This is a genomic window from Cellulosimicrobium sp. 4261 (genome assembly GCF_040546915.1).
In the GTDB taxonomy this organism is placed as follows: Bacteria; Actinomycetota; Actinomycetes; order Actinomycetales; family Cellulomonadaceae; genus Cellulosimicrobium; species Cellulosimicrobium cinnabarinum.
Genome location: NZ_JBEPOQ010000001.1, coordinates 112698 through 225069, shown reverse-complemented (window position 1 = coordinate 225069; position 112372 = coordinate 112698). Strand labels below are relative to the sequence as shown.

The 112372-nt window shown below is 74.8% G+C and carries 102 protein-coding genes, 3 tRNA genes and 4 riboswitches (2 of these 109 only partly in view); of the genes, 61 read left to right on the top strand and 44 right to left on the bottom strand.

Features of this window, described 5'->3' with window-relative positions:
• Both ABIE39_RS01030 and ABIE39_RS01025 read left to right on the top strand, forming a co-directional pair.
• Positions 1-328, top strand: the 3' portion of a protein-coding gene (locus ABIE39_RS01030) for a GNAT family N-acetyltransferase (protein WP_354050030.1). Its footprint begins 455 nt before the window's first position; the window shows 328 of its 783 coding nt (coding positions 456-783); the start codon falls outside the window, past its left edge; the stop codon is at positions 326-328.
• Complete coding sequence (locus ABIE39_RS01025) at positions 241-651, top strand: GNAT family N-acetyltransferase (protein WP_354050028.1); 411 nt, start codon at positions 241-243, stop codon at positions 649-651. The genes ABIE39_RS01030 and ABIE39_RS01025 overlap by 88 nt, the downstream gene beginning before the upstream one ends.
• Positions 652-662: 11 nt before the next feature.
• On the opposite strand, the gene ABIE39_RS01020 is transcribed toward ABIE39_RS01025, so the two are convergent.
• The gene (locus tag ABIE39_RS01020; RefSeq protein ID WP_255436934.1) at positions 663-1319 is read right to left on the bottom strand and encodes a DUF1345 domain-containing protein; all 657 of its coding nucleotides are present in this window, start codon (positions 1317-1319) and stop codon (positions 663-665) included.
• Between the two features lie 115 nt (positions 1320-1434).
• Here ABIE39_RS01020 and ABIE39_RS01015 point away from each other — a divergent pair, with 115 nt between their 5' ends.
• Positions 1435-1749, top strand: coding sequence for a hypothetical protein (locus ABIE39_RS01015; protein ID WP_175007508.1), 315 nt, complete (start codon positions 1435-1437; stop codon positions 1747-1749).
• Here the strand turns inward: ABIE39_RS01015 and ABIE39_RS01010 are convergent.
• From ABIE39_RS01010 to ABIE39_RS00995, 4 genes are all read right to left on the bottom strand, one after another.
• Positions 1736-2608 carry an LLM class flavin-dependent oxidoreductase gene (locus ABIE39_RS01010; RefSeq protein WP_209828193.1) on the bottom strand — a complete coding sequence of 291 codons (873 nt, stop codon included), beginning with the start codon at positions 2606-2608 and terminating at the stop codon, positions 1736-1738. The genes ABIE39_RS01015 and ABIE39_RS01010 overlap by 14 nt on opposite strands.
• Before the next feature lie 29 nt (positions 2609-2637).
• Positions 2638-3567 carry an MBL fold metallo-hydrolase gene (locus tag ABIE39_RS01005; RefSeq protein ID WP_354050025.1) on the bottom strand — a complete coding sequence of 310 codons (930 nt, stop codon included), beginning with the start codon at positions 3565-3567 and terminating at the stop codon, positions 2638-2640.
• A 1-nt stretch (position 3568) separates the two neighbouring features.
• Positions 3569-4048 carry a DUF7832 domain-containing protein gene (locus ABIE39_RS01000; RefSeq protein WP_175007511.1) on the bottom strand — a complete coding sequence of 160 codons (480 nt, stop codon included), beginning with the start codon at positions 4046-4048 and terminating at the stop codon, positions 3569-3571.
• Positions 4049-4194: 146 nt separating this feature from the next.
• Positions 4195-5247, bottom strand: a complete 1053-nt coding sequence (locus tag ABIE39_RS00995; protein WP_209828195.1) for an LLM class flavin-dependent oxidoreductase — start codon at positions 5245-5247, stop codon at positions 4195-4197.
• Between the two features lie 71 nt (positions 5248-5318).
• Between ABIE39_RS00995 and ABIE39_RS00990 the strand changes: the two genes are divergently transcribed.
• Positions 5319-5441 carry a hypothetical protein gene (locus ABIE39_RS00990; protein ID WP_021483523.1) on the top strand — a complete coding sequence of 41 codons (123 nt, stop codon included), beginning with the start codon at positions 5319-5321 and terminating at the stop codon, positions 5439-5441.
• On the opposite strand, the gene recD is transcribed toward ABIE39_RS00990, so the two are convergent.
• From recD to ABIE39_RS00960, 6 genes are all read right to left on the bottom strand, one after another.
• A complete protein-coding gene (gene recD / locus ABIE39_RS00985) occupies positions 5417-7489 on the bottom strand; it encodes an exodeoxyribonuclease V subunit alpha (RefSeq protein ID WP_354050022.1) in 2073 nt (690 codons plus the stop codon). The two genes, ABIE39_RS00990 and recD, sit on opposite strands and share 25 nt — an antisense overlap.
• Entirely contained in the window at positions 7486-11034 is a 3549-nt protein-coding gene (locus ABIE39_RS00980; RefSeq protein WP_354050020.1) for a UvrD-helicase domain-containing protein, read from the bottom strand. The genes recD and ABIE39_RS00980 overlap by 4 nt, the downstream gene beginning before the upstream one ends.
• A complete protein-coding gene (gene recC, locus ABIE39_RS00975) occupies positions 11031-14495 on the bottom strand; it encodes an exodeoxyribonuclease V subunit gamma (RefSeq protein ID WP_354050238.1) in 3465 nt (1154 codons plus the stop codon). Before recC ends, ABIE39_RS00980 begins: the two co-directional genes overlap by 4 nt.
• Before the next feature lie 173 nt (positions 14496-14668).
• Entirely contained in the window at positions 14669-15391 is a 723-nt protein-coding gene (locus ABIE39_RS00970; RefSeq protein ID WP_354050018.1) for a class I SAM-dependent methyltransferase, read from the bottom strand.
• Positions 15392-15565: 174 nt separating this feature from the next.
• The gene (locus tag ABIE39_RS00965) at positions 15566-16816 is read right to left on the bottom strand and encodes an O-succinylhomoserine sulfhydrylase (protein ID WP_502914822.1); all 1251 of its coding nucleotides are present in this window, start codon (positions 16814-16816) and stop codon (positions 15566-15568) included.
• Complete coding sequence (locus tag ABIE39_RS00960; RefSeq protein WP_354050016.1) at positions 16813-17304, bottom strand: rhodanese-like domain-containing protein; 492 nt, start codon at positions 17302-17304, stop codon at positions 16813-16815. Before ABIE39_RS00960 ends, ABIE39_RS00965 begins: the two co-directional genes overlap by 4 nt.
• 300 nt (positions 17305-17604) lie before the next feature.
• Positions 17605-17720: riboswitch (SAM riboswitch) on the top strand.
• A 33-nt stretch (positions 17721-17753) separates the two neighbouring features.
• Here ABIE39_RS00960 and ABIE39_RS00955 point away from each other — a divergent pair.
• Together ABIE39_RS00955 and ABIE39_RS00950 are read left to right on the top strand one after the other, a co-directional pair.
• A complete protein-coding gene (locus ABIE39_RS00955) occupies positions 17754-19187 on the top strand; it encodes an aminotransferase class V-fold PLP-dependent enzyme (protein ID WP_354050014.1) in 1434 nt (477 codons plus the stop codon).
• 112 nt (positions 19188-19299) lie between these two features.
• Positions 19300-19947, top strand: a complete 648-nt coding sequence (locus ABIE39_RS00950) for a GNAT family N-acetyltransferase (protein ID WP_354050013.1) — start codon at positions 19300-19302, stop codon at positions 19945-19947.
• A gap of 121 nt (positions 19948-20068) precedes the next feature.
• Here the strand turns inward: ABIE39_RS00950 and ABIE39_RS00945 are convergent, their stop codons facing one another.
• Complete coding sequence (locus tag ABIE39_RS00945) at positions 20069-20242, bottom strand: CsbD family protein (protein ID WP_034652831.1); 174 nt, start codon at positions 20240-20242, stop codon at positions 20069-20071.
• Between the two features lie 92 nt (positions 20243-20334).
• Between ABIE39_RS00945 and ABIE39_RS00940 the strand changes: the two genes are divergently transcribed.
• Positions 20335-20943, top strand: a complete 609-nt coding sequence (locus tag ABIE39_RS00940) for a GNAT family N-acetyltransferase (protein WP_354050011.1) — start codon at positions 20335-20337, stop codon at positions 20941-20943.
• 102 nt (positions 20944-21045) lie between these two features.
• Here the strand turns inward: ABIE39_RS00940 and ABIE39_RS00935 are convergent, their stop codons facing one another.
• The 3 genes from ABIE39_RS00935 to ABIE39_RS00925 are packed head-to-tail and all read right to left on the bottom strand — an operon-like array spanning position 21046 to position 24889.
• On the bottom strand, positions 21046-22113 hold the full coding sequence (locus ABIE39_RS00935; protein ID WP_354050009.1) for a MaoC/PaaZ C-terminal domain-containing protein: 1068 nt from the start codon (positions 22111-22113) through the stop codon (positions 21046-21048).
• Entirely contained in the window at positions 22110-23474 is a 1365-nt protein-coding gene (locus ABIE39_RS00930) for a 3-oxoacyl-ACP reductase (RefSeq protein ID WP_354050007.1), read from the bottom strand. The genes ABIE39_RS00935 and ABIE39_RS00930 overlap by 4 nt, the downstream gene beginning before the upstream one ends.
• Positions 23475-23503: 29 nt before the next feature.
• Positions 23504-24889 (bottom strand): acetyl-CoA C-acetyltransferase, encoded by a 1386-nt coding sequence (locus tag ABIE39_RS00925; RefSeq protein ID WP_209828210.1) that lies wholly within the window; start codon positions 24887-24889, stop codon positions 23504-23506.
• Positions 24890-25118: 229 nt separating this feature from the next.
• Between ABIE39_RS00925 and ABIE39_RS00920 the strand changes: the two genes are divergently transcribed.
• Positions 25119-25934: a TetR/AcrR family transcriptional regulator gene (locus ABIE39_RS00920; protein WP_074805409.1), complete on the top strand. Its 816-nt coding sequence runs from the start codon at positions 25119-25121 to the stop codon at positions 25932-25934.
• Complete coding sequence (locus ABIE39_RS00915) at positions 25931-28063, top strand: acyl-CoA dehydrogenase family protein (RefSeq protein ID WP_175007524.1); 2133 nt, start codon at positions 25931-25933, stop codon at positions 28061-28063. The genes ABIE39_RS00920 and ABIE39_RS00915 overlap by 4 nt, the downstream gene beginning before the upstream one ends.
• A gap of 277 nt (positions 28064-28340) precedes the next feature.
• Here the strand turns inward: ABIE39_RS00915 and ABIE39_RS00910 are convergent, their stop codons facing one another.
• The 4 genes from ABIE39_RS00910 to ABIE39_RS00895 form a co-directional block, all read right to left on the bottom strand.
• The gene (locus tag ABIE39_RS00910; protein ID WP_354050003.1) at positions 28341-29414 is read right to left on the bottom strand and encodes a DUF2599 domain-containing protein; all 1074 of its coding nucleotides are present in this window, start codon (positions 29412-29414) and stop codon (positions 28341-28343) included.
• Positions 29411-29548, bottom strand: a complete 138-nt coding sequence (locus ABIE39_RS00905) for a hypothetical protein (RefSeq protein ID WP_186810317.1) — start codon at positions 29546-29548, stop codon at positions 29411-29413. The genes ABIE39_RS00910 and ABIE39_RS00905 overlap by 4 nt, the downstream gene beginning before the upstream one ends.
• Before the next feature lie 23 nt (positions 29549-29571).
• Complete coding sequence (locus tag ABIE39_RS00900) at positions 29572-31047, bottom strand: APC family permease (RefSeq protein ID WP_209828213.1); 1476 nt, start codon at positions 31045-31047, stop codon at positions 29572-29574.
• Positions 31048-31109: 62 nt separating this feature from the next.
• The gene (locus ABIE39_RS00895; protein WP_354050000.1) at positions 31110-32219 is read right to left on the bottom strand and encodes an EamA family transporter; all 1110 of its coding nucleotides are present in this window, start codon (positions 32217-32219) and stop codon (positions 31110-31112) included.
• Between the two features lie 91 nt (positions 32220-32310).
• Between ABIE39_RS00895 and ABIE39_RS00890 the strand changes: the two genes are divergently transcribed.
• The 3 genes from ABIE39_RS00890 (at position 32311) to ABIE39_RS00880 (ending at position 34266) form a co-directional block, all read left to right on the top strand.
• Positions 32311-33264, top strand: a complete 954-nt coding sequence (locus ABIE39_RS00890; protein ID WP_209828217.1) for a LysR family transcriptional regulator — start codon at positions 32311-32313, stop codon at positions 33262-33264.
• Positions 33261-33809, top strand: a complete 549-nt coding sequence (locus tag ABIE39_RS00885) for a hypothetical protein (protein WP_354049998.1) — start codon at positions 33261-33263, stop codon at positions 33807-33809. The genes ABIE39_RS00890 and ABIE39_RS00885 overlap by 4 nt, the downstream gene beginning before the upstream one ends.
• Positions 33810-33879: 70 nt before the next feature.
• Positions 33880-34266, top strand: coding sequence for a DUF1304 domain-containing protein (locus ABIE39_RS00880; RefSeq protein WP_074805433.1), 387 nt, complete (start codon positions 33880-33882; stop codon positions 34264-34266).
• Positions 34267-34300: 34 nt separating this feature from the next.
• Here the strand turns inward: ABIE39_RS00880 and ABIE39_RS00875 are convergent, their stop codons facing one another.
• A complete protein-coding gene (locus ABIE39_RS00875; protein ID WP_074805434.1) occupies positions 34301-34576 on the bottom strand; it encodes a hypothetical protein in 276 nt (91 codons plus the stop codon).
• A 163-nt stretch (positions 34577-34739) separates the two neighbouring features.
• On the opposite strand from ABIE39_RS00875, the gene purL reads away from it, so the two are divergent.
• Together purL and ABIE39_RS00865 are read left to right on the top strand one after the other, a co-directional pair.
• Positions 34740-37112, top strand: a complete 2373-nt coding sequence (purL, locus tag ABIE39_RS00870; protein WP_354049995.1) for a phosphoribosylformylglycinamidine synthase subunit PurL — start codon at positions 34740-34742, stop codon at positions 37110-37112.
• 242 nt (positions 37113-37354) lie between these two features.
• A complete protein-coding gene (locus ABIE39_RS00865; RefSeq protein WP_175007530.1) occupies positions 37355-38362 on the top strand; it encodes an endonuclease/exonuclease/phosphatase family protein in 1008 nt (335 codons plus the stop codon).
• 85 nt (positions 38363-38447) lie between these two features.
• Here ABIE39_RS00865 and ABIE39_RS00860 read toward each other — a convergent pair whose 3' ends face one another.
• Complete coding sequence (locus tag ABIE39_RS00860; protein ID WP_354049993.1) at positions 38448-41195, bottom strand: MMPL family transporter; 2748 nt, start codon at positions 41193-41195, stop codon at positions 38448-38450.
• Between the two features lie 106 nt (positions 41196-41301).
• Positions 41302-42054, bottom strand: coding sequence for a TetR/AcrR family transcriptional regulator (locus tag ABIE39_RS00855; RefSeq protein ID WP_354049991.1), 753 nt, complete (start codon positions 42052-42054; stop codon positions 41302-41304).
• A 170-nt stretch (positions 42055-42224) separates the two neighbouring features.
• Positions 42225-42332: riboswitch (SAM riboswitch) on the top strand.
• A 347-nt stretch (positions 42333-42679) separates the two neighbouring features.
• Here ABIE39_RS00855 and ABIE39_RS00850 point away from each other — a divergent pair.
• From ABIE39_RS00850 to ABIE39_RS00770, 17 genes are all read left to right on the top strand, one after another.
• On the top strand, positions 42680-43843 hold the full coding sequence (locus ABIE39_RS00850; RefSeq protein ID WP_354049989.1) for an LLM class flavin-dependent oxidoreductase: 1164 nt from the start codon (positions 42680-42682) through the stop codon (positions 43841-43843).
• Between the two features lie 17 nt (positions 43844-43860).
• Positions 43861-45261 (top strand): NtaA/DmoA family FMN-dependent monooxygenase, encoded by a 1401-nt coding sequence (locus ABIE39_RS00845; RefSeq protein ID WP_354049987.1) that lies wholly within the window; start codon positions 43861-43863, stop codon positions 45259-45261.
• Between the two features lie 64 nt (positions 45262-45325).
• Positions 45326-45895 carry a GNAT family N-acetyltransferase gene (locus tag ABIE39_RS00840; RefSeq protein WP_209828237.1) on the top strand — a complete coding sequence of 190 codons (570 nt, stop codon included), beginning with the start codon at positions 45326-45328 and terminating at the stop codon, positions 45893-45895.
• Positions 45892-46983 (top strand): amino acid ABC transporter permease, encoded by a 1092-nt coding sequence (locus ABIE39_RS00835; protein WP_209828238.1) that lies wholly within the window; start codon positions 45892-45894, stop codon positions 46981-46983. The genes ABIE39_RS00840 and ABIE39_RS00835 overlap by 4 nt, the downstream gene beginning before the upstream one ends.
• Entirely contained in the window at positions 46980-47759 is a 780-nt protein-coding gene (locus ABIE39_RS00830) for an amino acid ABC transporter ATP-binding protein (protein WP_209828240.1), read from the top strand. The genes ABIE39_RS00835 and ABIE39_RS00830 overlap by 4 nt, the downstream gene beginning before the upstream one ends.
• A 114-nt stretch (positions 47760-47873) precedes the next feature.
• Positions 47874-48908 carry an ABC transporter substrate-binding protein gene (locus tag ABIE39_RS00825; RefSeq protein WP_209828242.1) on the top strand — a complete coding sequence of 345 codons (1035 nt, stop codon included), beginning with the start codon at positions 47874-47876 and terminating at the stop codon, positions 48906-48908.
• A 7-nt stretch (positions 48909-48915) separates the two neighbouring features.
• Positions 48916-50109, top strand: a complete 1194-nt coding sequence (locus ABIE39_RS00820) for an FAD-dependent oxidoreductase (protein WP_209828244.1) — start codon at positions 48916-48918, stop codon at positions 50107-50109.
• Positions 50106-51041 carry an NADPH-dependent oxidoreductase gene (locus ABIE39_RS00815; RefSeq protein WP_354049984.1) on the top strand — a complete coding sequence of 312 codons (936 nt, stop codon included), beginning with the start codon at positions 50106-50108 and terminating at the stop codon, positions 51039-51041. The genes ABIE39_RS00820 and ABIE39_RS00815 overlap by 4 nt, the downstream gene beginning before the upstream one ends.
• Before the next feature lie 60 nt (positions 51042-51101).
• Entirely contained in the window at positions 51102-52367 is a 1266-nt protein-coding gene (locus tag ABIE39_RS00810; protein ID WP_354049982.1) for an LLM class flavin-dependent oxidoreductase, read from the top strand.
• 94 nt (positions 52368-52461) lie between these two features.
• Positions 52462-52866, top strand: a complete 405-nt coding sequence (locus ABIE39_RS00805) for a rhodanese-like domain-containing protein (protein WP_354049981.1) — start codon at positions 52462-52464, stop codon at positions 52864-52866.
• 82 nt (positions 52867-52948) lie between these two features.
• Complete coding sequence (locus ABIE39_RS00800) at positions 52949-54064, top strand: LLM class flavin-dependent oxidoreductase (RefSeq protein ID WP_354049979.1); 1116 nt, start codon at positions 52949-52951, stop codon at positions 54062-54064.
• A gap of 131 nt (positions 54065-54195) precedes the next feature.
• Complete coding sequence (locus ABIE39_RS00795; RefSeq protein ID WP_209828253.1) at positions 54196-55293, top strand: LLM class flavin-dependent oxidoreductase; 1098 nt, start codon at positions 54196-54198, stop codon at positions 55291-55293.
• A gap of 220 nt (positions 55294-55513) precedes the next feature.
• A complete protein-coding gene (locus ABIE39_RS00790; RefSeq protein ID WP_209828255.1) occupies positions 55514-55834 on the top strand; it encodes a contact-dependent growth inhibition system immunity protein in 321 nt (106 codons plus the stop codon).
• A gap of 366 nt (positions 55835-56200) precedes the next feature.
• A riboswitch (SAM riboswitch) is annotated at positions 56201-56314 on the top strand.
• A gap of 103 nt (positions 56315-56417) precedes the next feature.
• Complete coding sequence (locus ABIE39_RS00785; RefSeq protein ID WP_354049977.1) at positions 56418-58046, top strand: ABC transporter substrate-binding protein; 1629 nt, start codon at positions 56418-56420, stop codon at positions 58044-58046.
• 70 nt (positions 58047-58116) lie between these two features.
• Complete coding sequence (locus tag ABIE39_RS00780) at positions 58117-59070, top strand: ABC transporter permease (RefSeq protein ID WP_257416376.1); 954 nt, start codon at positions 58117-58119, stop codon at positions 59068-59070.
• Positions 59067-60113 (top strand): ABC transporter permease, encoded by a 1047-nt coding sequence (locus tag ABIE39_RS00775; RefSeq protein WP_354049976.1) that lies wholly within the window; start codon positions 59067-59069, stop codon positions 60111-60113. The genes ABIE39_RS00780 and ABIE39_RS00775 overlap by 4 nt, the downstream gene beginning before the upstream one ends.
• Positions 60110-61900 carry a dipeptide ABC transporter ATP-binding protein gene (locus ABIE39_RS00770; RefSeq protein WP_354049974.1) on the top strand — a complete coding sequence of 597 codons (1791 nt, stop codon included), beginning with the start codon at positions 60110-60112 and terminating at the stop codon, positions 61898-61900. Before ABIE39_RS00775 ends, ABIE39_RS00770 begins: the two co-directional genes overlap by 4 nt.
• 75 nt (positions 61901-61975) lie before the next feature.
• On the opposite strand, the gene ABIE39_RS00765 is transcribed toward ABIE39_RS00770, so the two are convergent.
• Complete coding sequence (locus ABIE39_RS00765; protein ID WP_051028364.1) at positions 61976-62461, bottom strand: Dps family protein; 486 nt, start codon at positions 62459-62461, stop codon at positions 61976-61978.
• A 249-nt stretch (positions 62462-62710) separates the two neighbouring features.
• Between ABIE39_RS00765 and ABIE39_RS00760 the strand changes: the two genes are divergently transcribed.
• Together ABIE39_RS00760 and ABIE39_RS00755 are read left to right on the top strand one after the other, a co-directional pair.
• Positions 62711-63736 (top strand): aldo/keto reductase, encoded by a 1026-nt coding sequence (locus ABIE39_RS00760; RefSeq protein ID WP_354049972.1) that lies wholly within the window; start codon positions 62711-62713, stop codon positions 63734-63736.
• Positions 63737-63848: 112 nt separating this feature from the next.
• A complete protein-coding gene (locus ABIE39_RS00755) occupies positions 63849-64241 on the top strand; it encodes a hypothetical protein (RefSeq protein WP_354049970.1) in 393 nt (130 codons plus the stop codon).
• Between the two features lie 85 nt (positions 64242-64326).
• On the opposite strand, the gene ABIE39_RS00750 is transcribed toward ABIE39_RS00755, so the two are convergent.
• Both ABIE39_RS00750 and ABIE39_RS00745 read right to left on the bottom strand, forming a co-directional pair.
• A complete protein-coding gene (locus ABIE39_RS00750; protein WP_175007545.1) occupies positions 64327-64890 on the bottom strand; it encodes a flavin reductase in 564 nt (187 codons plus the stop codon).
• Positions 64887-65486, bottom strand: coding sequence for an NADPH-dependent FMN reductase (locus ABIE39_RS00745; protein ID WP_354049969.1), 600 nt, complete (start codon positions 65484-65486; stop codon positions 64887-64889). The genes ABIE39_RS00750 and ABIE39_RS00745 overlap by 4 nt, the downstream gene beginning before the upstream one ends.
• 54 nt (positions 65487-65540) lie before the next feature.
• Positions 65541-65643: riboswitch (SAM riboswitch) on the bottom strand.
• Between the two features lie 237 nt (positions 65644-65880).
• Between ABIE39_RS00745 and gdhA the strand changes: the two genes are divergently transcribed.
• Both gdhA and ABIE39_RS00735 read left to right on the top strand, forming a co-directional pair.
• Positions 65881-67218: an NADP-specific glutamate dehydrogenase gene (gene gdhA / locus ABIE39_RS00740; RefSeq protein WP_021482903.1), complete on the top strand. Its 1338-nt coding sequence runs from the start codon at positions 65881-65883 to the stop codon at positions 67216-67218.
• 116 nt (positions 67219-67334) lie between these two features.
• Positions 67335-67769 carry a VOC family protein gene (locus ABIE39_RS00735; RefSeq protein ID WP_209828268.1) on the top strand — a complete coding sequence of 145 codons (435 nt, stop codon included), beginning with the start codon at positions 67335-67337 and terminating at the stop codon, positions 67767-67769.
• An 88-nt stretch (positions 67770-67857) separates the two neighbouring features.
• Here ABIE39_RS00735 and ABIE39_RS00730 read toward each other — a convergent pair whose 3' ends face one another.
• The gene (locus tag ABIE39_RS00730) at positions 67858-68289 is read right to left on the bottom strand and encodes an organic hydroperoxide resistance protein (protein ID WP_354049968.1); all 432 of its coding nucleotides are present in this window, start codon (positions 68287-68289) and stop codon (positions 67858-67860) included.
• A 111-nt stretch (positions 68290-68400) separates the two neighbouring features.
• Between ABIE39_RS00730 and ABIE39_RS00725 the strand changes: the two genes are divergently transcribed.
• The 11 genes from ABIE39_RS00725 (at position 68401) to ABIE39_RS00675 (ending at position 83826) form a co-directional block, all read left to right on the top strand.
• Complete coding sequence (locus ABIE39_RS00725) at positions 68401-69009, top strand: TetR/AcrR family transcriptional regulator (protein ID WP_354049966.1); 609 nt, start codon at positions 68401-68403, stop codon at positions 69007-69009.
• Positions 69010-69115: 106 nt separating this feature from the next.
• Positions 69116-69904 carry a copper homeostasis protein CutC gene (locus tag ABIE39_RS00720; RefSeq protein ID WP_354049964.1) on the top strand — a complete coding sequence of 263 codons (789 nt, stop codon included), beginning with the start codon at positions 69116-69118 and terminating at the stop codon, positions 69902-69904.
• A gap of 395 nt (positions 69905-70299) precedes the next feature.
• Positions 70300-71979, top strand: coding sequence for an ABC transporter substrate-binding protein (locus tag ABIE39_RS00715; protein WP_354049963.1), 1680 nt, complete (start codon positions 70300-70302; stop codon positions 71977-71979).
• 46 nt (positions 71980-72025) lie between these two features.
• A complete protein-coding gene (locus ABIE39_RS00710; protein ID WP_074805498.1) occupies positions 72026-73021 on the top strand; it encodes an ABC transporter permease in 996 nt (331 codons plus the stop codon).
• Positions 73014-74174: an ABC transporter permease subunit gene (locus tag ABIE39_RS00705; RefSeq protein WP_175007551.1), complete on the top strand. Its 1161-nt coding sequence runs from the start codon at positions 73014-73016 to the stop codon at positions 74172-74174. The genes ABIE39_RS00710 and ABIE39_RS00705 overlap by 8 nt, the downstream gene beginning before the upstream one ends.
• Positions 74171-75088 (top strand): ABC transporter ATP-binding protein, encoded by a 918-nt coding sequence (locus ABIE39_RS00700; protein ID WP_354049960.1) that lies wholly within the window; start codon positions 74171-74173, stop codon positions 75086-75088. Before ABIE39_RS00705 ends, ABIE39_RS00700 begins: the two co-directional genes overlap by 4 nt.
• On the top strand, positions 75088-75972 hold the full coding sequence (locus ABIE39_RS00695; protein ID WP_175007553.1) for an ATP-binding cassette domain-containing protein: 885 nt from the start codon (positions 75088-75090) through the stop codon (positions 75970-75972). Before ABIE39_RS00700 ends, ABIE39_RS00695 begins: the two co-directional genes overlap by 1 nt.
• Before the next feature lie 188 nt (positions 75973-76160).
• Entirely contained in the window at positions 76161-77723 is a 1563-nt protein-coding gene (locus ABIE39_RS00690) for an RNB domain-containing ribonuclease (RefSeq protein WP_354049958.1), read from the top strand.
• 30 nt (positions 77724-77753) lie between these two features.
• A complete protein-coding gene (locus ABIE39_RS00685) occupies positions 77754-78125 on the top strand; it encodes a sterol carrier family protein (protein WP_354049956.1) in 372 nt (123 codons plus the stop codon).
• 320 nt (positions 78126-78445) lie between these two features.
• Positions 78446-83206, top strand: coding sequence for an ExeM/NucH family extracellular endonuclease (locus ABIE39_RS00680; protein WP_502914821.1), 4761 nt, complete (start codon positions 78446-78448; stop codon positions 83204-83206).
• 143 nt (positions 83207-83349) lie between these two features.
• A complete protein-coding gene (locus tag ABIE39_RS00675) occupies positions 83350-83826 on the top strand; it encodes a hypothetical protein (protein WP_255180432.1) in 477 nt (158 codons plus the stop codon).
• A 4-nt stretch (positions 83827-83830) separates the two neighbouring features.
• Here the strand turns inward: ABIE39_RS00675 and ABIE39_RS00670 are convergent, their stop codons facing one another.
• Genes ABIE39_RS00670 through ABIE39_RS00655 form a run of 4 tightly spaced genes read right to left on the bottom strand, consistent with a single transcriptional unit; the run spans position 83831 to position 87724 of the window.
• Positions 83831-84889 carry a sulfate/molybdate ABC transporter ATP-binding protein gene (locus ABIE39_RS00670; RefSeq protein WP_354049954.1) on the bottom strand — a complete coding sequence of 353 codons (1059 nt, stop codon included), beginning with the start codon at positions 84887-84889 and terminating at the stop codon, positions 83831-83833.
• A complete protein-coding gene (locus tag ABIE39_RS00665) occupies positions 84886-85779 on the bottom strand; it encodes a sulfate ABC transporter permease (protein WP_354049952.1) in 894 nt (297 codons plus the stop codon). The genes ABIE39_RS00670 and ABIE39_RS00665 overlap by 4 nt, the downstream gene beginning before the upstream one ends.
• A complete protein-coding gene (cysT, locus tag ABIE39_RS00660) occupies positions 85772-86662 on the bottom strand; it encodes a sulfate ABC transporter permease subunit CysT (protein WP_354049950.1) in 891 nt (296 codons plus the stop codon). The genes ABIE39_RS00665 and cysT overlap by 8 nt, the downstream gene beginning before the upstream one ends.
• Positions 86663-86665: 3 nt before the next feature.
• Positions 86666-87724 carry a sulfate ABC transporter substrate-binding protein gene (locus ABIE39_RS00655; RefSeq protein WP_354049948.1) on the bottom strand — a complete coding sequence of 353 codons (1059 nt, stop codon included), beginning with the start codon at positions 87722-87724 and terminating at the stop codon, positions 86666-86668.
• Positions 87725-87961: 237 nt separating this feature from the next.
• Between ABIE39_RS00655 and purF the strand changes: the two genes are divergently transcribed.
• Positions 87962-89509, top strand: a complete 1548-nt coding sequence (gene purF / locus ABIE39_RS00650) for an amidophosphoribosyltransferase (RefSeq protein ID WP_031315107.1) — start codon at positions 87962-87964, stop codon at positions 89507-89509.
• A 57-nt stretch (positions 89510-89566) separates the two neighbouring features.
• Entirely contained in the window at positions 89567-90700 is a 1134-nt protein-coding gene (purM, locus tag ABIE39_RS00645) for a phosphoribosylformylglycinamidine cyclo-ligase (protein ID WP_209828283.1), read from the top strand.
• Positions 90701-90928: 228 nt separating this feature from the next.
• Here the strand turns inward: purM and ABIE39_RS00640 are convergent, their stop codons facing one another.
• Positions 90929-91135: a DUF3073 domain-containing protein gene (locus tag ABIE39_RS00640; protein ID WP_021482112.1), complete on the bottom strand. Its 207-nt coding sequence runs from the start codon at positions 91133-91135 to the stop codon at positions 90929-90931.
• 408 nt (positions 91136-91543) lie between these two features.
• Between ABIE39_RS00640 and ABIE39_RS00635 the strand changes: the two genes are divergently transcribed.
• On the top strand, positions 91544-91756 hold the full coding sequence (locus tag ABIE39_RS00635) for a BldC family transcriptional regulator (RefSeq protein ID WP_074805891.1): 213 nt from the start codon (positions 91544-91546) through the stop codon (positions 91754-91756).
• 225 nt (positions 91757-91981) lie between these two features.
• Here ABIE39_RS00635 and ABIE39_RS00630 read toward each other — a convergent pair whose 3' ends face one another.
• From ABIE39_RS00630 to ABIE39_RS00610, 5 genes are all read right to left on the bottom strand, one after another.
• Positions 91982-92290: a DUF3618 domain-containing protein gene (locus ABIE39_RS00630; protein ID WP_074805523.1), complete on the bottom strand. Its 309-nt coding sequence runs from the start codon at positions 92288-92290 to the stop codon at positions 91982-91984.
• Positions 92287-92709 carry a phage holin family protein gene (locus tag ABIE39_RS00625; protein ID WP_021481597.1) on the bottom strand — a complete coding sequence of 141 codons (423 nt, stop codon included), beginning with the start codon at positions 92707-92709 and terminating at the stop codon, positions 92287-92289. The genes ABIE39_RS00630 and ABIE39_RS00625 overlap by 4 nt, the downstream gene beginning before the upstream one ends.
• Positions 92710-92870: 161 nt before the next feature.
• Positions 92871-92943: transfer RNA gene (locus ABIE39_RS00620), tRNA-Phe, on the bottom strand.
• Positions 92944-92993: 50 nt separating this feature from the next.
• Positions 92994-93067 (bottom strand) — tRNA-Asp (locus tag ABIE39_RS00615).
• A 163-nt stretch (positions 93068-93230) separates the two neighbouring features.
• Positions 93231-93303, bottom strand: a tRNA-Glu gene (locus ABIE39_RS00610).
• A gap of 90 nt (positions 93304-93393) precedes the next feature.
• On the opposite strand from ABIE39_RS00610, the gene ABIE39_RS00605 reads away from it, so the two are divergent.
• The 9 genes from ABIE39_RS00605 (at position 93394) to ABIE39_RS00565 (ending at position 100435) form a co-directional block, all read left to right on the top strand.
• Entirely contained in the window at positions 93394-93738 is a 345-nt protein-coding gene (locus ABIE39_RS00605) for a metallopeptidase family protein (protein WP_074805895.1), read from the top strand.
• A gap of 40 nt (positions 93739-93778) precedes the next feature.
• A complete protein-coding gene (locus tag ABIE39_RS00600; RefSeq protein ID WP_186810318.1) occupies positions 93779-94096 on the top strand; it encodes an ArsR/SmtB family transcription factor in 318 nt (105 codons plus the stop codon).
• Between the two features lie 92 nt (positions 94097-94188).
• Positions 94189-95115, top strand: a complete 927-nt coding sequence (locus ABIE39_RS00595) for a cation diffusion facilitator family transporter (RefSeq protein WP_074805531.1) — start codon at positions 94189-94191, stop codon at positions 95113-95115.
• An 88-nt stretch (positions 95116-95203) separates the two neighbouring features.
• A complete protein-coding gene (gene galE / locus ABIE39_RS00590; RefSeq protein ID WP_043655432.1) occupies positions 95204-96211 on the top strand; it encodes a UDP-glucose 4-epimerase GalE in 1008 nt (335 codons plus the stop codon).
• An 88-nt stretch (positions 96212-96299) separates the two neighbouring features.
• Positions 96300-97214, top strand: a complete 915-nt coding sequence (locus ABIE39_RS00585; protein WP_061268310.1) for a phytoene/squalene synthase family protein — start codon at positions 96300-96302, stop codon at positions 97212-97214.
• Complete coding sequence (gene crtI, locus ABIE39_RS00580) at positions 97211-98881, top strand: phytoene desaturase family protein (RefSeq protein ID WP_074805539.1); 1671 nt, start codon at positions 97211-97213, stop codon at positions 98879-98881. Before ABIE39_RS00585 ends, crtI begins: the two co-directional genes overlap by 4 nt.
• On the top strand, positions 98878-99216 hold the full coding sequence (locus ABIE39_RS00575; protein ID WP_031317163.1) for a lycopene cyclase domain-containing protein: 339 nt from the start codon (positions 98878-98880) through the stop codon (positions 99214-99216). The genes crtI and ABIE39_RS00575 overlap by 4 nt, the downstream gene beginning before the upstream one ends.
• Positions 99213-99569, top strand: coding sequence for a lycopene cyclase domain-containing protein (locus ABIE39_RS00570; protein ID WP_175007565.1), 357 nt, complete (start codon positions 99213-99215; stop codon positions 99567-99569). Before ABIE39_RS00575 ends, ABIE39_RS00570 begins: the two co-directional genes overlap by 4 nt.
• Entirely contained in the window at positions 99566-100435 is an 870-nt protein-coding gene (locus tag ABIE39_RS00565; protein WP_354049942.1) for a prenyltransferase, read from the top strand. Before ABIE39_RS00570 ends, ABIE39_RS00565 begins: the two co-directional genes overlap by 4 nt.
• Before the next feature lie 89 nt (positions 100436-100524).
• Here ABIE39_RS00565 and ABIE39_RS00560 read toward each other — a convergent pair whose 3' ends face one another.
• From ABIE39_RS00560 to ABIE39_RS00550, 3 genes are all read right to left on the bottom strand, one after another.
• Positions 100525-101985 (bottom strand): D-alanyl-D-alanine carboxypeptidase family protein, encoded by a 1461-nt coding sequence (locus ABIE39_RS00560; RefSeq protein ID WP_354049940.1) that lies wholly within the window; start codon positions 101983-101985, stop codon positions 100525-100527.
• Between the two features lie 348 nt (positions 101986-102333).
• A complete protein-coding gene (locus tag ABIE39_RS00555; RefSeq protein WP_186810319.1) occupies positions 102334-103614 on the bottom strand; it encodes a threonine/serine exporter family protein in 1281 nt (426 codons plus the stop codon).
• Positions 103615-103667: 53 nt separating this feature from the next.
• Positions 103668-104084: a hypothetical protein gene (locus tag ABIE39_RS00550; RefSeq protein ID WP_175007569.1), complete on the bottom strand. Its 417-nt coding sequence runs from the start codon at positions 104082-104084 to the stop codon at positions 103668-103670.
• 124 nt (positions 104085-104208) lie between these two features.
• On the opposite strand from ABIE39_RS00550, the gene ABIE39_RS00545 reads away from it, so the two are divergent.
• Positions 104209-104931 carry an antibiotic biosynthesis monooxygenase gene (locus tag ABIE39_RS00545; protein ID WP_175007570.1) on the top strand — a complete coding sequence of 241 codons (723 nt, stop codon included), beginning with the start codon at positions 104209-104211 and terminating at the stop codon, positions 104929-104931.
• Between the two features lie 29 nt (positions 104932-104960).
• Positions 104961-106565, top strand: coding sequence for a mechanosensitive ion channel domain-containing protein (locus tag ABIE39_RS00540; RefSeq protein ID WP_209828296.1), 1605 nt, complete (start codon positions 104961-104963; stop codon positions 106563-106565).
• A gap of 54 nt (positions 106566-106619) precedes the next feature.
• Here ABIE39_RS00540 and surE read toward each other — a convergent pair whose 3' ends face one another.
• The 5 genes from surE to ABIE39_RS00515 form a co-directional block, all read right to left on the bottom strand.
• Positions 106620-107393 carry a 5'/3'-nucleotidase SurE gene (gene surE, locus ABIE39_RS00535; protein ID WP_175007572.1) on the bottom strand — a complete coding sequence of 258 codons (774 nt, stop codon included), beginning with the start codon at positions 107391-107393 and terminating at the stop codon, positions 106620-106622.
• 60 nt (positions 107394-107453) lie between these two features.
• Entirely contained in the window at positions 107454-108464 is a 1011-nt protein-coding gene (locus ABIE39_RS00530; RefSeq protein ID WP_354049937.1) for a 1-phosphofructokinase family hexose kinase, read from the bottom strand.
• 9 nt (positions 108465-108473) lie between these two features.
• A complete protein-coding gene (locus ABIE39_RS00525) occupies positions 108474-109361 on the bottom strand; it encodes a glycerophosphodiester phosphodiesterase family protein (protein WP_175007574.1) in 888 nt (295 codons plus the stop codon).
• A 26-nt stretch (positions 109362-109387) separates the two neighbouring features.
• Positions 109388-109951, bottom strand: a complete 564-nt coding sequence (locus ABIE39_RS00520) for a TIGR03086 family metal-binding protein (RefSeq protein WP_209828303.1) — start codon at positions 109949-109951, stop codon at positions 109388-109390.
• A 121-nt stretch (positions 109952-110072) separates the two neighbouring features.
• Positions 110073-111131 (bottom strand): 2,3-butanediol dehydrogenase, encoded by a 1059-nt coding sequence (locus ABIE39_RS00515; RefSeq protein ID WP_021483082.1) that lies wholly within the window; start codon positions 111129-111131, stop codon positions 110073-110075.
• Between the two features lie 273 nt (positions 111132-111404).
• Here ABIE39_RS00515 and ABIE39_RS00510 point away from each other — a divergent pair, with 273 nt between their 5' ends.
• Positions 111405-112372, top strand: partial view of a VanZ family protein gene (locus ABIE39_RS00510; protein ID WP_209828305.1) — the 5' portion only. The gene runs 178 nt beyond the window's last position; the window shows 968 of its 1146 coding nt (coding positions 1-968); its start codon is at positions 111405-111407; its stop codon lies beyond the right edge, outside the window.

The following is a 112372-nucleotide window of genomic DNA, read 5'->3' as shown; positions in this document are numbered from 1 at the left end:
CGTGCCGATCGAGTCGTACGGCCACTACGCCGGGCAGCCGCTCTCGCGCTGCTTCGCGCTCGACCTGCGCACGGAGCGGGCCGCCGCGCCGGGATCGGCCGACCGGCAGGGTGCCGCTGGACCAGGTCCCGGCGCCGTAGCGGGAGCCCCGGTCGCCGGGGCTGTCGTGCTCCGTGCCGTCCCGTGGAGGACCCCGACGCGACCGCACTGCGCCGTGAGATGCACGAGACCTCGTCGGCCGTGCTGTACCCCGAGCTCTTCGAGGGGCTCGACGCCGCCGGGGGCTTCGAGGCCGTGGACGCGCGCCTGGGCGCGGACGTCGTCCTGACCCTCGTGGCGTACCGGGACGGCGAGGCGCTCGGGTGCGCATCGCTGCGGCGTCCCGAGCCCGGCGCGCCGCAGGACGCGCTCGAGGTGAAGAAGGTCTTCGTGCGCGAGCGCGCCCGGCGCTCGGGGGCCGCGCGTCGGCTTCTCGACGGGCTGGAGGCGGCCGCGCGCGAGCGTGGGACGGTCACCCTCCTGCTGGAGACCGGGATCCGTCAGCCTGGTGCCGTCGCGCTGTACCGCGGGTCGGGCTACCGCGCGGTACAGCCCTTTCCTCCCTACGACGAGAACCCTGTGGCGCTCTGCTTCGCGAAGCGCCTCGGCTGACGCGCGTCCTCTCACATGCCCGCGACGAGGTTGACCAGCCCGGCCAGGACGACCGAGCCGAAGAGGTACGACAGGAGGGCGTGCCCTAGCGCGACCCGGCGCATCTCGGACGACTCGAGGTCCGTGTCGGAGATCGCGAAGCTCATGCCCACCGTGAAGCCGATGTAGAGGAAGTCCGTGTACCGGGGCGGCTCCGGCTGGTGGAAGTCGATCCCCCCGTCCACCCCGGTGTAGTACAGGCGGGCGTACGTCAGCCCGAAGATCGTGTGGACCGTCGCCCACGAGACGACCACGCCGAGGACCGCGATCCCGGCGGTGACAGCACGCCCGGACTGGCTCGACGTCACCAGCACGAGGCCGACGATGACCACGCTCGCGACCGCGGCCGCGAGGACGATGAGGTGCGTGACGGCACGCGTCGGTTCCTCGCGCGTCGCGTGGGTCGCGGTCTCCGTCGCCTCCATGGGCCACACCGTGCACCATGTCCACGCCGTGAACGTCGCCGCGGTCCCGGCCCACCCGAGGACGACCGCGACCGGCGGATGGGTCACGGTCCAGATACCGACGGCCACGGCGACCCCCAGCACCACCCCCACCAGCAACCGGATCGCAGGGGGCGCGTCGCGGAACCGGCCGCGGCCCGGTCGGGGCGTGGTGGTCGAGGGCACGGCACCAGTCAAGCATCGTCCGGGACGCCGCGCGGGACCGGGTCGAGACGCAGGAGAGTGCCCGCAGGGGCGTGCCGCATATGACCGCGCTGTCCGGTTCCGCTAGGGTGGCCCGGTGATCCCCCTCGCGTCCGGCGCCCACTCCGTGGCCTCCGTCGTCCTCGAGCTGCTCGGGTGGGTCTCCGCCGCCGTGGCGCGCGTGCCCGGACGGGTCGGCGCGCTCGCTGCCGAGGTGCGGGAGACCGCGGCGGGCTGGGGCCTCCCGGTCGGCGAGGTGACCGACCTCTACGCCGCCTTCCCCGCTCGTCTCGCCCTCGCCGTCGGCGCCGTCGCGCTGGTGTGCGCCGTCGTGGCGCTCGTCCACGGCCTGCGCCAGCGGCCCGACGCCGCGAGCCCTCAGGGCGACTCCGGGCGCGTCAGCGGGAGCTGAGCAGCGGCGCGACCTCGTGCCCGAGGAAGCGCACGAACGCCTCGACGTCGGGTTCGTCCGCGGTCGGCTGGACCGCCACGGCTGTCGCGCCCGCCTCCGCGAGGGCAAGGATCCCCGCCGCGACCGCCTGGGCGTCGCCTGCGGCGCCGATGCCTCGACCGGGCTCCGCGCCCCACACCGGCAGCTCGCGGTCGACCCGTGCCTGCGCGTCCGGCCCCGTCGCAGCGATGAGCGTCGCGTGGACGTCGAACCCCGCGCCCGCGCCGCCCTCGCGCGCGACGTCCGCGGCGCTCCGCACGTCCTCGGGGGTCAGCGCGTTCGTGAGGATGAGACCGTCGCCGAGCTCGCCGGCCAGCGCGAGCGTCCGCGGTCCGGACCCGCCCAGCCACAGCGGGACGGGCTCCGTGGGCGGCCAGTCGAGACGGACGGCGTCGAGCGTGACGTACCGGCCGTCCGTCGTGACCTCCTCGCCCACGAGCAGGCGGCGCAGCGCCGTCGTGTGCTCGCGCAGGAGCGTCAGCGGTGACGCGACGCGCACCCCCGCCTGCCCCATCCACTCCTGGACGCCGTGCCCGACCCCCGCGACGAGCCGGCCGGGGAAAATCCGCGCGAGCGTCGCCACCTCCATCGCCGTGATCGCCGTGCTGCGCAGCGGGGCGGGCATGAGCCCGATGCCGACGCGCACGCGGTCCGTCCACGAGAGGGCCGCGGCGGCCGAGGCGAGGCCCGACTGCTTGAAGCAGTCCTCCCACACCCAGAGGTCGTCGAGTCCGGCGTCCTCCGCGGTCGTCGCGAGCCGCCGAAGGCTCTCCGGCGCGTGGGTGGGTACGAACGCGATACCGAGCCGTGGTGTCGTCATCCCGTCATCGTGCCCGAGGCCACCGACAGTCAGCGGTCGTGGCTCGGGGCGCCCGGAGTGTCGTCGCCCGCGCCCGCGCCGGCGAGGAACGCGAGCTGCGCGGCGACGGACTGCCGGGCGGCTCCTCGCACCGCGGGGTCGACGTCGGCGTAGACCCGCGCGACCACCTGGTCGACCGCGTCCCGGGCGTCCGGGGCCAGGCCGAGCGTGGTCAGCACGTCCCGCACCTGGGCGAGACGCTCGTGGCGGTGCTCCCGGTACGCGCGCACGCGCGTTGCGAGGTCGTCGACGACCGGTCCGTGGCCCGGGAGGCCGACCGTCGGCGCGGGTGAGCCCGTGGCGAGTGCCTCGATCGCGTCGAGGCTCGCGAGGTAGGCGCCGAGCGACCCGTCGGGTGCGGCGATCACCGTCGTCCCCGTCCCGAGCACCGTGTCGCCGGTGAGGACCGTCGTGCCCGACGGTGCCGGGTCCGGGTCCGGGTCCGGGTCCGGGTCCGGGTCGGCCGGGTCCGGGGTGCCGAAGGTGCGGTCGTCGGTCGGGGGGACCGGGCCGTCGTCGGGCAGGACGAGGCAGACCGAGTCGGCGGTGTGCCCGGGCGTGGCGAGGACCACGACCCGCAGGCCTGCGGCCTCGATCACCTCGCCGTCGCGCAGCGGCGCGCCGCCGTGGCAGTGGTCCGGGTCGGCGGCGCGCACCGGGGCGCCGGTGCGCGCGCGCAGCCCGGGGGAACCGGCCGTGTGGTCGGCGTGGCGGTGGGTCACGAGCGCGAGCTCGACCGGCCCGGCGGCAGCGAGCGCGTCGAGGTGGGCCGCGTCGTCGGGCCCCGGGTCCACGACGACGCACGACGCCGAGCCCGGCGCGCGCAGCACGTACGACCGCGTGCCGTCGAGCGTCATGGGGCCGGGGTTGTCCGCGCGCAGGACGGCGGCGAGGCGCGTGACGGGCGTCGGGACGCTCATGTCACGCGCGGTGCCGCAGGACCGCGGGGCGGCCCTCGTCGTCCCACTGGGAGAACCGCGCGTCGATCAGCGGCGCGACGAGCTCGTACGTCTCCCACGTGTCCGGGACGCGGTACACGTCCTCGGGCTCCCCGTCGCCGGGGCTCACGGCGTCCACGTAGTCCTCGAGGTACAGGCCGCCGTCGTCCTCGTCGCCCGCGTAGTAGGCGCTCGCGAACGCGGCGCCGACGTCGTCGAGGTCGACGTCGACGAGCTTGCCGTCGCGCGACTCGTGCACGAACGCGCCCGGCGTGGTGGTGCGCTCGCGCAGCGCGGCGAGCTCGTCCGCGGAGTCGTCCTCGAGCTCCGCGGACACGTGCCCGGAGAGCGCCGCCCACGCGAGGAACATGCCGATGTGCGTCGCGCCCGCCTCGGGGCCGGCCTCGGGCGGGTAGCCCTCGCCGTCGAAGTGCCAGGACGCGTCGTCGTACTTCGTGGTCATGCGCGCGACGCTACCGCCTCCCACCGACGCCACCACGCCCCTGCCACCACGTCGACCTCGACCATGACCTCGCTCCGTGTCGAGCACGACCTTGCTGTCGTGAGGGGGCGCTCAGCGACAGCAAGGTCGTGCTCGGCGGTTCCGGGTCAGGCGGCGAGCGCTCCCGCGAGGAGCTCCAGGGTGCGCGCGCGGCCCGGCGTCGCGTCGAGAGCCTCGTCCGCGCGGGACGCGGCGACGGGCACGACCATGACCTCGTCCACGCCGTGGCGCTCGGCGAGCCGACGGACCTCGGCCGCCGCGTCGTCGGGCGTCCCGACGGCCCAGCGGCGCAGGCTGTCCTCGACCATCTGCCCGGCCGCGCCGTCCAGCGGCGCGGCCTGCGCCTCCTCGACGGTCTCCAGCGCGGTGAGCGCCTGGCCGGTGCGCAGGCGCGCCATCATGCGGGCCTGGGGGAGCGCCCGGGCGCGCGCCTCGTCGTCGGTCTCCGCGACGACGGCGTTGAGGGTGAGGAACGTGCGGGGCTCGGGGAAGGCCTCGCTCGGGCGGTAGCCCTCGCGGTAGAGGGCGAGGATCTCGTCGATGCCCTGGCCCGAGAAGTGGTTCGCGAACACGTACGGCAGGCCCAGCTCGGCGGCGAGGCGCGCGGAGTAGTCGCTCGACCCGAGCAGCCAGACCGTCGGGGTGCCGTCCGCGGCGGGGGTCGCGTGCACGTCGTAGACCTGCCCGCTCGTGAGGCGCAGCGTCGCGCCCTGCGGGCTCATGAGCGCGAGGATGTCCGTGACGTGCTGGGGGAAGCGGTCGACGTCGGCCGTCGGGCCGGTGATGCGCAGGAGCTGCGTGACGACCGGGTCCGAGCCGGGGGCGCGGCCGAGGCCCAGGTCGACCCGCCCCGGCGCGATCGCCTCGAGCGCGGCGAACTGCTCGGCCACGACGAGCGGCGCGTGGTTGGGCAGCATGACGCCGCCGGAGCCGACGCGGATCCGGTCCGTCACCGACGCGGCCGCGGCGATCATCACGGGCGGGGTCGAGGCCGCGACCGCGGGCATGTTGTGGTGCTCGGCGAACCAGTAGCGCTCGAAGCCGAGCCGGTCGGCGAGGCGGACCAGGTCGAGCGACGCTCGCACCGCCTGGGTGCTGGACTGGCCCGAGCGGACGGGCACGAGGTCGAGGACGGACAGGCGGGGGGTCTGGGTGCTCACCCTGGTGCCAACCGGCCACCCCCGTGCCTCATTCCCCGGGGCGACCGCGCACGCCTGCCAGGATGGTCGCCATGGACGTCCCCTCGATGATCATGGGCGCCGCCGTCGCGTCCGTCGCCTGGATCGTGCTCGTGCCCTGGGGCCGCCTCAAGGAGCTGCGCGAGCGCGATCAGGCGGAGCGCACCGAGGACTGACCGCCGGGCAGCGGAGTCCGCAGCCCGCTCGCCCGGTGGACCGGGCTCGTCACCGCGGTGCGCACGGCGTCCTCGGAGCCGACGACGCGCACGAACGACTGCGCGCGCGTCACCGCCGTGTACAGCAGCTCGCGCGTGAGCAGCGGCGAGGTCGCGGGCGGCAGGACGAGCGTGACGCGGTCGAACTGGCTGCCCTGCGCGCGGTGGACCGTCATGGCGTGCACGGTCTCCACGGGCGGCAGCCGGTGCGTGCGCACGCGCAGCGGCGCGCGCGGGTCCCCGAACACGGCGACGACCCCGCCCGAGGGCTCCGCGACGAGCACGCCGGTGTCGCCGTTGTAGAGGCCGACCTCGGCGTCGTTCGTCGTGACGAGCAGGGGGCGCCCGGCGACCCACGGGGAGTCGGTCGCGTGGTGGCCTGTCGCCTCCTCGACCCACGCCTCGACCTGTGCCGCCCACCGGCCGCGTCCCGCGGGCCCGCGCCGGTGCGCCACCATGACGCGGTGCCGCGCGAGCGCGTCGAGCGCGGCGGCGGCGTCGCCGGCGCGCGCGGCCTCGACGAGCAGGGTCCCCGCCGCGACGGCGTCCGCGCGCACCGCGGCCAGCACCGCGTCGTCAGGCTCGTCGTCGGGCGTCTCGAGGAACTCCACGGACCCGTGCCCCGCGCGCAGCAGGGCGAGCGTCGCCTCCGCGTCCTCGGCCCGGATCGCGGCGGCGAGCGGCAGGATCTCCGAGTCGCGGTCCTGACGGTGGACGGTGCGCAGCCGGACGACGCCGTTGCCGAGCACCGCCCGGTCGTCGACCTCGCCGTCGGTGGGCGGCGGCGCGTCGGCCAGGGCGGTCTCGGCCGCCGCGAGCACGACCGGCGCGGTGGCCGGTGGCGTCACGGGCTCGCGGTGCACGAGGTCGCCGAGCACGGCGCCGGCCTCCACCGAGGCGAGCTGGTCCGGGTCCCCGACGAGCACGAGCCGCGCGTCGGGTCGCAGCGCCTCGAGCAGCCGCGCCATGAGCGGCAGCGCGACCATCGACGTCTCGTCGACGACGACGACGTCGTGCGGCAGGTGGTGGTGCGCGTCGTGGCGGAACCGCGTGCTGCTGCCCGGCCGGTACCCGAGCAGGCGGTGCAGCGTCGTCGCGACGGGCGTCCCGACGCGCGCGCGGTCCGCCGCGTCCTCGAACCCGGCGACGACCTCGCGCACCGCCTCCTGGAGCCGTGCGGCGGCCTTCCCGGTCGGGGCGGCGAGCGCGACGCGCAGCGTCGTGTCCTGCCCGGTCGGGGCGGGCGACGACGCCTGCGCCGGAGCGGGCACCACGGCGGTCGCGGGTCGGGTGGTGTCGTGCGGGACGGCGTCGTGCAGGACGGCGTCGTGCAGGACGGCGAGCAGCCGCGCGACCGTCGTCGTCTTGCCCGTGCCGGGGCCACCCGTGAGGACGGTGAGCCGTCGGGTGGCGGCGTGCGCGGCGGCGAGCCGCTGGCGCGTGTCCTCCGCCGCGGGGAAGAGGCGGGCCAGCGCGGCGTCGAGACGGTCGGCGTCGACCGGGAGGTCGGGCGCCGCGAGCCGACCGTCGACGTCGTGCCGGACCGCGAGCTCGTCGCGCCAGTACCGGTCGAGGTACAGCGCGCCCCCGACCCAGCGCGCGGGCCGGTCGGGTGCGCCGTCGACCCCGGCGGCGACGAGCGGGCTGCGCGCGACGGCGTCGGCCCAGGCGGCGCGGTCCGGCCACGGCAGGTCCGCGGCGTCGGTCCGGGCGGCCTCCTCGTCCTCGGGGAGCTCGAGGGAGCCGAGGTCGTCGAGGCGCACGCACACCGAGCCGCTGCGCACGGCACGGACCGCGAGCGCGACGGCGAGCAGCACCCGGTCGTCGTGCTCGCCCGTGAGCCGACCGAGCCGCAGCGCGACGCGCACGTCGGCGGCCGAGACGACGCGTGCGACGTTGAACGGCGCGAGGCCGGCGGGCACGCCGACCGCGAGCCGGGGGTCGCCCTCGTCGACCGTGACGGGGGCGGCGGTGGGCCGGGTCGCCGCCCCGGGGGTGGCCGTGGTCATGCGCGACCTCCGTCGAGCAGGGCGGACAGGGCGACGACGAGCCCGGGCGGCGGGCTCCAGGCGACGACGCCGTACGGGGTGCCGTCGGGGCCGCGGGGCGTGTCCGGCCCGGCCATGCCGCGCACGAAGAGGTACGCCCCGCCGGCGAGGTCGCGGTCCGGGTCGTAGTCGCGCACGCGCCACCGCAGGTAGCGGTGGAGCGCGACGAGGTAGAGCACGAGCTGCAGCGGGTAGTGCGAGGCGAGCATCGCGTCGCGCGTGGCGTCGGGATGGTAGTCGCCCACCGTGAGCGGGACCCCGGGCGGCCCGACGCGGTTCGTCTTGTAGTCGACGACGAGGTACCGGCGGCGGCCACCCGGAGCCCCGCCCGGAGCGCCGTCGGGGCTCGGGGCGGGCACGCGCAGCACGGCGTCGATCGAGCCCGTGAGATAGCCGCGCAGCGGGACGCCGCCGGTGCCCGTGCCGGTCTCGGACTCGTCGGCCAGCGCCGTGAGCAGGTCGGGGTAGCGGGCGAACGCGTCGTCGGCGGGCAGGTGCACCCGCAGGACGTCCGCGAGGTCGCGCAGCGTCGCGGGACGCACGCCCTCCGTCGCGTCGCCCCCGGCGAGCGGGAGCTCGAACTCGAGCTCGGGCAGCCGGTCGCGCGGGTCGACGTCGGCGAGCGTGAGCCCGCCCGCGATCGGACCGAGCGGCGTGCGCAGCGACAGGCCCAGCGCCGTCGCGAGCGCGACGGGCTCGACGCCCGGAACACGGACCGTCGCCGCGTGCGCGCAGCGAGCGCGCACCTCGGCGTCCAGGTCGTCGGCCGCGGTGTCGACGTACTCGAGGATCTCGTGCACGAGCGTGCCGAACGCGGTGCCGCCCGGCTGCCCCTCGTACGGGGACGGCACGTCCGCGCCGGGGCGCGGGGCCGGGGTCGAGGACACCGGCGCGGCGGTCTCGTCGTCCGTGGTCGCCTCCGGCTCGTCCTGCACGCCCGGGTCCTCGGGCTCGCTCTCGATCCCCCCGACCGGGCCGTGGTGCGCGGCCGCGGTCAGCGCCGAGTACGAGGCGCGCCGCCAGTCGCGGTCCGGGAGGTGGACGGCGGTCGCGAGCGCGAGGTCCGTGCCCGCCCGGGTACCGGGCGACCAGCGCTCGCCCTTCGGCCGGGCGTCGACCTGCTCGACGACGACCGTCCCGCCCGACCGCGCCGCGACGGCCTCGAACGCGGACCGGACGGCGTCGTCGCGCATCGCGTCGGGCCGCGCGTGGCGCCCGGGCTCGCCGCCGAGCATGCGGTCGGCGAGCAGGAGGCGCGTGAGCGGTCCTGATCCCGTGCTGCGCTTGGTGGGCGTCCAGTGCACGACGACCTGGTGCCGCGCCCGGGTGAGCGCCACGTACAGCAGGCGCAGGTCCTCGCCCAGCTCCTCGTCGCGCCAGCGCCCCTTGGCGTCCACGAACCCGGGGGAGCCGACCCCGCCGAGGTGCAGCACGCGCTGCCCGTGATCGTCGTGGAACGCGAACAGCTCCTGGTCGTCGGGCTCGAACCGCTCCCACCCGAACGGGACGTAGACGACGCCGAACTCGAGGCCCTTCGCGGCGTGCACGGTGACGACCTGCACGGCGGCGGCGTCGGTCTCGAGACGGCGGGTGCGCTCGTCGGTGAAGACCGACCCGACCTCCGCGATCCGGGTCCGGAGCCACGCGGTGAGCGCGGCAGTGCCGAGCCCCTCGGTCGTCGCGGCCTCGTGCAGCGCCTGCGTGACGTGGCGCAGGTCGGTGAGGTAGCGCTCGCCGTCGGCCCGCGCCATGACGCGCGCGGTGGCGCCACGCCGTGCGGCCACCTCCGCGACCGCGGCCACGCCCCGGTCAGCGAGGAGGCGCGCCCAGGCCCGGACCGTGTCGCCGAGCTCGTCGTGGTCCGCGTCGCCTGCGGTCGCGAGACGCTGTGCGTCCCAGCCGACGAACGGCGTGAGGGCGAGCGCCGTCGCGCGCCGGTGGAGGCCCGGCTGCTCCAGCGCCGCGAGGAGCGTGAGCCAGTCCTGCGCCGCGGCCGACCCGAACACGCTCGACGGTCCCGACACGACCGCCGGCACGCCCAGCGCGACGAGCGCCGAGCGCACCGCCTCGGCCTGGGCGTTCGTGCGGGTCAGCACGGCGACGTCGCGCGGCTCGAGCGGGCGCCAGCGCGCTGCGTCGACCGCCGCGCCGCCGACGTCGTCGCGCACGCGGTCGCCCCCGCCGGACGCGGTGCCGAGGCGGCCCGCGACGTCGGCCGCGACGTCCTTCGCGAGCAGGCCGCGCGCGTCCGGGGCCGACGGCGCCGACGACGCACCCAACCGGTACGCGCGGCGCGTCACCTGCCGCAGCCGCACCGGTGCGCCGCCGGAGATCCGCGCCTCGGGGTGCGCCGCGTCGACCGGTCGCACGACGATCCGCGGGTCGCCGAGCGCCGTCTCGCCGAGCAGCGCGTGCAGGCCCGCGAGGAGCGGGCCGTCGCTGCGCCAGCTCGTGCTGAGCGTCGCGGTGTCCGTCGCGTCCTCGACGGCCTGCAGGTACGTCACGACGTCCGCGCCGCGGAACGCGTAGATCGCCTGCTTGGGGTCCCCGATGAGGACGAGCGCGCTGTGCTCGTCGGACCGCCCGTGGAACGCGGTGCGCAGGATCGCCCACTGCTCGGGGTCGGTGTCCTGGAACTCGTCCACCATGACGACGCGGAACCTGGACCGGACGCGCTGCGTCGCGGTCTCGCCGTGCTCCGGGTCCGTGAGCGCGCGGCGCAGCAGGACGAGGAGGTCGTCGTAGTCGAGCAGGTGCATCGCGCGCTTGCGCGCCTCCACCTCCCGACGTGCGGCGACGGCGACCTCGTACCGCGCCGCGGCGACCGAGCCCTCGGCCGCGTCCGACGGCGCGACCACCGCCCCGTGGTCGCTCACCGCCGCGCGGGCGACCTCGCGCACGTCGCGCGGCGAGAGGATCGGTTCGCTCTGGTCGGCGAACCGCCGCACGTACAGGTCGTCCGTGACCTCCTCGACGAGGTCGGCCACGTCGGGCAGGAAGCTCGTCGCGAGGTCGACGTCGGCCGCCGTCCCCAGCGCGGTGAGCATCTGCTGGCAGAAGCCGTGCGTGGTCGTGATGGTCGCGGCGTCGAGCTGGGACAGCGCGACACGCAGGCGCTCGCGACGGCGGGAGAGCTCGTCGGCGTCGACGGCGGCGAGGAACGCGACGAGCTCGTCGGTGCTGTGCGCCGGCTCGGGGCCGCGCAGCGCGCGCTCGGTCGCGACGAGGCGCTCGCGCACGCGATCGCGCAGCTCCGACGTCGCCGCCCGGCCGAACGTCACGAGCATGATCTCCGGGAGCGCCGCGAGGCCCTCGGCGACGTAGCGCGTCGTGAGGGTCGCGATGGTGTGCGTCTTGCCCGTCCCGGCGCTCGCCTCGAGCACGACCGTCCCGCGCGGCAGGTCGCCGAACGGGTCGAAGCGCCGCGGGCTCCCCGCGGACGATCCGGGCACCGCCGGTCCGGACGCCGCGGCGGGCGTGGTCGGTGCGGACGTCGGGCCGCTCATCGCGCACCTCGCAGCTCGTGCTCCAGCAGGGGGTCCCACACGCGCCGCGCGAGCGCGCCGAGGCGGGTCGGGTCGTCGGGGAGGCGACCCAGGTCGGCCGTCGTCGCGTGGCCTGCGAGGTCGGGCAGCGCCGGGTCCTGGCCCCACGCGAGCACGACGTACGGGTCCTTGCGCTCGAAGCCCTTGTTCCACGCCCACCCGGCGCGCATCAGGGCGTCGCGAGCGTCGGTGGTGCGGCGCTCCTCGGCGTAGCGGAGCGCGACCTCGGGGAGCAGCGGCAGGGGCTCGCGAGCGGCCTCGTCGCGCAGGGCCACGAGGTCGGCCAGCAACGCGGCCGCCGTGTCGCGGTCCGGCGGCGTGAGCGTCGACCACGCGACGCCCGGGCCGCGGGGTGACCGGCCGATCGCGACGGCGTCCCACGGACGCTCCGGGTCGCTCGCGCGCAGCGCGAGCGCCTGCACCCAGGCGCGCAGCCGGTGCTTCGGCCCGAGTCGCGAGTACTCCGTGCGCACCACGCGGGCGCCGTGCACGCCCGGGACGCTGCCGACGAGCGTGCCCCCGTCCGGGAGGGTGGCCCGCACGTCGACCGTCTCGGCCGAGCTCAGCACGTCCTGGCTCACGGGACGACCGGCCGCGACGTCGGCCTCGCGCGCGGCCTCGACGGACGCGACCCGGAGCGGTCCCACGGCCCGGACGACCTCCTGGAGCGCCGACCGGCCGAGCTCGCGCGGCGGGACCTGGCCCCGGCGCCACTCGGCCTGCATCGCGCGGTTCGGGTCGACGCCCGCGAGCGCGGCCCGCAGCACGCGGTCGCCCACGCCCCAGCCTGCGAGCCCCGTGAGGGAGAGGGGCAGCCGGTCCTCGACGTCCTCCTCCTCCAGCACGAGACCCACGTCGAGCGTGTGCTGCGCGAACCAGCGGGGTGCGTTCTCGAGCAGGCGGACCAGGTCGTCGAGCTCGACGTCGGCGGGGCCCCCCGCCGCCGGGGGCGACCCCGGCGCTTCCGCCGGGCCGACGGCGGCACCGGTCGGCAGCGAGAGCGGTGCGCCGACGAGCGCCCCGACCGGCTCGCGCTTCTCGCGCGCCTGGCGGGCCCCGGCGAACGCGGCGTCGTCGTGGCTGAACGGCCCCGGGACTCCGAGCGCGCCCGGCGTGAAGTTCCGCTCGTCGACCGTCTGGAGCGGGTGCTGCACGACGACGTGCTCGCGCGCGGGGCGCCCGTCGGCCGTGGTGGCCACCCGGTCCAGCGCGTCGAGCAGCTCCGCCACGGGGACCGCGGGCGGGCGCGGCGCCCCGGTGCGCTCGTCCGCACCGGTGTGCACGACGACGAGGTGGTCGCCCGCTGCGGCGACGGCGTCGAGGAAGATCTGCCGGTCCTCGCTGCGCGCGTCGCGCTCGCCGATCTCGGGGTGCCGGGCGAGCAGGTCGTCGCCCGCGGGCGCGGCGGTGCGGGGGAACACGCCGTCGTCGAGCCCGAGGAGGCACACGACCCGGTGCGGCACGGAGCGCATCGGCTCGAGCGAGCAGACGGTGAGCGCGCCCGTGCGGAACCCGGCGCGCGTGGGGCGCCCGGCGAGGTGGTCGTCGAGCAGCGCCCGCACGTCCGCGAGCCGCAGCGCGACCCCGCCGTGCGCGGCACCCGCCGCCCGGACGTCGCCCAGCACGCGGCGCGCGGAGCCGATCTGCCACGCCTCCGTCGGCGGTGCCTCCGCCAGGAGCGTCAGCGCGCGGTCGAGGGTGTCGAGCCAGTGCGCGAGCGGGTGCACGCCGTCGAGGCCGCGTAGGATCTCCGTGAGCCGCGCGACGAGCTCCGCGAGCCGGCCGGCGAGGTCCACGTCCGTCGAGCCGACGTCGTCCAGCGGGAGCGCGGGCCCGACGAACCGCGCGTCCTCGTCGGCCATCGCCGCGCCGAGCAGGATGCGGTCGAGCGCCGCGTCCCACGTGCCCTGCCGCACGTGCTCGTCGATGCCGAAGCGGGCGCGACGCTCGCCGTCCTCGCCCCAGTGCACCCCCGCCTCGACGGCCCACTGCCGCAGGCGGTCGACGTCGTCGTCGGAGAAGCGGAACCGGCGGCGGACCGGGCCGCTCGCCGCGAGGTCGAGCACCTCGGACGCGGTGACGCGGCCGTCGGCGAGGCGCAGCAGCGTGGCGAGCAGCGCGAGCACCGGGTTCGTGGTCCCGGCGCCACGGTCCGCGAGGCTGACCCGCAGCCGCTGGCCGGGGTGCGCGTCGTCGCCGAGCTCGGGGACGGCACCGAAGGTCGCGGTGACGAGCGGCGCGAACGTCTCGACGTCGGGGCACAGCACGATGACGTCGCGCGCCTGGAGCGTCGGGTCGGCGGAGAACAGGCCGACGAGCGTCTCGCGCAGCACCTCGACCTGCCGGGCCCGGCCGTGGCACGCGAGCACCTGCACGGACCGGTCCGCCGGGTCCAGCACGTGCGCGCCGTCCGGCGCGTCGGCCCGCAGCGCGGACTGCAGCGCGCCGAGCAGGGTCGGCGGCGGGGGCGCGGCCTCGTGGTGGGTCTCGCGCGCCTCGCCCGCGGCGAGCCGGAGCTGCAGCTCGACCGTGTCCCGGCCGGTGGACGCGAGGAACGGGTGCCGCGCGAACGTCGGAAGGTCCGCGCGACGCCGGACGGGCGCGCCGGTGCGGTCCGTGCCCGGGTCCGCGCCGCCCGCAGCCGGGCCGCCGTCGGACGCGGCGACCGTCGCCCACAGCGCCGGCGAGGGGTGCACGAGCCACAGGTGGACGTCGCGGTGCTCGGCGAGCGCGCGCAGGACCCGGAGCTCGTCCTCGGGCAGCCGCGTGGGTCCGAACACGGACAGCCGCGGCGGCAGGTCGACGGCCGTCGGGTCCGCGCGCAGCGCCGCGACCGCCTCCGTCACGCGCCGCGCCGGGCCCGTCGCCGGGACGCGCTCCACCAGGCGGCGCCACAGCTCGGGCTGCCACGCGAGGTCGTCCGGCGCGACGGAGGTCCCCGGCACCGGTGACGCGGCCGACCACGCGAGCACGACCTCGGGCCGCTGGCGGGCGTAGTCGACCAGGAGGTCCGCGAGCCGCCGCGCGAGCGTGAGCCGCCGGCCCCGCCGCACCTCGTCGCCCGGGTCGCCGACGTAGCGCGCGAGCGGCGCCGCCCACGGCTCGGCGAGGTGCGCGTCGAGCACCTCGAGCACCGACCACGCGAGCCGCTCGGGGCGCCACGGGTCGTCGTCCGGGTCGAGGTCCGTGAGGTCGGCCACGACCTGCTCGACGAGCCGCCGCGGGCCCCGGAAGTCCACGTTCGCGCAGATCCCCGCCGTCTGGCCCGCGCCCAGGTGGTGCGAGAGCCGCTGCGCGAGCCACCGTTCCACCCCGCGCGTCGGGACCGCGACCACGTCAGGCGTGAACGGGTCCGCCGGGACCTCCGCGAGCACGGCGGCGAGCGGCGCCACGAGGGCCTCGGCACGCTCGGAGCGGTGCACGTGCAGCAAGAGGACCCCTGTCGGTCGTGGTGGTGTGGTCACGCGCCCGGCCCGTGGCCGCGCGCTACGAGGAATCTACGAGGTGCGACCCACACCGTCGAACCGCCGTCCACAGGTTCCGGGCGCCTGCGGCCGAGCACACGGCACCCGCGTGGGAACTGGTCGTCTTCCTCTCAGGCGCGCTGCGCGACGAACACCCACTCGCGACCCGGGCGGTCGGGCGCGTCCCGGACGTCCACGACCTCGAACCCGCACGCCACGAGCGACGTCTCGACCTCGTCGCGCTCCCGGAAGCGCAGCGTCGAGTCGGAGTGGAGCGTGGTGCCGTCGGGCAGCACGGTCGTGTCGTGGAAGGACACGAAGGGGAGCGACACCTCGGTGAGTTCGGTCCAGGACTCGACCGGGCCGACGTCGGGCACGTCCACGCGCGTGGTCGTCGCCTCGCGGACCCACCCCTCCCAGGCCCGGCGGGCGGGGACGCGCGTCTCGAGCACCAGCCACCCGCCCGGCACGAGCGCGTCGTGGACGCCCCGGAGCGTCGCGGTCCACGCGTCGTCGGTGAGGAACACCTGGGCGACGTTCGCCGTCATCGTCGCGAGGTCGACCTGGAGCGGGGGGAGGGTCGTCGCGTCGCCGTGCAGCCAGCGCACGCGCTCGGTGCCCGGCTTCGTGCGGGCGACGTCGAGCGACGCGCCGGCCGGGTCGAGGCCGACCACCTCGACACCGCGCTGCGCGAGCAGGCACGCGAACGTCCCGGTGCCGCACCCGACGTCGAGCACACGGCGCACGCCGAGCTCCTCGACGATCGCGACGTAGGCGTCGAGGTCGGACCGGTCCGGGTCGAGCGGGTCGTAGAGGACGGCGAGGCGGGAGTCGTCGAAGATCGCGTCGGGCACCCTCCGACGCTACGAAGGCACGGCGCGCTCGGTCCACCCGATTCCGGGAAGCCGGGTGCCGAACAGGCCCCTGCTGCCCGCCGAGCAGGCGGTCGTGGTTCGTCCCGGCGCCGGGACGAACTGATACCGCCTGCTCGGCGGGGGGAGGGGGAGGGGGGCGGGAGGGGGCGGGGGTCAGATGTTCAGCGCCCGGGCGACGTCCTCGATGATGTCTTGCGGGTCCTCCAGGCCCACCGACAGGCGCACGGTCGTCTCCGCGATCCCGACGGCGGCGCGACCCTCGGGGCCGAGCTTGCGGTGGGTCGTCGTGGCCGGGTGCGTGACGAGGGACTTCGCGTCGCCGAGGTTGTTCGAGATGTCGACGACCTGGAGCGCGTCGAGGAACGTGAACGCGCGCTTCTTCGCCGTCTCGGGGTCGGTGCCCTCGGGCACGGCGAGGTCGAACGTCACGACCGTCCCGCCGCCGCTCTGCTGCGACCGCGCGAGCTCGCGCTGCGGGTGCGACGCGAGGAACGGGTACCGCACGCGGCCGATCCCGGGGAGCTGCTCGAGCGCCTCCGCGACCTGCGCCGCGGCGGCGTTCTGCGCGGCGACGCGCACGGGCAGCGTCTCGAGGCCCTTGAGCAGCACCCACGCGTTGAACGCCGAGAGCGACGGCCCGGTGTTGCGGATGAACGTCTGCACCGGGCCGGTGACGAACTCCTCGGTCCCGAGGATCGCGCCGCCGAGCACGCGGCCCTGCCCGTCGATGTGCTTGGTCGCCGAGTAGACGACGACGTCGGCCCCGAGCTCGAGCGGCCGCTGCAGCAGCGGGGTCGCGAACACGTTGTCGAGCACGACGACCGCGCCCGCAGCGTGCGCGAGCTCGCTCACGCGCCGCGCGTCGACGATGTCCTGCATGGGGTTGGACGGCGTCTCGAAGAAGACGACGTCCGCGGGGGTGGACAGCGCCTCCTCCCACTGCGACAGCACGTGACCGTCGACGTAGTCCGTCCGCACGCCCCACTTCGCGAAGATCTCGTCGAAGATGACGAGGCTCGACCCGAAGAGCGCGCGCGCCGCGACGATGCGCGACCCGGACCGCACCAGCGCCGCGAGCGCCGTGAACACGGCAGACATGCCGGACGCCGTCGCGTAGCACGCCTCCGCGCCCTCCAGGAGGCGCAGACGCTCCTCGAACGTGTGCACGGTGGGGTTGCCGTAGCGCGAGTAGACGAACCGGTCGAGCTCTCCCTGGAACGCGGCCTCGGCGTCCGCCGCGCGGTCGTACGTGTAGCCCTGGGTGAGGAACAGCGCCTCGGACGTCTCCTGGAACTCGGTGCGCGCGTGACCGCCGCGCACGGCGAGCGTCGCGGGGCGGGCGCTCGCGGGCAGGGGCTTGCGGCCGGAGCCGCCGGGCACGCTCCCGGGCACGGCCGCGCTCACCGGGCGGCCTCGTCGAACGTCGTGGTGGGCAGCCCGCGGACCTTCCAGCCTTCGACGTCCCGCAGGCCCGAGAATCCCTGGGCCCCCTCGAAGCCCTCGAGCACGTTGTACGACGGCCCGAGCCCGGCGGCCGTGGCCGCGCGCGCCGCGCCGATCGACCGCTGGCCCGAGCGGCACAGGAACACGACGGGACGCTCGTCGCCGGGCGTCAGGCCCGACTCGACGAGCTGGTCCAGGAACCGCGGGTTGGGGCCCGCCGGGGTCACCCACTCGTCGAACACGACGTCGCGGCCGAGGTCCGCGGCGTCGGGCACGCCGATGGTGCGCCACTCGCCCTCGGTGCGGACGTCCACGAGCACGGCGCGCTCGTCGTGCGCGAGCAGGTCCCACGCCTGCTGCGGGGTGAGGTCGCCGGCGTAGCCGACGGCGGGTCGTGCGTCGGGCAGCGCCGACCCCGCTGCCGGCGCCTGCTGGGACTGGTCGCTCATGAGAGTCCTCCTCCATCGATCGTGGCAGTAGCACCCTGCGCCCGGCCGCCGAGGCGGTCCGGGGGGTTGCTGCGGCGTCGACGTGCCACGTCACTCGGCCGCTCCGGATGGTTGGCTCGGATCGTACGCCACGCGTCCGACGCGCGGAACGCCCGTCTCGGGGACCGGCGTCGGGGCGGGGGTGCCCGACGCCGCGCGGCCCCGGCCGCAGCCCCCGGCGTTGCATGCCACGTCCCGCCATCCGAGACGCCGTGACCACCGGTTGACACGCTGCGGTGCTCACGGACATCCTGGTCGACAGGTCATGAGTGCCAGCGCGAAACCCCGGTTTGCTGGCCGGCAACCCTCCTCTCGCGGCGGGGTGCCCCGGGTGACGACCAGGCCGCACGCCGACCGGCGGGTGGCAAGCGCGGGGAGGTTCTCCCCGGACGACCCTGGAGGACTGTGCCATGACTGCTCTCGCGGACGTCTCGTGTCCCACCGACGCCCCGGCCCCTGACCTCACGGCGCTCGCCGACGCGCCCGCGCTCCTGCCCGTCGTCGGCGGGGACACGCTCGTCCCGCTCGTCGACGGCCGCAGCGTCCCGTACGCGAACCTCGACGTCGCGGCGTCGGCCCCGGCGCTGCGCTCGGTGGCCGACCGCGTGACCGAGGTGCTGCCGCTCTACGCGAGCGTGCACCGCGGCGCGGGCTACCTGTCGCAGGTCTCCACGGCGCTCTACGAGGCGTCGCGGCGCACGATCGGCGCGTTCGTCGGCGCGCGCGAGGACGACGTCACGGTCGTCACGCGCAACACGACCGACTCGCTCAACCTGCTCGCGGGCTGCGTCCCGGCGACCGCGGACGGCACGCCCGGGCGCGTGCTCGTCCTCGACGTCGAGCACCACGCGAACCTGCTGCCGTGGCAGCGCACGGGCGGCGCGACGGTCCTCGCGGGCGGCGCGTCCGTCGCGGAGACGCTCTCGGGCCTGCGCACCGAGCTCGCGCGCTTCCCGTACGCGCTCGTCGCCGTGACCGGCGCGTCCAACGTCACGGGCGAGTCCCTGCCGATCACCGAGGTCGTCCGCGCCGCGCACGACGCCGGCGCGCGCGTCGTGCTCGACGGCGCCCAGCTCGTCCCGCACCGCGGGTTCTCGCTCGCCGCGTCGGGCGCCGACTACGTCGCCTTCTCGGGGCACAAGACCTACGCGCCGTTCGGCGCGGGCGCGCTCGTCGGGCGTCGTGACTGGCTCGACGCGGGCACGCCCTACCTCGCGGGCGGCGGCGCCGTGCGTCACGTCGCGGTGACCGGGACCCAGTGGCAGACGGCGCCCGCGCGCCACGAGGCCGGCTCGCCGAACGTGGTGGGCGCCGCGGCGCTCGCGGCGGCGTGCGACGCGCTCGCCGCGCTCGACCCGGCCGACCTGCACGCGCACGAGGCGGCGCTGCGCACGGCCCTCGTCGCGGGCCTCGAGGCCGTCCCCGGTGTCCGGGTCGTGCGCGTCTGGGACGACGCCGTCGACCCGGTCGGCGTCGTGACGTTCGCCGTCGAGGGCCACGATCCGGGCCTCGTCGCCGCCTACCTCTCGGCCGAGCACGGCATCGGCGTGCGCGACGGGCGGTTCTGCGCGCACCCGCTGCTCGCGCGCCTCGGTTACGACGCGGGCGCGATCCGCGCCTCGGTGGGCGTCGGGACGACGGGCGCGGACGTCGTGCGCCTCGTCGAGGCCGTGCGCGCGTACGTCGAGCAGGGCCCGGCGACCCGGTACGAGGTCGTCGACGGCTGCTGGGCCGTCGTGGACGACCCCCGCCCGGTCCCCGCGGGGTCCGGCCTGGAGGGTCTCTTCGCGACCGCCGCGGCGGGCTTCCTCGCCGACGCCGCGGGCTGCGGACCGGCCGTCTGACCGGCGTCGGCGACCGACGGGGGAGCCCGTTCACCGGGCCGTCGCCGAGCGTTGTCCACCGCGTCGCCGGACCCTCTTGGCGCGGTGTTCCGCGTGTGCTCTGATATGCGCTGTGCTGCACGACGTCGTCCTCTCGGGGCACGGTTTCCGCCTGGAACCGCTGGCCCTGGAGCACGCTGAGACGCTGGCCGGCCTCGTCGACGAGGCGATGTGGTCTGGCATGAGCATCCCCCTGCCCTACGGGGTCGCGGGGATGGCCGATCTCGTGGCCGCGACGCGCGCGGCCCCCGACCTCACGGGCTTCGTCGTGCGCGCCGTCGACCCCGACGGCGCGCCCGGCGCTGTGCTCGGCAGCACGGCGTTCCGCGACCTGTCGCTCGTCGACCGCCGCGTCGAGGTGGGCCGCACGTTCTACGCGCGCTCCACGTGGGGGAGCCTCGTCAACCCCGTGACGAAGTGGCTCCTGCTGCGCCACGCGTTCGAGACGTGGGACGTGCACCGGGTCGGCTTCCGCGTCGACACGCGCAACGAGCGCTCGCTCGGCGCCATGCGCCGTCTCGGCGCCCACGAGGAGGGCGTGATGCGCGGCCACCGCACCGCGCCCGACGGGACGCGCGCCGACTCCGTGCTCTTCTCGATCCTCGCGCCCGAGTGGCCCGGGGTCGAGGTGGGCCTCCTCGCGCGGATCACCGCCCCGCGCGTCGTCCCGGTGCTCGCGCCGGCGGCGCCGGCGGACGTCCGGCCGCTCGCCGCGTCCTGACCCACCCCGCCCGGGCGGTCCTGCCCTGAGCGTTCCGCCTGATCGCCGCGAGCGCACGGTCCCGGAGACGCCACGAGGGCCCCGCCGTAGCGGAGCCCTCGTGGTCGAACGGTGGAGCATCTCAGCGGTCGAACGCGTCCTTGACGTCGTCGCCCGCCTGCTTGACGTTGGCCTTGGCCTGGTCGCCCTGGCCCTCGGCCTCGAGCCGCTCGTTGTCCGTGAGCTTGCCCGCGCCTTCCTTGAGCTTGCCACCCGCCTCTTCAGCGGCGTGCTTGGCCTTGTCTCCGAGTCCCATGGGTGCTCCTCTCGTCGGTACCTCTCGACCGTAACCACGGTCGGCCGGGCTCGCACGCCGTCGGAGCACGGGCGGTGTAGTGGGATGTGCGGGTGCAGCACGACACCGTCCTCGAAGGCTTCGGCGTCCGTCTCGAACCGCTCGCCGCGACCCACGCGCCCGCGCTCGGCGCCCTCGTCGACGACGGCATCTGGGCGGGCATGTCCAGCGCCGTGCCGCGCGGCGCGGAGGCGATGGAGGGCTACGTGCGCGACGCGGTCGCCGCGCCGGGCCGGCTCGCGTTCGCGGTCCTGGGCGCTCCCGGCGCTCCCGGTGCTCCGGGTGCGGACGGCGAGGCCGCCGACGCCGCGGTCCGCGGCTCGACGTCGCTCTACGAGTGGGTGCCGTCCCAGGGCCGGGTGGAGCTCGGGTCCACGTTCTACGCGCGCGAGTGGTGGGGCGGGACGACCAACCCGGCGTGCAAGTACCTCCTGCTGCGGCACGCGTTCGAGGACCTCGGGGTCGCGCGCGTCGCGCTCCGCGCCGACGCCCGCAACAGCCGGTCCCTCGGGGCGATCCGGCGCCTGGGCGCGGTGCCCGAGGGCGTGCTGCGCAGCCACCGCGTGGCGCCCGACGGCTCCCGCCAGGACACCGCCTACTTCTCCATCCTCCGTGACGAGTGGCCGACCGTCCGCGACGGGCTGCTCGCCCGCATGTCCTGACCGGCCGGCGCGTCGACCACGAGCCTGCGCGGCGTCGAGCACGGGGTCGGTGTCGTCATGCGCTCGAGAACGACACCGACCCCGTGCTCGGCAGCGGGACCGTCAGGGGCGCGGGGTGACGCGGCCCGCGAGGTGGAGGCGGCCCTTGCCGTCCCACGCCTGGTAGGCGATGCCCGTGCCGGGGTCGCCCGCGCCGTCGGGCACGGCCGCCGCGACCTGCCCGACGGCGTCCCGCACCTCGGCGGGCACGTCGCCCGCCGGGCGCAGCGCGACGTCGACCGTGCCGGGCAGCAGCACCGGCTTGGCGAACGTGACCGTCCAGTCGTAGGCGTCGCCGCGACCGGGGCCCGCCTCGGCGAGCGCCCGCGCGGCGGTGTACATGCCGTGCGCGATGGCCCGCGGGAACCCGAACGCCTTGGCGCCCAGCGCCGAGGTGTGGATCGGGTTGCGGTCGCCGGAGACCGCCGCGTACGCGCGGCCGGTCCCCGCCCCGAGCGCCCACCGCGCGGTGGGCAGGGGCGGGACGAACGCGGCCGGTCCCTCGGCGTCGGCCGGGGCGGGGTCGCCGGGGAGGGACGCGCCCTTCGCAAGGTACGTCGAGACGCCCCGGTAGGCGAGCGTCGTCGCGGCCAGCCCGCTCCCCGCGGCGCGCTCGTCGTCCGTGCGCAGCACCGAGACCTCGGTGACGAGGTCGACCTGGACACCGCGGCGGTGCGGGCGCAGGTCCTGCGCCCACGCGCGGACCTCGAGCGCGTCCCCGAGCCGCACCGGACGCAGCACGGACACCGAGTTCGCGAGGTGCACCATGCCGAGCAGCGGGAGCGGGAAGTCGGCCCGCACCATGACGGCCGTCGCGAGCGGGAACCCCAGCACGTGCAGGTACCCGGCGGGCAGCACGTCCGACGGTGCCTCGCCCACGAGCCGTGCGTACCGCGCGAGGTGCGCGGCGCTGCCGACGTGGCCCGGCGCCGCGTCGTCGCCCGTCGGGACGGCCGCGACCCGGTACGTGACGTCCGGGAGGGTGAGCTCCGTGGGGCCGCCCCGGACGGGGAGCCGGTGCGCCGCCGCGATCCGGCCCGACGCCGCGAGTCCGCGCACGTACAGGCCGCCCAGCCCCGGGACGGCGGGCAGCGTCTCGACGCGCGCCGGGGCGCCCGCGGGCGCCGTCACCGGCCCACCACGTTCTGCCCGCACACGCGCAGCACCTGCCCGTTGACGCCCCCGGCCGCGGGCGACGCGAGGAACGAGATCGCCTCGGCCACGTCGACGGGCTGGCCGCCCTGCTGGAGCGACGCGACGCGGCGCGCGACCTCGCGCTGCACGAACGGGATCGACGCCGTCATGTCCGTCTCGATGAAGCCCGGCGCGACGGCGTTCGCCGTCCCGCCCGGACCGCCGGGTGCCGCGAGCAGGCGGGCGAACGCGCGCGTGTGCCCGATGACGCCCGCCTTCGAGAACGCGTAGTTCGCCTGGCCGCGGTTGCCCGCGATGCCGCTCGTCGAGGCGAGCGACACGACGCGCGGCGCGGAGGAGAACCCGTTCGCGCCGAACAGGTACTCCGTGATCCGCAGCTGCGCGGCGAGGTTCACCGCGACCACCGCGTCCCACTTGTCGGGGGACATGTTGGCGAGCAGCTTGTCCCGCAGGATGCCGGCGTTGTGCACGAGGACGTCGAGCCCGCCGTGCCGTGCGCGGGCGTGCTCGAGGATCCGGGCGCCCGCGTCGTCGGCGGTCACGTCGAGCTGCAGCGCCGTGCCCTTGATCTCGTTCGCGACCCGGGCGAGCGCCTCGCCCGCAGCGGGCACGTCCACCACGACGACCTTCGCGCCGTCGCGCGCGAGCGTCCGGGCGACCTGCGCCCCGATGCCGCGGGCCGCGCCCGTGACGACGGCGACCTTGCCGGCGAGGGGCTGGTCGAGGTCGGCGGAGGCGCTGTCGGACGCGCTCGGGCCGACGCGGAGGAGCTGGCCGTCGACGAACGCGGACTTCGCGGACAGGAAGAAGCGGAGGGTCGCGAGGACGCTCGGGCTGTCGACGGGGGCGTCGTCGGTCACCTGGACGCCGTTGGCGGTCGCGCCGTAGCGCAGCTCCTTGGCGACGGACCGCAGGAACCCGTCGACGCCCTCGCGGGCGGCGGCGAGCTCGGGGGAGTCGGTGTCGGCGGGGGCGCGCGAGATCGTCACGACGCGTCCGTTCGGCGCGAGGCGGCGGAGCGTCGCGGAGAGCGCCATGACGGGCGCGGACGCGTCCTGCGGCCGCTCGATCCCGCTGAGCACGACGACGACCGCGCCCCAGCGGGTCGCGTCGTCCGGGGTCTGGCGGACGTCGAGGTCCCAGGCGAGCAGGGCCTCGGCGACGAGGTCGGCGTCGTCGCGCACGCCGGGCGTGCCGCCGAGCACGAGCACGGGCCCGACGGTGAGCGGGTCGCCCGCGCGGAAGCGGCGCAGGACCGCCGGGCGCGGGAGGCCCAGCTTCTTGGCGAGCGTCTTCGTGAAGCCGGAGTTGACGGCCTGGACGTAGGAGTCGGTCACGGGGGTTCCTCTCGGGTCGTCGGGGGCCGTCAGGCGGGGGCGTCGGTCGCGGGGACGGACTCGAGGATCGCGGCGACGCCGAGCCCGCCCGCGGCGCACACGGAGATCAGCGCACGCGCGGGTGCCCCGGTCTCGGCGGTGCGCTGCGCCAGGAGCTTGGCCGCCGTCGCGACGATGCGCCCGCCGGTCGCGGCGAACGGGTGGCCCGCAGCGAGCGACGAGCCGTTGACGTTGAGCCGCGAGCGGTCGATCGAGCCGAGCGCGCCGTCGAGCCCGAGCTCGGTGCGGCAGTACTCGTCGTCCTCCCAGGCCTTGAGGGTCGTGAGCACGGTGGACGCGAACGCCTCGTGGATCTCGTAGAGGTCGAAGTCGCCGAGCGCGAGCCCGTTGCGCGCGAGCAGGCGCGGGACGGCGTGCGCGGGGGCCATGAGCAGGCCCTCGTGGCCGTGCACGAAGTCGACGGCCGCGGTCTCCGCGTCCACGACGCGTGCGAGCAGCGGCAGGTCGCGCTCGCGCGCCCACTCGGCCGAGGCGAGGAGGACGGTCGACGCGCCGTCGGTGAGCGGGGTCGAGTTGCCCGCCGTCATGGTCGGCGTGACGCCCTCGAGGCGCTTGCCGTACACGGGCTTGAGCGCGGCGAGCTTCTCGAGCGACGAGTCGGCGCGCAGGTTGTCGTCGCGCACGAGACCGCGGAACGGGGTGACGAGGTCGTCGAAGAACCCGGCGTCCCACGCGGCCGCGAGGTGCTCGTGGCTCGCGAGCGCGAGCTCGTCCTGCGCCTCGCGCGAGATGCCCCAGCGGGCCGTCGTGATGGCCTGGTGCTCGCCCATCGACAGGCCGGTGCGCGGCTCGTCGGTCGCGGGCGTGAGGGGCGCGAGGTCGGCGGGGCGGACCTTCGCGAACGCCTTGACGCGCTGGCCGAAGGTCTTGGCGTGGCTCGCCTCGAGCAGGGCCCGGCGCAGACCCTCGCTCACGGCGATCGGGGCGTCGGACACGGTGTCGGAGCCGCCCGCGACGCCCGACTCGACCTGGCCGAGACGGATCTTGTTCGCGACGGCGATGGTCGCCTCGAGCCCGGTCGCGCACGCCTGCTGGAGGTCGTAGGCGGGGGTCTGCGGGGAGAGCGACGACCCGAGCACGGACTCGCGCACGAGGTTGAAGTCACGGGAGTGCTTGAGCACGGCGCCGCCGACGACCTCCCCCAGCCGCTCGCCCTGGAGACCGAAGCGTGCGACGAGCCCTTCGAGCGCGGCGGTGAACATCTCCTGGTTGCTCGCAGATGCGTACCTCTTGCCCGCGCGGGCGAACGGGATGCGGTTCCCGCCGATCACCCATGCATCGCGGGGCGTGCCCGCGGGGGCGCTCTCTCGGGGGGACTGCTCGGGGGTCGGGCGGGGGCTGGTGCTGGTGGCCACTGTGCCTCACTTCCTGTCCGTGCTCGCTGCGCTGCGTTCGGTCCCGGCCCGGGAGGGCGTCTCGGCACGGCGTGCGCGAGACGGGGGGAGAGGGCCGGCTGGTGTCCAATACCAAGAGTACCTGATACTCTCAGTTTCGTGAGTCGGGTCACAGGGCCGTGCCCTGCCCCGGCTCGGCACCCGTGACGAGGTGCCGACGACAGCGAGGTCGGGCGCAACGGAGGACGACGTGAACGCAGGTGCCGACGCGCGACCGGTCACCCGAGGGCGGGTGCAGCCGGTCGCGGCGGTGGACGGTCGGTCGACCCGCTGGGACGAGCACCGGGCGGCCCGCCGCGCGGAGCTCATCCGGGCGGCGAGCAAGGCGGTGCACCGGGGAGGCCCCGGGGTCTCCATGGACGAGATCGCGGCGGCGTCGGGCACGTCGAAGTCGATCATCTACCGCTACTTCGACGACAAGACCGGGCTCCAGGTCGCCCTGGGCTCCGCCGTCGTGGGGCAGATGCACGACGCCCTGACCCAGGCGGCCGAGGCTGCCGAGACCCCCAAGCGCGCGCTGCGCGCGATGGTCGGCGTCTACCTCGAGATGATCGAGAGCTCGCCCAACGTGTACTACTTCGTCACCCGCACGAGCGCCGTCGCGGGTACGGAGGAGCCCGCCGCCCAGCTCGCGGCGAACGGCCTCACCCAGGGCGCGGGCGGCGCCGACCGCGCCCCGCTCGCCGCGTTCCTCGACTCGGTGATCGAGCTCGTCGCCGAGCCCTTCGCCCGGGTCACCGACGTCTCCCCGGCCGACGCCGCGGCGTGGGCCGCGGGCGCCGTCGGGTTCGTCCGGGGCGCCGGCGAGTGGTGGCTCGCCCACCGCGACCGCGCCGACGTCCCCGACCGCGAGCAGCTCACCGAGCGCGTCGCCGCCTGGCTGTGGGCCGGCCCCGTCGGCGTCCTCTCGCACAACCCGGGCACGACCCGCCCCGACGCCGTCCGCGTCCCCACCGACCGCCCTCCGCACCCGGCGACCGCCTCAGACCTCAAGGAGAAGCCATGACCGCCACGTCCGACCGTCCCGCGCTCGCACCGCGCACGACGAGCACCGGCGACGCGGGCCCGACGCCGCACGGCGACACCCGCGTCGACGTCGCCGCCCTCGAGAAGCTCCTGCTCGGCCGGTGGGCCGACCTGCGCGCGGCGGCGCGCGCGACCGCGGGCGAGGAGGCGTTCCAGCGCATCGAGGGGCAGAGCCTGCGCGAGCACCGCGAGCGCGTGCTGGAGCAGATGCACCTGCTCGTGGGCAAGCGCCAGGTGTGGCGCGGGTACCCGGAGCGCCTCGGCGGCGCGGACGACGCGGGCGGCAACCTCGCCGGGTTCGAGGAGCTCGTCGCGGCCGACCCGTCGCTGCAGATCAAGGCGGGCGTGCAGTGGGGGCTGTTCGGCTCGGCGATCCTGCACCTCGGTACCCCCGAGCAGCAGGACCGTCTCCTGCCGGGCGCCATGGACCTCTCCGTGCCCGGCGCGTTCGCGATGACGGAGATCGGCCACGGGTCCGACGTCGCGAGCATCGCCACCACGGCGACCTACGACCCGGAGACCGAGGAGTTCGTCATCCACACCCCGTTCCGCGGGGCATGGAAGGACTACCTCGGGAACGCGGGCGTGCACGGCGTGGCCGCCGTCGTGTTCGCGCAGCTGATCACGAAGAACGTCAACCACGGCGTGCACGCGTTCTACGTGCCCATCCGCGACACCGCGGGCGAGCGCGACGAGCTCGGCCGGCTGCCCTTCCTGCCCGGCGTGGGCGGCGAGGACGACGGCCAGAAGGGCGGGCTCAACGGCATCGACAACGGGCGCCTGCACTTCGACCACGTGCGGGTCCCGCGCACCGACCTGCTCGCGCGCTACGGCTCGGTCGACGCCGACGGCACGTACTCCAGCCCCATCGACAGCCCCGGGCGCCGCTTCTTCACGATGCTGGGCTCGCTCGTCCAGGGTCGCGTGTCGCTCGACGGCGCCGCGGTGACCGCGGCGAAGCTCGGCCTCGCGATCGCGGTGCGGTACGCGAACGAGCGCCGCCAGTTCACGGGTGCGACGCCGACGGAGGAGGTCGTGCTCCTCGACTACGGCACGCACAAGCGCCGCCTCATCGTGCCCGTCGCGGAGACGTACGCCGCGCACTTCGCGCACGACCGCCTGCTCGACCTCTTCCACTCGGTGTTCTCGGGCGAGGAGGACACCCCGGAGCAGCGCGAGGACCTCGAGACGACGGCGGCCGCGCTCAAGGCGACGAGCACGCGGTTCGCGCTCGACGTGCTCCAGGAGACGCGCGAGGCGTGCGGCGGGGCCGGGTTCCTCACGACCAACCGCATCACGAGCCTGCGCGCGGACCTCGACGTGTACGCGACGTTCGAGGGCGACAACACCGTCCTGCTCCAGCTCGTCGCGAAGCGTCTGCTCGCCGACTACGGCAAGCAGTTCAAGGGCATCACCCCGGGCCAGATGGCGCGCGTCGTCGTCGAGCGCGCGGGCGACATGGCGCTGCACCGCACGCCGCTCAAGCGGGCCGCGCAGGCGCTCGCGGACGTCGGCGACCCGCGCCGCGCCGCCGGCCACCTGCGCGACCCCGAGACGCAGCGCGCGCTGCTCACCGACCGGGTCGAGACGATGGTCGCCGACGTCGCGCAGGCCCTGCGCCCCGCGCAGAAGGCCGACCCCGAGACGGCGACGAACCTGTTCAACGCCCACCAGGTCGAGCTCGTGGAGGCGGCCCGCGCCCACGCGGAGCTGCTGCGCTGGGAGGCGTTCACGCAGGCTCTCGAGACGATCGAGGACGCGGGCACGCGCGAGGTCCTCACCACGGTGCGCGACCTGTTCGGGCTGAGCCTCGTCGAGCGACACCTCGCCTGGTACCTGCTCAACGGCCGCCTCTCGACGCAGCGTGCGCGCACGGTGACGAGCTACCTGGACCGCCTCATCGACCGGCTGCGTCCGCACGCGCAGGACCTCGTGGACGCCTGGGGCTACGGCCCCGAGCACCTGCGCGCGACGATCGCGACGGGCATCGAGAAGGAGCGCCAGGACGAGGCGCGCGACTACTACCGGCGCCTGCGCGCGAGCGGTGACGAGCCGCGGAGCGAGAAGTCGCTGCGCAAGGCCGCGAAGGGCGGCCCGCAGGCTCGCTGACCACCCCGGCGCCGTCCTCGGCGCCACCCCGGAACGTCCTCGGCGCTGCAGGCGGAGCGGTACCGCTGCCGAGGGTCAGGCCCGGGCGGCACGACGTCCACCAGCCGTCGTGCCGCCCGGGCCGTTGCCGTCTCGGTCTCCGTCTCGGACGCCGACCACGGGGTTCCTGGCGTTCCGAGGCCCAGACCGAGAGGAACCTCGTGCTCGACGGGGAGGGACGCCGTGCTCGGCGGCCGAGCCGGTGTCGGCCGAGCGGGGGGCGGGCCCACGGTGGAGGTCAGGCGGGGTTGCAGCGCGCGGACATCGTGGCGAGGAGCCCGACGTCGGGCCGCCAGGGCTCGAGGTTCCACGTCGCCTTGTCCGGGGCGCCGACGGCGTGGCACACGAGCTGGTCGTGCATCGTCGGGGTGTCGGCCTCCGGCTCGGCCGCGACGACCTGCGCCCACACGAGCTCCCGGCCCGCCTGCCCCGCGGCGCGGGCCCACGCGGTCGGGTCGACGGCGAGCGACCGCCCGCCCTCGCGCTCGCCCCAGTCGGTGCTGCGCACCGCACGCGTTCCGAGCGGGACGACGACGTCCCACGCCGCGGCGTCGTCCGTCGTCGCGGTCTCGTCCGCGTCCTCGGCAGGAGCGCCCGGCGCGCCGGTCGCGCCCGCCGCCGTGCCCGCTGTCCCTACGAGCGCCACCTCTGCGCGGTGGGCGTCGACGAGCGCGACCCGGACGCGCGGGGTCCCGGGCGCGGGGGCGCCCGCCGTGGGGTCGGCGTCCGCGCCGTCGACCGCCCCGCTCTCTGCCTCGCTCGCCTCGCTCGCCCCGCTCGCGCCGTCCGCGCCGTCCGCGCCCGGCGCGCCGTGCCGACCGACGACGCGCGGGGCGCCGAGCCCGCCGACGGGCGTGCCGCCGTCGTCCAGGACGGTGAGCGTGCCGTCCGCGTGGCGCGCGAGCGAGCCGCCCTCCACCGAGACCACGGCCGGGGCACCCGCGAGGGCGAGCGTGACGTCGGACGCACCCTCGGCGTCGGGCGCGACCCGGGGAGGCGTCGCCTCGCCCGACGTCGGCGGGGGCACGGCGATCTCGACCGTCGCGCTCCCCACGGGCACGCGGACGGCCGTGGGCTCGGCGTCGCCGCTCGGGTGGCCGCTCGGGTCGTCCGCCGCGCCGCCGTCCTCCGTGCTGGCGCCGGGACCGGGGGACGGGACGTGCGCCGGTGCGGATGTCACCGCGTCGGGGCCCGGTGACGGGGTGTCGGGCGTGCACGCGGCGAGCACGACCGGGACCAGGACGCCGACGGCGAGCGCGCCCAGCACCGTCGCCCCGCGCCGCCCGCCGGCCGCCCGGCGCGAGCGGGTCACGACGGCACGGGGAGCAGGCCGGCCGAGCGACGGGCCACGTCCACGAGGCCGACGCGGTCGAGCGCGTCGACCTCGTGGGGCGTGAACCAGCCGACGTCGTCGGTCGACTCGTCCTCCTCGACGCGGGTCTGCATGGACCCATCATGCGCGACGGCGGTCACCGCCCCGGGCCGTCGTCGTCGATGTCGTCCTCCAGACGGGACACGTCGGAGAACGCGATCGGACGGTGGCGCACCGAGCGGTTGTAGAGCCACGTGACGAACGAGAGCACGACCCCGAGGGCCACGAGCGCGCCCGCGATGACGTACTGCTCCTGCTGCTCGGCGCTGCGGGCCCACGGCCCGGCGAGGTACGCGCACGTCAGGGCGCCGAGCACCGCGAGCCAGGTGCGGGTACGGAAGTGCTCGTGGTCGACGCGGTCGCGGCGCAGCACGAGGAGCGCGATGTTGACGATCGTGAACACGACGAGCAGGAGCAGCGACGTCGTCCCGCCCAGCAGGGCGACCGCGTTGGTGCCCGCGGCGGTCCCGGACTGCCGCACGACGTACACGATGAGCGCGAACGCGATGGCCGTCGTCACGAGGATCGCGACCCACGGCGTGCGGCGGAACGGGTGCACCTGGCCGAACGCGCGCGGCAGCACGCCCTGGTTGGCCATGCCGTAGAGCAGGCGGGACGCCATGAGCATGTTGATGAGCGCCGAGTTCGCGACGGCGAACATCCCGATGAACGGGAAGATCGTGTCGAACGGGAGGTCGGGCGCGCCCGCCGCGACGACCTGGGTGAGCGCCGACCCCTTGGCGTCGTCCGTGAGGTCGCCCACGGGGACGAGCGCGACGGCGGTGATCGCGACGAGCACGTAGATCGCGCCCGTGATCGAGAGCCCGGTGAGCATCATGCGCGGGAAGTCCCGCACGGGGTTCTTGCACTCCTCCGCCATGTTCACGGAGTCCTCGAACCCGACCATCGCGAAGAACGCGAGCGTCGTCGCGGCGGTGACGGCGAGGAACACGCTCTTGTCGTCGGCGCTCTCGAACACGACGACGCGCGAGAAGTCGGCGCGGCCCTGGGTCGTCGCCCACAGCCCCACGAAGATGACGAGCAGCAGGCCGGACAGCTCGACGAGCGACAGCACGACGTTCGCCTTGACGCTCTCCCCGACCCCGCGCAGGTTGACGAGCGCGACGAGGGCCATGAAGGCGAGGGCGATGAGCAGGCGGCCGTCGCCGCCCGTCGGCAGCTCGAGCCCGAACCCGTCGGAGACGAAGCCCGCGAACGCGTTGGACGCCGTGGAGGCCGACGTGATCCCGGAGCTCATGACCATGAACGCGACGACGAACGTCACGAGGTGGATGCCGAACGCCTTGTGCGTGTAGAGCGCGGCGCCCGCCGCGCTCGGGTACTTCGTGACGAGCTCGAGGTAGGAGAACGCGGTGATCGTCGCGACGACGAACGCGAGCAGGAACGGCAGCCACGCCGCCCCGCCCACCTCGCCCGCGACCTGTCCGGTGAGCGCGTACACGCCCGTGCCGAGGATGTCCCCGACGATGAACAGGAGCAGCAGCCTGGGCCCCATGACGCGCTTGAGCTCGGGTTGCTGACGTTCCTCCGTGCGGCCCGCGGTCTCGCTCATGAGAGGCTCCCTCGCGTCTCGGACGTCCCGGACTCCCATGGAACCCCCGCGCGGGCGTCCTGTCAGCGCGAGCGCGCGCGTGTCGCGGTCGGGCCGCCGGTCGCGGTCGCGTCGGGGTGGTCGGGTGCGGGCGTCGGGCCCGCCGCGACGTCGGGCGACACCGCGTCGGGACGGACGGCCGCCGCGCCCGGCGAGCGCCGCCGGCCGAGGACTCCCGTCGTCGTCGCGACGCCCAGCAGGAGCACGACGCCGCCCACCACCTCGGCCGCGTTCGGCACCTCGTCGAGCACGAGCCACGCGGCGAGCATCCCGACCGGGGGCACGAGCATCGTGAACGGCACGACCGCCGACGCCGGGTACCGCGCGAGGAGCGTGTTCCAGATCCCGTAGCCCACGAGGCTCGCGAGCCAGGCGGTGTACAGGGTCGACAGGACCGGCGCGAGCGTGAGGTGGGTGAGCGCGTGCCCGACGGCGTCCGGCCCGTCGAGCGCGAGCGACAGCCCGAGCATGGGGACCGGCACGACGAGCGCCGACCACACCGTCATCGACAGCCCCTCCAGCCCGGGCCGCGGGGAAGAACGCCGCCCCGCCGAGGCAGACCCCTGGTCGCGCGAGGTAGAGCCCAGGTCGCGCGAGGGAGAGCCCTGGGTGCGCGAGGTAGAGCCGTGGTCACGGCGGCTCCCGGCGCGTCGGGCGACGACGTTCCCGACCGCCCACGACGCCGCGGCGGCGAGCGTCACGACGAACGCGAGGGCGGGCGTCGAGGCGCTGCGGCCCACGCCGACGACGACGAGCCCCGCCGCCCCGACCAGCACGCCGACGAGCTGCGCGCGCGTCGGGACCTCGCGCAGCGCCGCGGCGGCGAACAGCACGGTGAGCCCGACCTGGGCCTGGAGCACGAGCGACGCGAGCCCTGCGGGCATGCCGAGCGCGAGCGCGGTGTACAGCAGGCCGAACTGTCCCAGGCTCATGAACGTGCCGACGAGCAGCACGTCCCGCCACCGGGCGCGCGGCCGGGGGACGAGGAAGACCGCCGGGACCAGCACGACGAGGAAGCGCAGGGCGACGAACAGCGGCGGGGGCACGTCGCCGAGCCCGAGGTCGATGACGACGAAGTTCACGCCCCAGACGACGGCGACGAGGACGGCGAGGAGGGACGGGCGCAGCGGCATGGCATCGAGGGTGCGCCCAGCGAACCGTGCACGTCCAGCGCACAGTCATGAACGGTTCTCGGTAGCGATGCTTCCGGTTAGCATCGGAGGCATGATCGACCTCGCCGCCGTGGACGCCCTGCTCGCCGTCGAGCGCACCGGCACCGTGCACGCCGCGGCGCGCGACCTCGGGTACACGCCGTCCGCCGTCTCGCAGCAGGTGAAGCGCCTCGAGCGCGACCTCGGCGCGCGCCTGCTCGACCGCGAAGGGCGCGGCGTCGTCCTCACGGCCGCGGGGCGGCGCGTCGTCGAGGAGGGTCGCGCGCTGCGCGAGCAGGTCGAGTCGCTGCGGGCCCGCCTGCACGACGCCGGCGCCCGCCCCACGGGGACCGTGCGCCTCGGGTCGTTCTCGACGGCCGTGCGCGGCGTCGTCGCACCGCTCCTCGCGCAGGTGCGGGACGACGTGCCGGACCTGCGCCTCGTCGTCGAGGAGACCGAGCCGTGGGACGCCGTCGCGGCCGTCGCGGCGGGCACCCTGGACCTCGCGCTCGTGCACCACTGGGAGGGCGTCGGCCTCGCGCTGCCCCCGAGCCTGCGCGCCGAGGAGCTGTTCCGCGACGAGGCCGACGTGCTCGTGCACGCGTCGAGCGCGCTCGCGGGGCGGGAGGCGCTCACGCCGTCGGACCTGCTCGACGAGACGTGGGTCTGCACGCCCGACGGCACCATCTGCTACGAGTGGTTCTGCCACATGTTCGCGCGCGAGCCGCGCGTCCCGCGCATCGACTTCCGGTGCCTCGAGTTCGCGTCGCAGGTCGAGGTCGTGGCCCAGGACCTCGCCGTCGCGCTCGTGCCGCGCCTCGGGCGCGGCTCGCTGCCGACCGACGTCGTCGCCGTGCCCGTGCGCGAGCCCGTCCCGACCCGCCCGGTCACGGTCGTGTGGCGCGCGACCATGACCGACGCCCCGGCGGTGCGCTACCTGCGCGAACGCCTGCGCACCGCAGGAACTCGACACGGTCGCGGGCCGTTAGGAACCCCGAGCACACCTGCCGACGAAGGGGCACGATGACCGAGCACGCGCCGACCCGACGGGTCGCCGACCCGCGCACCGTGGCGATCGCGGGGCTGTCCACCGTGGCGTGGTACGCCGTGCCCGACGTCGTGCGCCCGCGCTGGGCGCGCGCGCTCGCCAAGACTGCGGTCGCGACGGCCGCCGTCGTGCTGACGTTCACCTCGACGACCGAGGGGACCGAGGCGCGCGAGGGCCTGCGCTCCCTGCGCGACGCCGCCCGCGAGGCGGACGCGGACGGGGCCGACGCGACGCCCGGGACCGCGACGGCCGACGGCGCCCCGCGGGAGGACAACACCTGGGCGACGGCCGACGACGACACCACGCCGGTGCCGGCCGGCGTCGCCGTCGCGGGCACGGCGGCCGGGCTCGCGCTCGCGACGACCCTCGTGGTCGCGGGGGAGAAGTGGGTCTACCGGCGCGGGGAGCGGCTGCGCGACCGCGGCGTGCGCCTGCCGCACACGCGCGTCGGGCTCGCGGTCGGCGCGCTGGCCGTGGCGCTCGCGGCGGCGGAGCCGCTCCTGTGGAACGCTGGGGAGCGCTGAGGCAGCGACACCCGGTCGGCACGCCGGGGTCCGCGCACCGTGCGGCCTCGGGGACCGGGAGGGGCCGACGATGATCGGGTTCGGGCTGGCGCTCGCGGGGGTCGCTGCGGCGATCCACGTGTACATCTTCGTCATGGAGTCGCTCACGTGGACGAGCGCCCGCACGCGCGCCACGTTCGGCACGTCGCCGGAGGAGGCGGCGGCCACGCGCGAGATGGCCTTCAACCAGGGGTTCTACAACCTGTTCCTCGCGGTGCTCGTCGTGCTCGGCATCGTCCTGTACGCGGCGGACCGGCAGGACGTCGGCCTGACGCTCGTGGTCGCGGGGGCCGGGTCGATGGTCGCGGCGGGGCTCGTGCTGATCCTGTCGTCGCCGTCGAAGGCGCGCGCGGCGCTCGTCCAGCTCGTGCCGCCCGCTCTCGGCGTGCTGGGCGTCGTGCTCGGGCTGACGCTCTGAGCCGTCCCTCGTCGCGGGTCGCCCGCGGCGCCGGTCAGCAGGACGCGGCGACGCGCATGGCGCTGAGCATCTCGAGGCGCGACAGGATGCGCTCGCGCTCGGCCTCGAGCTCGTCCCGGTAGCGTCCTTCCGCCGGCTCGACGGTCTCGACCGCCCCGTGGCCCACGTAGGAGCCGGTGCGCCGGGAGTAGCCGTTGAGCTGGCGCTCGACGAGCGTGAGCTCGTGGCCGAGCCGCTCCAGGTGCGGGTCGAGGAGGTCGCTGGTGGTGCTGCGCGCGGTGCCGGACGTCGGTTCGAGAAGGGTGGTCACCTCTCCATCGGAACCCGGAAACGGAGTTTCCGCACGGCGAGACGCTCGTCTCAGTTCTCGGCCGCCCGCGACACGAGACGCCCGGACGGCCTCTCCGCAGGCGCCGGTAGACTGGCCGCGCGCCGTCGTGCGCTCCCCGCTCAGCGCCCACCCGAGGGAAACGATGACCGCCCCCGCACCCCAGGCTTCCGCACGCTCCGAGGCTCGTCCCGCCGCGCCGACGCTCGACACCGTCGAGCGCGCCGCCGCCACGCCCGACGAGGTCCAGCCGTTCGCCGAGCTCGGCCTCAAGCCGGACGAGTACCAGCGCATCCGCGACATCCTGGGGCGCCGCCCCACGGCCGCGGAGCTCGCGATGTACTCCGTCATGTGGTCCGAGCACTGCTCGTACAAGTCCTCCAAGGTCCACCTGTCGAAGTTCGGCGCGGCGACCACCGACGAGATGAAGAAGCACCTGCTCGTCGGCATCGGCGAGAACGCGGGCGTCGTCGACATCGGTGACGGCTGGGCCGTGACGTTCAAGGTCGAGTCGCACAACCACCCGTCGTTCGTCGAGCCCTACCAGGGCGCCGCGACCGGCGTCGGCGGGATCGTGCGCGACATCATCTCCATGGGCGCGCGCCCCGTCGCCGTCATGGACCAGCTCCGCTTCGGCGCCGTCGACCACCCGGACACGGCGCGCGTCGTGCACGGCGTCGTGAGCGGCGTCGGCGGGTACGGCAACAGCCTCGGCCTGCCGAACATCGGCGGCGAGCTCGTCTTCGACTCCTCGTACCAGGGCAACCCCCTCGTCAACGCGCTGTGCCTCGGCGTGCTGCGCCACGAGGACATCCACCTCGCCAACGCCTCGGGCGTCGGCAACAAGGTCGTGCTGTTCGGCGCCCGCACGGGCGGCGACGGCATCGGCGGCGCCTCGATCCTCGCCTCGGAGACGTTCGAGGACGGCGTGCCCGCCAAGCGCCCGAGCGTCCAGGTGGGCGACCCCTTCATGGAGAAGGTCCTCATCGAGTGCTGCCTCGAGCTCTACGCGGCGCAGGTCGTGGAGGGCATCCAGGACCTCGGCGCCGCCGGCATCTCGTGCGCGACGTCGGAGCTCGCCTCGAACGGCGACGGCGGCATGCACGTGTGGCTCGACGACGTCCTGCTGCGCGACCCGACGCTCAACGCGGGCGAGATCCTCATGTCGGAGTCGCAGGAGCGCATGATGGCGGTCGTCGCGCCGGAGAAGCTCGACGAGTTCCTCGCCATCACCGCCAAGTGGGACGTCGAGACCGCCGTCATCGGCGAGGTCAACGACTCCGGGCGCCTGACGATCGACCACCACGGCGAGCGCATCGTCGACGTCGACCCGCGGACCGTCGCGCACGAGGGCCCGGTGTACCACCGCCCGTACGCGCGCCCGTCGTGGCAGGACGGGCTCAACGCCCGCACCGTGGACGCCGACGCTCTCGCCCGACCCGAGAGCGGCGACGAGCTCCGCGCGACGGCGCTGCGTCTCCTCGCGTCGCCGAACCTCGCGTCCAAGGAGTGGGTGACGAACCAGTACGACCGGTTCGTCCAGGGCAACACCGCGCTCGCGCAGCCCGACGACTCGGGCGTCGTCCGGGTCGACGAGAGCACGGGCCTCGGCGTCGCGCTCGCGACGGACGCGAACGGCCGCTACGGCAAGCTCGACCCGCGCACGGGCGCGCGCCTCGCGCTCGCCGAGGCGTACCGCAACGTCGCGACGACGGGCGCCCGCCCGCTCGCCGTGACCGACTGCCTCAACTTCGGCTCGCCCGAGGACCCCGACTCGATGTGGCAGCTCGTCGAGGCGATCGAGGGCCTCGCGGACGCGTGCCGCGAGCTCGGCGTCCCCGTGACGGGCGGCAACGTGTCGCTCTACAACGGCACCGGCGAGCCGGGCCAGATCGACTCCTCGATCCACCCGACCCCGGTCGTGGGCGTGCTCGGCGTGCTCGACGACGTCGCGCACGCCACGCCGTCGGGCTGGCGCGAGACGGGCGAGAGCATCTACCTCCTCGGCACCACGCGTGCGGAGCTCGACGGCTCGGCGTGGGCCGACGTCGAGCACGGCCACCTGGGCGGCGTGCCCCCGCAGGTCGACCTCGCGGCCGAGAAGGCGCTCGCCGGCGTGCTCGTCAACGCGAGCCGCGACGATCTCGTGTCGGCCGCGCACGACCTCTCCGAGGGCGGCCTCGCGCAGGCGCTCCTCGAGGCGTCGCTGCGGTTCGGCGTCGGGGCCACCGTGTCGCTCGACGCGCTGGCCGAGCGCGACGGCGTCACCCCGTTCGAGGCGCTGTTCTCCGAGTCGACGGCCCGCGCGCTCGTCGCGGTGCCCCGCGGCGAGGAGTCCAAGCTCGTCGACGCGTGCGTCGCGCGCGGCGTCCCCGTCCTGAAGATCGGCGAGACCGGCACGGAGCCCGGGCCCGCCGCCGAGTCCGGCGAGGCGCTCGAGGTCGCGGGCCTGTTCACCGTCCCGCTCAGCGAGGCGGACGCGGCCTTCCGCGGCACGCTGCCGGCCATCTTCGGCTGACACCCGCTCCACGGACGCCCCGGTCACCACGTGGTGACCGGGGCGTCGTCGTCCCGTCTCCCGGTCCAGCGCCCGGTCGAGCACGAGGTTGCCGTCGGCATGGACCCCAGAACGACGGCAACCTCGTGCTCGGCGGACGGGCGGGACGGGCGGGACGGGCGGGTGGGCGGGTTCGGTGGAGATCGCCGGCGGGCCGGTGGGGCGGGTCGCGGCGGCAGGGTGGGCGCTGCGAGAGTCCGGGCATGACCTCGGCCACCACGCGCCTCCCGCCCGCGCGCGTCACGACGCGGCGCCGACCGGGCGGGCGGCCCCTCACGGCCGTCCTCGCCACGGGTGCCGTCGCGGTGCTCCTCCTCACGCTCGTGCGCACGCTGCCCGACGACGCGTGGACGCCCGTCGCGCAGCTCGTCGGGTTCACGCCGTTCGTCGCCCTGGGCGCCGTCGTCGGGCTCGTGCTCACCCTGCTCGCGCGCCGGTGGCTGCTCGCGGCGCTGCTCGCCGTCTGCGTCACCGTCCAGGCGGTGTGGCTCGTCCCGGCGTTCGTGCCCGGCCCCGCCCCGCCCGACGACGCGGTGACGCTGCGCGTGATGGGTGCCAACACCTGGTACGGCGCGGCGGACGCGGACGCGCTCGTCGACCTCGTCCGCACCGAGCACGTGCAGGTGCTCGCCGTGCTGGAGCTCACGACGGACCTGCGCGAGCGGCTCGTCGCGGCGGGCATCGAGGACGTGCTGCCGTACAGCGCGGACGGCAAGGTCGGGCGCGGCGCCATGGGCAGCGGGCTGTGGAGCGCGCTGCCGCTCCGCGACGTCGACGTCGAGCCGTTCTCGAACGACGCGATGCCGTCGGCGACGGTGGAGGTCGACGGCGTGCCGGTGCGCGTCACCGCGGTGCACCCGATCCCGCCGATCCCGGAGTACGTCGACATCTGGCACGAGGAGACGGACGCCCTCGCCGAGCGCGCCCACGGCGACCCGCTGCCCCAGGTGCTCGTCGGGGACTTCAACTCCACCCACGACCACGCGACGTTCCGCCGGCTGCTGGGCGACCGGTTCCACGACGCGACGCGCGCCTCGGGCGGCGGGCTCGACCTGTCGTGGTCGCCGCGCCCCGGCGTCGTGCCGCCGGTGCTGAACCTCGACCACGTGGTGACCGACCGCGAGAACGTCGTGACCGACGTCGGCTCCCTGCACGTCGTGGGCAGCGACCACCGCGCGATCGTCGCGACGGTGCACGTGCCCCGCCCCTGACGACGGCGGACCCGGCGCCCCCGGCCGACGAGCGAGTGCGCTCGTCGACCCGTGGCGCCGGGTCCGGTGCGGGGGCTCCGCGGCGTCAGCCGCGCGCGGGCTCCGGCGCCGCCGGGTCCGGGGCGGTCGTGCCCGGGTCGCTGCCGTCGTCGGGCGCGGCGCCCTCGGCAGCCGGGTCGGCCGGCCCGTCGAGGTGGTGCGGGTGCCGACGCTCGAGCGCGGCGCCCTCCACGTCGACGTCGGGCAGGACGCGGTCGAGCCAGCGGGGGAGCCACCACGCCTTGTCGCCCACGAGGTGCATGAGCGCCGGGACGAGCAGCATCCGCACCACGAACGCGTCGACGAGCACGCCGAACGCGAGCGCGAACCCGATGGGCCGGATCATCGCGCTGTGCGAGAAGACGAACCCGCCGAAGACGGAGATCATGATGATCGCCGCGGCCGTCACCACGGCCCGGCCCGCGCGGACGCCCTGCACGATCGCGACGCGCGCGGGGGCGCCGTGCGCGTACGCCTCGCGCATCCCCGAGCCGAGGAAGAGCTGGTAGTCCATCGCGAGGCCGAAGAGGATGCCGACGAGGATCGTGGGCAGGAAGTTGAGGATCGGGCCCGGCGTCTCGACGCCGAACACCCCCGCGAGCCAGCCCCACTGGTAGATCGCGACGACCCCGCCGAGCGCGGCGAAGTACGACAGGATGAACCCGAGCGTCGCGACGACCGGCACGAAGATCGACCGGAACACGAGCACGAGGATGACGAGCGACAGCCCGACGACGACCGCGAGGTAGATCGGCAGGGCCTGCGCGAGCTTCTCCGAGATGTCGATGTTGCCGCTGGCCGAGCCCGCGACGCCGAGCGTCACGTCCCCGTCGAGCGGTTCGAGCGCGCGCAGTGCGTGCACGAGCTCCTCGGTCGACTCGCTCGTCGGACCCTCGGCCGGGATCACCTGGAACGCCGCGACCGTGCGGTCCTCGGACGTCCCGATCGGCGCGACGGCCACGACGTCGTCCTGCGCGAACAGCTCCTCGGCCACGCCCACCTGGTACGCGAGCGCCTCGGCCTCGGTCGGCTCGCCCGGGAGGTCGGCGACGACGAGCAGCGGCCCGTTCGTGCCCTCGCCGAACTCCTCGGCGATCGTCGAGTACGCGCGGTACTGCGTGGAGTCGTGCGCCTCGGACGAGCCGTCGGGCAGGTTGGTCCGCAGGTCGAGCGCGGGCAGGGCGATCACGCCGAGCGCGACGACGGCGAGCAGCGCCGTGCCCACTGCGCGCACGGTCGACATGGGCCGCACGGGCTCCGCGGCGGGCAGGCCGCCCGCGGTGCCCGGCTCCGACGCCGCGCTCCCGGCCAACGAGCCGGCCGCCGAGCCGGCCGCCGAGCCGGCGGCCGCACCGGTCGAGGCGACACCCGTCGACGCGGCGGGACCGGCGAGCGCGGCGCGCTCGCGGCGGCTGAGGATCCGCGGGCCGATCATGCCGAGCAGGGCCGGCGTGAGCGTGACGGCGATGAGCACGGCGATCGCGACGCACAGCGCACCGACCGTGCCCATGAGGCCGAGGAACGGGATGCCGGTGACGTTGAGCGCGAGCAGCGCGATGAGCACCGTCGCCCCCGCGAACACGACCGCGTTGCCCGACGTGCCGTTCGCGAGCGCGATCGACTCGTGCAGCTCGTCGCCCTGCTTGAGCTGGCGCCGGTGCCGGTTGACGATGAACAGCGAGTAGTCGATCCCGACGGCGAGGCCCAGCATGAGGCCGAGGACCGGCGTCACCGACGACATCTCCACGACTCCGGACAGCGACATCGCGGCGAGCGCGCCGATCCCGACCCCGATGAGAGCCGTGAGGATCGGCAGGCCGGCGCCCACGAGCGTCCCGAGCATGACGACGAGCACGATCGCCGCGACGACGAGGCCGACGGCCTCGCCCACGCCGAACACCTGCGGCACGCCCTGGGCGATGTCGGACGAGAAGTCGGTCTGGACGCCGTCGACCGGGTCGTCGGCGAAGACCGCCACGAGGTCGTCCTTCGTCTGCTGGTCGATGCTCATGTTCGGCTCGGTGAACGTCACGTTCGCGACCGCCGCGCTCCCGTCCGTGGACACGAGGCGGATGTCGGACGCCATGTCGAGCAGGGGAGCGGAGAGCTCGAGCTGCGCGGACTGCTCCTCGAGCGTCGCGCTCTGGTCCTCCAGCGCGGTGACCTGCTGGTCGAGCGTCGCGGCCTGCGACTCGAGCGTGGCGCGGCCCGCGTCGAGCTCGGCCTGCTGCGCGTCGAGCTGCGGCGCGGCCTGCTCCAGCGCGCCCGCGGCCTCGGCCTGGGCGCGCGCCGTGTCGAGCTCGGCCTGGCCTGCGTCGAGCTGGGCGCGGGCGGTGTCGACCTGCTCCTGCGCGGCGGCGAGCTGCGCGCCGCCGTCCTCGATCTGCTCGCGTCCCGCGGCGATCTGGGTGCGGCCGTCGTCGATCTGCTTCCGCTGGTCGGCGAGCTCCTCCTGCGTCGCGAACGGGTCGACGACCGACGCGACGCCGTCGACCTCCTCCGCCGCGGCGAAGCGGTCCGCGATCGCCGCCTCCTGCTCGGGCGTGAACGGGGCACCGTCTTCCGTCGCGAGGACGATCGTGCCGCTCCCGCCCGACGCCTCGGGCAGCGCGGTCTGGAGGCGCTCGGTGACGTCGGCGGTCGGGGTGCCGGGGATCGAGAAGCTGCTCGCGAGCGTGCCGCCGAACGCGACGAACGCCGCCCCGGCGAGCACGAGCACCGCGAGCCACGCGGCGAGGACGGTCCGCGCGCGGCGCGCGCACGCGCGGCCGAGGCGGTAGAGGAGTTCAGCCATGAGGATCCTTCGGTGGGGGTCCGGTCCGGGTCCGACGGGTGCGCCCGGGGTGGCGGGGGTGGCGTGGCGGGAGAGGTGGTCGCGGGTCGGGAGGGTGGGGGTCGCGTCAGGCGGGGTCCGCCCAGCCGGCGCGGATCCGTTCGACGAGGCGGTCGAGCAGACCGGCCCAGACCTCGCGCGAGGCGTCGTCGTCGGCGGCACCGGTCTCGGCCCACCAGCGACGCTGGATGACGAGGACCCCGGCCATGAGCGCGCCCACGAGCATCTCGATCTCGAGCGGGTCGACGTCCGGGTGCCGGCGCGTGGTGGCCGCGACGAGGCGCTCGGCGAGGTGGGTGAAGGTGCGCACGACCATCGTCGTGACGCGCGGCGTGGGCTCGGTCGCGGTGCCGCCGAGGGCCCGCGTGAGGTAGGCCATGGGGCCGACGAGGTCCGTGCCGCGCAGCGCCGCGGTGACGTCGTCGAGGGGCGTGGGGCGGTCGGTGCCCGGCTCGGCCGCGCTCGCCCCGAGCGTCTCGACGACCGAGCCCAGCACGTCCTCGCAGACCTCCACGACGACGTCGTCGAGCGACGCGAAGTGGTTGAAGATCGTGCGGCGCGCGACGTCGGCCCGTGCCGCGAGCTCGTCGACGGTGAAGCGCGCACCGCCCTTCTCCTCCATGAGCGTCGCGGCGGCGGCGACGATCGCGCGGCGGTGGCGCGCGCGCAGGGCCGCGCGACGGTCGGGAGCCGCGGCGTCCGGAGCGGGGGCGTCCGGAGCGGGGGCGTCCGGAGCGGGGGCGTCCGGGCCGGGGCCGGCGAGGTCGGAGGCGTCCGTCGCGGGCGCGGTCGGGCGCTCGGGTCCGGGCAGGGGAGGCACCTCTTGACACTAGGTGCATCGATGCACTCGGTGCAAACGAGAGCGGTCGGCGCTCAAAGTGGACCGATCAGGTCCAGTATGTGGGAAGGTTCTGGCGGTGCGTTGACACCCTCCGTGCCCGCTCGTAAGTTCCCGCGCAACCGAGGTCCACGGACCTCGGCACAGGACATGGTCATGAGCTCCGACGCCAAGCCCCGGCTCGTCGGACGGCAACCCTCCCGCGCGGCGGGGTGCCCCGGGTGAGGACCAGGTCCCGCGACGCGCGACCCGCGCGGTGCGGGGCAACGACGCGGCGCCCGGCGACGGGCACGAAGGAGACGGACGATGGACCGGCGAGAGTCGAGCACCGCGGTGAGCACCCCGCACGCGCCGACGTGCCCCTGTCCGGTCCGCGGTGCGGCCGTCGTCTCCTGTCCGGTCGGCGCCCCCGCGCGCGTCACCTGTTGTCGCTGACGACGCCCCGCTCCTGACGCCGCGCGCGCCCGCGCGCACGCCGTGACGGGCCTCCCTCCGGCCTCCCCGGCCCCGCCCTGCCGCCCCGCGGCGGGGCGACCCTGCCCACCCCCTGGCACCCCGCCGCGCCCTGAGCGTGCGGTCGGCGCCTGTCCCAGAACGGATCCTCGCGATGCCCGACCCCCGCCCCGCCCGCCCCGCCCGCACCGTCCACCTGGGCGTCGACCTCACCGACGCCGGTGCGCACCCCGCCGCCTGGCGGACCGTGGGCTCCCAGGCCCGGCGCCTGTTCGACGCCAAGCGCCTCGTCGAGCTCGTCGCCACCGCCCAGCGCGGCCTGCTCGACCTCGTCACGCTCGACGACGCGTTCACCCTCCAGCCGGGCCGCAACGGGTCCGTGCGCGGCCGGCTCGACGCCGCGCTCGTCGCGTCCCGGCTCGCGCCGCGCAGCGCGGGCATCGGCCTCGTCCCGACCGTCACGACCACCCACACCGAGCCGTTCCACGTCTCCAAGGCGGTCGCGACGATCGACCACGTGAGCTCCGGCCGCGCGGGGTGGCAGGTCGGGTGGTCCACGACCCCGGCCGAGGCCGCGGCCTTCGGGCGCAAGGGCGCCCAGGACGAGCCCGACGCCGTCGCCGAGGCGGACGAGGCGGTCGACGTCGTCACGCGGCTCTGGGACTCGTGGGAGGACGACGCCGAGATCCGCGACGTCGCGACGGGCCGGTTCGTGGACCGCGAGAAGCTGCACCACGTCGACCACGAGGGCATCCGGTTCGCGGTCAAGGGGCCGTCGATCACCCCGCGCCCGCCGCAGGGCCAGCCGCCCGTCGTCGTGCGGGCGAGCACGCCGGCGTCGCTCGACCTCGCGGCCCGGCGGGCCGACGTCGTGCGGGTCCGCGCGGCGACGCGGGACGAGGCGGTCGCGCTGCGGGCGCAGGTGCGCGACGCCGCCGCGGGCGCCGGGCGCGACCCCGACGGGCTGCGGGTCCTCGTGGACGCGTACGTCGTCGTCGGGGACACGCGGGCGAGCGCCCAGGCGCGCCTCGACCTGCTCGAGGACCTCGAGGGCGTCTCGTGGGACACCGACTCGCTGACGCACGTCGGCACGGCGCGCGACCTCGCGGCGACGGTCGAGGAGTGGGCGCACGCCGGCGCCGCCGACGGCTTCCTGCTGCGGCCGTCGTCGCTGAGCACGGACCTCGACGCGATCGTCGACGGGGTCGTGCCGCTGCTCCAGGGCGTGGGCCTGTTCCGCACCGCGTACCCGGGCACGACGCTGCGCGACACGCTCGGCCTCCCGCACCCCGCGAACCGCTACGCGGCGATCGCCTGAGCCCGGACGGACCCGACGTGAGCACCCGACCCCGCAAGCAGATCCACCTCGGCGCCCACTTCCCGGGCGTCAACAACACCACCGTGTGGAGCGACCCCCGCTCGCGCAGCCAGATCGACTTCGCGTCGTTCGAGCACCTCGCGCGCCGTGCCGAGGACGCGAAGCTCGACTTCTTCTTCCTCGCCGAGGGACTGCGCCTGCGCGAGCACAAGGGCCGCATCCACGACCTCGACGTCGTCGGCCGCCCCGACACGCTGCCCGTCCTCGCCGCGCTCGCGGCCGTCACGGAGCGGCTCGGCCTCGCGGGCACGATCAGCACGACGTTCAACGAGCCGTGGGAGCTCGCGAAGCAGTTCGCGACGCTCGACCTGCTCTCCGAGGGCCGTGCGGCGTGGAACCTCGTGACGAGCCCCGACGCCTTCACGGGCGCCAACTTCCGCCGCGGCGGCTACCTGCCCTACCCCGAGCGGTACGCGCGGGCGGCCGAGGTCGTCGAGGTCGCGCGCGCCCTGTGGGACTCGTGGGACGACGACGCCGTGCTGGCCGACCGGATCGCGGGCGATTTCCTGCGGCCCGGCGCGGTGCGGCCGGTCGCGCACCACGGGACGCACGCGGACGTCGTCGGGCTGTTCGAGACGCCGCGCGGCCCGCAGGGCCACCCCGTCCTGTTCCAGGCGGGCGACTCGGCCGACGGGCGCGACTTCGCCGCCGCGACCGCCGACGTCGTGTTCTCGGCACACTCGACGTTCGACGCCGGGCGCGCGTTCTACGAGGACGTCAAGGGGCGGCTCGCGGCCCACGGGCGCGAGCGCGACTCCCTGAAGATCCTGCCCGCGACCGTCGTCGTGCTGGGCGACACGCCCGCCGAGGCGGAGGAGCGCGCCCGGGAGATCCGGCTCCAGCAGGTCTCGGGCCCGACGGCGATCGCGTTCCTCGAGCAGGTCTGGGGCCGCGACCTCGAGGCGTACGACCCCGAGGGCCCGCTGCCCGACGTCGACCCCGACACCGAGAACCTGTCGATCACGCGCGGCCGGGTGCGGCACGCGAAGGACCCGGCGGCGGTCGCCGCGGCGTGGCGCGAGCAGGCCGAGGCGAACGGGTGGTCGATCCGCGAGCTCGTCATCCAGGTGACGTCGCGCGGCGGGTTCGTCGGCACGCCGCGGCAGGTCGCGGACGACATCGACCGGCACGTCCAGGAGGACGCCTCCGACGGCTTCATCCTCGTGCCCCACCTCACGCCGGGCGGGCTCGACGACGTCTTCGACCAGGTCGTCCCGCTGCTCCAGGAGCGCGGCTCGTTCCGCACCGAGTACGCGGGCACGACCCTGCGCGAGCACCTCGGCCTCGCCCGCCCCGGCACGGCGGCGCGCGGCGACGGCGAGCCGACGGCGGCGCACCCCGCCGAGCTCGTCGGCTGACCCTCGCAGCCCCCTCCCGCCACCACCCGCCCCCCCACCGCCCGTCACGAACCCCGGAGGACCCATGAGGACGAGCACACGCGAGGTCCGGTCCGTCGCCCTGCACGACCCGCTCGTGCGCCCGCTGCTCGACGAGCTCTCCCACGAGTACTGGACGCGGTACCAGCGCGTGCTCACCGCCGAGGAGCTCCGCGCCGAGATGGAGCACTACCCCGCGCAGGACTTCGCGGCGCCGCACGGCGAGCTCGTGCTGGTGCTGGAGGACGGCGAGCCCGTCGCGGGCGGCGCGTTCCGCCGTCGGACCGAGCCGGAGCTCGGCGACCCGGTGCGCCTCGCCCGGTCGGCCGCGCGCCGCGCCGACGGGACGCCCGCCGTGCGCACCGCCGAGCTCAAGCGGATCTGGACGCACTCGGCGCACCGGCGCCGCGGGCTGGCGCGCGTCGTGCTGGCGGAGCTGGAGCGCCGCGCGGTCGAGCGCGGGTACCGGCGTCTCTACCTGACGACCGGTCCGCGGCAGCCCGAGGCAGCAGGCCTCTACCTCGCGACGGGCTACACGCCCCTGTTCGACACCGGGACCGATCCCGAGGAGATCGGCCCGCTCGCCTTCGAGAAGTGGTTGGAGGTCGCGCCATGAGCACCGTGTCGCTCCCGCAGGACGAGTCGCGGCAGCTCGCACCGCCGTCGGGCCGGCACCCCGCCGACCCGCGCGGCGGTGCCGAGGACGCGCTGCCGCTCGAGAGCCTGCGCATCGTCCCCGCCCGGCACCCGGGCCGCTGGGTCGCGACGGCCGGCGTGGCCGTGCTGCTCGCCATGGTCGTCAGCTCGCTCGTGACGAACGACCGCTGGGAGTGGGGCGTCGTCGCGCAGTACCTCACGTGGCCCTCGATCCTCGAAGGGGTGTGGGCGACGATCCGGCTCACGCTCGTCGCGTCGGTCGTCGGGTTCGCGCTCGGCACCGTGCTCGCGCTCATGCGGCTGTCGCGCTCGCCGCTCCTGCAGTCGGTCTCGTGGACGTACACGTGGGTGTTCCGGTCCGTTCCGCTGCTGCTGCAGCTCCTGCTCTGGTACAACCTCGCCTACCTGTACCCGTACCTGAGCGTCGGCATCCCCTTCGGGCCCGAGCTCCTGTACTTCGACACGCTGTCCGTGATCGACAAGTTCTGGGCCGCGATCCTCGGGCTCGGGCTCTCGCAGGCCGCGTACTCGGCCGAGATCGTGCGGGCCGGGATCCTCTCGGTCGACCAGGGGCAGCAGGAGGCCGCCGCGTCGCTCGGAATCCCCAAACGGCGCCAGGTGAGCCGCATCATCCTGCCGCAGGCGATGCGCTCGATCATCCCGACGGCCGTCAACGAGGTGATCGGGCTCCTCAAGGGCACGTCGATCGTCTACGTCCTCGCGTACGGCGAGCTCTTCTACATCGTCAGCGTCATCTACGGCCGCAACGGTCGCGTCGTGCCGCTGCTCATCGTCGCCTCGATCTGGTACCTCGTGCTCACGACGCTCATCACGGTCGTGCAGTACTACGTCGAGCGGCACTACGCGAAGGGCGCGGTGCGCACGCTGCCCCCGACCCCGCTGCAGAAGGCGCGGTGGACCGTCCTCGTCTGGGCGTCGCGGCTGTCCGGCCGCCCCGTGCCCGACGCCGTCCCGCCCGCGTACGCGGCCCGCGCCCGGGTGGGCGTGCTGACCCGCACCGCCCGCACGTCGGGAGGTGCGGCATGACCGCCGACGTCGCGACCGCCGGGCTCGTCGAGATCCACGGCGTCCACAAGAGCTTCGGCACGCTCGAGGTGCTGCGCGACGTGTCGCTCACCGTCCCGCCCGGGTCCGTGACGGTCGTGCTCGGCCCGTCGGGCTCCGGGAAGTCGACGCTGCTGCGCGCGATCAACCACCTCGAGAAGGTCGACAAGGGGTTCATCTCGCTCGACGGCGAGCTCATCGGGTACCGCCGCAAGGGCGGCACGCTGCGCGAGCTCAAGGAGCGCGAGATCCTCGGCCAGCGCACCCAGATCGGGTTCGTCTTCCAGAGCTTCAACCTGTTCCCGCACCTCACCGCGCTCGAGAACGTGGTCGAGGCGCCGGTCTCCGCGCAGCGCCGTCGGCGCGAGGACGTCGAGCCCGAGGCCCGCGCGCTGCTCGAGCGCGTGGGGCTCGCCGACAAGGCCGACGCCCGACCGCGCCAGCTCTCCGGCGGGCAGCAGCAGCGCGTCGCCATCGCCCGCGCGCTCGCGCTGCGGCCCAAGGTGCTCCTGTTCGACGAGCCCACCTCGGCGCTCGACCCCGAGCTCGTCGGGGAGGTGCTCGAGGTCATCAAGGACGTCGCGAGCACCGGCACGACCCTCGTCGTCGTCACGCACGAGATCGGCTTCGCCCGCGAGGTCGCCGACACCGTCGTGTTCATGGACGACGGCGTCGTCGTGGAGCAGGGCACGCCCGCCGAGGTGCTCGACCACCCGCGCCACGACCGCACCCGGGCCTTCCTCCAGAAGGTCCTCTGAACCACCGACGTCCACCGACGCCCGCCGTCGTCACCCGCGACCGGCCGCCCGGCCGTCCCGCACACCCGCAGTCCCCGCGTCACCCCGACGCACCACCCGAGAGGTAGGACACCCGTGACCGCAACGACCACCCGCGCCCGCGCCCCCCGCGCGCTCGCCGCCCTCGCCGTCGTGCCCCTGCTGGCGCTCGCGGCCTGCTCCGGGGTGAGCACCGAGGCCCCGGCCGCCGCGGACGAGGGCACGGCGTCCTCCGACGGCACGACGGAGAGCACGACGTCCGTCTCGGACGCCCTCGACGTGAGCACGAGCCCCGACCAGGACCGCGTCCGCACCACCGAGTCGGCCGAGGCCGTCGCGCTCCTCCCGGACGCCTGGAAGGACAAGGACGAGCTCGTCGTCGCGATCTCCGCGGGCGCCGCGCCGCCGCTCGGCTTCCTCGCCGACGACGACGAGACCCCCATCGGCAACGAGACCGACATCGCGCAGCTCGTCGCCGACGCGCTCGGCAAGGACCTGCGCCTCGAGGTCAAGGCCTGGGCCGACTGGCCGCTCGCGCTCGGCTCGGGCGACGTCGACGCCGTGATCTCCAACGTCACGGTGACCGAGGAGCGCAAGGAGACCATCGACTTCTCCACGTACCGCAACGACGAGCTCGGCTGGCTCGTGGGCGCCGACTCCGACATCACGTCGATCACGAAGCGCGAGGACATCGCGGGCAAGGTCGTCGCCGTCGGCTCCGGGACGAACCAGGAGAAGATCGTGCTCGAGTGGGACCGCCTCAACCAGGAGGACGGCCTCGAGCCCGTCCAGGGCCCCGAGTACTACGAGCAGTTCTCCGACGTCCTGCTCGCGCTCCAGTCCGGGCGCATCGAGACGTACGTCGGCCCCAACGCGTCGCTCGCGTACCAGGCGGCGATCTCCCCGCAGGACTTCAAGGTCGTCGGCACGCTCAACGGGGGCTGGCCCGACACGGCGCAGATCGCCGTCGCCACGAAGAAGGGCAACGAGGCGGCCCCGGCCATCACGGCCGCGATCAACCACGCCATCGAGGACGGCGCGTACCTGGAGGTGCTGCAGCGGTGGGGCCTGGAGTCCGAGGCCGTCGAGGAGTCGCAGACCAACCCGCCCGGCCTGCCGAAGACGGAGTGACCCGCGCATGACCACCAGCACCCAGCACGTCGACCACCTCGTGGTCGGGGGCGGCGTCATGGGCTCGGCCGCCGCGTGGCAGCTCGCGCGGCGCGGGCGCGACGTCGTGCTGCTCGAGCGCTTCGCTCCCGGGCACGCGCACGGCGCCTCGCACGGGACGTCGCGCATCTACCGCACGACCTACGCCGAGCCCGAGTACCTCGACCTCGCGCAGGAGGCGCTGCGCCAGTGGCGCGAGGTCGAGGACGAGACCGGGACCGCGCTCCTCGACGTGACCGGCGGCGTGAGCCACGGGCGTCGCGACGGCGCGGCCCAGCGCCGCGCCGACGCGATCGGCGCCGCGTTCGCCGCCCGGGGGATCGAGCACGAGTGGCTCGACCCGGCGGCCGCGGCCGAGCGCTGGCCGGGGCTGCGGTTCGAGGGCCGGGTGCTGCACGAGGTCGCGACGGCCGGCCGGCTCCACGCCGACCGCGCCGTCGCGGCCCTCCAGGGGGCGGCGGCCGCCCAGGGCGCCGACGTGCGGCACGAGGTCGCCGTCCGGCACGTCGAGCGCGTCCCCGAGGGCGCGCGCGTCGTCACCGACGGCGCCGACGTCGTCGCGCGGGTCGTCGTCGTGACCGTCGGGGCGTGGAGCGCGGGTCTGCTCGGCTCCCCGGCGGGCGGCCTGCTGGGGCAGGAGCTCCCGCTCGTCGTCACGCAGGAGCAGCCCGCCCACTTCGCGCTCGCCCCCGGGACGTCACCCGCGGGGTGGCCTGCGTTCACGCACGACGTCGGTCCCGGCACCGCGTGGCCGAGCGGCGTCTACGGGCTCGCGACCCCGGGTGAGGGCGTCAAGGTCGGCTTCCACGGCGTCGGCCCCGTCGTCGACCCCGACCGGCGCTCCTACCGGCCCGAGCCGGGCCAGCTCGCCGCGCTGCGCGACTACGTGCGCACCTGGCTGCCCGGCCTCGACCCCGACGCCTACGTCCCCGTGAGCTGCACCTACACCACGACGCCCGACCACGACTTCGTGCTCGACCGCCGCGGCCCGGTCGTCGTCGGCGCCGGGTTCTCCGGCCACGGCTTCAAGTTCGCCCCGGCCGTCGGGCGCGTGCTCGCCGACCTCGCCACCGCCCCCGGCTCGCTGGCCGACGGCGGCACCGCCGCCGCGCGGTTCGCGCTCGCCCGCCTCGCCGCACTCCCCGAGAGGACCGCCTCATGACGATCGCTCCCGCACCCGCCGCCGCGGACGCTCCGGCTCCGTCCGCGGGCCCCGAGACGCACGCCACGCACGACACCGGCGGGGCCCGTGCCGCGCTCGCGGCGCGGTACGGCGTCGACCCCGCCGCGGTCGAGGACGTCGCGCCCGGCGCGACCGCGGGCCTGGCACCCGCCGCGGACCGTCCCGGCACCGTCCTCGCGACGCAGCTGGGCCACCGGACGGTGCGCCGCTACCGCACCGACCCGCTGGCCCACCACGTCGTGCCGACGCTCGTCGCCGCCGCGCAGTCCGCCCCGACGTCGTCGAACCTCCAGCTCTGGAGCGTCGTCGCCGTCACCGACCCCGTGCGCAAGGCGCGGCTCGCGGCGCTCGCGGGCGACCAGGAGCACGTGCGCGCCGCGCCGCTGCTGCTCGTCTGGCTCGCCGACGTCGCGCGGGCCCGCGCCCTCGGCGAGCGCGAGGGCGTCCGGCTCGAGGCGACCGACTACCTCGAGACGACGGTCGTCGCGTTCCTCGACGCCGCGCTCGCCGCGCAGAACGCCGTCGTGGCGGCGGAGTCGCTCGGTCTGGGCACCGTGTACATCGGCGCGCTGCGCAACCACCCCGCCCAGGTCGCGGCCGAGCTCGGCCTGCCCGAGGGCGTCGTCGCGGTCGTGGGCCTCGTCGTCGGGCACCCCGACCCCGCGGGCGGCGAACGGGTCAAGCCGCGGCTGCCGCAGGCCGCCGTCCTGCACGCCGAGCGCTACCGCGCCGCCGGCCAGGAGGAGCACGTCGCGGCGTACGAGGAGCGCATCGCGCCCTTCTACCGCGAGGAAGGGCTCGACGGCGGCTGGCGCGACCGCGTCGTCGACCGCCTGCGCGTCCCCGGCGCCCTGCGCGGGCGCGCCCACCTGCGCACCACGCTCGCCGCGCTCGGATTCCCGTCCAAGTAGCCCGGCGACCCCGCACGCGACCGCGTCGCCCCGAGCCACCGCACCCCACCAGAGGAAGCCATGTCCCACCAGCACCCGCACCCGACCGCCGCCCCCGGCGGGCCGCGACCGGCGTCCGGCCGCGTCCCGCTGTCCGTGCTCGACCTCGCGATCGTCCCCGAGGGGGCGACGGGCCAGGACGCGGTGCGCCGCGCCGTCGGGCTCGCGCGCGACCTCGACCGGCTCGGCTACCACCGCGTCTGGTACGCCGAGCACCACCTGTCGCCCGGCGTCGGCTCGGCGTCGCCCGCCGTGCTCGCCGCCGCCGTCGCGGCCCGGACCGAGCGTATCCGCGTCGGCAGCGGTGCCGTGCTGCTCAGCACGACGAGCCCGCTCGTCGCCGCCGAGCAGTTCGGGACGATCGCCGCGCTCCACCCGGGCCGCGTCGACCTCGGGCTCGGCCGGGCGTTCACGCCGCCGACGGGGGAGAAGGGGGCCGGGGCGCCGCCGCGGCGGGCACGGCCGGCCACCGGGCCGCGGGTCGTCGACGGGCTGTACGTGCCCGGCGCGCCGCCCGCCGACGTGAACGACTCCGTGCTGCGCGAGCGCATCCTCGCGCAGAAGCGGATCGTCGGGGCGTCGCGCACCCCGGCGAGCTTCCGCGACGAGCTCGAGCTCGTGCTCGGGCTGCGCGCGGGGAGCTACCGCGACGAGCGCGGGACGCCGTACGTGAGCCCGCCCGTCGAGGGCGCCGACTGGGACCTGTGGGTCCTCGCGTCGAGCGCCGGCGAGAGCGCACGCGTCGCGGGCGAGCTCGGGCTGCCGCTCGCCGCGAACTACCACGTGGCGCCGTCGGCGACGCTCGACACCGTCGCCGCGTACCGCGAGGCGTTCCGGCCGGGCGTGCTCGACGAGCCCTACGTCGTCGTCTCCGCCGACGTGCTCGTCGCCGACACCGTCGAGCGGGCCCGCGAGCTCGCGACGCCGTTCGCGGACTGGGTGCTCTCCATCCGCAGCGGCGCCGACGGGGCGATCGCCTACCCCGCGCCGGGCACGTCGCCCGCGTGGGAGGACCGCCCGGAGTCCGAGCGCGCGCTCGTCGCGGACCGGGTCGACACGCGCATCGTCGGTGACCCCGAGACCGTCGTGCGGCGGCTCGAGACCCTGCGCCGCGCGACCGGCGCGGACGAGCTGCTCGTCACCACCGCGACCCACGACGCCGACGACGCGCGCCGCTCGTTCGCGCTGCTCGCCGAGCACTGGTTCGCGGGCGGCGCCGACGCCGACGCTGCCGCACGCGCCGCCGTCACCCCCGACGTCGCACCCGCCCTCGCCACCACCCGCTGACGCGGGATCGACCCGCGCGTCTCCCGAGCGACCCGCGGAGGGTCGACCTCGGACGTGCGGGTCGATCTCGCGACCTCACCCGAAGGAGACACCCATGACCACGACCCCGCCCCTCCGGACCGCGGCCGACGCCGCCGCACAGGTCGCCGACGGCGCGCTGCTGATCGACGTGCGCTCGGCCGGAGGTCGCGCCGCGCACGGCGAGATCCCCGGCGCCACGCTCGCCGACCGGGACGACCTCGACGCGCTGTTCGGCCCCGCCGACGCCCCGGTGGTCTCGCTCGACACGCCGGTCGTCGTCGTGTGCGGGTCGCCGAACGGCTCCGGTCCCGTCGCGGAGGCCCTCGCCCGGCGCGGGTACACGAACGTCTCGCACGTCGACGGCGGGTTCCCGGCGTGGAAGGACGCCGGGCTCCCGGCGTCCGACCCGGTCGACGGGCCCGCTCCGTCCTCCGAACCGACGGCGTCCGCGCAGCCGACGGCGCCCGCCGCCCCCTGAGCCGACGCCCGCGCTGCGCCGCGCACGTCCGGTCCGCGAACCCGCACCCCGAACCACCCGCCCCGACACCACGGAGACCCTCATGCCCGTCGAGTTCCTCGGCATCGCCACGACCAACGACGCGTCGGAGACCACCGACCGCACGACCGCTGCGTTCGACCCCGCCTACCTCGAGCGCCTCGTGCGCGCGCACGAGGACAACGGCTGGACGCGCGTCCTCTTCGCGTACGGATCCTCCGGCCCCGAGCCCGCCGCGCTCGCCGCCTACACCGCCGCGCGCCTGCAGTCGATCGAGCTGCTGCTCGCGCACCGGCCCAACGTGTCCTACCCGACGTACGCCGCCAAGACGTTCGCGACGCTCGACCAGCTCTCCGGCGGGCGGCTCTCCGTCCACTTCATCACCGGTGGCAACGACCACGAGCAGGGCCGCGAGGGCGACACGCTGACCAAGGACGAGCGGTACGCGCGCACCCACGAGTACATCCAGATCGTCAAGCAGGCCTGGTCGAGCGCCGAGCCGTTCGACCACCACGGGCCGTTCTACGACTTCGACGACTTCGTGCTCGACGCCAAGCCGTTCGAGGGCCGCACCCCGACCATCTCGTTCGGCGGGTCGTCGGACGCCGCGTTCCGCGTCGGCGCGGCCGAGGCCGACATCTACGCCGTCTGGGGCGAGCCGCTCGACCGCACCGCCGAGCAGATCGCGCGCGTGCACGCCGAGGCCGCTGCTGCGGGCCGCACGACGCCGCCACGCATCCACGCCGCGTTCCGGCCGATCGTCGCGCCGACCGTGGAGCTCGCCTGGGAGAAGGCGCACCGCATCCTCGACCGGATCGAGACGCGCAAGGCCGCCGCGGGGGGACAGCTCAGCCGTCGGCACCCGATCGACAAGCCCGAGAACGCGGGCTCGCAGCGGCTGCTCGAGATCGCCGCCCAGGGCGAGCGCTTCGACACCGCGCTGTGGACCGCGACCGCGAAGGCCACCGGCGGCGCCGGCAACTCCAACGCGCTCGTCGGCACGCCCGAGCAGGTCGCCGAGGCGCTGCTCGCGTACTACGACCTCGGCGTCCGCGTCATCTCCGCGCGCGGCTACGACCTGCTGGACGACGCGGTCGACTTCGGTCGCTACGTCATCCCGCTCGTCCGCGAGGAGGTCGCGAAGCGCGACGCCGCCGCCGCGGAGGCCGCCGCGGCCTGACAGATCGGCAACCCCGCCCCGGGTCGGCAGCTCCGGTCGGGTTCGGCACCTGCGCGTGCCGATCACGACCGGAGCTGCCGAACGCGCCGGTACCGGGCCCCCGAACGACGACGAAAAACAAGGAGAAGGACGTGCGGTTCCAGGTACTCGACATCGTGTTCAACCCGCCCCACCCCGTGACCGGGGAGGCGGTCGCGCCGTCCGACCGGTTGAACCGGGTCGTCGAGACGGCGGTGCTGGCGGAGGAGCTCGGGTTCGACTCGTTCGCGGTGGGGGAGCGGCACGCGGGGGAGGTGCTGTCGTCGGCGCCGACGGTGCTCCTCGGCGCGGTCGCGGCGCGGACGTCGCGCATCCTGCTGAGCACGGGCGTCACCGTGCTGTCGCTGCTCGACCCGATCCGCGTCGCCGAGGACCTCGCGACGGTCGACCAGCTGAGCCGCGGGCGGCTGGAGATCGTCATCGGCAAGGGCAACGAGGTGCTGCAGTACCCGCTGCTCGGGCTGGACCTCGACAAGCAGTACGAGTACCTCCAGGAGAACTACGAGCTGCTGCGCCTGCTGCTGTCGGAGGAGGACGTCAGCTGGAGCGGGCGGCACCGCCACGCGCTGGAGCACGCGACGACGCTGCCACGGCCGTTCGCCGGGCCGTTCCGGATCTGGCACGGGTCGGCGACCTCGCGCTTCGCGGTGGACCTCGCGGCCCGGTACGGGGACCCGATCGTCAGCGCCAACGCGCTGCAGCCGCGCGAGAACTACCAGGTGCTCATCGACCGCTACCGCGAGCAGTACGCGGCGCACGGGCACGACCCGGCGTACGGGTTCGTCGGGTCGGGCTCGGGCGGGCTGTTCCTCGCCGACACGACGGAGGAGGCGATCGAGCAGTACCGCCCGATCTACGAGGGCCAGGTCGCGGCGGCGGCGCGCCGGGGGTACGGGCCCGACGCCGTCGGGAAGGCACCGAGCTTCCGGACGGTCGAGGACGCCGTCGAGCGCGGGCCCGCGCTCGTGGGGTCGCCGGAGCGCGTGGCGGAGAAGATCCTCGACTACCACGCCTCGTACCGGCACGACCTGCAGTCCGTCTCGGTGAACCACCTGATCCCCGCGGCGCAGCAGGAGGACGTGCTGCGCCGGTTCGCGGAGGAGGTCGTGCCCGTCGTGCAGGCCGAGGTGAAGACGGACCTCTGGAGCCCGGCCGACTCCCGCCGCGCGGCGGGGTTCACGGCGGCCTGACGAGGCATCCTCGACGCCACGGCCGGTTCGCTCTTCCTCGAGCCGGGCGGCGTGGATGCTGGAGGAGGCTGCGCTGCGGGCCCGGCGGCAGGCTGAGAACACCCCTGCTGAAGAGGCCGACGGTGTAGCGTCGCGTCCCGGGCGCAGCTCCGGTCTCGACGCAGGCTCTCGCACTCACGCCGCCCTTCCTTGACGCGACGACCCCTCCGCGAGGTGCGCCATGACGACCCACTACTCGCTCGACGCGTTCTTCGGCTCGTTCTTCCACCAGGACTGGGAAGAGGACTACGGGAGCGCCGCAGGTGCTCTGGCGCGCTTCCTCGACCTGGCCGGCCCCAGCAGGTACGACGGACTCGTCGACGAGATCGACAGCACCCTGGACCGCTACCGTTCCGACGAGCAGGTCGTCGAGTGGATCAACGGCCGGCTTCATGCCGAGCTCTATCGCGAGGCCGTGGGCATGCCGCTGCGCGACTGGCTCCTCGTGGTCCGGGGAGAAGTGAGGGCGAGAATCACCGCATCAGATCTTGACGGTCCCTGAGGAGCTTCGCTCTCTCGGTCTCTCGCGTGCCGGCTATGGTCGGCGGGTCTGATCGCGACGGCTCCGGTGGCGCGTCTTGCTCGGCGTGTCGGCGCACGTCCGGGTGTCGACGACGTCGCTGTCGACGCCCGTGGCGCGCGCTTCGCTGTCGGTGGCGTCGCGGCGGTCCGTGCTGCCGCAGGTCGGGCGCCCGTCCGAGCGCGCCCGGTCAGTGGCGCCACCCCACCTCCCGAGTCGCCCTTCCCGGTGCGGTGACACGCGAGGCGGCCGTGACTCGCGTCGTCTCGGCGGAAACAACCGTCCGCCTGGCGGGACGGCCGTCTCGATACTTGACTTAACCAGTCGAGATTGTCTTTCCTGCTCCCAGGTGACGAGCGTCAGCACGCAGGCCCGGCTCGCTGACCAGCAACCCTTCGACGTGACGGGGTGCTCCGGGAACGACCTGACCGCGCCGCTCCCACGGCGCGGTAAGCACGGCACCCCGGTGGGTTCCCCGCCGCGCCGGCCCTGGGCCCGGCACGGTCGACCACCGGCGCCGGACGACCGCCGGTCCTCAGCCGGCACACGAGGAGAGCAGCACGACATGATCCCCACACCTCACCGACGCCGGTCCCTGACCGTCGCCGCGGCGGCCGCCGCGACGGGCCTCCTGCTCAGCGCGTGCGCGGGCGGCGGCTCCGGCGCGTCCGACGGCGACGGGTCGCCCAGCCCGTCCGGCGAGCCCGTGGCGGGCGGCGACCTGACGTTCGCCCTCACGGTCGACTCGCACTGCATCGACCCGCAGCAGGTCGGCAACAACGACGCCATCGCGGCGGCCCGCCAGACCGTCGCGTCGCTCACGGCGCAGGACCCGGAGTCGGGCGAGATCCTGCCGTGGCTCGCGGAGAGCTGGGAGGTGAACGACGACGCGTCGAGCTACACGTTCCACCTGCGCGACGACGCGACGTACGCCGACGGCACGCCGATCGACGCCGAGTCGGTGAAGACGAACTTCGACGCGATCGTCGCGCTCGGTGCGACGGCGTCGCTCGGGTCGCAGTACCTCGTCGGCTACGAGGGCACGACCGTCACCGACCCGCAGACCCTCACGGTGGACTTCGCGGAGCCGAGCGCGCAGTTCCTCCAGGCCACCTCGACGTTCTCGCTCGGCCTCCTCGCCCCGTCCTCGGCCGACCTGAGCGTCGAGGACCGCTGCGCCGGCAAGTTCGTCGGCTCCGGCCCGTTCTCCGTGAAGTCGTACACGCAGGACCAGGAGATCGTGCTCCAGAAGGTCGCGGGCTACGCGTGGGGCTCGGAGGCGAGCGACCACCAGGGCGAGGCCTACCTCGACACGGTGACGTTCAAGGTCATCCCCGAGGCGAGCGTGCGCAGCGGCAGCCTGCAGTCCGGGCAGATCGACGCCACGGCCGCGATCTCGACCGTCGACCTCCCGCAGTTCGACGGGAACGGGTTCTGGCTCGAGTACCGCGCCAACCCGGGCGTCGTGTTCAACCTCTTCCCCAACGAGTCGAGCCCGCTCGCGGGCGACGAGGCCGTGCGGACGGCGATCCTCCAGGGCATCGACCGCGAGCAGATCGCGGACACCGTGCTCAGCGCCCAGGATGAGCCGGCCACGAGCGTCCTGTCGCACTCGACCCCGCACTACGAGAGCGTCGCGGACGAGCTCGCCTACGACCCCGAGGGCGCGAAGAAGATCCTCGACGACGCGGGCTGGGTCGAGGGCGCCGACGGCGTGCGGGAGAAGGACGGCCAGAAGCTCTCCACGACCGTGACGTTCTGGCAGGTGCCGGAGCCGCTCGAGCTGGTCCAGCAGCAGCTCGCACAGATCGGCGTGGACCTCCAGCTCCAGCACGTGACCGTCGCCGAGTCGCAGGCGATCAAGGAGAGCGGCGACTTCGACTTCGACTACTACAACCTCACGCGCTCCGACCCGGACGTGCTGCGCACGATCTTCTCGGCGAACGCGCGCAACATCAACCAGCGCGACGCGGAGGAGGTCGACGACCTGCTCGACGCGTCGGCCGCGGCGACCGACCCGGCCGAGCGCCAGGAGCTCGTCACGGAGGCGTCGCGCCTGCTCGTGCAGAAGGGCCACGCGATCCCGGTCTACGAGCTCTCGACGACCATCGCGGCCGCCGACACGGTCCACGGCCTGACGTTCGAGGCGTCGTCGCGCCTCGACTTCTACGACGCCTGGGTCACCCAGGGCTGACCCGCCGGGCCCGCCTGCCCGACGCCGCGGCGTCGGGCAGGCGGGCATCCCCCACGGAAGGAGGCCGACCATGGGCCGGTACGTCCTGCGTCGCGCCGGGCAGGGCCTGTTCGTGCTCTGGGCGGCGTTCACCATCTCGTTCTTCGTCCTCTACCTGCTCCCCAGCGACCCGGCCGCGCTCATGGCGAGCGGCGGCGGCGAGGCGGACCAGGTGGACCCCGCGCTGCTCGACGCCCTGCGCGCCCAGTACGGCCTCGACCGGCCCGTGCTCGTGCAGTACGCCGACGCGCTGTGGCACGCGCTGCGGCTCGACTTCGGGACGTCGTACGCGTCCGGGGCGCCCGCGACGCAGCTCGTGCTCCAGGCGCTCCCGGAGACGCTCCGGCTCACGGCCGCGGCGCTCGTCCTCGCCGTCGTGGCGGGCGCCGGCATCGCGATCGCGAGCACGTTCCCGCGCGCGGCCTGGCTGCGCCATGCGCTCGCGTCGCTGCCGCCGCTCGGCGTCGCCCTGCCGCCGTTCTGGCTGGGTCTCCTCCTGCTGCAGTGGTTCTCCTTCCAGCTCCCGGTGTTCCCCGCGATCGGCAACGAGGGCGCGATCAGCCTCGTGCTGCCGGCGATCACGCTCGCCGTCCCGGCGAGCGCCGCGCTCGCCCAGGTGCTCGCCCGGAGCCTGCGCGGGACGCTCGGCGAGCCGTACGTGGAGACGGCGCGCGCCAAGGGCGCGAGCCGGGCGCGCGTGCACTTCGGCCACGCGCTGCGCAACGCCGCGATCCCCGCGCTGACCGTGCTGGGGGTCGTCGTGGGCGGGCTGCTCGGGGGCACGGTCGTCACCGAGACCGTGTTCTCGCGCGCGGGCCTGGGACGACTCACGGTCACGTCGGTGGACGCGCAGGACATCCCCGTGGTGCAGGCGGTCGTCGTCCTCTCGGCGCTCGTGTTCGTGGTCGTCACGCTCGTGGTCGACCTGCTCTACCCCCTGCTCGACCCCCGGATCGACGCACGACAGAAGGCGGTGGCCGCATGAGCACCAGGCCGGGAGTGCGCATCGTGCTCCGGGACGAGGCCCGGGTCGCGGACCGTGCCGCGGTGGCGGACGCGCCGCCGTCGGGCGCGCTCGCCCCCGACGCCCCGCCCGCCGACGCGCCCGAGGGACGCACGCCCGCGGAGATCGAGGTCGAGGACCGCGAGGACGCGCGCGCGATCCTCCGGCACGGCCACGTGCGGACCCGGGGCACGGCGGGCCGGTGGCGGCGCGGGGCGCGGTACGCCGTGCGGCGGCCCGGGCTGGTCGTCGCCGTGCTCGTCGTCCTGCTCGTCACGGCGTGGGCGGTCGTCCCGCAGCTCTTCACGGCGTACGACCCGCTGACGGGCGTGCCCGCGGACCGGCTGCAGCCGCCGTCGGGCGCGCACCTGTTCGGCACCGACCACCTGGGGCGGGACGTGTACGCGCGCGTCGTCCACGGCGCGTCTGCCTCGCTCGGCGCGACCGTCATCGCGGTCGCGGTCGGGCTCGTCGCCGGGTCCCTGCTCGGCCTGCTCGCGGGGTTCGTGCGCGGGTGGGTGGACGACGTCGTCGGCCGGTTCGTCGACGTGCTGCTCGCGATCCCCAGCATCCTGCTCTCGCTCGCGATCATCACGGCGCTCGGGTTCGGGACGGTCAAGGTCGCGATCGCCGTCGGCATCACGAGCGTCGCGACGTTCGCGCGCGTCATGCGGGCCGAGGTCCTGCGGACCTCGACGTCGGTGTACGTCGAGGCGGCCCGCGCGTCGGGGGTGCGCTGGTACGGCGTGCTCGGGCGCCACGTGCTGCCCAACTCGACGGGACCGGTGCTCGCGCTCGTCGCGCTCGAGCTCGGCACGGCCGTGCTCGCCATCTCGGCCCTGAGCTTCCTCGGCTACGGGACGCCGCCGCCCGCGCCGGAGTGGGGCTCGCTCGTCTCGGGCGGGCGCGACTACCTGGCCACCGCGTGGTGGCTCACGACCATGCCGGGCCTCGTGATCGTCGCCGTCGTGCTGTCGGCGAACCGCATCGCGCGGGCCCTGGAACGGACCGGAGGGGACGCATGACCGCCACGACGCCGACCACCCAGGAGCGTCCCGGCCCGACGTCGGGCGAGGCGCCCGCGCTCGAGATCCGCGGTCTGGAGGTCGCCTACCGCACGCGCGACGGCGGCTCGTACGCCGCCGTCCGCGGCGTCGACCTCACGGTCGGGGCGGGCGAGGTCGTCGCGCTGGTGGGCGAGTCCGGGTCGGGCAAGAGCACGACGGCGCACGCGGCCCTGCACCTGCTCGCGCGCGGGGGCGAGGTGACGGCAGGGACCATCCGCCTCGGTGGGCGCGACGTCGGACGGCTCTCCGAGAAGGAGTGGCAGCAGGTGCGGGGCCGCGACGTCGGGCTCGTGCCGCAGGACCCGACGGTGTCGCTCAACCCCGTCACGCGCGTGGGCGACCAGGTCGCGGAGGTGCTCGTCATCCACGGGCTCGCGCGGCGCAAGGAGGCGCGCGAGCGCGCGGTCGAGCTGCTGCGCCAGGCCGGGATCGACGACCCGGAGGCCCGCGCGCGGCAGTACCCGTCGCAGCTCTCCGGCGGGATGCGCCAGCGCGTGCTCATCGCGATCGCCGTCGCGGCCCGGCCGCGCCTCGTCGTCGCGGACGAGCCCACGAGCGCGCTCGACGTGACGGTCCAGCGCCGCATCCTCGACCACCTCGACGGACTCGTGCGCGACCTCGGCACCGCCGTCCTGCTCATCACGCACGACCTCGGCGTCGCGGCGGACCGCGCCGACCGGATCGTCGTCCTCGAGCAGGGGGTCGTCGTCGAGGAGGGCACCGCCGAGCAGGTGCTGCACGGCCCGCGCCACCCGTACACCCAGCAGCTCATCGCGGCGGCGCCGAGCCTCGCGAGCTCGCGTCTCGTCGCGGGCGGCACCCCGGAGGCGGTGCCGGGCGACGGCGTCGTCCCGGGCGCCGAGGCGAGCCGCGCCGCGGTCGCGAGCCGCGCCGTCGGTCAGGGGATCGCGGTGCCCGACGGCGCCGGTCAGGACACCGCGAGCGCGCCCGTCCTCGCGGTGCGGGACCTGCGCAAGGAGTTCACGCTGCCGCGCGGGTCGGCGCACCGGACGCTCGTCGCGGTGGACGGCGTGAGCCTCGCGGTCGGGTGCGGCGAGACGTACGCGCTCGTGGGGGAGTCCGGGTCGGGCAAGAGCACGACGGCGCGCCTCGCCCTGCGCCTCGAGCGGCCCACCGCGGGTGCGGTCGAGTTCGCGGGCGAGGACATCACGACCGCGCGCGGCGAGCGGCTGCGGTCGCTGCGCCGCGGCTTCCAGGTGGTCTACCAGTCCCCGTACGCGTCACTCGACCCGCGGTTCACCGTCGAGCAGATCGTCACCGAGCCGCTCCGGGCGTACCGGGTCGGGTCGCCGTCCGAGCGTGCCGACCGGGCGCGTGCGCTCGTCGAGGACGTCGCGCTCCCGCCCGACGTGCTCCGGCGGGGACCGCGCGAGCTCTCGGGCGGGCAGCGCCAGCGCGTCGCCATCGCGCGGGCGCTCGCGCTGAACCCGGCGCTCGTCGTGCTCGACGAGCCCGTCTCGGCGCTCGACGCGTCCGTGCAGGCGCAGATCCTCGAGCTGCTCGTGCGGCTGCAGGCCGAGCACGGGCTCGCGTACCTGTTCATCTCGCACGACCTCGCGGTCGTGCGGCAGGTGTCCGACCACGTCGGCGTCATGCACCGCGGGCGCGTCGTCGAGCAGGGCGCGGCCGAGCAGATCCTGCTCGACCCGCAGGAGGAGTACACGCGCGAGCTCGTCGCGGCCATCCCCGGCCGCCGCGCGCTCCAGGGGCGCACCGCGACGTAGAACGGCACGTCGCGAGGTAGCACACGACGTGCTCTACCTCGCGACGTGCCGTTCTACGCCGTGGGGCGGGCCTGATCAGGCCTCGCGGTTCTCCGAGGAGAGGAACCAGGCCTGCTTCTCCAGGTCCGCGATGATCTCGTGCAGGATGTCGGCGCTCGTCGGGTCCTCGGCGTCGACGTCGTCGTGCACGGCACGGACGACCTCGACCGTCTGCGCGATGCGCTCGACGACCGCGTCGACGGTGTCGCCGACCGACACGAGGCCGGCCGGGTACGGCGAGAGGTCCGTCGTCGTCGCGACGGTCTCGGTGCGGCCGTCGGGCACGACCTGGAGCGCGCGCATGCGCTCGGCGACGGTGTCGCTGTGCTCGCGCGCGGCGTCCACGACGTCGTCGAGCTGGAGGTGCAGGTCGCGGAACCCGCGGCCCGTGACGTTCCAGTGGGCCTGCTTGCCCTGGACGTGCAGGTCGACGAGCGCGACGAGCACGCGCTGCAGGTGGGCGCGGAGCTTCTCCGACGCCTCGAAGCGGGCCGTCGTGCGGTGGATGGTGGGTGCGGACATGGTGCTCCTCGCTCTCTCGGGGGTCGCCCGGAATCGTGCGGCGGTCACCCGGCTTCCGTCGGTGCCGTTCACTTGAACGATTCCAGACTAGGTGGCATTCCACGCGCCCGCCAGCAAGGAGAGGCGTGCCTGACCTGCGGCGGGGCTCGTCACGCGCCGAGCCGCAGCGTGGCGCGTCACGTCCTCTCGCCAGGTGGGAGGACGGCGTCCGCCCTTGCCCCGGGCGGCGCACGGTGGTCCGCTGGGGCCATGACCGACACCTCCCGGACCCCCGCCCCCGGCACCCTCCCGTCGCGCACGCTCGGCACCGGCGGGGCGGCGCTCGCCGTCTCCGCCGTCGGGTTCGGCGGCATGTCCGTCACCGACGCCTACGGCCCCGCGGACGCCGCGGAGGCCGAGGCCGTGCTGCGCCGCGCGCTCGAGCTCGGCGTGACCCTCTTCGACACGGCCGACGTCTACGGCCACGGCCGCAACGAGGAGCTGTTCGGCCGGGTCCTCGGGCCGCACCGGGACGAGATCGTCCTCGCGTCGAAGTTCGGGCTCCCGCCCGCGGGCGGCCACGCCGACGGGCGTCCGGTCGACGGCCGCCCCGAGTACGTCCGTGCCGCGGTCGACGCGAGCCTGCGCCGCCTCGGCACCGACCGCCTCGACCTGTACTACCTGCACCGTGTCGACCCCCAGGTGCCGATCGAGGACACGGTCGGCGCGCTCGCGGGTCTCGTGGAGGCCGGGAAGGTCCGCGGCATCGGCCTCTCGGAGCCGTCCGCCGCGACCGTGCGCCGCGCGCACGCCGTGCACCCCGTGACGGCCGTGCAGAGCGAGTACTCGCTGTGGACGCGCGACCCGGAGGACGAGGTGCTGCCGACGCTGCGCGAGCTCGGGGTCGGCTTCGTGCCCTTCTCGCCGCTCGGCCGGGGCATCCTCACTGGGACCGTGGACGCCACCGACGGCTTCGCGGCGGACGACGTGCGCCGCGCCCACGCCCGGTACGCCGGCGAGGCGTTCGAGCACAACCGCGGTCTCGTGCGCTCCCTGGAGCAGCTCGCCGCGGAGCGCGGCGTCACGACGGCGCAGCTCGCGCTCGCGTGGCTCCTCGCGCAGGGCGACGACGTCGTCCCGATCCCGGGGACGAAGCGCGTCGCGTACCTGGAGCAGAACGTCGCGGCGGCCACGGTCGGGCTCACGCCGGACGACGTCGCGACGATCGGCGCGGCGATCCCGCGCGCCGCCGTCCAGGGCGTGCGGCACCCGCAGCCGGACCTCCTCGACGGCTGACCCGCCGCGCGGGCGGCGGCGAGGACAAGGGGCCGCCCACCCTGCCTCGCGGGGTTGGGGAGACCTAGACTGGAGAGGTCCTGTGGGTCTCCCCGCGCAGAGGTCGGCTCCGATGTCGTGGCTGCTCATGATCTGGTGCGCGACGGCGTGCACCGCCGCCGCCGCGTGGTGGGTGCTGCGCCGCGCCGGGCGACCTCCGAGCCACCGGGCGGGCGGTCGCCGTCGTGCCGCGGCGGCACCGGACCCGCTCACGACGCTCGCGCTGCAGGTGCGGCTCACCGCGCTCGCCGCGGAGCTCCGGCGCATCGAGGCCGACCCGGACGTCTACGCGCGCGCCCACCACTACCTCGCGGTCCAGGGCGCCTACGACGCGCTGCTGCGCGAGGCCTGCCGGCTCACGGGGCTCCCGGTCGCGGACGCACCCCTGCGCGCGGACTTCCGTACCGGCGACGACGAGCGGTTCCGCGAGGAGCTCGAGCTCAGCGCGCGCGGCTGGAGCTGGTGACGGACCACCCGTGAGGGGCGGCACGGGACGGACGAGGGGCCCGACGGCGGGACGACCGCCGTCGGGCCCCTCGCCCGTCCGCCGCTCAGAGCGCGGAGTGGTCGCCGATCCGGTGGTAGGTGCGGTCGTGGTAGACGAGCGGCGACGCCGCCGACCCGCGCGGCGCCCCGGGCGCGGCGCCGACGCTCGACCCGAGCGCGCGCAGCGAGACGAGATAGGAGTCGCCCACCGGCGTGCGCTGGACGACCCGCCCGCGCACCCACGACAGCGCGCCGTCGATCACGGGCTCGCCCGTCGGCAGGCGCGACCAGCCGCCGTCCGCGAACCGGTCGATGGCGCTCGTCGCGAACCGGGCCGAGACATCGTCCTGGTGGTCGGCGAGGAAGCTCACGGTCAGCGTGCGCGCCGTCGAGACCGCGGGCCACGACGACGACGTGGACGCGAGCGAGAACGCGAGCAGCGGGGGCGCGGCCGAGACGGAGATGACCGACGTCGCGGTGAAGCCGACGAGGCGGTCGTCGTGCTCGAGCGCGACGACGGCGACGCCCGCGGGGTGGCCGCGGAACACGGCCTTGTACTCGTCGGGGGAGAGCTGGGGCTCGTCCTGCTCGGCCAGGAGGGCCTCCAGGTGGGTGAGCTCGGCGGTCATCGGGCCACTCCCGCGAACGCGTCCGCGACGGCCTCGTCGGTGCGGGCCGCCGGGAGGTTCCCCGCCGGGGGGAGCGGTGCCGCGGCGCGGCGCAGGGCGTCGCCCTCGCGCGCGAGCCACGCGTCCACGACCGGTCCCAGGTCCGCGAGCTGCGGCTCGGTGACCGTGAGCGACCGGGTCGGGACGACGGCGCCGAGCTCGACGAGCACGGGCCGCAGGTGCACCTCCCCGACGAGCGCGTGCGCCGGGCTCCCGGACACGACGAGCGGGACCACGACGACGCCCGCGAGCCCGTCGGGGCCGTAGAGGTCGAGGAAGGCCTTGAGCAGCCCGGTGTACGACGCCTTGTAGACCGGGGTCGCCACGACGGCGACCGTCGCCCGGGCGAGCTGCGCGCGGGCGGCGTCGGCCGCGGGGTGGTCGGCGGCGAGCACCTCGCCGGCGAGCGGCGCCAGGTCGACCGTGGCGACGTCGGCCGTGCCGAGAAGGTCGGCGACGCGGCGCGCGATCGTCTCGGCGGCGCCGAGCGTGCGCGAGCCGGGCCGCGGGTTGCCCGAGACGGCGAGCACCGTCGGGTGGGTGGGGTGGTGGGTCATGTGCACCTCGCAGTAGTCGTCGATCACGCTTGCCGTGCGGGCCGTCCTCGCCGGTGGCGGGGCAGGCCGGGCCCGGCCTGGTCATCTCCCGGAGCACCCCGCCGTGACAGGGGGTTGCCGGCCAGCGAGCCGGGGCTTGGCGCTGGCGCTCGTGACCTGGGGACGGGTATAGCAACCGCCCCGAGAAACTGCACCGGATCGGTAGGGTTTCTCAGTGGGTGGACGGATGTGTCGTCGCCGGTGCCCCTCGTGCCGCCCGGTGCCGCCTCGTGCGGGCCGACTCGGCCCCGCGGCCGCCCGTGCCGGTGCGCGCGGAGTGAGACGGTGTGACGGGAGCTTCTGGCACAGGCGTACCGTCAGCAGGAGTTCCGCCCGCGTCAGACGAGGAGTACCCATGGACAGCCGACTGCAGTCCGTCTACGACGAGGTCCTGCGTCGCAACCCCGGCGAGGCCGAGTTCCACCAGGCCGTGCGCGAGGTCTTCGACTCGCTCGGCCCCGTGCTGCGCAAGCACCCGCGCTACGTCGAGGCCGCCGTCCTCGAGCGCGTGTGCGAGCCGGAGCGCCAGATCATCTTCCGGGTCCCGTGGGTGGACGACACCGGGCGCGTGCAGATCAACCGCGGCTTCCGCGTCGAGTTCAACTCGGCGCTCGGCCCGTACAAGGGTGGCCTGCGGTTCCACCCGTCGGTCTACCTCGGCATCGTGAAGTTCCTCGGCTTCGAGCAGATCTTCAAGAACTCGCTCACGGGCATGCCCATCGGCGGCGGCAAGGGCGGCTCCGACTTCGACCCGCGCGGGCGGTCCGACGGCGAGGTCATGCGGTTCTGCCAGTCGTTCATGACCGAGCTCTACCGGCACATCGGCGAGAACACGGACGTCCCCGCGGGCGACATCGGCGTGGGCGGCCGCGAGATCGGCTACCTCTTCGGGCAGTACAAGCGCATCACCAACCGGTACGAGTCCGGCGTCCTCACGGGCAAGGGCATCTCGTGGGGCGGCTCGCTCGTCCGCACGGAGGCCACGGGTTACGGCACGGTCCTCTTCGCGCAGAACATGCTGGAGACGCGCGGGCAGGAGCTCGACGGGCGCCGCGTCGTCGTCTCGGGCTCGGGCAACGTCGCGATCTACGCGACGGCCAAGGCACAGCAGCTCGGCGCGAACGTGGTCGCCTTCTCCGACTCGTCGGGCTACGTCGTCGACGAGGCCGGGGTCGACCTCGAGCTCCTGCGCCAGATCAAGGAGGTCGAGCGCGGGCGCGTCGCCGACTACGCCGCGCGCCGGCCCGGTGCCCGCGTCGTCACCGACGGGTCCATCTGGGACGTGCCGTGCGACGTCGCGCTCCCGTGCGCGACGCAGAACGAGCTCGACGAGGCGGCGGCCAAGCAGCTCGTCGCGAACGGCGTCGTCGCGGTCGCCGAGGGCGCGAACATGCCGACGACGCCGAGCGCCGTCGCGCTGCTCCAGGAGGCGGGCGTCCTCTTCGCACCGGGCAAGGCCGCCAACGCGGGCGGCGTCGCGACGTCGGCCCTCGAGATGCAGCAGAACGCGTCGCGCGACGCGTGGTCCTTCGAGTACACGGAGGACCGTCTCGCGCAGATCATGGCGGGCATCCACGACCGCTGCGTCGAGACGGCCGACGAGTACGGCACCCCCGGCAACTACGTGCTCGGCGCCAACATCGCGGGCTTCACCAAGGTCGCCGACGCGATCCTCGCGCTCGGCGTCATCTGACCCGAGCCGCACGACGACGGCCGCGGGTGCCCCGCGCAGAGCGGTGGCACCGGCGGCCGTCGTGCGCCCGCGAAAAGCCCTCCGGCCGAGAAGGGTCGGGCGACTAGGGTGGCCGGATGGCGACGGTCAGGCAGGTCCAGGTCACGTTCGACTGCGCGCAGCCACGGCGTGTCGCCCGGTTCTGGTGCGAGGTGCTGGGCTACGTCCCGGTGTCGCCCCCGGAGGGCTTCGCCACCTGGGACGACGCCGAGGCCGCGCTCCCGGCCGCGGAGCGGGACGCCTGGTCCGCGTGCAGCGACCCGACGGGGGCCGGGCCGCGCCTGTACTTCCAGCTCGTCCCCGAGGGCAAGGTCGTCAAGAACCGCGTGCACCTCGACGTGCGCGTCGGCACCGGACTGGTGGGGGCGGAGCGCCTCGCCGCGCTCGAGGCCGAGCGCGACCGGCTCGTGGCGCTCGGCGCGACGTGCGTGCGCGTGCTGGTCGCGGACGAGGAGAACGAGTCCTGCATCGTCATGCAGGACGTCGAGGGCAACGAGTTCTGCCTGGACTGAACCGCCGGCCCGACCCGCCGGCCCGACCCGCGGGGCCGGTACGCGGGACCGATCCGCGAGCCGGCCCCGGCGGGGTGCCGCGGGTGCGCTACGCGACGGTCGTGCGGACCGTGACGGGGATGTTGCCCCGGGTCGCGAGCGAGTACGGGCAGACGGCGTGCGCGGCCTCCGCGAGCTCCTCGGCGAGGTCCTGGGTGACGCCGCCCCCGAGCTCGACGTGCAGCGTCGCGCCGAGCGAGAAGCCGCCGTCGCCGTTCGGGACGAGGTCGACCTCGGCGACGACGGCCGAGTCCGTCACGGGGACCTTGCGCTGCGCCGCGACCATCTTCAGCGCCGAGTGGAAGCACGACGACCACCCGGCCGCGAACAGCTGCTCCGGGTTGGTCCCACCACCGAGTCCGCCCATCGCGCGCGGGACGGCGAGCGTGACGTCGAGCTGGCCGTCGTCGGACACGGCGCGACCTCCGGCGCGGCCGTCTCCGGTCGCTGTGGCCACGGCGGTGTAGAGGGTGTCAGCCATCGAGGTGCCTTTCGAGAGTCGTGATGCGACGTATAGTTACTAGTACGTCTACATCGAAGAACCTAGACTGGCGGCCGACCGCGCGCAAGGGGCGGAGAGAAGGAGGGGGCCATGGTCGACGACTCGCCGACGTCCGGGGCGACGGGCCGGGGCACCGCGGCGGACACGCGCCGCCGCATCCTCGAGGCTGCCTCGGCGCTCTTCTACGCCCAGGGCATCCGGGCGACGAGCGCCGACCGCATCATCGAGCAGGTCGGCATCACCAAGGTCACGTTCTACCGCCACTTCCGGACGAAGTCCGACCTCGTCGTCGCGTACCTCGAGCAGCAGGCCGCGCGCGACCGCGCCGTCGTCGACGAGGCGCTGCGCGACACCGAGCCGCTCGACGCGCTGAGCGCCCTCGCGGGCGCCATCGGCGCCGTGAGCTGCGTGCCGGGCTTCCGCGGCTGCCCGTTCATCAACGCCGCGGCGGAGACGCCCGACCCGCAGGATCCGGTGCGCGTCGTCGTGGACCGCCACCGGCGCTGGACGCGGGACGTGTTCGCGCGGCTCGCGGCGGCGGTCGGCGTCGCGGACGCCGACGCGACCGCGGCGCAGCTCATGATGCTGCGCGACGGCGCGATGGTCGCGGGGTACCTCGGCGACCCGGACGAGGTGGCCGCGACCCTGCGGTCCGCGTGCCTCGCCGCCGTCGCGGCGGGACGGCCGACGTCGGCCTGAGCCCCGCGCCCGACGCGCTGCCCGGAGTCGTCTACCCTGGCCGACGGCCGCCGTCGTGCGGGTCGTGCGACGCGACGGCCGCCGGACCGGACGACGGGAGAGCGCCATGACGACCACCCACCTCGAGGGCACCGCGGCCCGCGACGTGGCCCTCGAGCTCGCTGTCCAGGACCCCGACGGCGTCCGCGTGGCCGCAGCCGTGCATGCCCGCCGGGTCGAGCTGTGCGTCGGTCTCGGCGCGACGGGCGGCCTCACGCCCAGCGCCGGCCTCGTCGAGGCCGCGGTCGCCGCGGCGGCGGAGGCCGGAGGCCCCGGTCCGCGCGTCGAGGTGCACGTGCTCGTCCGGCCGCGCCCGGGCGGCTTCGTCCTCACGCCCACCGACCTCGACGTCCAGGTGCGCGACGTCCGGGCCGCGGTGGCGGCCGGGGCGAGCGGCGTCGTCGTGGGTGCGCTCACCCCGGACGGACTGGTCGACGTCGCCGCGGTCCGCACCCTCGTGGAGGCGGCGGACGGGCGCGAGGTCACGTTCCACCGCGCGGTCGACGTCGTGGCCGACCCGCTCGCGGCGCTCGACGCGCTCGCGGGGGCCGGGGTCGTGCGCGTGCTCACCTCGGGCGGGGCGTCGCGCAGCATCGACGGCGTCGATCGGCTGCGCGCCATGGCGACCCACGCGCGCGACGCGCTCGGTGGGCGTCTCCAGGTCATGGCGGGTGGGGGAGTGCGGCCGCAGGACGTCGGGGCCCTCGTGGTCGCCGGCGTGGACGCCGTGCACCTCTCGGCCAAGTGCGTGGTGGCGGACGACGCCGGGCCGGGAGGCGGCGGCGACGCCGGCTACGAGGTCACCGACCCCGAGGTCGCCCGGGCCGCGCGCGCCGCGCTGGACGCCGCGCGCTGACGCCGTCGCTGACCTGCCGCAGGCGCTGCCGCTGACCTGCCGTAGAAGCCGCCGGCGACCTGCCGCTGATCCGCCGGAGACGCTGCCGGCGACCTGCCGCTGACCGCCGTCGCCCCTGTCCCCAGGCCGTGCTCGCCGCGTCGGCGGTCGCGCCGGGACCGGCCGACGCACTGCTCCCGCACCGCCCTGACCTCGCGCGGCACCTCGGCCGGGCCCCGCACCGCGGGGTCCGGCCGGACTCGTCCTCGGGCGGTTCTGGCATCGAGGTCTCAGTTAGGTAACTTTCCTGTCGTATTCGTAGGAGGGCTGGTGGCTATTAGTTAGTGTTCCTGCCACACGCCTGCGGGCGCCGAAGAACGACGTGAGGACGCGTCGTCCCTGCGAAAGGACCGAAGATGATTCGAAGCACGGCGCGCAAGCGTCTGCTCACGGCGGCGGCACTCGTCACGGGCGTCTCGCTGCTCGCGAGCGCCTGCACCGGCGGGGGCAACGGCGAGGGGGAGGGCGACGGCGGCGAGGCCCGCGTCCTCAACGTCTGGGCCGGGACCCAGACGCCCATGGTCGCGAACTTCAACCCGTACGCGCCCAACCCGCTGCACGTGACGAACGGCGGCATCTACGAGCCGCTGTTCTTCTACAACCGCGCCGAGGCCGGCGACCCGACGCCCCGCCTGGGCGAGTCCTACGAGTGGAGCGAGGACGGCACCGAGCTGACCGTCAAGATCCGCGAGGGCGTGAAGTGGTCGGACGGCGAGGACTTCACGGTCGAGGACGTCATCTTCTCGTACACGAACGACGCGGCGAAGCGCGACTACCTGAACACGATCGACAAGGTCGACGAGTCGACCGTCAAGTTCACGTTCAACGGCGCGCAGTTCACGAGCGCCGTGCAGATCCTCGGCACCACGCTCATGGTCCCCGAGCACCTCTTCAAGGAGGTGCCGGACCTCATCACGTACACGAACGAGGAGCCCGTCGGCACCGGTCCGTTCACGCTCGACACCATCACCAACGCGACCTACACCGTCGTCCCGAACGAGGACTACTGGGGCGGCGAGCCGAAGCTCGAGAAGGTCCGCTTCCTCGCTCTCGACAAGAACCAGAGCGCCCAGGACCTCCTCGCCACGGGCAAGATCGACTGGACCACGATGTTCATCGCGGACCCGGAGACGGTCACCGGGGCGGGCCAGGTCTCGCTGCTCAACACCCCGCAGGACCCGACCACGATCATGTCGTGCTCGAACGCGGCGCTCGGCTGCGCGGGCCCGCAGACGGACCTCGCCGTCCGTCAGGCGGTCAACCTGCTCGTCGACCGCGGCGAGATCAACGAGAAGGCGTTCTCGGGCCACGCGGCCGTCGCCTCGCCGTCGCTCGCGCTCGTCGGTCGTGACGACCGCTGGATCTCCTCGGAGATCGAGAAGGAGAGCCCGCAGGAGGGCGACCCGGCCGAGGCCGCCAAGGTCCTCGAGGCGGCCGGCTACACCAAGGGTGCCGACGGCATCTTCGAGAAGGACGGCCAGAAGCTCTCGGTCGACCTCATCTCGGTCGACGGCTGGAGCGACCACAACGCGGCCGGTGACCTCATCGCCCAGCAGGCGCTCGAGGCGGGCGTGGAGATCAACCACGTGAAGATCACGCAGCAGGAGATGTCCGACGCCCGGACGAGCGGCAACTACCAGATGATGATCAGCGGCATCACGGGCACCTCGCTCGACGACCCGTTCGCCATCTACCGCCAGTGGCTCACGACCGAGTACACGACGCCGGTGGGCGAGACGATCGAGGCCGGCCGCTTCAACTTCCCGCGCTACTCGAACCCGCTCGTCGACGAGGCCGTGGCCACCGCCGCCGGCACCAACGACGAGGACGCGAAGAAGGCCGCGTACGCCACGGTGCAGAAGGAGATCGCCCGCGACCTCCCCTACATCGCCCTCGTCGTGAACCCGACCATGTCGTTCGTCAACACGAAGAACTACACCGGCTGGCCGTCCGAGGACGACATGTACGCCTTCCCGCCGTCGTGGGCCACGATCAGCAACGGCGTGATCCTCTCCCAGCTCGAGCCCGCGAGCTGATGTCGCACTGCCGAAGAGGAGCTCGGGTGAACGAGGAGGCAGTCGCATGAGGTACTACGCACGGCGGATCACGTTCTACGTGGTCACCTTCTGGGCCGCCGTCTCGCTCAACTTCCTCCTGCCGCGGGCGATCCCCGGAGACCCCAAGCAGATCTACCTCGACACCATGCTCCGGAAGAACGGCGAGCTGACCCCTGGTCTCATCCAGAGCGTCGACGTCCTCTTCGGCAGTGACGACGCCACCCTGTGGGAGCAGTACCTCACGTACTGGAAGAACATCTTCACGGGTGACCTCGGTACGTCGGTCCTGTACTTCCCGGCACCCGTCAGCCAGCTGCTCGGCGAGGCCCTCCCCTGGACGGTGGGCCTCGTCGGGCTGGCGACGATCATCGCGTTCCTCCTCGGCGTCGGCCTCGGCGCGTGGGTCGGCTGGAAGCGCGGTACCTGGGTCGACCACATCATCCCGGCGTCGACGTTCCTCCAGGCCGTGCCGTACTTCTGGCTCGCCCTGGTCCTCATCTCGATCTTCTCGGTGTCGCTCGGCTGGTTCCCCATCGTGGGCGCGTACGACATCTTCGAGTTCGACAGCGGTCCCGAGTGGTCGTGGGACTTCGTGGGCAGCGTGATCTACCACGGCACCCTCCCGGCGGTGACGATCATCCTGTCGGCGATGGGCGGCTGGCTCCTCGGGATGCGCAACATGATGGTCTCGACCATCGCCGAGGACTACGTCACGACGGCCGAGGCCAAGGGCCTGCGCCCGTTCCGGGTCGCGCTGACGTACGCGACGCGGAACGCGGTCCTGCCGTCGGTCACGGGCTTCGGCATCGCACTCGGCTTCGTCGTCGCCGGGTCGGTGGTCATGGAGCAGGCCTTCAGCTACCCCGGCATCGGCAAGCTGCTCTTCACCGCGGTCCAGGCGAAGGACTACGCGCTCATGCAGGGCGCGTTCCTCGTGATCACCGTCGTGGTGCTCGCGGCGAACTTCCTCATGGACCTGATCAACGGCATCATCGACCCGAGGACGCGGAACAATGGCTGACCCCACCCGTGACGCCGAGACCGTGACGCCCGCGGCCGACGCCGCTCCTGCCGCCTCCGTGGTGGTGGACGGCCTCCCGCCCGAGAACCGGACCGCCGGCATCGTGCCGGACGTGCCCATCGCCCCGCCGGAGGCCGTCGTCGCGGGCGAGCCCGTCCCGGAGAGCACCGCGCCGAAGCGCGGCCTGCGGGCCATGCTCCCGCGCCGCTCGGGCAAGCTCGTCGTCGGGCTCGTGCTGACGCTCGGGATCGTGCTCTTCTCCGTCGTGACGCCGCTGTTCAGCCAGAGCCCGCGGGCGACGTCGAACCCGGCGTACCTGCCGCCGAGCACCGAGCACCTGCTCGGCACGAACAACATCGGCGTCGACATCTTCGCCCAGGTCGCGCACGGCGGCCTCGGCTCGCTGACGGTCGGCCTCCTCGCGGGCGTGATCGCGATGGTCCTCTCGCTCCTGTTCGGCATCCTCGCCGGCTACGTCGGGGGCTGGACCAACGAGATCCTGTCCTTCGTCACGAACATCATGCTCGTGATCCCCGGGCTCCCCCTGATCATCGTGATCTCGGCCTACCTGGAGTCCCGCTCGCTCTTCCTCGTCGCGCTGATCCTCGGCATCACCGGCTGGGCGGGCGCGGCGATCGTGCTGCGGGCCCAGGCCAAGTCGCTGCGGAGCCGCGACTACGTCTATGCGGCCAAGGTCGCGGGCGAGAAGGCGCCGCGCATCATCCTGGTCGAGATCCTGCCGAACCTGCTGCCGCTCCTCACCGCGAACTTCCTGGGCGCGGTGCTCCTCGCGATCCTCAGCGAGGCCGGCCTCTCGTACCTCGGCCTCGGGCCGTCGGGGTCGGTCACCTGGGGCACGATCCTCAACGAGGCCAGCACGCAGAACGCCATGGCCTACGGACGCTGGTGGTGGTTCGTGCCGCCGGGCCTCCTCATCGCGCTGTTCGGGTGCGGGCTCGCCCTCATCAACTTCAGCATCGACGAGATCATCAACCCGCGGCTGCGGACGGCGCCCGCCGCGGTCAAGAACGTCCGGCTCGCCCGCAAGCAGCGCGCGAAGCGTGCGGTGGTGACCACGTCCACCGCCGTCCCTTCCGCCCCGGCAGCCCCGGCGAGCACCCCGGCCCGCGACGACGAGAAGGTCCAGTCATGAGCACACCGACCCTCACCGCGAAGGCCGCGGGCGACTTCGGGGCCCCGCCCGGCGCGATCCCGGTGCTCACGGCACGGAACGTCTCGATCGAGTACCGCGTGAACCCGGTCGTGCAGGCCGTCAAGGACGTGTCCCTGACCCTGCACCGGGGTGAGATCCTCGGCCTCGCGGGCGAGTCCGGCTGCGGCAAGACGACGCTCGCGTACGGGCTCAACCAGCTCCTCAAGCCGCCCGCGCTGCGCACGAGCGGGGAGATCGTCCTCCACGACAAGGACGGCGGGGACATCGACGTCGCCGCCCTGTCGGGCGACTCGCTGCGGGCGTTCCGCTGGGACAAGGTCTCCATGGTCTTCCAGGGAGCGATGAACTCCCTCAACCCCGTGATCAGCATCAAGGCCCAGCTGTTCGACGTCTTCGCGACCCACCGCCCGGGGATGTCCACCAAGGACAAGCTCGCGCGCAGCCGGGAGCTGCTGGAGCTCGTCGGGGTCGACCCGAACCGGCTCGACAGCTACGCGCACGAGCTCTCCGGCGGCATGCGCCAGCGCGTCATGATCGCGATGGCCCTGGCGCTCCAGCCGCAGGTCATGATCATGGACGAGCCGACGACGGCGCTCGACGTCGTCGTCCAGCGCGGCATCCTGCGCGAGATCATGCGGCTGCGCGAGCAGTTCGACTTCGCCGTCGTGTTCATCACGCACGACCTGCCGCTCCTGCTGGAGATCAGCGACCGGATCGCGGTCATGCTCCGCGGCGAGATCGTCGAGCTCAACACGGCCGAGGAGATCTACCGCGCGCCCGCGCACGAGTACACGCGCCGGCTGCTCGGGTCGTTCCCGAGCCTCACGGGCGACCGTGGCGGGTTCGTCCGGTCCGGCGAGGACACCGCTGACAGCACGGGAGGGGTGGCCTGATGGGCACGCTCGAGATCCGGAACCTCACCAAGGACTTCGTCGTCCGCAACGGCTGGAAGCGGTCGCGGCTGCGCGCCGTGAACGACGTGTCGTTCACGCTCGAGCCGGGCAAGACGATCGCCATCGTCGGTGAGTCGGGCTCCGGGAAGTCGACCGTCGCGCGCATGATCGCGAAGCTCGAGACGCCGTCGTCCGGCGACATCCTGCTCGACGGCGTCCCGTCCGCCCGGCGCGGCCGCGCCCTGTCCGCGTACCGGCACGACGTCCAGATGGTGTTCCAGGACCCGTTCGCGTCGCTCAACCCGTTCCACTCGATCCGCCACCACCTGGAGCGGCCGCTGCGGATCCACGGGCTCGCGAAGACGGAAGCCGAGCTCGACGCGGCCGTCGACGAGCTCCTCACGCGCGTCAACCTCACGCCCCCGGCGACGTTCGCGGAGAAGCGTCCGCACGAGATGTCGGGCGGCCAGCGCCAGCGCGTCGCGATCGCCCGCGCGCTCGCGCCCGGCTCGCGGTTCCTCGTCGCGGACGAGCCCGTGTCGATGCTCGACGTGTCGATCCGGCTCGGGGTGCTCAACCTGCTCGCACGCCTGCAGCGCGAGGAGAACCTCGGTGTCCTCTACATCACGCACGACCTCGCGACGGCCCGGCACTTCAGCGACGAGATCCTCGTGATGTTCCGCGGGAACGTCGTCGAGCGCGGGCCGTCGGACCAGGTCATCCTCGACCCGCAGCACGAGTACACGAAGCTGCTCCTCGGGGCGGCGCCGGAGCCGCAGAACCATGGCCGCCTCCGCGAGGAGGTGCGCCGCGAGCTCGCGGCGGCCGCGGCGGGCGAGGGCGACGCCGTCGCCCGCGACCGCTTCGGTACGCGCGGCATGTGAGACGGGCGTCGCCCGTCCCCTCACCGTCCGGGCAGCGGGGGTTGCCCGGCGGCACGCGTCGGTGGTGACGCGTGCGCGTCGCGCGGGCCAGGTCAGTCGGACGCCCTGGCCCGCGCGCTCGCCCCGTGCGTCGTCGACCGTCCCGCCACGCGGGACGGCCCCGGCGACGGGTGGGTAGGGTCGGGCTCGTGCCCGCCCGTCACCTGCGCCTCGCGCGACCCGAACCCTCCGCCCCGAGCCCGACCGATCTGGTCACCGACGCGCTCGCTGCGCTGCGCCGCGAGATGGAGGTGCCGGAGAGCTTCCCGGACGCTGTGCTCGCCGAGGCCGAGGAGGTCGTGCGCGAGGACCGCGCGGTGCCCGGTCCGGGGCGCGTCGACCTGCGCGACGTCCCGTTCCTCACGATCGACCCGCCGGGCTCGATGGACCTCGACCAGGCGCTGCACCTCGAGCGGGCCGGAGGAGCGCCGGACGACCCGGCGGGCGCCGCGTTCGTCGTGCACTACGCGATCGCCGACGTCGGCGCGTTCGTCGTGCCGGGCGGTGCGATCGACGCCGAGGTCCACGAGCGCGGCACGACCCTCTACGCGCCCGACGGCCGGACCCCGCTGCACCCGGCCGTGCTGTCCGAGGGCGCGGCGAGCCTCCTGCCGGGCGAGGACCGCCCGGCCGCGGCGTGGCGCGTGGTGCTCGACACGCGGGGCGAGATCCTCGATGCGACGGTGCGGCGCGCCGTCGTGCGGTCGACGCAGCGCCTCACCTACGACGAGGCGCAGGCCCGGATCGATGCTCGTCCCGCCGGGGACGACACCGGCGACTCGCTCCTGCTGCTCCGCGAGGTGGGCGAGCTGCGGCTCGCGCGCGAGCGCGAGCGCGGCGGCGTCTCGCTCGAGGTGCCCGAGCAGGAGATCGTCACGCGCGACGACGGCTCGTTCGACCTCGAGTTCCGCTCGACCCTCCCGGCGGAGGCGTGGAACGCCCAGGTGTCGCTGCTCACGGGCATCGCAGCGGCACGGCTCATGCGCGCGGGAGGCGTCGGCGTCTTCCGCGCGCTGCCCGAGGCCGACCCGCGGGACCTCGCGCGCCTGCGCCGCACGGCCCGCGCGCTCGGCATCGACTGGCCGCGCGAGACGCCGTACGCCGACCTCGTCCCCACGCTCGACTCGCGCATCCCGCGCCACGCCGCGTTCCTCAACGAGGCCACGTCGTTGTTCCGGGGGGCGTCGTACGAGGCGTTCGGCGGCACGGGCCAGGAGCCCGGCGTGCCCGACGACGCCGCGCACGCCGCGATCGGCGCGGAGTATGCGCACGTCACCGCGCCCCTGCGCCGGCTCGTGGACCGCTACGGCACCGAGGTGTGCCTCGCGCTGTGCGCGGGGGAGGACCTGCCGGGGTGGGTGCTCGACGCCCTGCCCGGCCTGCCGCGCACCATGGCCCGCACGGGCCAGCGCGCGAGCGCGTACGAGCGCGCGATCGTCGACGTCGTCGAGGCCGCGCTGCTCAGCGGGCGCGCGGGCGAGGAGTTCGCCGGCGTCGTGGTCGACGTCGAGGACGACCGCGAGCGCGAACGCCGCCTCGAGCGCGACGGCGGGGACGGCGCGGACGGGACGCGGCGCGGCCAGGTGGTCCTCGCCGACCCCGCGGTGCGCGCCCCTGTCGAGGGTGCGGACCTCCCGCTCGGCGACCCGGTCCGCGCCACGCTGCGCGAGGCGTCGGTCCCCGAGCGCCGTGTCCGGTTCACCGTCGGCTGAGGCCGCACCACCCGGCCTAGGCTGGTCCCCGTGCCTGCCCGACGCCGTACCGACCCCGCCGTCGGCCGCCTCGCCCTGGCGACGTGGCGCGACGACCCCACCGACCGCCGTGCCGTGACGACCGCGGTGCGGTTCACGCTCGAGGAGCTCGCCGACGTCGCGCCCGGGCACGCGGTCGAGGTGCGCGTGCCGCCCGCGGGCGCGGTCCAGGCGGTCGAGGGCCCGCGGCACACGCGGGGGACGCCGCCGAACGTCGTCGAGACGGACCCGCAGACGTGGCTGGGCCTCGTGACGGGGGCCGTTGCCTGGGCCGACGCCGTCGCGGACGGGCGGGTCCGCGCGTCGGGCGAGCGCTCCGACATCTCGTTCCTGCTGCCGCTCCAGGCGGCCCGGCCCCGCTGAGCCTTCCGGGGCCGACCTCGGCGCCCCTTCGCGGGCGGGGGCGTGTTACCGGTGGGTAACGTTCTCGGCGTCAGGTCTGGCGGAGCGCCGGACGGAGGACTAGCGTCCCAGGATGACCGGCCGCCGTCCGCGCGGGCGCTCGCGGCACGACGACGTGCGCTGGCGTTCTCGTGGCGGTGACACGGCAGCAACCGCCCGTTCATCCAGGTGGGGTGCGATGTCCCGCGGAGGCAGGGCGTCGTGCCGTCCGAGGCTCGTCCCCGACCCCCGGGAACGCGCGAGCTGCTGCCCGGCCGTCCGCACGAGATGAAGGAGTCAGCGTGACCGACCACCAGCACCTGCGGCGACGGAGGGTGGTGGCGGGCACGTTGACCGTGGCCCTCGCCGTGCCGTTCTCCGTCGCGGCGGCCACCGCCGCGAGCGCGGCGCCCGACGGGTCGGGCCTCGTCATCAACGAGGCCTACCTCAGCGGCGGCAGCGCCAACGCCCCGTACACCCACAAGTTCGTCGAGCTGTACAACCCCACGCAGGCGTCGATCGACCTCTCCGGGATGTCGCTGCAGTACCGCTCGGCGACGAGCACGGGCGCCTTCACGGGCGTGACCGCGCTGACCGGCTCGGTCGCCCCCGGGGGCTACTACCTGGTGCAGGGCGGTTCGAACGGCTCGAACGGCGCCGCGCTGCCCACGCCCGACGCGACGGGCGGTCTCAACCCGTCGGGCACGACGGGCACCCTCGCGCTCGTGCGGTCGACCTCCCCGGTGGCGCTGCCGGCGGGGAACGCCGCGGGCGCCGCCAACGTCGTCGACCTGATCGGGTACGGCACCTCGAACACGTTCGAGACGGCCGTGGGCCCCGCGCCGTCGGCCAACAACGTGCCGGCCTCGATCAACCGGACCGGGTACGCCGACACGGACGACAACAGCAAGGACCTCACGCTCTCCAGCACCGTGACGCCGCAGAACAGCGGCGACGACGGCGGCGGTCCGGGTCCCGAGCCGGGCGAGGTCGTCCCGATCGCGGAGATCCAGGGCACGGGGGCGGCGAGCCCGCTCGTCGGGCAGACGGTCACCACGCGTGGTGTCGTCACCGCGACGTACCCCACGGGCGGCTACGACGGCTTCTACCTCCAGACCGAGGGCACGGGTGGCGACCTCGACGCGTCGCACACGGCGTCGGACGCGATCTTCGTCTACTCGAAGGCCGGCGCGGCCGCGGTGGAGGTCGGCGACCACGTCGAGGTGACCGGCGCGGTCTCCGAGTACTTCACGCTCACCCAGATCACGCCCGCGGCGGGCGGCTGGACCGTCCTCGACGAGGCGGCGCAGGACGTCAAGCCCGCGAACGTCGCGTTCCCGGCGACCGACGCCGAGCGCGAGGTCCTCGAGGGCATGCTCGTGCAGCCGGCGGGCGACTACGTCGTCGCCGACAACTACGACACGAACTACTACGGGTCGTTCGTGCTCGCGGCAGGGACGGACCCGTTCCTCCAGCCGACGACGGCCGGGCGGCCCGGCAGCGCGGAGGCGGGGGCCGCCGTCGCGGACCGCGCCGCGCGTGCCGTGGTGCTCGACGACGGCGCCACGACGAACTTCAACAACACCGCGAACAAGGGCGTCCCGCTCCCGTACCTCACGGGCGGGGCACCGGCACGCGTGGGCGCGGCCGTGTCGTTCACGACGCCGGTCATCCTCGACTACCGGTTCGACGCCTGGACGTTCCAGCCGCGCACGCAGCTCACCGCGGGCGACGGCGGCAACGCCGCCACGGTGCAGCCGGTCACGTTCGAGAACACGCGGGAGGACGCGCCGGCCGAGGTCGGGGGCGACCTCTCCGTCGCGACGTTCAACGTGCTCAACTACTTCACGACCACGGGTGACCAGGTCGCGGGCTGCCAGTTCTACACGGACCGCGCCGGGAACCCGATCACGGTCCGCACGGGCTGCGACGCGCGCGGCGCGGCGGACGCCGCGAACCTTGAGCGGCAGCAGACGAAGATCGTCGCGGCGATCGACGCCCTCGACGCGGACGTCGTCGCGCTCATGGAGATCGAGAACTCCGAGCCGTTCGGCAAGGACCGCGACCAGGCGCTGTCGGACCTCGTGGACGCGCTCAACGCGGCCGCGGGCGCCGAGGAGTGGGCGTTCGTCCCGTCGCCGGCCGCCGTGCCGACGGACGAGGACGTCATCCGCCTCGCGTACATCTACCAGGTGGCCGAGGCCGAGCCGGTCGGCGACTCCGTGATCCTGCTCGACGACCCGGCGTTCTCGAACGCGCGCGAGCCGCTCGCCCAGGTCTTCCAGCCCGCGGGCGGGATCAGCGAGGGCGACGACGCGGCGAGCGACGACGTGCTCGTCGTGGCGAACCACCTCAAGTCGAAGGGCGGCAACGACACCGCGCCCGCCGACCAGAAGGACACGGGCGACGGCCAGGGCGCGTACAACAAGGCGCGCGTGGGCCAGGCGACGGCGCTCGTCGCCTTCGCCGAGGACGTCGCGGCCGACGCCGGGACGGACAAGGTCCTGCTCGCGGGCGACTTCAACTCCTACGAGCAGGAGGACCCGCTGCAGGTGCTCAAGGACGCCGGCTACACCGACCTCGGTGCGTCGACGGGCGAGCACACCTACCTGTTCGACGGGTACGTCGGGTCGCTCGACCACGTGTTCGCGTCGTCGGCCGCGGCGGAGGCCGTCACCGGCACCGACGTGTGGAACATCAACTCGGTCGAGCCGATCGCCAACGAGTACAGCCGGTACAACTACAACGCGTCGATCCTCTACGACACGACGCCGTTCCGGTCGTCCGACCACGACCCCGTCCTCGTGGGCCTCCAGCTCGGCGCCGCCGAGCCCGGCACCACGCAGCTCGACCTGCTGGCGATCAACGACTTCCACGGTCGCATCGACGCCAACACGGTGAAGTTTGCGGGCACGATCGAGCAGCTGCGCGCGGCGAACCCGGACGGGACGGCCTTCGTCTCGGCGGGCGACAACATCGGCGCCTCGCTGTTCGCGTCGGCGCTCCAGGAGGACCAGCCGACGATCGACGTGCTGAACGCGCTCGACGTCGCGGCGTCCGCGGTGGGCAACCACGAGTTCGACCAGGGCATGGACGACCTCACGGGTCGTGTCACCGACGAGGCGGACTGGGCCTACCTGGGCGCGAACGTCTACGACAAGGGCACGACGAACCCGGCGCTGCCGGAGTACCAGGTCGTCGAGATCGACGGCCTCGACGTCGGCTTCGTGGGCGTCGTCACGGAGGAGACCCCGACGCTCGTCACGCCGTCGGGCATCGCGGACGTCGACTTCGGCGACCCCGTCGAGGCGCTCAACCGCGTCACCGCCCAGCTCCAGGACGGCGACCCGGCGAACGGCGAGGCGGACGTCGTCGTGGGGCTCGTCCACGAGGGCGCGTCCGCGGGCACGCCCGACGGCGCGACGCTCGAGGAGGAGGTCGCCGCCGGCGGCGCCTTCGCGGACATCGTCACCGAGACCGACGCGCGCGTCGCGGCGATCTTCACGGGCCACACCCACAAGCAGTACGCGTGGGACGCGCCCGTCCCGGGCGCCCCGGGCAAGACCCGCCCGATCGTCCAGACCGGCAACTACGGCGAGTTCATCGGGCACGTGTCGCTCACCGTGGACACCGCGACCCACGAGGTCACGGCGTACACGGCGCAGAACGTCGCCCGCACGACGGCGGACGACGCGACCCTGGTCGCGACGTACCCGCGCGTCGCGGAGGTCAAGACGATCGTCGACGCGGCGCTCCAGCAGGCCGAGGTCATCGGCGCGACCCCGATCGGCGAGGTCACCGCGGACATCACGACGGCGTTCTCCGGCGGCTCGTACACCGGCCCCGGCGGGACGTACGTGGGCTCCGGCCCGCTGCCGACCACGGGTCGTGACGACCGCGCCTCGGAGTCGACGCTGGGCAACCTCGTCGCGGACTCGCTGCTCGCCACGCTCGCCGACCCGGCGCGCGGCGGTGCGGACATCGGCGTCGTCAACCCGGGCGGTCTGCGCAACGAGCTCTTCCACAACGGCGACGGCGTCATCACCTACGCCGAGGCCAACGCGGTGCTGCCGTTCGTCAACAACCTGTGGACCGTGACCCTCACGGGTGAGCAGGTCGTCGAGATGCTCGAGCAGCAGTGGCAGACGAACCCGGACGGCACGCGCCCCTCGCGTCCGTACCTCGCCCTGGGGCTCTCGGACAACGTGTCGTGGACGGCGGCCACCGCCGACCCGCTCGCGGCGCCGGGGAGCAACGTCTCGTCCGTGACGATCAACGGCGAGCCGATCGACCCCGCGGGCGAGTACCGCGTGGCGACGTTCTCCTTCCTCGCGACGGGTGGTGACAACTTCCGCGTGTTCACGGACGGCACCGACCCGCGCGACTCCGGTCTGGTCGACCGGGACGCGTGGATCGCGTACCTGCAGCAGAGCTCGCCGGTCTCGCCGTCGTTCGACCGCTCCCGCGTGGTCGTCGACGAGCTCCCCGGCACCGTGACGGCGGGCTCCGACGTGAGCGTGGGCCTCTCGGGCCTCGACCTCACCTCGCTCGGGTCGCCGGCGAACACGTCGGTGGACGGGTACCTCGTCGCGGCGGACGCCACGTTCGACCCGGCGAACCCGGGCACTCCGGCGGGCACCGCGACGGTGACGGGCGGGGCCGCGACGCTGACGGCGACGGTCCCGGCCGACGCCGCGGCGGGCGAGTACGACCTGTGGGTCGTCGCGTCGCCGAGCGGCACGACGGCGCGCATCCCGGTCACGGTCGAGGCCGCGGCCCCGACGGTGGAGCTCGTGAACCTCGAGGCCACCGCGCGCTGCACCGGCAAGTTCGTCCACGTCGCGGTCCGCGCCACCAACGGCGAGGACGTGCCGGTCGAGGTCGTCCTCCAGACGCCCTACGGCTCCAAGCGGTTCCCGAACCTCCAGCCGGGCAAGAACGCCTACCAGTCGTTCAACACCCGGGCCACGTCGGTCGAGGGCGGCACGGTCACCGTGACCGCGACGCTCGACGGCGTGACGCAGGAGTACGAGATCCCCTTCGAGGGGCAGACCTGCGGCTGACGCCTGCCTGACGCCGTGCGGCGCCGCCGACGAGGCGACGCCACGTCCCGCGACCCGGGTCCCGTCCGACGGGCCCGGGTCGCGGTGCGTCCGGGGCGAGGACTCTGCGGGGAGTCCCAGGAAGCGCGGGTAGGGTCGTGCCCGTGAGCTCCGAGCAGTCCCGCGTGCCCGACGGCACGGCCCCCGACCCGTCCGCCGCGCCCGACGCCGTCGTGCCCGAGGCTGCACGCCCCGAGGCCGGGTCTGAGGCCGCCGAGCCCGCGCCCGCCGGGCCCGCGGCCGCCGGGCCGGAGACGGGGGCGGACGAGACGCCGGGCGCGGCGTCCGACGACGCCGCCTCCGCCGGTGGCGAGGAGGTCGAGATCGAGTCCGTGGTCGACCCGGCGGCCGTCCGCCGCGCCCCCCGCTACCGGGCGTTCTTCACGGTCGGCATCCTCCTCGGCACGGTCCTCGGCCTGGGCATCGGCGGTGCGTGGCTCCAGTCGCCCGCCGCGGCGCCGGTCTTCAAGCCCGGCGTCTACTTCACGGTCATCCTCGTGACGTGCGCGGCGCTCGGTGCCGCGGTCGCGGGCGTGTGGGCCGTCGTCGCCGACCGCCGCAGCCTGCGCGGGCGCCGCTGACCGCTCAGCGGGCGAGCGGCTCGGCCACGCGCCGGGCCGCCGGCTCGGGCGCCGATCCGGTCGGGGCGCCCGCGGCGGGGGAGAGCCGCACCGCCACGCCGGGCGCCAGGCCCAGCGTCCGCGCCTCCGCGCGGGTCACGACGACGGACACCACCTCGTCCCCGGCGGTCACCTCGGCGCGCACCTCGAAGCCCACGCGCGTCGTGCGCGTCACGACGCCGGTCACGCTCGCCGCGTCCGCCGTCTCCCCGGCCGCTACGTCCTGGTGCGCCGACCGGTCGAGCCCGGGCCCGCCGTCGGGCAGCACCTCGACGTGGACGTCGTGCGGGCGCACGAGGACGCCACCGAGGCGGGTCACCGGGCCGAGGAAGCCCATGACGAAGTCGTTCGCGGGACGGTCGTAGAGGTCGTCGGGCGAGCCGACCTGCTCGATGCGGCCCTCGTTGACGACGACGATCTCGTCCGCGACCTCGAGCGCCTCCTCCTGGTCGTGCGTGACGAACACCGTGGTGACGGGAATCTCGTCGTGCAGGCGGCGCAACCAGTCGCGCAGCTCCTTGCGGACCTTCGCGTCGAGCGCGCCGAACGGCTCGTCGAGCAGGAGGACGCTCGGGCGGATCGCGAGCGCGCGGGCGAGCGCCATGCGCTGGCGCTGCCCGCCGGAGAGCTGCGAGGGCAGTCGGTGCGCGAAGCTCTCGAGGTGCACGAGCCGCAGGAGCTCGTCGACGCGCTCGGCGACCTCGGCCTTCGGCGTGCGGCGGATCTCGAGCCCGAACGCGACGTTCCGCGCGACGGTCAGGTGCTTGAAGGCCGCGTAGTGCTGGAAGACGAAGCCCACGTTGCGACGACGCGCGGGCAGGTTCGTGGCGTCGCGGCCCTCGATCTCGACCTGGCCGGAGTCCGGCACCTCGAGCCCGGCGACGACGCGCAGCAGCGTGGACTTGCCGCCGCCGCTCGGGCCGAGCAGCGCCGTGAGGCGGCCGGTCGGCACGGAGACGGAGACGTCGTCGAGCGCGACGAAGTCGCCGAAGGTCTTGCGGACGTCGCGGATCTCGATGCTCATGCGTCGGCCTCCGTGGGGGCGGCGGGGCGGGTGGACCTGAGGGTGCGGGGGGAGATCGCGGTGCGGGGGGAGCGGCGGGGCCGGGGGCCGGCGGCGTCGTCGGAGCGCAGGAACGTCACGGCGACGATGCACGCCACGGACACCGACGCGAGGAGGAACGCGACGGCGTAGGCGGTGCCCTGCTCGAAGTCCTGGTACCGCTGCTCGACGAGCAGCGTGGACGTCTGCGTGCGGCCCTCGAAGTTGCCGGAGACGACCTTGACCGCGCCGAACTCGCCGAGGGCGCGCGCGAGCGTGAGCACGACGCCGTAGACGACGGCCCACCGGATCGCCGGCAGGGTGATGCGCCGGAACGTCTGGAGGCGGCTCGCCCCGAGGCTCGTCGCGGCGAGCTCCTCGTCGGTGCCGAGCTCCGTGAGGACCGGCACGACCTCGCGGGTGACGAGCGGGAGGCACACGAACGCGGTGGCGAGGACGATGCCCGGCGGCGCGAAGATCACCTGGAGCCCGGCGTCCTCGAGCGCGCCGCCGAACCAGCCGTTCTTCCCGTACACGAGGACGAGCGAGAGCCCGACGACGATCGGGGAGACGGACAGCGGGAGGTCGAGCAAGGCGTTGAGGAGGGCCTTGCCCGGGAAGTCGTACCGGACGATGAGCATCGAGATCCCGACGCCGAACACGGTGTTGATCAGCACGACCTGCACCGCGACGGCCGCGGTGAGCTGGAGCGCGAAGACGACGGACGGGTCGGCGAGGGCACGCTGGAACGTCTCGAGCCCGTCGGCGAACGCGCCGCGCACGACGAGCGAGACCGGCCACCCGACGAGCAGCACGAGATAGATGACGACGGCGGCGCGCAGCGTGCGGCGCACCCAGGGAGAGCTATCCACGGCGGGCCACCCTGCGCTGGAGGAACTGGATCGTCGCGATGACGAGCAGCGAGACGAGGAGGAGCACCGACGCGACGGCCGCCGCCTGCTCCGGCTGGCCGTTCTCCAGGTAGCTGAGGATGCGCACGGAGCCGACCTCGGTGCGCATCGGCAGGTTCCCGGAGAGCAGGACGAGCGCGCCGTACTCGCTGATGGCGCGCGCGAACGACAGCGCGGCGCCCGCGGTGATCGCGGGCGCGAGGGCCGGGAGGACGACGCGGCGGAAGGTCGTGGCCCGCGTGGCGCCCAGCGACGCGGCGGCCTCCTCGACGTCCCGGTCCAGCTCGGCGAGCACGGGCTGCACGCTGCGCACCACGAAGGGCAGCGTGACGAACAGGAACGCGAGGAAGACGGCGGCGCGGGTGTTCGCGACGTCGATCCCCAGCGGTCCCGACGGCCCGTACAGCGCGAGCAGCACGAGTCCGGCGACGATCGTGGGGAGCGCGAACGGGATGTCGATGAGCACCTCGAGGAGCCGCTTGCCGGGGAACCGGTCGCGCACGAGGACCCACGCGATCAGCGTGCCCATGACCACGTTGACGGCGGTCACGGCGAGCGCCTGCGTCACCGTGAGGGTCAGCGCCGCGGCGGTCTGCGGCTGCGTCACGGCGGCGACGAAGGCGGGCCAGCCGCCGACGGACGTCTCGACGAGCACGGCGACCAGCGGGACGAGGGCGAGGGCCGAGAACCACACGAGCGCGACGCCGAGCCCGAGGCCCGAGGTCGCCGTGAGCCGGTAGGGGCCGTTGGGCGCCCGACGGCGCGTGCGGCCGGGAGGCGCGGCCGGGGCCGGACGGTGCTCGCGCGCCGCCCGGCCCGGTCGTTCAGCGAGGGTCGAGGCCACGGTTCACTGCTTCCCGGTCTCGGCCTGGATCTTCGTCACGAGGCCCTCGTCGCCGAAGAACTTGTCGTTGGTCGCGGACCAGCCGCCGAAGTCGTCGGCGATGGTGAGGAGGGTGGGGACGGTCGGGAACGGGTCGCTCGGGTCGTTCGCGCCTTCGACCTCGACGTCGACGTCGCCGGTGAGCGGGCGGAAGCCCACGTGCGCGAACGCCTCCTGGCCCTCGGGCGTGAGGACGAAGTCGAGGTAGCTCTGCGCCTTCGGGTCGGCGTCGACCGTCACCGCGGCGGGGTTCTCGATGAGGAGCGTCTGGTCGGGGACCACGTAGTCGAACGTCTCGCCGTTCTGCCGCGCGAGGATCGCCTCGTTCTCGTAGGAGAGCAGGACGTCGCCGGTGCCGGACGTGAAGGCCGTCGTCGCGTCGCGGCCGCTGCCGGGCAGCGCCACCGCGTTGCTGAAGAACTTCCGCAGGTACTCGGTCGCGTCCTCCTCGGAGCCGCCGTTCGCGATGACGCTGCCCCACCCGGCGAGGATGTTCCAGCGGGCCGAGCCCGACGAGCCGGGGTTGGGGGTGACGATCTCGACCCCGGGCTGGACGATGTCCTCCCAGCTCCGGATGTTCTTCGGGTTGCCCTCGCGGACCACGAGGACCACGACGGACTGGCTGACGATGCCCTGGTTCTCGCCCGCGTCCCAGTCCTCGGCGACGAGGCCCGCGTCCACGAGGCGCGTCACGTCGCCCTCGAGCGAGAAGTGCACGTAGTCGGCCTCCAGCCCGTCGGCGACCGCGCGGCTCTGGTCGCCGGACGCGCCGTACGACGTCTCCCAGGTCACGCCCTGGCCGTCCTCGGTCTCGCCCCAGAGCTCCTGCGCCGCGTCGTTGCCCGCCTTGGGCACGGCGAAGCCGACGAGCGAGAGCGTCGTGGGCTCGACGTCGGAGCCCCCGTCGCCGCCCGCGTCGCCCCCGCCGGACCCGTCGACGGCGGTCGGCGCGCAGGCGGTGAGGACCAGGGCGGTGGCTGCCGCGGCAGCCGCGAGGGTGATCGTCGTCCGGAGGCGTCGCATGGTGTCGTCCTTCGTCGGGTCCCGGGAGGCGGGAACGGTGGTGGTACGGGCCCGGCGCGGTGGCGATACTTGACTCGCTCGGTCCGGTAAGTCGAGATTCAAGCGCGGCGTTCCCACGCAGCGAAACCCCCGACCGGCAGATGGGACGACGTAACGCCACCGTGAACGACGGCGGGCCGCCGTCCGCCTGCTCGTCCGCTTCCGCCCTCGCTCGCACGCTGTGGGACACTGAGGTACGTGGCCCCCCGCGGAGATGGACTTCTCAACCACGACCTCATGCCCGGCGAGAAAGGCCCCCAGGACGCCTGCGGCGTCTTCGGTGTCTGGGCGCCCGGCGAGGAGGTCGCCAAGCTCGCCTACTTCGGGCTCTACGCGCTGCAGCACCGCGGCCAGGAGTCGGCGGGCATCGCGACGAGCAACGGCGAGCAGATCCTCGTCTACAAGGACATGGGCCTCGTCTCCCAGGTCTTCGACGAGACGGCCCTCAACGCCCTGACGGGGCACATCGCCGTCGGGCACTGCCGCTACTCGACCACGGGCGGCGTGACGTGGGAGAACGCGCAGCCCACGCTCGGCGCCACCGCGTCCGGGACCGTGGCCCTCGGGCACAACGGCAACCTCACCAACTCCGCCGAGCTCGTCAACCTCGTCGCCGAGCGCTACGGCAGCCAGCGCCGCGGCGAGCTCGCGCGCGGCAACACCACGGACACCGCGCTCGTCACCGCGCTCCTCGCGGGCGACGCCGACCACACGCTCGAGGCGACGGCGCTCGAGGTGCTCCCGCGCCTGCGCGGCGCTTTCTCGCTCGTCTTCATGGACGAGCGCACGCTCTACGCCGCGCGCGACCCGCAGGGCGTGCGCCCGCTCGTGCTCGGCCGTCTCGAGCGCGGCTGGGTCGTCGCGAGCGAGACCCCCGCGCTCGACATCGTGGGCGCGTCCTTCGTGCGCGAGGTCGAGCCCGGCGAGCTCATCGCGATCGACGCCGAGGGGCTCCGCTCGCAGCGGTTCGCGCCCATCGAGCGCGCGGGCTGCGTCTTCGAGTACGTCTACCTGGCCCGCCCGGACACGAGCATCAACGGCCGCTCGGTGCACGCGGCGCGCGTCGAGATGGGCCGCCAGCTCGCCCGCGAGCACCCGGTCGAGGCGGACCTCGTCATCCCGGTCCCCGAGTCGGGCACGCCTGCCGCCGTGGGCTACGCCGCCGAGTCGGGCATCCCGTTCGGCCAGGGGCTCACGAAGAACGCCTACGTGGGTCGCACGTTCATCCAGCCGTCGGACACGCTCCGTCAGCTCGGCATCCGCCTCAAGCTCAACCCGCTGCGCGACGTGATCCGCGGCAAGCGGCTCGTCGTGGTCGACGACTCGATCGTGCGCGGCAACACCCAGCGCGCGCTCGTGCGCATGCTGCGCGAGGCCGGCGCCGCCGAGGTGCACGTGCGCATCAGCTCGCCGCCCGTGAAGTGGCCGTGCTTCTACGGCATCGACTTCGCGTCGCGCGCCGAGCTCATCGCGAACGGCCTCTCGCCGCACGAGATCGGCCAGTCGCTCGGTGCCGACAGCCTCGGCTACATCTCGACCGAGGGCATGATCTCGGCGACCGAGCAGCCGTCGTCCCAGCTCTGCACGGCGTGCTTCACGGGCAAGTACCCCATCGAGCTGCCGCCCGACGACCAGCTCGGCAAGCACCTCCTCGAGCAGGCCGAGCTCCCGCTCGGGGCGCCCGAGGACGGGCTGCGCAGCCTCTCGGTGACCGCCGGCGGCGCCGGCGCCCTCCAGCACCCCTGACCCGCACCCTCCGCACCACCGGCGCGCGCGCCGCGAGACACCTTTGGAGCCGACACCATGACTGCCGACTCGCCCCGCACGGGCCTCACCTACGCCGCCGCGGGGGTCGACACCGAGGCCGGTGACAAGGCCGTCGAGCTCATGAAGGACGCCGTCCGCCGCACCCACGGGCCGCAGGTCCTCGGGGGCGTCGGCGGGTTCGCCGGGCTCTACGACTTCTCCGAGGTCGCGACGTACCGCCGTCCGCTGCTCGCGACGTCGACCGACGGCGTCGGCACCAAGGTCGCGATCGCGCAGGCGCTCGACGTGCACGACACGATCGGCTTCGACCTCGTCGGCATGGTCGTCGACGACATCGTGGTGGTGGGCGCCAAGCCGCTGTTCATGACCGACTACATCGCGTGCGGCAAGGTCGTGCCCGAGCGCATCGCGGGCATCGTCCGGGGCATCGCCGCCGCCTGCGAGGTCGCCGGCACGGCGCTCGTCGGCGGGGAGACGGCCGAGCACCCGGGCCTGCTCGGCGAGGACGAGTACGACGTCGCGGGCGCGGCCACGGGCGTCGTCGAGGCGGACGCGCTGCTCGGCCCGGATCGCGTCCGCGAGGGCGACGTGCTCGTCGGCATGGCGTCGTCGGGCCTCCACTCGAACGGCTACTCGCTCGTGCGCGCCGTGCTGAAGCACGCGGGCTGGGGCCTCGAGCGGCACGTGGACGAGCTCGGCCGCACCGTCGGCGAGGAGCTGCTCACCCCGACGCGCGTCTACGCGAGCGACTGCCTCGCCCTGGCCGCCGACGACGCGGCCCAGGTCCACGCGTTCACGCACGTCACGGGCGGCGGCCTGGCCGCGAACCTCGCGCGCGTCCTCCCGGCAGGGCTCGTCGGGGTCGTGGACCGGGGGAGCTGGGACGTGCCGCCCGTCTTCCGCCTCGTGCGCGAGCTGGGCGGGGTGCCGCGCGGCGACCTCGAGAACACCCTCAACCTCGGCGTCGGGATGGTCGCGGTCGTGGGCGCGGACGGCGTCGACGCCGCCCTGGCGCGGTGCGCCGCGCTCGGCGTGCCCGCGTGGGTGCTCGGCACGGTCGAGGCCTTCGACCCGGACGCGGCCCGCGACCTCGCCGACGGCGACCTGGTCGCCGGCACCAAGGGCGTCCAGGCGGGCGCGGTGCGCCTCGTCGGCGACTACCGGTCCTGATCACCGCCCGGTCGGGTCGGCGCGCGGGTCCCGCGGCGTCCGGCCCGGCCTGGGCTGCGTGCCCGCGGGCGCGACGTCGCGGTGGTCCGTCGCGGACTCGCGGTGGGGTGCTCTGTCGTCGGCGCCACGGACGCACGACGACGGCGCCACCGCCTGCGGGCAGGCGACGGCGCCGTCGAGGTCAGATGCGTCCGTGCGAGACGGCGGAGGGGGTGTCGCGGACGACCGTCAGCGGTCGTCGGACCAGTCGTTGTAGCGCTGGTCGTAGCGCTCGAGGTCGTCCGGCTCGGCGCCGAAGCGCGAGTCCGTCACGACATCCGTACGGCTGTGACCCGTGAGCTCCTGCTCGAGCGCACTGTAGTTCGTCTCGGGGCTGTAGTACTTCAGCGCGCGAGCGACCTTGGTCTGCTTTGCCTTCTGACGGCCGCGGCCCATGGCTCCGACCCCCTCAACGTAGAAGCGGGGCGGCAACGTACTCAGACGTGCGGCCCCGGGGTGTAGTTTCGTCTGTTCAGGGTCCAACGGTACATGCTCAGGGCCTATTCCATCCACTCAGGACCCCGGCCGAGCCGCGGACGTGCCTACCGTCACACAGTCTCCACCGCGCGGGCTCGCGCGGACCGGGTCCGGCGGTCGGAAGAGCCCTTGCGGACCACCTGCGGCAACGCTCTCGTATGCCACAGGAGCGCCTATCCGGCCGATCCGACCATAGAGCGCCTAATTCACCCGTCCGTCAAGTCGCCCGAAATCCGCATGCTGCGACAATGGAAAGTACTGGCGTCGTGCTGTCGTCGTGATCCGGGGTATCTGCCGGACCAGCGCGTACCAGGAGGAGGTGTCGTGATGTCCATGCACGGAGAGTCCGAGGTTCTGCTCACGCCCGCCGAGGTCGCCAGCCTCTTCCGCGTCGACCCCAAGACCGTCACCCGCTGGGCGAAGGCGGGCAAGCTGTCGTCGATCCGCACCCTGGGCGGCCACCGGCGCTACCGCGAGTCGGAGGTCCGAGCCCTGCTCGGTGCCGCGAGCGAGCCCGCGGAGGGCAACGACAAGTCCTGACCCGGCGCGGGCCGCGCCCACGGCTCTCGCGCGGCGGCACGACGTCGCACGGATGCCGGTACGACGCGCGCCCTCGCGCCTCGCGCTGGCCGCGCCCCGGTCGCGTGCGTCGTCGAACATCCCGGACGTCCCGCGTGACGGACACCTCCCGCACGCCGGAACGCCGTCGACCCCGCGTCCGATGGAGCATCGGCGCGGGGTCGACGGCGTTCGTCGACGGGTTCGCTACGAGCGGCGACGGAGGATCGCCGCGGCCACCAGCGCGACGCCGACCACGGCAGCACCCAGCAGGAGCTTGACGTTGCGGGACCGGTCCGGGTCCTCCTCGGGCAGGCCGTTGCCGGAGAGGAACGCCCCGGTGTCGCTCGCCGCCTGCTTCGCCTGCTGCGCGGCGGCCTTGGCCTGGACGCGCGGGTCGAGGCGCGTGGTGAGCTCGTCGATCGTCCCCGCGAGCTCCTTGCGGGTCCGGGCGATCTCGTCCTCGAGCTGGGACGGGGAGAGCTGAGGGTCGGGGGTCTCGCCGTTTCCGCTCACGGGCGCAGTCCTTCCTTGATGGTCGCGACGTCTTCCTTGATGCTCTCGACCGCGCCGGTCGGCGTCGGGGGCACGCCCCGCTGGAGCTGCTTGACGCCGACGAACGCGAGCGTACCGGCGACCAGGACGAGGACGCCGCCGACGATCAGCGCGGCGAGCCACAGCGGCATCGCGGTCGCGAGGCCCTCCATGGCGGAGTGCAGCAGGAAGCCCAGGCCGTACAGCACGAGCACACCGCCGACGACGAGCAGGCCGATGCCGATGCCGGCGTGCTTCGCCTTCGTCGTCAGCTCGGCCTTCGCGAGGGCGATCTCCGAGCGGACGAGCCGGGTCGCCTGCTCGGACAGGCGCTCCACGAGCTGTCCGACCGTCGGCTTCTGCTCCTCGGGCGGGATGCGCCCGTCGATCCAGTCGCTCATCTCTCAGCCTTTCCGCAGGTGATCCCCCACCACTCAACCGGCACCGGGGTCGGCGCGCAACTTCCCCGGGGGTGTGCGTGGTGCCCCGGGGCGAGACGGGCGCCGTTCCGGCTCGGGACGCAGAAGACCCCCGACCGGAATCCCGGGCGGGGGTCTCTCGGTGGCTCCGACCGGCGTCGATCCGGTGACCTTTCGATTTTCAGTCGAACGCTCTACCAACTGAGCTACAGAGCCATGGGGGAAGAGCCCGGCCGGCCGATGCCGACCGGGCTCTTCGCCTCACGCGACCCTGACGGGACTTGAACCCGCGACCTCCGCCGTGACAGGGCGGCGCGCTAACCAACTGCGCTACAGGGCCTTGCTGTTCTTCGCGAGACACACCTTAGCACCAGGGAACCCGGTGATTTTCACCAGTGATCCTGGTGGCGTGGTGGCCCGCATTCGAACCGAGAGGATCGTACCGTACCGGTGAGCCGATCCGTAAATCCGCCGGTGGCCACCGGTCCCGACGCGATCTCGCGTACCCCCAACGGGATTCGAACCCGTGCTACCGCCGTGAAAGGGCGGGGTCCTAGGCCGCTAGACGATGGGGGCTCAGGAACGACGGCCAGTGTACAGCGGCGTCGCCGGGCGTTCCTCGTCGGATCCGCCTCCCGCGCGGGGGAGGATGGGCGGGTGGTGGAGATGACGCGGGCCGAGTTCGAGGACGCCGTGCGCGACGGGCTGGACCTCGTCCCCGAGGACCTGGCGGCGCAGATGGACAACGTCGTGGTGCTCGTCGAGGACGACGCGCCCGACGACGACCCCGAGCTGCTCGGGCTCTACGAGGGGGTGCCGCTCACGGAGCGGGACCACATGTGGGCGGCGGGCGCGCTGCCCGATCGCATCACGATCTTCCGCAACCCGACGCTCGCGATCTGCGAGACGCGCGAGGACGTGGTCGAGGAGGTCGCGGTGACCGTCGTCCACGAGATCGCGCACCACTTCGGGATCGACGACGACCGGCTGCACGAGCTCGGCTGGGGCTGAGCCCGGGCGGTCCGCGGGTGCCGATCGCTAGGATCGGCGGGTGACGACGAGCGCCGCGAGCGACCCCCGGCACGACGGCGCGCACGACCACGAGGCGGTCGCGCGCCTCCTGCACGCGCTCGCCGAGCCGCGCCGCCTGGCGATCGTGCACCTGCTCACGGGCTCCGAGCGGCGCGTCGTCGACCTCACGCGCGAGCTCGGGCTGGCCCAGTCGACCGTCTCGGCGCACCTCACCACGCTGCGCGACGTGGGGGTCGTGGCGGTGCGACGGGAAGGGCGGTCGTCCTGGTACCGGCTCGTGCGGCCCGAGGTCGCGCACCTCCTCGCCGACGCGGAGCACGTCGCCCTCGCCCCCTGACCCCTGCGCGTGGCGCGCCTCACGGTGCACTCCGTCTAGAAAACATCGGTGATCACCGATAACATCGGTAAATACCGATGAATGGAGGATCGATGGGAGCGGGTCACGACCACGGCGCAGGTGGCCTCGACGCGCCCGACCACCGCAGACGGCTCGCCGTCGCGTTCGGCATCACCGCGACGATCCTCGCGGCCCAGGCCGTCGGCGCGGTGCTCACGGGGAGCCTGGCGCTCCTCACGGACACGGCGCACATGCTCACCGACGCGGTCGGGCTGGCCGTCGCGCTCGTCGCGGCGTCGCTCGCGCTGCGCCCGGCGACCAAGCACCGCACGTGGGGCTTCCGCCGCGTCGAGGTGCTCGCGGCGCTCGCGCAGGCGGCCCTGCTCCTGGCGGTCGGCGCGTACGCCGCGGTCGAGGGCGTCCGGCGCCTGCTCGAGCCGCCGGAGGTCCCCTCCTCCGAGCTGCTCGTGTTCGGGATCGTCGGCCTCGTGGGGAACCTCGTCGCCATCGCGGTCCTCGCGTCGGGGCGGCGCGCGAACCTCAACCTGCGCGCGGCGTTCCTCGAGGTGGTCAACGACGCGCTCGGTTCCGTCGGCGTCATCGTGGCCGCTGTCGTGATCGCCACGACGGGCTACCAGCGGGCCGACGCGATCGCCGGCCTGCTCATCGCGGTCCTCATCGTGCCCCGCGCGTTCCGGCTCCTGCGCGAGGCGACGGCCGTCCTCATGGAGTTCACGCCCGAAGGGCTGGACCTCGACGACGTACGCCGGCACATCCTGTCCCTCGACCACGTCGAGGACGTCCACGACCTGCACGCGTCGACGGTCGCGACCGGGCTCCCGACCATCTCGGCGCACGTGGTCGTGGACGACGCGTGCTTCCGGGACGGGCACGCGCTGGAGATCGTCGAGCGGGTGCGCACGTGCGTGGCGCACCACTTCCCGGTCTCCGTCGAGCACTCGACCTTCCAGCTCGAGACGGCGGCCCTGCGCGACCGCGAGGCCCACGGCCACGCCTGAGGGCGCCGTCGGGCCTTCTCGCGACGCGCGACCGGACACCCTGAGGACGGGCCGCCGTCGGGCGGGACGCGCGCACTAGGCTGGTGGCATGACGATCCTCGTGACCGGCGGAGCCGGGTACATCGGCGCGCACGTGGTGCGCCTCCTGCAGGAGCGCGGCGAGAAGGTGGTCGTCGTCGACGACCTGAGCACGGGTCGCGCGGACCGCGTCGGCGACGCGGTGCTCGTCGAGGTCGACGTCGCGTCGCCCGAGGCCGTGGACGTGCTCACGCGCGCGATGGCCGAGCACGACGTGCGCGCGGTGGTCCACTTCGCGGCGCGCAAGCAGGTGGGGGAGTCGGTCGAGAAGCCGGCCTGGTACTACCAGCAGAACGTCGGGGGCTTCACGAACCTCGTCACCGCGATGCAGGCGGCTGGTGTCGACCGCCTGGTCTTCTCCTCGTCGGCGGCGACGTACGGCATGCCGTCGGTGTCCCTGGTCGAGGAGAAGCTGCACGCCGAGCCGATCAACCCCTACGGCGAGACGAAGCTCGTCGGGGAGTGGCTCGGCCGGGCCGCGACCCGCGCGTGGGGCCTGCGGTTCGTCGCGCTGCGCTACTTCAACGTCGCCGGCGCGGGCTGGCCGGACCTCGGCGACCCTGCGGTGCTCAACCTCGTGCCCATGGTGCTCGACCGTCTGGAGCGCGGCGAGCGGCCCAAGATCTTCGGGGACGACTACCCGACGCCGGACGGCACGTGCATCCGGGACTACATCCACGTCCTCGACCTCGCGCAGGCCCACCTCGCCGCGCTCGAGTACCTCGACGTGGACGAGCGCCCGTTCGACGTCTTCAACGTGGGGACGGGCGAGGGCTCCTCGGTGCGCGAGGTGATCGACGAGATCGGGCGCGTGAGCGGGCTCGACGTCACGCCGGAGGTCCTGCCCCGTCGCGCGGGCGACCCGCCGCAGCTCGTCGGGAACCCGCGACGGATCAACGAGCTCTTCGGCTGGCACGCCACCAACGGGCTGCCGGAGATCATCTCGTCGGCGTGGGAGGCCTGGCAGTCCGGGCCTCGCCGCATCGACACGACGCGCGAGGCCGCCTCCGAGGTGTGAAATCCGGCGTCCCGTGCGACCCTACATCCCTCAGCATGCTGAGGATTGACCGGGGAGGTGCCCCGGCGACGGAAGGCGGGACGACGACGTGGGTGACGAGAGCGACCCGGCACGGCTGTACGACCTGACCGCCGCACGCACGAGCCGGGTCGTGCTGGCGGCGTACTCGACCTCGTTCGGGCTGGGCGCACGCCTGCTCGACGCGCCGACCCGCGACGGGATCGACGCGGTGTACGGGCTCGTGCGGATCGCGGACGAGGTCGTGGACACGCGCCGGGGCGACGGTGCGGCGGACCTCCTCGACGAGCTCGAGGCGGAGACGGCGCGGGCGCTCGACCGCGGCTGGTCGACGAACCTCGTCGTCCACTCGTTCGCGCGCGCCGCGCGCCGCTGCGGCTTCGGGCACGACGAGGTCGACCCGTTCTTCGCCTCGATGCGCACCGACCTCACGGTCCGCGTGCACGACCGGGAGAGCTACGAGCGGTACGTCTACGGCTCGGCGGAGGTCGTCGGCCTCATGTGCCTCGCGGTGTTCCTCAACGCGCGCCGCCGACCGGGAGAGCCGCTGCGCGTCCCGGACCCGGTGCTCGTCCGGGGCGCCCGCGCGCTCGGCGCGGCGTTCCAGAAGATCAACTTCCTGCGCGACCTGCGCACCGACCACGACGAGCTCGGGCGCGCGTACCTGCCCGGCGTCGTCCCCGGCCGCCTGCGCCGCCGGGACGTCGAGGCGTTCTGCCGCGAGGTGGAGGGCGACCTCGCCGCGGCCCGCGCCGCGCTGCCCGGCCTCCCGGTGCGCCCGCGCATCGCCGTGGCCGCGACCGTCGCCGTCTACGAGCGGCTCCTCGCGCGTCTCGCCGCGACGCCGCCGGAGGACATCCTGCGTGCGCGCGTGCGCATCCCGGACACGATGAAGGTCGCGCTCGCGGCGCGCGCCGCCGGCGGCCAGCTCCTCGGCCAGGTGGCGTCCGCCCGGTCCCCGCGCCCGCGGAAGGTGCTCGCGTGAGGGCTCCGCGCGTCGTCGTCGTCGGGGGCGGGATCGCCGGGCTCGCCACCGCCGCCCTGCTCGCGCGCGGCGGCGCCCGGGTGACGCTGCTCGAGCGGCACGACGAGGTGGGCGGCCGGGCCGGGACGCTCGAGGTGGACGGCTTCCGCTTCGACACGGGCCCGTCCTGGTACTTCATGCCCGAGGTGTTCGAGCACTTCTTCGGGCTGCTCGGCGCGCGCGTCGAGGACCACCTCGACCTCGTCCCGCTCGACCCGGCGTACCGGGTCTTCTTCGAGCCGGGCGCGGACGGCGCGGCGTCGACGTTCGAGCTGTCCGGCAACCCCGGCGTGAACCGGTCGCGGCTCGACGCGATCGAGCCGGGCGCCGGAGGCCGGGTCGCCGCGTACGCCGAGGACGCGAGCGAGGCGTACGGGCTCGCGCTCGACCACTTCCTCTACACGACGTTCGAGCGCCCCGACCGGGCGCTCTCGCCCGCGGTGCTGCGCCGGCTGCCGCGCCTGGCCGCGCTCCTGCGCGAGTCGCTCGCCGACCGCGCCGCGCGCGCCGTGGAGGACCCGCGGCTCCAGCAGCTCCTCGGGTACCACGCCGTGTTCCTCGGGTCGTCGCCCTACCGCGCGCCCGCGCTCTACTCGCTGATGAGCCACCTCGACCTCGTCGACGGCGTCCAGTACCCCCGCGGGGGCATGTACACGCTCATCGAGGCCGTCGAGCGGCTCGCGCGCGACGCGGGCGCCGAGGTGCGCACCGGCGCCGACGTCGCCGGGATCGAGGTCGTGCCCGGCGGCGGTCGCCGCGGTCGGGTCACCGGCGTGCGCCTCGCGTCGGGCGAGCTCGTCGAGGCGGACGTCGTCGTCTCGGCCGCCGACCGGCACCACACGGAGACGGCGCTCCTCGAGCCGCGCTGGGCCGACCTCCCCGCCGCGGCGTGGGAGGACAAGGGCCCGGGCATCTCCGCGCTGCTCGTGCTCGCGGGCGTCCGCGGCGAGCTGCCCGAGCTCGCGCACCACTCGCTGTTCTTCACGAAGGACTGGCCCGCCAACTTCGACGCGGTGCTCGGCCCGGACCGTCGCAGCGACCCCCGCGGCCTGCGCGTGCCCGAGCCCGCCTCGCTCTACGTGTCGCGCACGAGCGCGACCGACGGGCCGACGTCGGCCGCGCCCGCGGCGCCGCCCGGCCACGAGAACCTGTTCCTCCTCGTCCCGTTCCCCGCCGACCCCACGCTCGGCGGGGACGAGCCGTCGCGGCGCACGCTCGACGGGCTCGCCGACCGCTACCTCGCCCAGGTGGGGCGCTGGGCGGGCGTCGAGGACCTCCCGGGGCGCGTCGTCACGCGGCGCGTGCTCGGGCCCGCGCACTTCGCGACCGAGCTCTCGGCCTGGCGTGGCGGCGCGCTCGGCATGGAGCACACCCTGCGGCAGTCCGCCCTGTGGCGCCCGGGGAACGCGTCCCGCCGTGTCGACGGGCTCTACCACGCCGGAGGTGGCACGATCCCGGGCGTGGGACTGCCGATGTGCCTGATCAGCGCCGAGCTCGTCGCCAAGCGGCTGCTCGGCGAGACGTCCGCGCGTCCGCTGCCCGAGCCGCTGCGCGAGGGCTTCCTCGCCGCGAGCCGCCGGCCCGAACGGCTCCGGCCGGCGGACCGGCCGGTGGCGGTCCGCCGGTGACGGGCCTCGCCTACCTCGGTGCGCTCGCGGTCTCGCTCGGCGGCCTCGCCGTGCTCGACCGCCGGTTCCGGCTCGCGTTCTGGTCCGACCCCCGGCGTGCGGCGCTCACGGTCGGTCTCGGCGTCGTCGGGTTCCTCGCGTGGGACGTCGCGGGCCTCGCGCTCGGGATCTTCGCGCGCGGGGAGAGCCCGTGGATGACCGGGCTGCTGCTCGCCCCCGACCTCCCCGTCGAGGAGGCGGTGTTCCTGACGCTCCTGTGCTACAACGCGCTGCTCGTCTGGCGGGGCGCCGAGCGGGTGCTCGCGGCCCGCCGCGCCGGGGAGGACGACGCGTGACGAACATCGTGCTCAACGTCATCGTCCTCGCGGCGCTCGTCGTGGTGTCGTGGCGCGTGCTGCGTCGGCTGCGACCCGGGCCGCTCGTGTGGACGGCCGTCGTCATGTGCGTGCTCACCCTCGTGTTCGACACGCTGATGATCGCCGCCGACCTGTACGTCTACCACCCCGACAAGATCCTCGGCGTCTACCTCTGGGGGGCGCCGCTCGAGGACTTCGCGTACGCGCTCGCCGCCGCGCTCGGGATGCCGGTGCTGTGGACCGTGCTCGGCGCGCGCGGTCGCGACCGCACCGCGGGCCGCGGGCCCGGGCGCGGAGCCGGGCGCGGGCGTGCCGCGGAGGACGGCCGATGAAAGAGGTCCTCGCCGCCTCGCGGCCGTTCTCCTGGATCAACACGGCCTACCCGTTCGCTGCCGGGTACCTCGTCGCGACCGGCGGGCGCGTCGACCTCGCGCTCGTCCTCGGGACGCTCTACTTCCTCGTGCCGTACAACCTGCTCATGTACGGCGTGAACGACGTCTTCGACTACGCGAGCGACCTGCGGAACCCGCGCAAGGGCGGGATCGAGGGCGCGCTGGCGGACCCGGCGACCGCGCGCGTCACGCACCGTCGCATCCTGCGCGCGTGCGTCGCGACCAACGTGCCGTTCCTCGTCGCGCTCCTGCTCCTCGGCGACCCGCTCGCGGGCGCGGTCCTCGTGCTCGTGGTGTTCGGCGTCGTCGCCTACTCGGCGCCCCGGCTGCGGTTCAAGGAACGCCCGTTCCTCGACTCGTTCACCTCCGCGATGCACTTCGCGGGCCCGCTCCTCTACGCCCTCGTGCTCGTCGACGCGGACCTCTCCGCGCGCTCCGTCTGGCCCGTGCTCGTCGGCTTCGTGCTCTGGGGCATGGCGTCGCACGCGTTCGGCGCGGTGCAGGACGTGCGCGCGGACCGCGAGGGCGGCATCGCGTCCGTCGCGACGGCGATCGGCGCGCACGCGACCGTGCTCGCCGCGGCGGCGGCGTACGTCGGGGCGGCCGTCGTGCTCGCGGTGCTCCCGTGGCCCGGCGTCCTCGCCGCGCTGCTCCCGCTGCCGTACGCGGTCAACGTGCTGCGCTTCCGCGACGTGCGCGACGACGACTGCGAGCGCGCGAACGCGGGCTGGCGCGCGTTTCTGTGGCTCAACCTCGTCACCGGGTTCCTCGTGACGATGCTGCTCCTCGCGGACGCCCTCACCTGACGGGCCCCGCGTCGGCGGACAGGGACGACGACGGCCCCGGTCCGCGAGGTCGTCGCGGACCGGGGCCGTCGTCGTGGTGGTGCGGCTCGTCAGGAGATGTCGCCGTACTCCCAGTGCCAGGGCTCGTTCTTCGACCCGCCGGCGCGAGCCCACTCGGGGTTGTCCCACCCGTAGGCGGGCGCGTTGGCGCGCATCCACTCGTACTGCGCGGTGCCGTAGCTCTGGATGCCGCCGCCGAGGTCGAGCGCGAGCGCCCAGCCGTGGTTCGACATCCCGGGCGGCGCCGCGAAGTAGCCGCGGGACGCCTTCACGGCGACCTGGGACGCGTACGAGCGGTAGGAGTCCGTCACGGAGAGGTTCGCGCCGAACGTCTCGCGGAACTTCTCGTTGAGGGCCTCGATCTGGTGGGCGGCGTCGCAGCGGAGCTGCTCCCCGGGCGCGAACGACAGCTCGCAGAGCGCGCTCGCGGGGATCTGCCCGTTGCCGAAGCCCGCGGTGGAGGTGGCCCACTGGTCGAGCTGGGCGGCGACCTCCTCGGGCGACGGCGGTCCGGGCACGACCTGGACGGTCACGCCCGAGCCGGCGGCGTCGAGCAGGGTCGTGAGCTCCGCCGTCAGCGCGGCGATCTCCTCCGTGCCGCCGGTGCCGACGGGAGCCGCCGGCGCCTCGTCGGCGTCGGGCGCGTCCTCGGGGGCGTCGGCGGGCGCGCCGGTGCCGAGGTCCGGTGCGTCGGTGGCCGTGTCCGCGGCTGCCGCGTCCTCCTCGGGCGACTCGGTCGCCGCGTCGGCGTCGGCCGACGGCGTGGCCGCGTCCGTCCCGGGCGCGGCGTCGTCGGCCGTCTGGGCGAGGTCCGGCGTCGCGGGGTCGAGCGTCGGGACGGCGGCCCCCAGCTCGTCGAGCGGCGTGCGGGCCGAGGACCGGCTCGCACGGTCGTCGCCGCGGCCGTCGAGAGCGGGCACGCTCGCGCCGAGCGTCTCGGCAGCGGTGAGGGCGTCGTCGGTCGGTGGCTCGTCGGCGGCCTCGGCGGACGCGGTGGCGTCGTCGGGGCTCGCGAGACCCGGCCCGGCGGGGGAGCCGAGGAGCGCCGCGTCCTCGGGCGCGGACGCCTCGGTCACGGCCTCGCTGAGGCGCGTGCGCGCGTCCTCGATCTGGGCCACCTGCTCGGGCGTGAGCGACGCGGCGCCCTCGCCGGTGAGGAACTGGGCCCGGACGAGCACGTCGCTCGCCGCCTCCACGGTCGCCGGGTCGGCGGTCGCGAGGTCGGCGGGCGCGCCGAGGACCACGGGGGCCACGGTGGTGCCGGTCGTCGGGGCGTCGGCGGGCGTCGCGCCGCTCGCGTCCGTCGTGGCGGACGACGCGGACGGCGCCGCCCCGTTGGCGAAGGCCGCCGCGGCGGTGCTCGCGGTGAGCGCGACGGCCGCGACGGCGGCGCCGGTCCCGAGGGTGCGGCGACGGCGGGTCGCGGCGGTGCCGGTCCCGGGCGTGCCACGGCGGGCGGCGGAGACGAGTGCGGCGGGGAACGAGGCCCGGCGCGCGGTGTGGCGGCCCATCTAGCGCGCCTCGCCGCGGACGGCGGGGTACGCGCCGGTGGTGCCGGTCGAGGTGGACGTGAGGTGCTGTGCAGTGGTCAAGCGGACGATCCGATCATCGGGTCGTGGTCGCGGGCGGTCGAGCGCGGCGCGCTCCGGTCCCTGGGCACCTGCGCAGGGGAGCGCGGGGTGACCACGACGGCGTGCGGTCGGGCGGGACGCGAGCGCGCCCTCTCACCACGACGCCGACAGGCACGGTCTCGGGGCGGACCGCGGAGGCCTGTCGGCTGTTCCATCTTCAACTAGACGGACGTCCAGAGAAGTGGTCTCACGAGGGGAACCCCCGCGAATGGCGTGGGGACCGTGTGCTCAGGACGTGAAGAGGGTACGTGTCACGCGTCCTGCATCGCGGGTGACGGCCGATCCGACGAGCGTCCCGAGCGCGATCCCGAACACGGCGACGACCGCGTTCGCGATCTCCTGCGCCGCCTCGGGGCCGCCGTTCACGAGGTCCGAGAGGCCCAGGAGGCTCAGCGCACCGGGCACCAGGAGCCAGAACGCGGGCAGCGTCGTGACCGCTGCGGGCGGCCCGTGCCGCGAGCGCTCGACCAACGCGGCGAGCGGGGCGATGACGAATGCCCCGAAGAACCCGGCGAGGGGCGCCGCGGCGAGCGACCCGAGGAGCTGGGCCGCGTAGGCGCCGAGCAGCACGAGCAGCACCCAGGGGAGCGACCCGCGCGGGGACGACGCGAAGAGCATCTGCCCCAGCCCGACGGCGAGGATCCCCACCCACGGAGCCCACCACCCGAGGTGGTCGCCCTGCGGCGCCGCGACGAGCGGCCCCCCGACGGCGGCCCCGGCGACGACGCCGAACACGAGGAGCAGGAGCTGCGCGATCCCGTAGACGAGCCGGCTCGCCCCCGCGACGATCTGGTTGCTCGTCAGCTCGATCGCCGCGACGGTGAGGACCGACCCGGGCAGGAACGAGACGAGCGGGGGGACGAGAACGCTCAGCGGGTCGTCGCCCAGCCGCGGGTGCACCACGTCCACGGCGAGGAGCGTGACGACGAACGCGGCGACGACGGGCAGGGCGGTCGCGAGCGTCGGCCAGCGCGTCCCGAGCCAGCGCAGCGCGCCGACGAGCAGCCCGAGGGCGAGGTAGACGGGCAGGAGCGGGCCCGTCGGGTTGAGCACGAGCCCGAACCCGACGGTGAGCAGGCCGTGCCCGACGACCGTGAGCGCGGGACCGAAGCGGGGCGGGCGCCCGACGATCGCGCGCAGCTGCGCCCGTGCGTCGGCGAGCGGGACGTCCGACGTGCGCAGGCGGCGCACGAGCGTCATGAGCGCCCCGATCTGGTCGAGGTTGAGCCCGCTCGCCTCCGCGGCCGAGAAGTCCGCCACCGTGCCGCTCGCGGTGCTCACCCGGACGAAGACGCCCGTGGGCAGGACGAGGGTGCCGACGGTCGAGGCGCCCGACCTCCGGGCGACCGCCTCGAGGTCGTCCTCGACGTCCGTGACCGAGCGACCGGAGTCGAGGAGCGCCGTCCCGAGCTCGCGCAGGAGGGGCACGAGGTCGGGCGAGACCTCGGGCGGCTCGGTCTCGACGGCGAGGGGCGGCTCGTCGCCCAGCGCGCGCAGGACCCGGCGCACGACCGACGGAGCTCGGCGGACGTCGTCGAGCCAGGTCGCGTGCCGGCGGCGGGTCAGGGCGGGTCCTCCGTGCTCACGGCGACGAGCGCGAGCAGCGCATCCGCGTAGGCGTCCGCCGGGTCCGTGGCGCGGTGCTCGGCCGCCTCGCCGAGCACCTCGGTGCGCACGACGTAGCCCTCGGCCGTGCGCTCCAGCCGGCGGAACGTGCCGCCGAGCAGCTCGCGGAGCTGTCCCTCCAGCGGGTGCCACAGCGCGTCCTCGAGCGCGACCGAGTCGAGCGCCCACTCCGTCGTGCCGTTGAAGCCGAGCACGACGCCCGTGTCGAACTCGTGCGGCTCGATGGTCATGTCGCTCACGGTGAAGACGTCGCCGTCGGCGCCGGTGGTGAGGAGGCGGAAGCGGTCGCCCGAGGCGGGGGACCACCGCACGCCCGCGTCGCGCAGGGCGAGCGCGTGCTCCCACGAGATCATGCCTGCCACGGTAGGCCCGGCCCGGCTGCCGCGCGCGTCGGCCCGTGTCCCGACCAGCGGGACGATCCGTCCCGCGCCCGCGCGCGTTCACGACCCGGAAACACCGGCGCCGTTCACTCGTCCCATGACCCACGACGTCCCCGGGGACGTGCGGCGGACCGGCGGCGACCCCGCCCCCGCCCTGGCCCCGAGCCCGCCCACCCGACCCCGATCCGGACCGCCCGTCACCGGCGCCGGTCCCGTGACCGTCGCGATCGAGCGCCGCGTCCGACCCGAGAACGTCCCCGCCGTCACGCGCTGGGTGCAGGACGGGGTCAACCTCGCCAACCGCTACCCGGGCTTCCTCGGCTCCGGCTGGGTGCGCGCGTCCGCCGGGTCGCACGACTGGCACATGCTCTACCGGTTCGCCGACGCCGCGACGCTCGACGCGTGGGAGACGTCGTCCGACCGGGTGGGGTGGCTCGCGCAGGGCCGGGACCTCGTCGAGGAGACGCGGGTCGAGCGCCGCACGGGCATCGAGGGCTGGTTCGACGCCCCGACGACGCCCGCGCCGTCGCCCGCGACGTCGAGCCCGGCGGTCGCCGCGGCGCCGCCCCGCTGGAAGCAGTCCGTGAGCATCTGGCTCGGGTTCTTCCCGGTGAACCTCGCGTTCACCGTGCTCGTCGGGAGCACGGTCCCCGCGTGGGACGACGTGCCCGTCGTCCCGCGCGTGCTCGTCACGACGCTCGTCCTCACGCCCGTCATGACCTACCTCGTGCTGCCGCGCGTCACGCGGCTGCTCGCCCCGTGGCTGGCCCGCCCCCCACGGTCCCGGGTGCCCCGCGCCCGCCGCACGGCCCGGAGGTGACGGTCTCGCACCCTGCCTAGCCTGGGGGGATGGACACCGAGCTCGAGAGCACGACCGACGTCCTCGTCACCCTCGGGGCGGTCGCGGCGGGCGTGGTCCTGGCCTTCGTGCTGGGGACGGTGATCTCGGCCGTCGTCCGGCGGGCCGGGCGGCGCAGCGAGCTGGCCCGGGACCTGTCGCGACGGCTCCGGCGACCGGACCGCGCGGTCCTCACCGTCGTCGCCGTCTGGATCGCCGTGCGCGTCACCACCGACGCAGGGACGCCGTGGCGGCCCGCCGTCGAGCACCTGCTGCTCATCGCACTCATCGTGGTGGGCGCGTGGTGGGTGGGCGCGATCGCGTTCGTGCTCGAGGACTCCGCGCTCCAGCGCTACCGCATGGACACGGCCGACAACCGGCACGCGCGCCGCGTGCGGACGCAGATCACCGTGCTGCGGCGGCTCACCGTCGCGGTGATCGTCGTCTGCGCGGTCGCGGGCATCCTGCTGACGTTCCCCGCCGCGCGGGCGGCGGGGGCGAGCCTGCTCGCGTCGGCCGGGCTCATCTCCATCGTCGCGGGGCTCGCGGCGCAGACCTCGCTCGCCAACGTCTTCGCCGGCATGCAGATCGCGTTCACCGACGCGATCCGCGTCGACGACGTCGTGGTGCTCGAGGGCGAGTGGGGCCGCATCGAGGAGATCACGATGACGTACGTCGTCGTGCACCTGTGGGACGACCGCCGGCTCATCATGCCGTCGACCTACTTCACGACGACGCCGTTCCAGAACTGGACCCGGCGCGCTGCCGACCTGCTGGGCACGGTCGAGCTCGACCTCGACTTCGAGGTGCCGGTCGGCCCGATGCGCGCCGAGCTGCGGCGCCTCCTCGGGCTCACGGACCTGTGGGACGAGCGCGTCGGCATCCTCCAGGTGACCGACGCCGTCGGGGGGCTCGTGCGCGTGCGCGCGCTCGTCAGCGCGCACGACGCCCCGACGCTGTTCGACCTGCGGTGCTTCGTACGCGAGGGTCTCGTCGACTGGTTGCAGCGCGCCGCGCCCCAGGGCCTGCCGCGCACCCGGCTCGAGCGCGCGGTGGACGCCCTGGACCTCGACGGACCGGACGAGCGCGACGGGCTCGGCGCCGGGGGTCCGGACGTGCCCGGCGGCCCCGGTCGCGACGCCACGGACGACGACGGTCCCGTCGCCCCGGCGCGCCCGCCCCGGCTCCCCGCCGAGCGGGGTGCGCGCCGTGCCGACGCGCCCGTCGTGCTCGGCACGATCCGGCGTGCGGGCCGGGGCGCGGGCGCCGCGCCGAGCGAGGACCCGACGCGGCTCGTCGGGGTCGTGCCGGGCCCCCGGGACGGCGCGGGTCGTCCCGGCCACGCCGGAACGCGGGCGACGGACGGGAGCGTCGACGACGCCGAGGCACCGGGCAGCACCCGGCCGCTGCCCGCCGTCGGGCACGACGACGTCCTGCCCGAGGCCGCGGAGTCCGCCTTCTTCAGCGGGACGCCCGAGGGCGAGGAGCGATCGCGGGCGTTCGCGGGTCCCGGCCAGGACGTCATCGAGGAGCGCGAGCGCACGGCCGAGCACGAGACGGTGCCGGACGACGACGCCCCCGACCACGGGACCGGCGACGGTCGAGCACGGGCCTGACGACCGGATTCGCCGCGACGCGGTCGCGGACCCCGTGCTCGACGGCGGGGCTCGTCAGGGGAGAGCGGGGAGGGGCGGGACCTCCAGGCTGGTGTCCGCGTAGGGGGCGACGAGGAGCGTCGCGGTCGCCCAGCCGCGCGTCAGCAGGCCCGTGTCGGAGTCGGGCTCGGAGTGCCGCTCGGTGCCCGAGTACTGGAGCACGAGGTGCCGGTCGCCGTCCTCGTGGATGTTCGCCTGGACGAGCCCGAACGACGCGAGCGGCGCCTGCCGCAGCCCCCGCAGGCGGTCGGGGGCGACGTCGGGCACGTTGACGTTGAGCGTGCGGCGGTCGAGCGGGACCCCGGCGGGCGCGCCGTCCATCCACGCGAGCACGTGGTCCGTGACGAGCCGCGCGGTGTCCCAGTGGCGGGGCTCGGCGGCGTCGACGGACACGGCGAGCGAGCGGATGCCGTGCGTCATCGCGGACAGCGCCGCGCCGACCGTGCCCGAGTGCAGGATCGCGTTGCCCGTGTTCGCGCCCTTGTTCGCCCCCGAGAGCACGAGGTCGGGACGCGGGCCGAACCCGCCGTAGGCGGCGACGAACGCGATGAGCGCGGGCGCGGCGCGCACGGCGTAGGAGGTGACGTCGTCGGGCAGGCCGGGTGCCCGTCGCGGCTCGACGGCGAGCCGACCGTCACGCTCCGCGCCCAGCAGCGCGGCGCTCGCGCCCGACGACTCCCGGGCGGGCGCCGCCACGACGACCTCGTACCCGGCGTCGAGCGCCGCCCCGGCGAGCACCGCCAGGCCGGGGGAGTCGATCCCGTCGTCGTTGGTCACGAGTGCGCGCACGAGGTCCTCCTGGGAGTCGGGTCCGGGTACTGGTGCGGGGGCACGCTCCGCGGGGTGGCGTCAGGTCACGTCCTCGACCGTGACGCTGCGCGCGAAGCGCTCGATCTGGTCGCGGCGGCCGGTCCCGAGGCCTCGCCGCGTGACGTTGAGCGCCCCGGCCGCGGCGCCGAGACGCACGGCGTCGGGCAGGCCGAGCCCGCGCCCCAGCCCGACGGCGATCCCCGCCGTCATCGAGTCGCCCGCGCCCCGGTGGTCGACGGTGGTGACGCGGGGCGTCGTGACCCGGTACGTGTGCTCGCGCGTGACGAGCAGCGACGGGTCGTGCGCCCGGGACACGACGAGCGCGCGCGGGCCGGCGTCGACCATGGCGCGCGCGGACCGCAGGAGCGCCTCCTCGGACTCGTCGTCGCTGAAGCCGCCCTCGACGAGCTCCTCGTGGCTCATCTTCAGCACGACCCCCGGCGCGTCGGCGACGGCCCGTGCCTGGTCGGCGGAGAGGTCCGCGACGACCTGGCTGTCCGAGGCGTGCAGGTCGTGGGCGAGGCGGCGGAAGAACGACGCCGGGACCCCGACGCCCGTCTCCGAGCCGGTGAGGATCGTGACGGCCGCGTCGAGCGCGCTGACCAGGACGGTGCTGTAGAGGTCGTCGACCTCGTGCCGGTTCAGGGGGTAGGGGTCCATCGTCACGAGCTCGGTGCGCTGGCCGCTGCGCCGGTCGTGGACGAACGCCCCGTTGCCGCCGGTGCCGACGGTGCGCAGCTCGAGGTTCTCGGTGCGGGCGAGGTGCGCCGCGACGCTGCCCGTCTCGCCGCCGAACGGTCCGCAGACCACGACGTGCGCCCCGAGCGAGTACGCCATGCGGGCGAGCCACAGACCCTGCCCGCCCGGGTGGACGTGCACCTCCGGCGACGTCTCGGTCGGCCCGGCGGGCTCGATCTCGATCGCGAGCAGCGGGGTCAGCGCGAGCACGCACACCGCGGGCGATCGGGGCGCGCCGCCGGGACCGGCGGAGCTCGTCGCGGTGCCGGTCGGGGGCGCGCCCGAGGGCGCCGGCGGGGTCGTCGCGCTCATCCGTCGAGGCTAGGGCGACGTCGCGAGGTCCACCTCTCGGGCGCCCGGACGCCCGGCGTGGCCGAGCCGTGCGTCGAGCCAGCCGACGAGACGGTCGGGTCGGTCGGTCATGATGCCGTCGACGCCCTGGACCAGGAGGTCGTCCCACTCGTCCGGCGCGTCCGCGGTCCACACGTGCACCCGCAGGCCCGCGTCGCGCAGCGTCCTCACGAGGCCCGGCTCGTGCGCGAGCAGCGCGACCTCCGGGTTGCACGCCACGACCTCCAGGTCCGCGCACACCGCGACCAGCTCGTCGAGGCTGTCCGGGTGCAGCGCGAGGAGCAGCGCCCGGTCGAGGTGCGGGGCGGCGTCGCGCAGCGCGGCGACCGTGGGCGGCCAGAACGACTGGACGACCACCCGGTCCCCGATCCCGGCGGCGTCCACGACCCCCGTCACGAGCGCCGCGTCGTCGATCGTCCACACGCCCTTGAGCTCCACGAGCAGCTCGATCCCGGGCCGCTCGGCGACGAACCGCGCCGCCTCCTCGAACGTCGGGACGCGCTGGCCCGCGAACGCCCGCGCGAACGACGACCCGGCGTCCAGCGCCCGGACCTGCGCCAGCGTCAGCGCGTCCACGCGGCCGGTGCCGTCCGTGGTCTCGTCCACGACCTCGTCGTGCAGCACCACGACGTGCCGGTCGGCGGTGAGGTGCACGTCGAGCTCGATCGCGTCCGCGCCCGCGCGCCACGCCGCCTCGAACGCCGCGAGCGTGTTCTGCGGCGCGACGGACGAGTTGCCCCGGTGCCCGACGACGAGGGGCCGGCCCGCGCGGTCGGCGGCCGGTTCGAGGAGGCGGGGGCGGCGCGGTGGGTCGGACGGCTCCGCGGGCGTCCCGGGTGCGGTGCGGTCGAACGGCATGGTGCCAGTCTCGCGCGGGGTGGTGGTCAGCGCGCGCGACCGGTGAGCGCGAGGAGACGCGTGAGATCGTCGGCGCCGTCGTCGACGTCGAGGGGGCCGCGGAAGAGCGGGCCGGGCTCGAGGAACGTCGAGCGCGCCTCGGCGTAGCGGAGCGCCCACGCGACGAGCGCCGGGTCGAGCTCCTCGTCCCCGCCTGTCGCCCGGGCGAGGTCCCAGGCGTGCACCACGAGGTCGAACGTCATCTGCGCGCAGTACTCCGCGCCCGACTCGTCGCCGTACGAGAGGTGCACGCGACGGTCGAGGGCGTCGGGCGCGAGGAACGCCTCGCGCGCCTGGACGGACGCGTCGACCCAGCGGTCGACAGGGTCGTCGCCGAGCACGTCCCCGTCGAAGACGCCACCGACGTCCTCGATCCAGCGGCCCGCGAGCAGCTCCGGGGCCCACAGCTGCTCGGCCGTGACGTGGTTGACGAGGTCGCGCACGGTCCAGTCCGCGTCGGGCGTGGGGAGCGGCCACCGGTCGTCGCGCAGCGGGCGCACGAGCGCGTCGAACGCGCCGATCGCGTCGCCGTGGGCGGCGAGGACGTCCATGCGGGCCTCCCGGGGCCGGGTGCTGCGGTGAGCCTCCACCGTGGCACGCCCCGTCGCGCGCCGCAGGTCGAGCAGCGCGGCCCGCGGCCCCCGGGGACGGTGGGGGCCGCGGGCCGCCGTCTCACACCGACACGACGATCTTCACGTGGTCGTCCTTGTGGTCGATGAGCTCTCGGTACCCCTTCTCCACGACGTCCTCGACGGCGATGCGGCTCGTCACGAAGGGGGCGAGGTCCACCTTGCCCTCCTGCACGAGCCGGATCACGGCCGGGTGGTCGTCCGCGTACCCGATCGCGCCCTTGATGGTCAGCTCGCGGAGCAGGACCGTCATGACGTCGAGCGTCGGCGGCTCGGAGAACAGCGCCACGATCTGGAGCGTGCCGCCCGCCTTGAGCGCGCGGGTCAGCGTGTCGAGCACGGGCTGCGCGCCCGAGCACTCGATCGCGACGTCCGCGCCGCGACCGTCCGTGAGCTCGAGGACGCGGGCGGCGACGTCGACCTCGCGCGGGTCGAGCACGTCGTCGGCCACCCCGGTCTCGAGCGCCTTGGCCTTGCGCGCCCCGCTCACCTCGGTGACGATCGCGCGTGCCCCGATCGCGTGCAGCACCGCGCACGTGAGCAGGCCGATCGGCCCTGCGCCGCCGACGAGGACCGTGTCGCCCGCCTGCGCACCCGACAGCCGGACGCCGTGGTACGCGACGGCCAGCGGCTCGATGAGCGCCGCCTGGTCCAGCGGGACGTCGCCCACCGGGTGCACCCACCGCCGCTCGACGACGACGTGCTCGGCCAGCCCGCCGCCGCGGCCCGAGATGCCGATGAAGCCCATCTTCACGCACGCGTTGTAGAGGCCGTCGCGGCACGGCGGGCACTCGCCGCACACCATGAACGGCTCGACGACGACCGCGTCCCCGACCGCGAGGCCCTCGACGCCCTCGCCGAGCTCCTCGACCACGCCGGAGAACTCGTGCCCGAACACGACGGGCAGCGTCTCGCCCGACAGGGGGTGCGGCTGCGTCTCCGACGGCGCGGGCGGGAACGGGCCCTCGAGGTAGAGGTGCAGGTCCGAGCCGCAGATCCCCGTCCACGCGGGCCGGATCTTCACGGTCCCCGGCCGGGTCTCGGGCTCCGGGACGTCCTCGATCCGGAGGTCTTCCTTGCCGTGGTACCGCGCCGCCTTCATCGTGCTCACCTCGTCCGTCGTGCCGCGCGCACCGGTCGGTGCGCGGCGGCCGGTCCGGACGGGTCCTCGGTGCACCCTCGGCGACCCGTGATTCCCGACCGCACCTCCACGGTAGGCGGGCGCCCTCGCCCCGGGCTGCGCCGAAGGTCCCGCCGGACGGGGCCGGTCGTCGTCGACCGCGATACTGGGGCCCGTGACGCCGACCTCGACCCCGACCCTCGACCCGACCGCGCCCGGCGCCGGGCGCCGGCCCGCGCAGGGCGGAGCCGCCGCGTGACCGACCGGTGGACGTGGCCCGCGTACGTCGGCCTGCTCGGCGGCGCCCTGCTCTTCGCCGCCTTCCTCGTGCCCGCGCTCGCGTGGCAGTACCGGCGGTACGGACGCCTGAGCGGCCGGCGTCTCGTCGGTGCGGCGGCCGTCGCGGTCTACGGCGTCGCGCTCGTGGCGTACACGCTCCTGCCGCTCCCGAGCGGCGACCTCGCGCGGTGGTGCGCGCAGTACGGCGTCGCGGGCGCGGAGCTCGTGCCGTTCCACTCGCTCGCGGACGTCCGGCGGGAGACGGCCGGGCTCGGGCTCGGCGCGACCCTGCGCAGCACCGCCGTGCTCCAGGTGGTCTTCAACGTCGTCCTGTTCGTCCCCTGGGGTGTGCTCGTGCGGCGCTACCTCGGCCGCGGGGTGCTCGTCACGACGCTGTCCGGCCTGCTCGTGTCGCTCCTCGTCGAGACGACGCAGTACACCGGGATCTTCGGAGTCATCCCGTGCTCGTACCGCGTCGCCGACGTCGACGACGTGCTGACCAACACGCTCGGCGCCCTCCTCGGGGCGCTCGCGGCGCCCCTCCTGCTGCGCTGGATGCCGCGCGCGGGAGAGCTCGAGGCGCGCCGGGAGGAGGCCCGCCCGGTGACCGTGTGGCGGCGGTGGCTCGGGATGCTGCTCGACGCGCTGCTCGTCACGGCGCTGGGCGTCGTGCTGCAGGTCGCCTACCGCACGGTCCTCTACGCCCTCGGGCGGCCGCTGCCCGACGGCGCGGACTGGGCCCAGTGGATGCTCGGCACGCTCGTGCCGTTCGCGGTCGTGTTCGTGGTGCCGACGTTCCTGGGCGGCGGTGCCTCGTGGGGCCAGCGGACGGTGTGGCTCGCCCCGCGCTGGGCCGGTCGGCGCGGCACGACAGCGCAGCGCGTCGCGCGGGCGGCCGCGGGCGGCGCGCTGTGGGGAGCGCTCGGTCTGCTGAGCGACCTGCC

Excerpts from the sequence above, each read along its gene's own strand:
- recD (WP_354050022.1), bottom strand. The coding sequence starts at position 7,489 with ATGACCACGGCCACCCCCGGGGCGGCGACCCGGCCCACCGCCGCCCCC.
- ABIE39_RS00785 (WP_354049977.1), top strand. The coding sequence starts at position 56,418 with ATGATCCCCACACCTCACCGACGCCGGTCCCTGACCGTCGCCGCGGCG.
- ABIE39_RS00840 (WP_209828237.1), top strand. The coding sequence starts at position 45,326 with ATGAGGACGAGCACACGCGAGGTCCGGTCCGTCGCCCTGCACGACCCG.
- ABIE39_RS00745 (WP_354049969.1), bottom strand. The coding sequence starts at position 65,486 with ATGACCCACCACCCCACCCACCCGACGGTGCTCGCCGTCTCGGGCAAC.
- ABIE39_RS01005 (WP_354050025.1), bottom strand. The coding sequence starts at position 3,567 with ATGAGCGTCCCGACGCCCGTCACGCGCCTCGCCGCCGTCCTGCGCGCG.
- ABIE39_RS00805 (WP_354049981.1), top strand. The coding sequence starts at position 52,462 with ATGACCACGACCCCGCCCCTCCGGACCGCGGCCGACGCCGCCGCACAG.
- galE (WP_043655432.1), top strand. The coding sequence starts at position 95,204 with ATGACGATCCTCGTGACCGGCGGAGCCGGGTACATCGGCGCGCACGTG.
- ABIE39_RS00515 (WP_021483082.1), bottom strand. The coding sequence starts at position 111,131 with ATGAAGGCGGCGCGGTACCACGGCAAGGAAGACCTCCGGATCGAGGAC.
- ABIE39_RS00955 (WP_354050014.1), top strand. The coding sequence starts at position 17,754 with ATGACTGCTCTCGCGGACGTCTCGTGTCCCACCGACGCCCCGGCCCCT.
- ABIE39_RS00790 (WP_209828255.1), top strand. The coding sequence starts at position 55,514 with ATGACGACCCACTACTCGCTCGACGCGTTCTTCGGCTCGTTCTTCCAC.
- ABIE39_RS00810 (WP_354049982.1), top strand. The coding sequence starts at position 51,102 with ATGTCCCACCAGCACCCGCACCCGACCGCCGCCCCCGGCGGGCCGCGA.
- ABIE39_RS00705 (WP_175007551.1), top strand. The coding sequence starts at position 73,014 with ATGGCTGACCCCACCCGTGACGCCGAGACCGTGACGCCCGCGGCCGAC.
- ABIE39_RS00900 (WP_209828213.1), bottom strand. The coding sequence starts at position 31,047 with ATGAGCGAGACCGCGGGCCGCACGGAGGAACGTCAGCAACCCGAGCTC.
- ABIE39_RS00915 (WP_175007524.1), top strand. The coding sequence starts at position 25,931 with ATGACCGCCACGTCCGACCGTCCCGCGCTCGCACCGCGCACGACGAGC.
- ABIE39_RS00695 (WP_175007553.1), top strand. The coding sequence starts at position 75,088 with ATGGGCACGCTCGAGATCCGGAACCTCACCAAGGACTTCGTCGTCCGC.
- ABIE39_RS00550 (WP_175007569.1), bottom strand. The coding sequence starts at position 104,084 with ATGATCTCGTGGGAGCACGCGCTCGCCCTGCGCGACGCGGGCGTGCGG.
- ABIE39_RS00530 (WP_354049937.1), bottom strand. The coding sequence starts at position 108,464 with ATGAGCGCGACGACCCCGCCGGCGCCCTCGGGCGCGCCCCCGACCGGC.
- ABIE39_RS00885 (WP_354049998.1), top strand. The coding sequence starts at position 33,261 with ATGACCGAGCACGCGCCGACCCGACGGGTCGCCGACCCGCGCACCGTG.
- ABIE39_RS00710 (WP_074805498.1), top strand. The coding sequence starts at position 72,026 with ATGAGGTACTACGCACGGCGGATCACGTTCTACGTGGTCACCTTCTGG.
- ABIE39_RS00770 (WP_354049974.1), top strand. The coding sequence starts at position 60,110 with ATGACCGCCACGACGCCGACCACCCAGGAGCGTCCCGGCCCGACGTCG.
- ABIE39_RS01010 (WP_209828193.1), bottom strand. The coding sequence starts at position 2,608 with ATGACGACACCACGGCTCGGTATCGCGTTCGTACCCACCCACGCGCCG.
- ABIE39_RS00830 (WP_209828240.1), top strand. The coding sequence starts at position 46,980 with ATGACCGCCGACGTCGCGACCGCCGGGCTCGTCGAGATCCACGGCGTC.
- ABIE39_RS00820 (WP_209828244.1), top strand. The coding sequence starts at position 48,916 with ATGACCACCAGCACCCAGCACGTCGACCACCTCGTGGTCGGGGGCGGC.
- ABIE39_RS00945 (WP_034652831.1), bottom strand. The coding sequence starts at position 20,242 with ATGGGACTCGGAGACAAGGCCAAGCACGCCGCTGAAGAGGCGGGTGGC.
- ABIE39_RS00755 (WP_354049970.1), top strand. The coding sequence starts at position 63,849 with ATGTCGTGGCTGCTCATGATCTGGTGCGCGACGGCGTGCACCGCCGCC.
- ABIE39_RS00980 (WP_354050020.1), bottom strand. The coding sequence starts at position 11,034 with ATGAGCGGCCCGACGTCCGCACCGACCACGCCCGCCGCGGCGTCCGGA.
- ABIE39_RS00880 (WP_074805433.1), top strand. The coding sequence starts at position 33,880 with ATGATCGGGTTCGGGCTGGCGCTCGCGGGGGTCGCTGCGGCGATCCAC.
- ABIE39_RS00595 (WP_074805531.1), top strand. The coding sequence starts at position 94,189 with ATGGGAGCGGGTCACGACCACGGCGCAGGTGGCCTCGACGCGCCCGAC.
- ABIE39_RS00560 (WP_354049940.1), bottom strand. The coding sequence starts at position 101,985 with ATGGGCCGCCACACCGCGCGCCGGGCCTCGTTCCCCGCCGCACTCGTC.
- ABIE39_RS00760 (WP_354049972.1), top strand. The coding sequence starts at position 62,711 with ATGACCGACACCTCCCGGACCCCCGCCCCCGGCACCCTCCCGTCGCGC.
- ABIE39_RS00735 (WP_209828268.1), top strand. The coding sequence starts at position 67,335 with ATGGCGACGGTCAGGCAGGTCCAGGTCACGTTCGACTGCGCGCAGCCA.
- ABIE39_RS00800 (WP_354049979.1), top strand. The coding sequence starts at position 52,949 with ATGCCCGTCGAGTTCCTCGGCATCGCCACGACCAACGACGCGTCGGAG.
- ABIE39_RS00720 (WP_354049964.1), top strand. The coding sequence starts at position 69,116 with ATGACGACCACCCACCTCGAGGGCACCGCGGCCCGCGACGTGGCCCTC.
- ABIE39_RS00750 (WP_175007545.1), bottom strand. The coding sequence starts at position 64,890 with ATGACCGCCGAGCTCACCCACCTGGAGGCCCTCCTGGCCGAGCAGGAC.
- ABIE39_RS00700 (WP_354049960.1), top strand. The coding sequence starts at position 74,171 with ATGAGCACACCGACCCTCACCGCGAAGGCCGCGGGCGACTTCGGGGCC.
- ABIE39_RS01000 (WP_175007511.1), bottom strand. The coding sequence starts at position 4,048 with ATGACCACGAAGTACGACGACGCGTCCTGGCACTTCGACGGCGAGGGC.
- ABIE39_RS00865 (WP_175007530.1), top strand. The coding sequence starts at position 37,355 with ATGACCTCGGCCACCACGCGCCTCCCGCCCGCGCGCGTCACGACGCGG.
- ABIE39_RS00860 (WP_354049993.1), bottom strand. The coding sequence starts at position 41,195 with ATGGCTGAACTCCTCTACCGCCTCGGCCGCGCGTGCGCGCGCCGCGCG.
- ABIE39_RS00605 (WP_074805895.1), top strand. The coding sequence starts at position 93,394 with ATGACGCGGGCCGAGTTCGAGGACGCCGTGCGCGACGGGCTGGACCTC.
- ABIE39_RS00640 (WP_021482112.1), bottom strand. The coding sequence starts at position 91,135 with ATGGGCCGCGGCCGTCAGAAGGCAAAGCAGACCAAGGTCGCTCGCGCG.
- purL (WP_354049995.1), top strand. The coding sequence starts at position 34,740 with ATGACCGCCCCCGCACCCCAGGCTTCCGCACGCTCCGAGGCTCGTCCC.
- ABIE39_RS00990 (WP_021483523.1), top strand. The coding sequence starts at position 5,319 with ATGGACGTCCCCTCGATGATCATGGGCGCCGCCGTCGCGTCCGTCGCC.
- ABIE39_RS00670 (WP_354049954.1), bottom strand. The coding sequence starts at position 84,889 with ATGAGCATCGAGATCCGCGACGTCCGCAAGACCTTCGGCGACTTCGTC.
- ABIE39_RS00525 (WP_175007574.1), bottom strand. The coding sequence starts at position 109,361 with ATGCCGTTCGACCGCACCGCACCCGGGACGCCCGCGGAGCCGTCCGAC.
- ABIE39_RS00655 (WP_354049948.1), bottom strand. The coding sequence starts at position 87,724 with ATGCGACGCCTCCGGACGACGATCACCCTCGCGGCTGCCGCGGCAGCC.
- ABIE39_RS00780 (WP_257416376.1), top strand. The coding sequence starts at position 58,117 with ATGGGCCGGTACGTCCTGCGTCGCGCCGGGCAGGGCCTGTTCGTGCTC.
- ABIE39_RS00540 (WP_209828296.1), top strand. The coding sequence starts at position 104,961 with ATGGACACCGAGCTCGAGAGCACGACCGACGTCCTCGTCACCCTCGGG.
- ABIE39_RS00635 (WP_074805891.1), top strand. The coding sequence starts at position 91,544 with ATGTCCATGCACGGAGAGTCCGAGGTTCTGCTCACGCCCGCCGAGGTC.
- ABIE39_RS00775 (WP_354049976.1), top strand. The coding sequence starts at position 59,067 with ATGAGCACCAGGCCGGGAGTGCGCATCGTGCTCCGGGACGAGGCCCGG.
- ABIE39_RS00725 (WP_354049966.1), top strand. The coding sequence starts at position 68,401 with ATGGTCGACGACTCGCCGACGTCCGGGGCGACGGGCCGGGGCACCGCG.
- ABIE39_RS00545 (WP_175007570.1), top strand. The coding sequence starts at position 104,209 with ATGACCCACGACGTCCCCGGGGACGTGCGGCGGACCGGCGGCGACCCC.
- ABIE39_RS00520 (WP_209828303.1), bottom strand. The coding sequence starts at position 109,951 with ATGGACGTCCTCGCCGCCCACGGCGACGCGATCGGCGCGTTCGACGCG.
- ABIE39_RS00895 (WP_354050000.1), bottom strand. The coding sequence starts at position 32,219 with ATGCCGCTGCGCCCGTCCCTCCTCGCCGTCCTCGTCGCCGTCGTCTGG.
- ABIE39_RS00850 (WP_354049989.1), top strand. The coding sequence starts at position 42,680 with ATGCCCGACCCCCGCCCCGCCCGCCCCGCCCGCACCGTCCACCTGGGC.
- ABIE39_RS00565 (WP_354049942.1), top strand. The coding sequence starts at position 99,566 with ATGAAAGAGGTCCTCGCCGCCTCGCGGCCGTTCTCCTGGATCAACACG.
- ABIE39_RS00765 (WP_051028364.1), bottom strand. The coding sequence starts at position 62,461 with ATGTCCGCACCCACCATCCACCGCACGACGGCCCGCTTCGAGGCGTCG.
- ABIE39_RS00890 (WP_209828217.1), top strand. The coding sequence starts at position 32,311 with ATGATCGACCTCGCCGCCGTGGACGCCCTGCTCGCCGTCGAGCGCACC.
- ABIE39_RS00730 (WP_354049968.1), bottom strand. The coding sequence starts at position 68,289 with ATGGCTGACACCCTCTACACCGCCGTGGCCACAGCGACCGGAGACGGC.
- ABIE39_RS00960 (WP_354050016.1), bottom strand. The coding sequence starts at position 17,304 with ATGAGCGACCAGTCCCAGCAGGCGCCGGCAGCGGGGTCGGCGCTGCCC.
- ABIE39_RS00625 (WP_021481597.1), bottom strand. The coding sequence starts at position 92,709 with ATGAGCGACTGGATCGACGGGCGCATCCCGCCCGAGGAGCAGAAGCCG.
- ABIE39_RS00835 (WP_209828238.1), top strand. The coding sequence starts at position 45,892 with ATGAGCACCGTGTCGCTCCCGCAGGACGAGTCGCGGCAGCTCGCACCG.
- ABIE39_RS00815 (WP_354049984.1), top strand. The coding sequence starts at position 50,106 with ATGACGATCGCTCCCGCACCCGCCGCCGCGGACGCTCCGGCTCCGTCC.
- gdhA (WP_021482903.1), top strand. The coding sequence starts at position 65,881 with ATGGACAGCCGACTGCAGTCCGTCTACGACGAGGTCCTGCGTCGCAAC.
- purM (WP_209828283.1), top strand. The coding sequence starts at position 89,567 with ATGACTGCCGACTCGCCCCGCACGGGCCTCACCTACGCCGCCGCGGGG.
- ABIE39_RS00715 (WP_354049963.1), top strand. The coding sequence starts at position 70,300 with ATGATTCGAAGCACGGCGCGCAAGCGTCTGCTCACGGCGGCGGCACTC.
- ABIE39_RS00905 (WP_186810317.1), bottom strand. The coding sequence starts at position 29,548 with ATGCAGACCCGCGTCGAGGAGGACGAGTCGACCGACGACGTCGGCTGG.